Below are 112,996 nucleotides of genomic sequence, written 5' to 3'. Positions count from 1 at the left end.
TGCCGTCCCGCAGGATGACCTGACGGTACGCCATATCAATGAAGACCGAAACAGGAATGCCAAGCTGAGAAAGAATGGCTTCGGCCTGCTCCTTGATCTCTGGCTGGATGCGGGCAGTGACATTTGCGGTTTTTGCGGACATAAAGATCGCCTCCTATTGCTTTTATTGTACCACGATGTACTGCAATGCGCAATACGATAGAAGAAAGAGGAAAGCAAGGTTTGTCCCGCTCCGAAGAATGTGCTATACTGTCCTCAAAGACACTGTTGAGAATGAGGTACAGATATGAAAATTCCCGCAAATGGTTTTACACACGCTGGCAAGTTCCATGCAGACGACGTGTTTGCCACCGCGCTGCTGCAGATCGTCCGGCCGGATATCAAAATTACCCGCGGCTTTGTGGTGCCGGATGACTTCGACGGCATCGTGTACGACATCGGCTTCGGCATGTTCGACCACCATCAGGAGCCGCGCGAGACCCGCCCCAACGGCGTCCCCTATGCGGCCTTTGGTCTGCTGTGGCGGGTGCTGGGGCCGGGGCTGGTCGGTGAGCGGCAGGCACGGCTCATTGACGAAAACTTCATCCAGCCGCTGGACCTGAACGACAACACCGGCGAGCAGAACAGCCTGTGCGACGCCATCGGCTTCTTCAACCCGGTATGGGATTCGAAGGAAGATCAGGACACCTGCTTCTTCAAGGCCGTGGCCGTGGCAAAGCAGATCCTGGAACACCAGCTCGACAGCGCCAACGCCGTGAACCGCGCCGACGAGAAAGTCCAGCAGGCCTACAAAAATTCCCGCGACGGCATCGTCGTGCTGCCCTGTTACCTGCCCTGGAAAAACGGTCTGTACCGGACGGATGCGCTGTTCGTGGTCTACCCCAGCCAGCGCGGCGGGTGGAGCGCTCAGTGCGTGACCGACCACAAGACCAAGAAGCCCAAACTGCCCTTCCCGCAGTCCTGGGCGGGCCAGCCGCAGGAGGTCATCGAGCAGAAGAGCGGCATCGAGGGCATCAGCTTCTGCCATGCCAGCCGCTTCCTCATCACGGCCAAGGATAAGGAAACGGCTCTTGCAGCCTGCCGTCAGGTGCTGAAAAACAACGGGAGACTGTAACATGAGCGCAGGAACCGAACAAGAGACCGAAGAGCGGGCCTACGTGTATATGGTGCGGTGCGCGGGCGGTCAGCTCTATACGGGCTGGACGAACGACCCCGGTGCCCGCCTGCACGCCCACAAGACCGGCAGGGGGGCCAAGGCCACACGGGCCATGGGGGCGGAGCGGTTCGCCTATCTGGAACGATGCGCGGACCGGTCGGCGGCGCTGCGCCGGGAAGCGGCCCTGAAAAAGCTGCCGAAAGCGAAAAAGGAAGCCCTCTGCGCCGGGTGGGAGGAGAAGAACCTCCCCCGTCTCTCGGTGGCGTCCCGCGCCGATGCAAAGGACATTCTGGAACTGTACAACTGGTATGTGCTGCACCACACCGCAACGTTTCAGGTCACACCCTCCACGCTGGAAGAATACGAGGACTGGGTGGACAACACCCTGAAGGTGGCCCCGCTGCTGCTGGCGCGGGACGCAGACGGCAGGCTGCTGGGCTATGCCTGCGCCCACCGCTGGCACCCGCGCGAGGCCTACGACTGGTCGGTGGAGAGCACCATCTACTGCGCCCCGGATGCCCGCGGCTGCGGGGTGGGCACCCTGCTCTACCGCGCACTGCTGGAATTGCTGGCCGCCTGCGGCTACTGGAACGTCTATGCACTCGTGGCCGACCCGAACCCCGCCAGCGAGCGCATCCATGCGCAGCTGGGCTTTTCCTGCGTGGGCCGAACTCCGCACACGGCGTATAAATTCGGCTGGCTGGGCCTGTCCACCTGGTGGCTGGCGCTGCGCACCGGCAACGAAAAGCCTGCCCCCGTCCGGATGGTGACGGCAGAGCAGACGCAGGCCGTGCTCTGCAAATACGGAACAACAGAATGAAACGAAACGAAGAGCTCCGGCAATCTGCTGGGGCTCTTCTGCGTTTCGGAAAGCGGTGCTGAAACCTTGGCACCTGCCCGGCTGGATGGATGAAACGGCTTTCAGAATGTGTAAGAATATATACAGCAGAACTGCATAAAATTTGCATAAATAATAAAATATTTGCATAAACATGCAAAGTGCCACAAACGGCACTGGAAAAGGGCAGAAGGTTTGGCGGTTTTCCGCATTGACGGAAAAGCCGCGCCGCGTATAATAAAAAGCGTGATAAGCAACCGAGAGATCGAGCGCACCGGGAGGGACGCCCGGTGCAGGAAAACAAAAGTGTAAGCATGAAAACAAAGGAGCGTTCATCATGAAAAAGGAAAACATCAAAAAAGTCGTTCTGGCCTACTCTGGCGGCCTGGATACCTCGATCATCATTCCCTGGCTGAAGGAAAACTACAACAACTGCGAAGTCATCGCCGTCTCCGGCGACGTGGGCCAGGGCACCGAGCTGGACGGCCTGGAAGAGAAGGCCAAGAAGACCGGCGCTTCCAAGCTGTACGTTCTGGACCTGAAGAAGGACTTCATTGAGAACTACATCTTCCCCACCCTGAAGTTCGGCGCAAAGTATGAGGACTACCTGCTGGGCACCAGCTTCGCACGTCCCTGCATCGCAAAGGCTCTGGCCGACATCGCCATCCAGGAAGGTGCCGACGCCATCTGCCACGGCTGCACCGGCAAGGGCAACGACCAGGTGCGTTTTGAGCTGACCCTGAAAGCCCTCTGCCCCGATATGGCCATCATCGCTCCGTGGCGTGAGTGGGACATCAAGAGCCGTGACGAGGAGATCGACTACGCCGAGGCCCACAACATCCCCCTGAAGATCAACCGCGAGACCAACTACTCCAAGGACAAGAACCTGTGGCACCTGAGCCACGAGGGTCTGGATCTGGAGAACCCCGCCAACGAGCCGCAGTACAACAAGCCCGGCTTCCTGGAGCTGGGCGTCTCCCCGGAGCAGGCTCCCGATACCCCGACCTACCTCACCATCCACTTCGAGAAGGGCATCCCCACCGCCATCGACGGCAAGGAGATGGGCGCTGTGGAACTGGTCGAGTACCTGAACAAGGTCGGCGGCGAGAACGGCATCGGTCTGCTGGATATCGTTGAGAACCGTCTGGTCGGCATGAAGAGCCGCGGCGTGTACGAGACTCCCGGCGGTGCCATCCTGTACAAGGCCATCAATGTGCTGGAGACCATCACCCTCGACAAGGAGAGCGCACACCTCAAGGAGCAGCTGGCGCAGAAGTATGCCGACATCGTCTACAACGGCCAGTGGTTCACCCCGCTGCGCGAGGCTCTGGATGCCTTCGCCAACAGCCTGGCAAAGACCGTGACCGGCGACGTCAAGCTGAAGCTCTACAAGGGCAACATGATCAACGCAGGCGTCACCTCTCCGTACACCCTGTACGATGAGCAGACCGCTTCCTTCGGCGAGGACGAGGATTACAACCAGGCCGATGCAGCAGGATTCATCAACCTGTTCGGCCTGTCCATCAAGGAGCGCGCAAAGCTGTCCAAGAGCTGGCCGAAGATCGAGGACTAAGCGGCTGAACGAAGCCAACTTTTCCCGTTGTGTGTTTTCTACACTTTCACACAGCGGTTCCAAGACCGGCAGAGTTGCCGGCGGCACCGCCGCAGGAGCGTTTTCCCCTGCGGCGGCTTTGCCGTTTTTAGAGCCCTCTCAGTCTCGCTTCGCTCGCCAGCTCCCCCAAAGGGGGAGCCTTTGGCAGACCGGGAATGCCTGAGCAGGCTGAAAAACCGCTGCGGTTCGTAAAATACATCGCTCCGTTCTCAAGGTGAACAGCGCCTCGGCCGGATTTGGACGAAGGAATGTCTTCCCGACATGCCAATGCCTCTCACTTTGGGAGAGGTGGCAGCGCGTGAGCGCTGACGGAGAGGGTAAGCCCGACGGAGAGGTTGTACGAAGGATCGCGTTACAATCGAGATAAAGGGAACAGGAACTATGGCAGAACAACTCTGGAAAGGCCGTTTCTCCAAGGCGGTCGATTCGCGCGTCAATGATTTCAACTCTTCCATCCGCTTTGACCAGCGGATGATCGCACAGGATATGCGGGGCAGCGGCGTACACGCCACGATGCTGGCCAAACAGGGCATCATCTCCGAGCAGGACTGCGAGGACATCCTCAATGGTCTGGCTTCCATCGCCGACGATCTGGCCAGCGGCAAGCTGGAGATCGACCCCAACGCCGAGGACGTTCACACCTTCGTGGAGCAGACCCTGACCGCCCGCATCGGCGACGCCGGCAAGCGCCTGCACACCGGCCGCAGCCGCAACGATCAGGTGGCGCTGGACATCCGCCTGACCCTGCGCGATTACAGCCGGATGCTGCAGGGCCGCATCGTCGAGCTGGTCCGGGTCATCTGCAAGAAGGCAGCGGAGAACACCGCCGCCGTCATGCCCGGCTACACCCACCTGCAGCGCGCCCAGCCCATCACCTTCGGCCACGCGCTGATGGCCTATACCTGGATGCTGCTGCGCGATCTGCAGCGCTTTGAGGATGCCACCGCCCGCATGGACGCACAGTGCCCGCTGGGTTCCGGCGCACTGGCCGGCACCACCTACCCGCTGGACCGCGCCTTCACCGCCGAGAAGCTGGGCTTTGCCGCACCCTGCGCCAACAGCCTGGACGGCGTGTCCGACCGCGATTTCTGCATCGAGCTGGCCGCTGCTATCTCCACCTGCATGATGCACCTGTCCCGCCTGTCGGAGGAGATCATCCTCTGGTGCAGCTGGGAGTTCAAGTTCATCGAGCTGGACGACGCTTTCACCACCGGCTCCTCTATCATGCCGCAGAAGAAGAACCCGGACGTCACCGAACTCATCCGCGGCAAGACCGGCCGCGTCTACGGCGACCTGAACACCCTGCTCGTCATGATGAAGGGCATCCCGCTGGCCTACAACAAGGATATGCAGGAGGATAAGGAGGCCATCTTCGACGCCGTCGATACCCTCGACCTCTGCCTGAAGACCGTCACTCCGATGCTGGATACCATGAAGACCCTGCCCGCCAACATGCGCCGCGCTGCGGCCAAGGGCTTCATCAACGCCACCGACTGCGCCGATTACCTGACCAAAAAGGGAATGCCCTTCCGCGATGCCTACAAGCTGACAGGCTGCATGGTCTCCGACTGCATCAGCAAAGACAAGACCCTCGAAGAGCTGACGCTGGACGAGTTCCGGGGCTACAGCAGCCTGTTTGAGAACGATATCTACGATGCCATCGACCTCATCAAGTGCTGCGAGGGCCGCACCAGCTACGGCGGCCCCTCCGAGGCAAGCGTGAAGAATCAGATCGCACTGGCATCTGCACAGGTGGACGCATGGGAGGCGAACAACGCATGAGCGTGAAGGTTTTTATCGACGGTTCCTCCGGCACCACCGGTCTGCGCATCGCGGACCGTCTGGCGGCCCGGCCTGAGATCGAACTTCTGAGCATCTCCGCCGAGGGCCGCAAGGACGTGAATGAGCGGGCCAGCGTCATCAACTCCGCAGACCTCGCCTTCCTCTGCCTGCCCGATGCGGCTTCCAGAGAGGTCATGCCCCTGATCCGCCCGGACGTCAAGGTGCTGGATACCTCCACGGCCTTCCGCACCGACCCGGCATGGGACTATGGCTTCCCGGAGCTGAAGGGCCAGAAAGAGAAGATCCAGAACTCCTGCCGGGTAGCTGTGCCCGGCTGCTACGCCAGCGGCTTCATCAGCATTGCGCGGCCGCTGGTCGAGCTGGGGCTGGCCCCGGCGGACTATCCGTTCAGCTGCACGGGCATCTCCGGCTACTCCGGCGGCGGCAAAAAGATGATCGCCGAGTACGAGAACCCGGACCGCCCGGCCCACAGCAAGATCGACGCGCCCAAGAGCTACGGCCTCACGCTGGCCCACAAGCACCTGCCGGAAATGCAGAAGATCAGCGGGCTGGCCCACACGCCCGCCTTCGTGCCGGTGGTCTGCGATTACTATTCCGGGATGCAGGTCCTCGTTCCGTTGGACCTGAAGCTGGCGGGCACCACCGCCGGGCAGGTGGCCGAGGGCATCGCCGCCTATTATAAGGATGGCGCGACGGTCTCCGTCCACGCCCTGAACGAGCCACTGCCCGAAAACGGCCTGTACTCCAACGCCCTCTCCGGCAGCGACCGGATGGAGCTGTACCTGACTGTGAACGCAGCAGGCGACCAGATGATGCTCATTTCGCTGTTCGACAACCTGGGCAAAGGCTCGTCCGGTGCGGCCGTGCAGTGCATGAACCTGATGCTGGGTCTGAATGAGACGGAAGGATTAGAGTGAAACCTCTCCGCCATCGCTCACGCGAGGCCGGAAAGGTCGATAGGGGGAAGAACGATATGTCTTACAAGGAAGTATCGGGCGGCATCTGTGCGCCCAGAGGATTTGCAGCGGCCGGTGTCCATTGCGGCATCCGGGCCAACCACAACGAAAAATACGATCTGGCGCTCATCAAAGCGGAAGTCCGCTGCGCGGCCGCTGGTGTCTACACCACCAACAAGGTCTGCGGTGCGCCCATCAAGGTGGACCGTGCCCACCTGAAGGACGGCTATGCACAGGCCATCCTTGTCAACAGCGGCAACGCCAACACCTGCGCCGCCAACGGTGTGGCACTGGCCGAAGAGTGCTGTGCGCTGGTGGGCAAGGCGCTGGACATCCCCGCTGAGGATGTTCTGCCCGCCTCCACCGGCGTCATCGGCCAGCCTATGGTCATTGATCCGTTTGCCCGCGGCATCCCTGCCGCAGCGGCCAAGCTGGCCGCCACCGGGCAGGGCAGCACCGATGCGGCGACTGCCATCATGACCACCGACACCCACAAAAAAGAGTACGCCATCCAGTTCGAGCTGGGCGGCAAGACCTGCACCGTGGGTGCCATCGGCAAGGGCAGCGGTATGATCGCCCCCAATATGGCGACGATGCTGGCCTTCTACACCACCGACGCTGCCGTCTCCCCCGCCCTGCTCGAAAAGGCGCTGAAGACCGTCGTGCCCGGCACCTACAACCAGATGAGCGTGGACCTCGATACTTCGACGAACGACACCCTCATCATCCTGGCATCGGGCCTTGCGGGCAACCCGGAGATCACCGAGGAGAACGCCGATTACGAGGCCTTTGTGGCAGCGCTGACGGCCATTGCCGAGCACATGTGTGCCGAACACGCCGGTGACGGCGAGGGCGCGACCCACCTCATCACCTGCGAAGTCACCCATGCGCCCGATCTGAAGACGGCCCGCGCCGTCTCCCGCAGCGTGGTCTGCTCCAACCTGTTCAAGGCGGCGGTCTTTGGCCGCGATGCCAACTGGGGCCGCATCCTCTGCGCCATCGGCTATACCCCCGGCGACTTTTCCATCGACAAGGTCTGCGTTTGGCTGTCCAGTGCCGCCGGGGAGGTCTACGTTTGCGAGAACGCAGCCTACCACCCCTACAGCGAGGACGAGGCCGCCAAAGTGCTGGCCGAGCACGATGTCCTCGTCAAGGTGGACATGGGCACCGGCGACGCCTGTGCAAAGGCCTGGGGCTGTGACCTGACCTATGATTACGTCAAGATCAACGGCGATTACCGCACCTGAGAAGCGGTTCGAAACAGAGCATCGAGCGGGAAGAGGAAACGTATGAAGAACGAAGAAATGGCCCTCCTGTTTTCGGAGGCGACCCCTTACATCCAGAAGTACCACGGCAAGACCATGGTCATCAAATACGGCGGCAACGCCATGATCAACGAGACGCTGAAGAACGCCGTCATGAACGACCTTGTCACCCTGACGCTGCTGGGCGTGCGGGTGGTACTGGTCCACGGCGGCGGCCCGGCCATCAACGAAATGCTGAAAAAGGTCGGCGTGGAGAGCCATTTTGCCAACGGTCTGCGCGTGACCGACGACGCCACCATGGAGATCGTCCAGCAGGTGCTGGCCGGCAAGGTGAACAAGGACCTCGTGGCAAAGCTGCGCGGCCGCGGCGTCGGCCTGTGCGGCATGGACGGCCAGATGCTCCGCTGCACCGAGCTGGACCCCCAGCTGGGCCATGTGGGCGAGATCATCCATGTGGACCCGACCCTGATCGAAAATCTGCTGAACGGCGGCTACATCCCGGTCATCGCGACGGTCGGCATGGACGACCTCGGCCAGGCGTACAATGTCAACGCCGACACCGCTGCCGCCCAGATCGCCATTGCGCTCAAGGCCGAAAAACTCGTCTCCATGACCGATATCGCGGGCCTGCTGCGGGATAAGGACGACGAATCCACCCTCATCCCCGAAGTGGAGGTCTCCGAGATCGAGGGCTACAAGGCCGCTGGAGTCATCGCAGGCGGCATGATCCCCAAGATCGGCGGCATGGCCGATGCCATCTATCAGGGCGTCCACGAGGCCGTCATCATTGATGGCCGTGTCCCCCACTCCATCCTGCTGGAGCTGTTCTCCGACCGCGGTTCCGGCACCCGCTTCTACCGCCGGAGCCATCAGGAATAAGGGTTGCTTCGCATCCTCATCTGCTTTATAATGAAAGAAAACGGGCTAGGAGGGCAAACTTATGGATTCCGAAAAAGTCATCAAGCGGGACAACGACTATGTCCTGCATACCTACAACCGCAATCCCATTGCGCTGGAAAAGGGCCACGGCCTGTATGCCGAGGGCCCCGAAGGCCAGAAGTATCTGGATTTCACCAGCGGCATCGGTGTCAACAGTCTGGGCTATTGTGATGTGGACTGGGCCGAGGCCGTTTCCGAGCAGGCCCACAAGCTGCAGCACACATCCAACCTCTACTACACGGCCCCCTGCGGCAAGCTGGCCAAAAAGCTGTGCAAGCGCACCGGCATGAGCAAGGTCTTCTTTGGCAACTCCGGTGCCGAGGCCAATGAGGGTGCCATCAAGGCGGCCCGCAAATACAGTTTCGACCACTACGGCAAGGGCCGTGATGTGGTCATCACGCTGGTCAACAGCTTCCATGGCCGCACCATCGCTACCCTGACCGCCACCGGGCAGGAGGTGTTCCACAACTACTTCGGCCCCTTCAACGAGGGCTTCCAGTACGTCCCGGCGGGCGACCTCGAAGCCCTGACCGAGCTGGTGGACCGCCACACCTGTGCCGTGATGCTGGAGCTGGTGCAGGGCGAGGGCGGCGTCGTGGCGCTGGAGCCGGAATACGTGCAGGCCGTCCGCAAGCTCTGCGATGACAGAGACCTGGTCCTCATCGTGGACGAAGTGCAGACCGGCGTGGGCCGCACCGGCACCTTCCTGTGCTGTGAGCACTACAACCTCAAGCCGGATGTCGTCACCCTGGCCAAGGGTCTGGGCGGCGGCCTGCCCATCGGTGCCGTGCTGATGAACGAAAAGGTCGCGGCCGGGATGGGTGCAGGCACCCACGGCTCCACCTTCGGCGGCAACCCGGTGGTCTGCGCCGGTGCCAATGTGGTCGTGGACCGGATGGACAACGGCTTCCTGGCGAACGTCAATGAGCGCGCCGTCCAGCTGCGCACCGGTCTGGCAAAGCTCCCCATGGTCAAGAGCCTGTCCGGCATCGGCCTGATGGTGGGCGTCGAATTTTTCGGCGATGTCCGGGCGGCGGATGTCCTCGCCGCCTGCCGCGAAAAGGGCCTGCTGGTGCTGACGGCCAAGACCCGCCTGCGCCTGCTGCCGCCCCTGACCCTGACGGCACATGATGTCGAGAAGGCACTGGCCATCCTGAACGAAGTGCTGAGCGAGATGGCCCAGAAGTCTCCGGAGGAACAGGCATGAAACATCTGCTGAAACTGAGCGACCTCTCCCCCGAAGAGCTGCACCACATCCTCGATGTGGCCGACCGGCTCAAGGCGGAGCAGAAGGCCGGAGGCACGGCCCCGCTGCTGCACGGCAGGAGCGTAGCGCTGATGTTCTCCAAAAACTCTACCCGCACCCGCACCAGCTTTGAGGTGGGCGTGTACCAGCTGGGGGGCCTTGGCAACTACATGAACGCCGCCACCGAGCTGCAATCCGGCCGGGGCGAGCCGCTCAAGGATACCGCCCGTGTGCTGGGCCGCTACTACGACTGTGTGGTCTGGCGCACCTACCGCCAGTGCGACCTTGAAGAGTTCGCCGAGCTGGCCGGGGTCCCGGTCATCAACGGCCTGACCGACTATGCCCACCCCTGCCAGGTGCTGGCCGACCTGATGACCATCCGGGAGCGCCGCGGCGCACTGGAAGACCAGAAGCTCTGCTTCATCGGCGATGGATGCAGCATGGCGAACAGCCTCATCGTGGGCGGTCTGCTGGCCGGGATGACCGTCAGCTGCGTCTGCCCGCAGGGCTACCGCCCCGCTGCCGATGTGCTGATGTTTGCCCACCAATATGGCCCGAAGTTCCATCTCCTCACCGACCCCGCCGAGGGCGTGAAAGACGCCGATGTGGTCGTGACGGCGGCCTGGAACACCGCCCCCGGCACACCGGAGAGCGAACGCCGCCTGCGCGATTTCGCGGGCTTTCAGGTCACGAGCGGCCTGCTGAGCGGAGCAAAGCCCGACGCGATGCTCCTCCACTGCCTGCCCGCCCACCGCGGCGAGGAGATCTCCACGGCGGTCTTTGAACAGCACGCCGACGAGATCTTCACCGAAGCCGAGAACCGCCTCCACGTCCAGAAAGCCGTTCTGGCCATCCTTCTGGCGAACCAATAAGCGGGGAACGTACAGGCTTTATAAAACAGCCGTTTGAATGGATAAAAAGAAAACCAGAACGGTCAGCTGGCTCAGCTGCGCCGTTCTGGTTTTCTGCTGTTTGTAAGAGCAGGGAGCGTCCTGAGGTTACAACGTTTCAATTCTTAAAAATTCCTGTCCTGCCGGAAACAAGTGCGGCAAACTGGAATTTCACTTACTTAGATAATGGCAATGTCAATTTTCCTGATAATAAAAAATACAGCAGAAGTAAACCAACTATAATTAGAATACCGCCAACCACTTTAATGCCAATTCGATTAACCTTGTTATTTTTTATAATTTTATTTGCAAAAACCAATAGTAGCGCACCAACTACTATAATAAAAACAGATATTAACGGATACATGAGTTTTCTCCTTTCAAATTCCGAGTTGTTGAACTAAGCCGAGTATACCACACGCGCGGTCGAATGACCACTCATATCTATGAGAATTTGCCCGAAATGCACCCTTCTGGTACAAAGTCCAGTGCGCGGCATCTTGCCAGCGGTGGATACACTTCGGATATGAAAAAGTCCCATGCCGACACCGTGACGGTGCAGACATGGGACTTGATGCTTTTTCGGCCTGGCCTGGCAGCCGGAACCGATCCGGACAGGCGTTTACAGGGTCTTACACGCCCGAATAGGCGGAGAAGCCGCCGTCTACGGGCAGGCAAATGCCGGTGATGAACCCGGCGGCGTCGGTGTTCAGAACGTTCGTTTCCATAACAGATCTCCTCTTCGCTGCTTAAACTTTGCCCGCGCCCCTGTCCAGGATCTTATCGAACCGGGAGAAGAAGGTAGCGGCGGTGACGGCGGCGGCGATGATGTCGCTGACCGGCTCGGCCAGGAAGACGCCGAACACCGGGTCTGCGACCACATGCGGCAGGATGAAGATGAGGGGGATGAGCAAAATCAGCTTGCGCAGGCAGGCCAGCAGCAGGCTGACCTTGGCCTGACCCAGCGCCATAAAGCTCTGCTGGCAGGCGATCTGGATGCCCAGCGAGAAGATGCCAGCCATGTAGATGCGCATGGCCCAGGTGGTGTACTGGATCAGGGTGGCATCCGAGGTGAAGATGCCGGCCACCACACCGGGCACCAGCATCATCAGCACCCAGAAGATGGCTGTGTAGCCGAAGCAGACCAGAAGCTGGAAGCGGAAGGCCTCCTTGACGCGCTCTTTCTTGCCTGCACCGAAGTTGAAGCTCATCACCGGCTGGCCGCCCTGGCAGACGCCGGAGACCGGCATACTGGCCAGCTGGGAAACGCTGGTAATGACCGTCATTGCGCCCACGGCCACGTCGCCGCCGTAGCGGGCCAGGCTGGAGCTGAAGCTGATCGAGAGCAGGCTCTCGGTGGACATCATGACGAAGGTGGAGATGCCCAGCGCCAGGACGGGCAGCACGATCTTCCCTTCGGGCTTGAGGTATTCTTTCTTCAGCCGGAGGGTGGTCTTGGGGCCGGTGAGGAAACGGATGATCCAGATGGCACCCACAGCCTGGCTGAGCACGGTGGCGATGGCGGCACCCCGCACCCCCAGACCAAAGAGGAAGATGAGGATGGGGTCGAGTACGATGTTGATGACCGCACCGATGACGGTGGTCAGCATACTGATCTTGGCAAAGCCCTGTGCGGTGATGAAGGGGTTCATGCCCAGCACGATGAGGACGCAGACTGAGCCGAGGATGTAGATGCGGCTGTACGCCAGCGCATAGGGCAGGGTGGCGTCGCTGGCACCGAACATCCGCAGCAGGGCCGGTGCAGCAGCGTAGAACACGACGGTCAGCAGCACCGAGAAGATCAGCAGCATGGTGAAGCTGTTGCTGACGATCTTTTCCGCCTGGTCTTTGTCGCCCTGGCCCATGGCGATGGCAGTGCGGGGCGCACCACCGGCACCGATGAGCATCGCAAAGGCGTTCAGCAGCATCAGGATGGGGGTGAACAGGCCCACGCCGGTCAGCGCGGCTGCGCCGATGCCGGGAATGTGGCCGATGTAGATACGGTCCACGATGTTATACAGCAGATTGACGATCTGGGCCACCACGGCCGGGATCATCAGCTGGAGCAGCAGCTTTTTGACGCTGCCGGTGCCCATATCTCCTTGTTTTTTCTGTGTTTGTGCCATTGGTTTCTCCTTGCATGAAAAGGGCGGCCAGCACCCGAAAAGAGGTGCTGACCACCGCATATTTTAATACGACAGGCCAAAATTCAACTCATAGTAATTTCCGGCGGCGTCACGGTAAGCGTAAGCCTTGCCGTTTTCGTCCTTCATGCAGTCGGGCATGTAGGCATCCTTGGCGTAGCCGGGCACATCGTTGGGGCTGATGCAGACGCCGTCTGCATTGACGGCCAGCACTTCGTCGCCCTTGGGCAGGGTCAGCGGCAGCTTGCCGACTGGGGCAAAGCGGCCGAACAGGACGTCCAGCGTTGCGGAGGGGTAGGTATCGAAGCCGACGGTCAGCGCGTCGGAGACTTTTTCGATGCTGCCGACTTCCCAGGCCAGCGGGCAGTTGATGTTGGAAACGACCTTGCCGCCGTGTGCGTGGACAGCCTCGGCGATGCCGGGGATGCGGCTGGCACCGACCAGCGTGGTCTCCTGATGGGTCTCGGCGGTGGGCTTGCCGCTTTCATCCACGTTGCAGACGGTCTTGCCTTCGCAGATGTCCAGCTCCAGATAGCCCGGCGTTGCATTGAAGTATGCACCGGACTGCGGGCTGACCATCAGCAGGGCGACATCGGCCTCGGCGGGGTCGGCCACCAGCGTGACATTGCCCAGCATCTCGCGCAGGGCCTTGGTGGCAGCTTCGCCGGCCTCGGCGCTCTTGCCGAAGGCCTCGGCGTAGACCTTGCAGCCGTCCTTCAGGGGCAGGGTGCCGTCGTTCTTCAGCAGGACGACGCTCTCGCGGTGGACGCGACTGGCCTCTTCCCAGTCGGCCTTGGTGGCCACGACCTCGGCAGCCTTCCGGGGGTCTGCATAGGGGTCTTCGAACATGCCCTGACGGAACAGCTCGGTCAGGGTGCGGCGGACGGCGCGGTTCAGGCTCTCGTCGGTCAGGACAAGGTCTTCCTTCCGGAAGCCTGCGGGCACTTCGTGGGTGTCGTAGTAGCCGTTGGTAGCACGGGCGTAGCTCTCCTCACCGAACGCATTGTCCAGCAGACCGGAGATCAGGTCCACGCCGCTCTGCGTGACGGCGTAGCCGATGCGCTCCGGTTCATCCAGCATATCGACGCCCCAGCACATGTTGTGGACGATGCCGGTGTCGGAGTTGATGTAGCCCTTGAAGCCCATCTGGCTGCGGAGCATCCCGTCGATGAAGACCTTGTTGTAAGCGAAGCCATAGGGATTCAGCGCGATGGGGTTGCCCTCGAAGTCCTCCTGCGGGGCGCTCTTCTCAGCGGACGGCTTGGAGTAGTAGGGCATGATGGACTCGGCGTTGTGGCGGATGGCCGCACGGAAGGCCGGGATGTGGTACTTCTGCAAGGAACCGGGGGTGGCGTAGATGTTCCACTGACCTGCTGCATAGTGGGGGTCGAAGCCGTTCTCACGGGCACCGCCGCCGGGGAAGTGCTTCACGGTCACGGACACGCCGTCCGGGGTGACGCCGTTGCTGCCGCCCTGGATGCCGGGGATGAGGTGGTCGAAGATCTCCTCGATCAGCTCCGGGTCCTCGCCGAAGGTGCCGAAGGTGCGCTGCCAACGAGGGTCGGTGACGCAGTCGGCCATGTACATGTAGCCCTTCTTCAGGCCGCAGGCGTTCCACTCGCGGCGGATGGTGTCGGCGAACTTGTCGATGATGTCGATGCGGGCAGTGCCCTTGACAGCCGCTGCGATGCCCAGAGTGCCGGGCCAGGTGGCGAAGACACCGGCGGCATCGTTCATGCCGAAGACGACCTCGCCGTTCTCGTTGCGGCTGTTGGACATGACCTGCATGGGCACGAAATGCTCACAGGTCTCGGTCAGGTATTGCAGCTGGTTCAGATAGTCGGCCAGATCTTCGGGGGTGGGGTTCTCGCGCAGGATGACGTGGCGGTTGAAGCACTTTTTGACCATGTCGGAGGTGCTGGGCAGCGCCTGATGGCCGAAGATGCTGTCGGAAACGTCCACCGGTGCCTCATCCAGCAGGCCGGAGTCATCGCCCACAGGCTTGTGGCCGTTGGCAGCCAGACGGGGCGAGGGGTACTTGGGGCCCATCCGCCAGTCCGAGGTGAACAGCTGGCCGATCTTCTCACGGGTGGTCAGGGTCTGGACATAGGCTTTGGCGCGCTCTTCAGGGGCAAGGCGCCAGTCGTTGACGGCGCTGACGGTGCCGGTGCCGTCGATATCCTTGAAATAGAGGCCGTCCTGTTCGATGACCCGGCGCTCCACCGTGCCGATGGTGGGGCCGTTTGCGTTGACATAGCGCTGGACGCGCTGGGATGCTTTCGTTGCCATGTGATTTCTCCTTTTTATTTTACGCCGTCTGCGGTGGGGTTCGTGATACCTATATTATAATGGCAGACCCCAGAAAGGGATTAGAAAAATTTTTGGAAAAATCCGCACTTTCCTAATATTCTTTTCCATGCAGGTCCATGCAGGCGAAGAAAACTGGCAATGTGCTGTACTAGTATATCAATGCTGTGTGCAATTTGACCAATAGGTTTTTGGAAAGTTGTGAAAATTGCTTCAAAATAGTAAAATCGTCCTGTTTTACCTCAAAATATTACTAACAGAATTTCAAAATATCGTTCATAATAAGGACATAAAGTCCCGATGTGCCGCACAGTGGCAGGTGCGGTTTTCAAACGGGGCAAAAACGGAGAACGCCTTGTTTACAAATTAAGGAGAGAAAACGAAATGGCAAAAACGAGAAGTCTGCCGGATAAGTACTACGACAAAGACTACGAGCACAACGGCATCCACCGCGTTCCGCTGTGGCGCATCGCATGCTTTGCACTGAACAACACGGCTACCAACCTGTACATGATGATGATGGGTTACGCTACCTACTACCTGATGGGCTGGGTCGGCGTCGGCATGATGATGGCCTCTTCCCTGAGCATGATCATGCGCATCTGGGACGGTGTCACCGACCCGTTCGTGGGCTTCATGGTCGATAAGACCAACGGCAAGTTCGGCAAGAACCGCCCGTTCATCATCATCGGCAACATCATTCTGGCCGTGACCAGCTTCATCCTGTTCCACGTCACCCACCAGCTGCCGCAGGCAGTCCGCTTCCCCTTCTACGTTGTGGTCCTGATGATCTACTATCTGGGCTACACCTGCCAGTGCGTCGTTACCAAGTCTGCACAGTCCTGCATGACCAACGACCCCAAGCAGCGCCCCATGTTCGCTTCCTTCGACGGCGTGTTCAACACCGTTCTGTTCGCTGGTCTGGCGGTCGTGTTTGCGAATATGGCAAACAGCTACAAGGATGTCGGCGGCTATGCTTCCACCCAGTTCTTCCACAGCCTGTGGGTCATGACCGCCATCGGTTCCGGTATCTTCACCCTGCTGGCTGTCATCGCCATCGCCCCGAAGGACCGTCCGGAGTTCTTTGGCACCGGCAAGCCGGTCAAGGTCGGCCTGAAGGATTACTGGGATACCCTGAAGAACAACCGCGCCATCCAGATGCTGATTCTGTCTGCATCTACCGATAAGCTGGGCTCCTCTGCCCGTACCAGCGCTGTCTCCGTTGCAATGTTCGCCTGCATCGCTGGTTCTACCGTTCTGCAGGGCAACGTGACCGCTCTGACCACCATCCCCAGCGTCATCGTCACCTTCCTGGCCATCTCTCTGGTGGCTACCAAGTTCGGCCAGCGCAAGGCCATGATCATCGGCTCCGTCGGCGGTCTGGTCGTCAACGCTCTGACCATCGCCCTGTGGCTGCTGGGCGACCCCACCACCATGACCTCTGACCCCGCTAAGGGCACCCTGAACTGGGGCTACTTCCTGATCCTCCATGTTGGCCTGAGCATCATCTACGCAGGCTTCCAGGGCATCTCCGGCAACATCGTCATCCCCATGACTGCGGACTGCGCCGACTACGAGGTCTATCGCTCCGGCAAGTACGTCCCCGGCCTGATGGGCACCCTGTTCAGCTTCGTTGATAAGCTGGTCTCCTCCTTCGCACCCATGATCGCCGGTGTCATGTTCACCATCTGCGGCTTCGCTGACCACAACCCCGTTGAGGGCGACGTGGCTACCATGAAGCTCCGCATCGGCTGCGCCTTCTGCTACAGCGGCATCATCATGATCGGCCTGCTGTGCAACCTGATCGCCATGAAGTTCTATCCCCTGACCAAGGAGAAGATGGCTGAGATCCAGGACGAAGTTGCTGCCATCAAGATGAAGGCAATGGCTGAAAACGCATAATCAAGCTGCCACGCTTTCTGATTCTGCGGAAACTACATCCCATGGGAAAGACCGCTCACCGGCCAAGTGCGCAGTGGGCGGCTTTCCCGATTTTATGAGACAAAGACAGAGGTACGACAATGGCAAATACCCAATGGATAAAAGACCCCGACCACGGTTTTATCTGGAATTCCATCGAACATTACTTCTATTGGAAGGAAAACCGCCAGCGCCATGAGGTGAACCGGAAAAAGTATCTCCGCCTTTGCATTCTGGGGGCCTTTGGGGCGCACCAGTTCTACGCCAGGCGCCCGGTTTTGGGGGTGCTGTATCTGGCCACCTTCTGGACCGGCTTCTCGGCAGCCATGACCATCGTGGATGCTGTCATCGCGGCCCCCATGAAGCCGGACGAGAACGGCAGCATCTGGCTGTGACCCCCACCTCTTCTGAGCGGTTCCGCCGGGACCGGAAAGGTACAGTTCTATGAGCAACGTTTTGCAGACCCTGTTCAACACCAATCACGAGCTGCCTGATCTGCAGGTCATCGTGATTCTGGCCATCCTTGCGATCGTTGCGCCCTCGGTGGCCAAGTATCTTCATCAGCGGCGTTCCAGCGGCAGCACCAAAACCTCTGCCGCCTCGGCAAAGCCCCGCACTCAGCACAAGAAAAAGCGCTGAGCGGCTGAACTTTCTACGACATTTTCCCTCTATTCATTCATCTCATTTACCTCCTTTCTTTTCGAAGAAACACCAAAAGCCCGCAGCGAATGCTGCGGGCTTTTGGCGTTTCGGCTCTCCCCTCTCAGGAGCCTCCGAACAGGACGACAAAATGCCCCGGCAGGTGCTGCACAGCATCTGCCGGGGCGGTTTTATGGGGCTTTAACTTTGGGTCCTATCCGGAAACGCTCAGACCTTCTTGATCTTGATGAGCTGTGCGTTCAGGCTCTCCAGGAAGCCATCGGGCAGAGCCATGACGTTGCCCAGGTTCTCCGGGGACATGGTCTTCATCATATCCCACATACCGGAGCCGGGCTTCACATCAAAGTTGGTGGTCAGCTTCACGACCTTGGCAACGAGGGCGAAGGCTTCGGGGCACTTGGAGACTTCTTCCATGTTGTCCTTGATGCTGTAGTAGCCTTCCGGGAACTCCATGGGAGCCTTGAGGTCCAAATCCAGGCTGCCGACCTGCTTGAACCAGTTGGCAACGCCCTCCTGGCGCGCGTTGAACTCCGGCAGGGTGTAGTAAGAGGGCTCCTCGGCGACCTTCTCCAGGGTGATGGAATCCTTCACATCACCGGCCACAGCCAGGATGGTGTTGAAGCCTTCGTTCAGAGCAACGTCGAACTTGAAGACGCGGTGCGCGGTCTGCTGGCCGACTTCCTTGCCGTTGACGTACAGAACGACGGTGTCCTGGTTGGAGTAGACCTTGATCTCGGTGGTCTCGCCTGCGCGCTGTGCGTGGCGGCGGCCAGCGATGTGGACCATCGGGGTCTGGGTCCAGTAAGCCTGATAGACAAAGTAGCTGTCCTTCTTGGTCTTGCGGTCCATGGTGACGAGGCCCTTGTTGTTGCGGCCGCTTACGCCGCCCTCGTTACGTGCAGCGCAGCCGAAGTCGAACATGTTCCAGACGTGGGAAGCCCACACCCAGGGACGGTCCTCGAAGACCTGTGCCATGTGCTCGTGGTACAGTGCCTGATACTCCTCGGTGTAGTCCTTGCACTCCGGCGTGTTGCTGTGCCAGTTGATGATGCCCTCGCAGCCGTACTCGGAAATGCCGATGCAGATGTCGGGGTGGTCGGCGTGGAACTTGTCCAGCCAGGGGCCGTTCTGCTCCATCTTGCCGCCGTACCAGCCGAAGTAGTGGTTGTAGCTCTCCAGGTCGGTGATGTGGTGCATGGGGCCGTCCACGGGGGTATGAGAAACATGTGCAATGGTGGTCAGGCGGGTCGGGTCAAGCTCCTTGCAGAGCTTTTCCAGATCGTGGTGGGTGTCCACCAGCTCCTGAGAGATGCCGCCGATCAGGATCTCGTTGGAGATGCCCCAGAACATGATGGAGGGGTGGTTGTAGTTCTGGATGATGAGCTCCTTCATCTCCTCCATGACGTGGGTGTGTGCGCCCTCGCCCTTCTTGAAGACGCTGATGAAGGGGATCTCAGCCCAGACGGCGAAACCGATCTCGTCGCAGGCATCGTAGAAGTCCTGGCTGTGCTGATAGTGTGCCAGACGGATGGTGTTGGCGCCCAGCTCCTTGATGAGCATGGCGTCGTCATAGTGCTCCTCGGCGGTCAGAGCGTTGCCCTCGAACACGCGGTCCTGATGGCGGGAAACGCCGCGCAGCGGGGTGGGCACACCGTTGATGGAGAAGCCTTCGTTGGGCGTGACCTTGAAGGAACGGACACCAACGTTGGCGTAGATCTCATCGACGGCCTCATTGTTGCGCTGCAGGGTCGCAGTGACGGTGTACAGGTTGGGCTCGTCCATGCTCCACAGCTGTGCATCGGGCACGTAGATGGTGACTTCGGTCTCGGCAGAGCCGCGGACAGCGGAAGCGACCTCGCGGCCGAAGCAGTCCTCGATGCTGTACAGAACGGTCAGGTCGTCAGCGGGGTTGGTGACGAAGCTCTTGATGGTGAAGTTTGCACCGCCGTCCTCCGTGGGAACCGGGGTGACCATGATGCCGGGGCCGCCGTAGTAGTCCAGATCAAAGTGTGCATTAGGCACGCTGATCAGGTTGACGCCGCGGTACAGGCCGCCGTAGAAGGTGAAGTCGGCGGAAGCGGGGTACATGGACGGGGTGTCCTCGTTGGAGACCTCGATGGTCAGCTCGTTCTCACCCTCGTGGCACAGATCGGTGACATCGGCACGGAAGATGGAGAAGCCGCCCTCATGGGTGGTGGCGACCGTGCCGTTGACCTTCACGGTGGCGTTCAGCGCAGCAGCGAGCACCTCAACATAGGTGCGGCCGCCCTCACGGGGCTGCTTGGGCTGCTCGAAGGTGCGGGTGTAAACGCCGGTGGTGCGCAGGTAGCTGCCGTTGCCGTCGTTGCCATCCACAGCGTTCCAGGTGTGGGGCAGGTTGACCTGCTCCGTCACATGGTCGCCCTTGGGGAAGGACAGGGTCCAGTTTTCGTTCAAGGAAATGATCTCTCTCATTGATACGACTCCTTCTCAGTTTTTTTCTCTGTGTGGGTCTGCGGCGCAGACCTCGTTGTGAGATTAGTATATCACAGGAAACCACCGGAACGTTTGTACAAAATCGCGTCAAAATAGTAATATTTTGTGAAAATTCCAACGACCGGCCCGCTTTTGTGCAGAAGAAAACGGCCCCGGCAGCTGCCGGAGCCGTTTTCAGGCTTGCATCAGATCCCGCATTCGTCCAGGATGCCGCGCAGGGTGTCTGCGGACTTCCGAAGGTCAGCGGATTCCTTCTCGCTCAGTGCGATGGGGACCAGCTCTTCGAGGCCGTCGGCACCCACCACGGCGGGCATGCTCAGAACGACATTGTCCACGCCGAAGTCGCCGTGCATCATCGAGGAGATGGGCAGGATGGACTTCTCGTCCCGGATGATGACCTCGCAGATGCGCTTGACGGCCATTGCGACGCCGTAGTAGGTGGCGCGCTTCTTCTCAATGATCTCGTAGGCGCTGTTCTTGACCTTCTCCGCGATATTCTCCTGCGACTTGTCGTGGTTGTAGTGGCCGCGCATCTCGCAGAAATCGTCCAGCGCGATGCCGGAGACGTTGGCGCTGCTCCAGGCCGCGATCTCGCTGTCGCCGTGCTCGCCGATGATGAAGGCGTGGACGCTCTTGCTGTCCACGGACAGGTGCTCGCCCAGCTGATACTTCAGGCGGGCGGTGTCCAGCACGGTGCCGGAGCCGATGACCCGGTGCTCCGGGAAGCCGGACAGCTTGATGGCGGCATAGGTCAGGATGTCCACCGGGTTCGCCACCACCAGCAGGATGCCGCGGCATTCCCGCTTGGCGATCTCCGGAATGATGCTCTTGAAGATGTTCAGGTTCTTGTGCACGAGGTCCAGCCGGGTCTCGCCGGGCTTCTGGCCTGCGCCTGCCGTGATGACGATGATGGCAGCGTCCACGATGTCATCGTAGGTGCCGGCATAGATCTTCATGTTGCCCACAAAGGGGATGCCGTGGCTGATGTCCATGGCTTCGCCCTCGGCCTTGGCGTGGTCTGCGTCGATCAGGACGATCTCCGAGAACAGCTTGCTCTGCATCAGCGCAAAGGCGGACGCCGAGCCGACGAAGCCGCAGCCGATGACGGCGATCTTGCGTAAATTGACGTTGTTCATAAGTTGCTTTCCCTCTTCTGCCGCCCACGGCGGCTCCATTCATTCCAAAACCTCTCCCGCCGGGAGAAGCTGCCGGGCGAAATCGTTAAACTTTTGCCAAGCTCGGATACATTACCAGAAATCACGGCATCTGTCAAGTGCATGCGCAACGACGCCGCTGCTTTTTCACAGGATGCCGCACAGCCTTTGAAAATATACCCGGCAGACGCAGAAGAAAACCAGTTGACGGAAAGCGGGAACTTTGTTATAATAATAGGGCTATCAAGCGGCTTTGGCAGCTTCTGCCCGCCGCTCCGAAGCGCGAAGTGAATAGGGAGATGTATCGAAGTGGTCGTAACGAGAACGACTCGAAATCGTTTTGTCCTTAACCGGGCACGTGGGTTCGAATCCCACCATCTCCGCCAACAAAAGGCATCAGCTCAGGCTGGTGCCTTTTTTGCGGCTAGATGGTGCGGATGAGAACAGGGCGGCGGCCCGCAGGCCGCAAGCAATCAGCCCTGCGGGCTGTTGCTTAGCCCGCGGGAGAATACCCACCATCTCCGCCAACAAAAGGCATCAGCTCAGGCTGGTGCCTTTTTTGCGGCTAGAAAGTATGTATCAATAACTTTTGCTCAGAATCTTCTCAAGCGTGTCCGCAAACCTGACATCCTGCTCCTTCGTCCGCTTTGGGCTCCCCTTGGGCTGCTTTCCGGCACGGAGGAGCTTTTTGTTTTCATACCGCCGCAGCATAAGAGCGTCTATGTTGTCGGCGGTGTATTCCAGACCATTCTGGTTCAGCACGCGTGCGCACTTGGCAAGGCACATGCTGGCCAGCCCGTAGTCCTGCGTCACAACCACATCTCCCGGTTTTACCCGGTTGACGAGAGCAAAATCCACGCTGTCCGCTCCTTTGTCGAACACCAGCGTCTGCGCACCTTCTCGCTCGATCTGGTGAGCTGTGTCGCACAGGATGATGACAGGAACGCCGAACTGCTTTGCAATCTGCAACGTCAAATCGACGACCGGACAACCATCTGCATCAATCAAAATGGTCATGTGTGTTCCTCCATCGTCCACCGAAAGGCTTTCGCGGTACGCAAATCAGCGTCCTTAAAGTGCCCGCCGCTGTTCCATTCAAGGGTGCAGTCTGCGCCACGCTCTATAAGCCGGCTGTGCAGGGTGCGGATGTTATCGCTCACCACAGCCATGACGGCGTTTTTCGTGTGCTCTTCCTTGTCGCCAAGGCTCAGATAAACGCGCTGTGCCTGTATCGGGTGCTGCTGTTCATGCTCCATCCAGCCCGGAAACCACACCGAGGGCGAGGCGGCGGCGATACCGTAGAACAGATTTGTCTGGGTGGAGGCCCACAGCGCAAACAGCCCGGCCAGCGAATAGCCACCCAGAATGATTTTGACGTTTTCCGGGAGAGGAAACTGCCGCTTCAGCGTGGGGATGACCTGCTCCGTCAGAAAGCGCAGGGTGTCCCCAGCATTGCCACCGAAACCTTGCTTCCCCCAAACAGCAGGGGCTTCCCACGGAGAAAGTGCATCGTTCCAGCTTTCCACCGGAATAGCCGCAAACAGAAAGCGGTGCGCACTCTGTGCAATAGCGGCAACCTCGCTTTCCATGCTTTGCAGCTCATGTTCACCGGTCATTTGGAACAGTAGGTATTCTGCATGGGTTTCGCCGTAAATGTGGCAAGGTTTGTTCCCGATTTGCATTGTCTGTGCGGTCACTGCGGCGTCCTCCCGAAAAAAATTTGATAAGCCCAGTATAGCAACTGAAAAATCATTTTGCAATTCAAAAGGCGTTCGCATTCGCAGACCAATTATAAACAAAACAGGAGGGACAGCTTGCGGGCTGTCCCTCCTGTTTTGTAAAACGCTTATTCCAAATTCCCCGTCAGGGTCATGACGGCGGAGAGAACGGCCAGAGGGGCCGTCTCGCAGCGGAGGATGCGGGGGCCGAGGCCGACTGTTTTAGCACCGGCCTGGGCGGCCATCTCGGCTTCCTCGGCGGCAAAGCCGCCCTCGGCACCGGTGATGACGGCGATCTTCGGCTTTTTGCCGTCGGCGGGGCGGACATCGGCCAGCAGCTCCCGCAGCGGGGCACCGCCGCACTCGTAGCAGAAGAGCACGAGGTCGTACCCTTCCAGACTGCGGCAGACCGCGCCGAAGTTGGGCAGCGGCAAGGCCACATCCGGCAGGATGCCCCGGCCGCACTGCTTGGCGGCCTCGAAGGCGATGCGGTTGTAGCGCTCGTTCTTCTGCTCCTCTTTCTTGGGGGCTGCTACGCAGTAGCGGCTGAAGAAGGGGACGAAATGCGCGCAGCCCAGCTCGACGCCGTGGCGGATGACCTGTTCCAGCTTGTCCTGCTTGGGATAGCCTGCAAAGAGGGTCACTTCCACGCTGGGTTCGGCGGCGCTGGGGTAGCCCGGCTCCACCGAGAACTCTACGGTCTCCGGGCCGAAGCCGGTGATGACGGCGGTGTATTCGACGGCGTTGCCATCGCAGAGGATGACGGTGTCGCCCAGCTTGCCCCGCATCACGCGGGCGAGGTGGTGGGCGTCCGCACCCCGCAGGGTGGCGGTGCCGTCGGCGATCTCAGTGGTAAAATAGCGGTGCGGCATAGTGGCTCCTATCCTGAACTTGCTCAGCTTATACAAACTGTATCCGACTGCCAAGGACTCTCCTGTAAGGAGAGCTGGTGCAAAGCGCCTGAGCAGTTATTTTTTGCGGCAGACGATGCACTCCCAGCCGCGCTTTTCCTTGACTTCCTGCACGGCGAGACCGGCGGCTTCCAGCCCGGCGATGACCTCATCCTTCCGGCTGTCGATGATGCCGCTGGCGATGAAAACGGCATCCTCGGCCATCAGGCCGGGGACGGCGGGGGCCAGAGACAGGATGGCGTTGGCGACGATGTTGGCGGTGATGATGTCATACGTGCCGCTGGCCTTGTCGGACAGGTCGCCCACCAGAACGGTGAGCTGGTCGGCCACGCCGTTCAGTGCGGCGTTTTCCCCGGCGGTGCGGACGGCCACAGGGTCGATGTCCACACCCTCGGCAGAGGCCGCGCCCAGCTTGAGGGCGGCGATGGCGAGGATGCCGGAGCCGGTGCCGATGTCCAGCACCCGCTCGCCGCCCTTCACCCGCTCGTCCAGCGCTTCCAGGCAGAGGCTGGTGGTCTCGTGGCCGCCGGTGCCGAAGGCCAGACCGGGGTCGAGGATGAGCTTGACGCGGTCGGTGTCATATTCCTGCCAGGAAGGCACGACGGCGAGCCGCTGGCCGATCTCCATGGGGTGATAGTATTTGCGCCAGCCGTTCTGCCAGTCCTCCTGCTCCACGCCCTCGGTCTCGACGGTGTAGGCGATGCCTGCCGCCTCCATCCGGGCGGCGATGAGGGCCAGCGTCTCCACCGGCGAAGCGCCCGGCTCCAGATACAGGTGGATGATGACCTGGTCGCGGGGCTTGTCCAGCAGCTCCTGCTCGATGAGGTCTACGTGTGCGATCTCGGCCACCTGCTGTTCGATGTCGCTGTAGTCTTCGATATAGATGCCGCCTTCGGCGATCATCGTGGCGACGGCCTCGGCGTTGTCAGCGTCGGCTTTGGCCACGGTCAGGCGGATGTCGGTCCATTCCATTGATAAAACCTCCTTCGGGATGTTGTGCACGGTTCGGGAATACCTATATAGTAACATAGACGCCGCCCCGGTGCAAGAAGTGCGCGGCAGAGGCAGCAGAATATAGAAAATTCACAAACAAGAAAATTATTTTCAAAGAGGAAACTTGTATCCCATCAAAAACCCCAAAAACTTTTGACTGAAAAATGCAAAATCAAGGATTTTTGTATCATTCGCAAAGAAAATGGCGAAAACCCCCTTTCTTTTTTTCTTAACATGTGTTAAGATATTGTTACGCAATTATGGACAGCCTGCAACCAGGGGCCTCCATAACAACAACATTCTTTAAGGAGGAATGTGTCTTATGATGAAACATCTCCAGAAACTGGGCAAGGCACTGATGCTTCCCGTCGCGGTCCTGCCGATCTGCGGCATCCTGATGGGTCTTGGCTATGCCTTTGCTCCGGGCGTTATGGGTGTGCCCGGTGCAGCAACTTCCGGTGCAGCTTACACCGTTGGCTTCCTGCTGGTCAAGGCAGGCGGCGCTCTGATCGACAACATGGCTTGGCTGTTTGCAATCGGTGCAGCAGTCGGTCTGGCAGATGACCACGATGGTACCGCTGGTCTGGCTGGCCTCGTCAGCTTCCTGATGATGCAGCAGCTGCTGAGCCCCGCCGTCGTCGGTGCAGTCCGCACCCTCGAAGAGGGCACCGCTACCTACATTGCTTTCCAGAAGGTCGCTGGCAACTCGTTCATCGGCATTCTGGCCGCTGTGGTGGGCGCGACCTGCTACAACAAGTTCAAGAACACCCAGATGCCTGACTGGCTGGCTTTCTTCTCCGGCAAGCGCTTCGTTGCAATTGCCACCGGCCTGATCTCCATTGTGGTCTCTGTTGTTCTGCTGTTCGTCTGGCCCGTCATCTTCGGCGCGCTGGTCGCTCTGGGCAAGGGCATCGCAGGCATGAGCGGCATCGGCGCTGGCATCTACGCCTTCCTGAACCGTCTGCTGATCCCCACCGGCCTGCACCACGCTCTGAACAACGTGTTCTGGTTCGATACCATCGGCCTGGGCGACCTGTCCCACTTCTGGGCTGGTGAGACCTCTGCAGATGTGGGCTGGAGCCTCGGCATGTACATGTCCGGCTTCTTCCCCTGCATGATGTTCGGTATCGCCGGTGCTGCTCTGGCAATGGTCAAGACCGCGAAGAACAAGAAGGCTGCCATCGGTCTGGTTCTGTCCGCTGCGATCTGCGCTTTCGTCTGCGGCGTCACCGAGCCGTTCGAGTTCGGCTTCATGTTCCTGTGCTTCCCGCTGTACATTGTGTACTCTGCTCTGTACGGCATCTTCACTGTCATCACCTACTACTCCGGCTTCCGTGCTGGCTTCTGCTTCTCTGCCGGTGCGACCGACCTGGTCTTCTCCGCATCCCTGCCCGCAGCTGCTAAGACTTGGATGATCATTCCTCTGGGCATCGCTGCTTTCGTCGTGTTCTATCTGGTGTTCTACTTTGCCATCACCAAGTTCGACCTGAAGACCCCCGGCCGTGAGGACGAGGACGCTGAAGAGGCCGAAAAGAAGATCACCCTGGCCAACAACAACTACACCGAAGTTGCTTCTGGTGTGCTGAAGGCCATCGGCGGCAAGGCAAACGTCTCCAGCGTGGACTACTGCGCTACCCGCCTGCGTTTCACCATCAAGGACTACACGCAGGTCGATGAAAAGGCTGTCAAGGCAGCAGGCGCAGCCGGTGTCATCCGTCCTGACAAGACTACCTGCCAGGTCATCATCGGCACCAAGGTCCAGTTCGTGTACGACGAGCTGAAGAAGATGCTGTGATCGCATCCTGAACCGTAATTTTATGCAGGAGACTGGTTGATTCTGCATCCATTCCCGAAGGGCCGCTGAGGGCGGGCGTTTACGCCCATCTTCGGCGGCCCCTTTTTTGTTCACACAAAACCGTTTTTTGAGCACTGCGACTGTGCTATACTGAAGACAACGAGAAAAAATCAGGAGGTTTCCACTATGAAGATCATTCGTGCAAAGGATTACAAGGATATGTCCCGCAAGGCGGCAAACATCATCTCCGCGCAGGTCATCATGAAGCCGAACTGTGTGCTGGGCCTGGCCACCGGCGGCACCCCTGTGGGCGCGTATGCCCAGCTGGTGGAGTGGTACAACAAGGGCGATGTGGACTTCTCGGAGGTCACCACCGTCAACCTGGACGAGTACCGCGGCCTGCCCAAGGAGCATCCGGAGAGCTACTGGAGCTTCATGCACAAGAACCTGTTTGACCATGTGAACATCCGCCCGGAGGCCATCCACCTGCCCGACGGCACCAACCCCGATGCAGCAGACGCCTGCGCAAAGTACAACGAGATCATCCACAGCGTGGGCGGCATCGACCTGCAGCTGCTGGGCCTTGGCCCCAACGGCCACATCGGCTTCAACGAGCCGGGCGAAGCCTTTGAGCTGGAGACCCACTGCGTGGACCTGACCGCTGCCACCATCGAGGCCAACAAGCGCTTCTTTGACGGCAACGAGGACCTCGTGCCCAAGCAGGCCTACACCATGGGCATCAAGACCATCATGCAGGCCCGCAAGGTGCTGGTGGTGGCCAACGGTCTGGCCAAGGCCAAGGCCGTCAAGGCCGTCGTGTCCGGCCCCGTCACCCCGGAGTGTCCGGGTTCCATCCTGCAGATGCACCCCGACTGCATCCTGGTGGCTGACGAAGAGGCACTGAGCCTGCTGTAAGGAAAAAACCTCTCCGTCAATGCTTCGCATTGCCACCTCTCCTGGTAGGAGAGGCCTTGGCAGTCGGATACAGCCTGCGGAATACGCCAAAGGCTCCCCTGGCGGGAGAACGGACGGGCCGCAGGCGAGACGGACAGGCTTGAGGTGTTGTACTATGATCATCAAACATGCAAAGATCTATACCCCCCGCCACACGTTCGAGGAGGGGGACCTGTTCATCCGGGAGGGGCGCATCGTGCCCTTTGCGCAGCCGGAAGCGGGCGAAGAAGTTCTGGATGCCAAGGGTGCTTATGCTCTGCCCGGCCTTGTGGACATCCATTTCCACGGTGCCATGGGCAAGGACTTCTGCGATGGAACGGAAGAGGCCATCCAGACGCTGGCCGACTTTGAAGCCAGCAAGGGTGTGCTGGCCATCTGCCCCGCGACCATGACCTTCTCGGAAGAGATCCTGAACGGCGTCATGGATGCGGCTGCGGCCCACCGGAACGGCAAGGGTGCAGACCTTGTCGGCATCAACATGGAAGGCCCCTTCATCAGCCCGAAGAAGGTCGGCGCACAGAACCCGGAATACCTCCATCCTGCCGATGTGGGAATGTTCCGCCGCTTGCAGAAGCGCGCGAACGGCCTCATCAAGCTGGTGGATGTGGCCCCCGAAGAGCCGGGTGCGCTGGAGTTCATCCGGGAGTGCCGCGGGGAGGTCCGCATCTCCATCGCCCACACCTGCACCAGCTACGATACCGCCTGCGCGGCTTTTGACGCCGGTGCCACCCACATGACCCACCTCTACAATGCCATGCCCGGCATCACCCACCGCGAGCCCGGCCCCATCATTGCGGCGCTGGAGCGCGGCGCAGAAGTCGAGCTCATCACCGACAATGTCCACATCCACCCGGCCATGGTCCGCTTCACCTTCCGCACCTTCGGCGACGACCACGTCGTCCTCATCGCCGACAGCATGATGGCCTGCGGCCTGCCCGATGGGCAGTACAGCCTGGGAGGACAGGCGGTCACGGTCAAGGGCCCGCGCGCCACGCTGACCGAACAGCCCGGCACCATCGCCGGAAGCGCGACCTGCCTGTACGACTGCATGAAGCGGGCTGTGCTGGAGATGGGCGTCCCGCTGGAGAGCGCCGTCCGCGCCGCCAGCGAAAACCCCGCCCGGAGCATTGGCATCGACAACGACTACGGCAGCCTGAGCGCCGGACGATACGGCAACGTCATTCTGGCCGACGAAGCGCTCAACATTCAGGCTGTCGTCCAGAAAGGAACCCGCATCCTATGAATCCCGTGACCCTGACCTGGCGGCTGCTGACCGCTGAAGAGCTGACGAAGGTGTACCTCGACGAGATGCGCCGCGATTTTCCCCAGAGCGAGCTCAAGCCCCTGAGCATGATCCTGAACAGCGAAGCCGCCGGGACCGCCCACACCTGGGGCATCTACGACGGCGATGCACTGGCCGCCTATCTGCTGATGGTGCGCCCCGTGGGCTGCACCATGAGCCAGCTGGACTACTTTGCGGTCCTGCCCCGGTACCGGGCCTCCGGTCTGGGCGCGGCATTGCTGGCAGAGCTGCCCGGCCACGAAAACGGCTGTCAGGCCATCCTCATTGAGGCCGAGTGCCCCGAAAAGGCCGAGGACGAGGCCATGGCCGTCCGCCGTCTGGGCTTCTACGCCCGGTGCGGGGCTGTGGATGTGGGCTGGACGGAGCATCTCTTCGATGCCTGGTTCCGGGTGCTGGTGCTGCCCTGCGGCCGGACCACCCCGGATGCGGAGACCACCGTGCAGGGGCTGGCTGACTGCTACCGCCGCACGATGGGCGATCCGCAGTGGAAAAAACACGTCACATTCTACCGCCCGGATGGGGCCGAAGCCCGGTTCTGACCAAAGTTTGCATTCAAACTGTGCCGCCTGCCCCTGCACCTTGCAGGGGTGGGCGGCTTTTTCTGAAAAAAAGACGCTTGACAGGCTGGAACAATATGGTATGCTTAACTTGACAAACGACTGAAAATGGACAAGACCGGGCAAGGAGGAAACAAGATATGGAACAAATATTTTCCCGCCGCGGATTTTTGAAGGGTGCCGCCGCTGCGGCGTTGGCCGTCTCGGCCATGGGCCTGACCGGATGCAGCACAGATGCCGGAGCAGAGCCGTCCACGGCGGTGATCCTGGGCGACTATAAGGTGGATCTGGACCTGAAGCGCTCCGTACTGGGCAAAAACGGGGATGGCAGCGCGACCGTCAAGCTGTCGGTCTTTGTGACCAACAACGACGCCGGTGCCGCCGCGATGCCCTTCATCCGGAGCATGTTCCCCTCGCTGTATGCCGGGGAGACGGAGCTGAAAGCGGGCAACTCCAAGACGGAGTTCGCCACTCTGCCGATGCGGGTGCCGACCGAGTGCACCCCAAGCTTCATCATCGAAGACGCCGACCTGTACCAGCAGGTCAACAGCGGCGCGGTAGACCTGAAACTGACCGTCAAGCTTTCAGGCCAGACGGCTGTGTATACCCTGAATTTTGGCACGCTGACCAAAACGGTCGAAAAGATTGGATAAGGAGGAACCGAAGATGGAACTGACCCGTCGTGGATTTTTGAAGAGTGTGGGCGCAGCAACGCTGGCTGTGGCCGCTGTGGGCCTGCTGGGCGGCTGCGAAGGCGGCGAGATGGTGGGCAACGCCAACGGCTTGAACGATACCGCTGAGCTGAAGGGCATCAAGATGACCGTGCGGTCTCTGGCTTACGCAAGCTATTCGGACGGCACCTTCTATCTGGTGCCGGAAGTGCTCATCAACAACGGCAGCGCGGCCGGGATCCCGCTGAACCCCACCGGCGGCAGCTTCAAGCTGCGGGTGAACGGCTCGGAGGAACTGGACATCAACTCCGACACCATGGCCATTCTGAACAAGAACTCTAAGCTGAACGCTCTGGATACCCGCACCCTGAACCGCGGCCAGTACGCAAAGGGCCATCTGTGCGGCAAGGGCAGCGGCGTGTCGAAGTTTAATTACGTGCAGGTGCTGTTCTATCCGAACCCGCAGGACGCCAAGACCTACCTGTGCTGCAAGATCGCAGCCAAGGAAGCTTCCCTGATGCTGGGCATCTGAGCGCCAGAGCAAACCCCTCCAAGCCGGAGCTGTGCGAGCCGCACAGCTCCGGCTTTTTTGATTGTGTAGTCTGCACAAGCAGAGCGGGGCATTTTTGGCAGTTGGCGCGGAACTGTAAAATCCGGCGCAACGATTTTCACACCGGAAGAGCCGGAATTTTACAAAGCAGGAAAAGCCTGTGCAAACAATTTACTTCGATTTTTCCCGCGCGTGGTCGCAGCAGCAGAAGGACGGCGGTACAATAAAGGCGTTCCAAGGGAAAACACAAAAAGGAAAAAAGAACCGGGAAAATACGACCCGGATATGGTTATGGAGGAAAACCTTATGAAAAAAATCACGCGCCGTTCGTTCCTTGCTGTTTGTGGTGCCGCAGCCGCTGCTGCTGCCCTGACCGCCTGCGGCGGTTCCGCTTCTTCCACTGCGGCTTCTTCCGCCGCTGCATCCACGGCCTCTTCGGCCGCTTCCACTGCTTCCGGCAGCCTGTCCGGCAATGTGGCCACCGGCGGTTCCACTTCCATGAAGAACGTCATCGCCGCCCTGACCGAAGGCTTCGCGGAGGTGGAGCCGGGCGTCACGGTCAGCTATGACCCCACCGGTTCCGGTGCCGGCATCACCGGTGCGACCGATAAGACCCTGGACATCGGCCTGTCCTCCCGCGCCCTGAAGGACGACGAGAAGAACGATGTGGACGGCACCGTCATCGCACTGGACGGCATCGCCATCATCGTGAACAAGGCCAGCAAGGTCGAGGACCTGACCGTCGATCAGCTCAAGCAGATGTTCACCGGCGAGATCACCAACTGGTCTGAGGTCGGCGGCGACGACGGCGAGATCGTTCTGATCGGCCGTGAGGCTGGTTCCGGCACCCGCGACGGCTTCGAGAGCATCGTGGATGTCAAGGACTCCTGCAAGTATGCACAGGAGCTGACCGCGACCGGCGCTGTCATCAGCGCCGTCGAGGCCAACCCGCTGGCCATCGGCTACGCTTCCCTGTCTGCCGTCGGCGAGACTGTGAAGATGGTCACGGTCGGCGGTGTGGCCTGCAGCGAGGAGACCGTCAAGGACGGCAGCTATGAGGTCCAGCGTCCCTTCGTCTTCGTCACCAACAAGTCCGTCACCCTGTCCGAGCAGGCGCAGGCCTTCTTCGACTTCGCCACCAGCGCCGATGCTGCGGACCTCATCCGTACCGCCGGTGCAGTGCCTGTGAATGAGTGATCGAGTATGAAACAAAACCCTTCGCTTCGGAAAAAGATCGAGCTGCCCCGCACCCCCGCCGAGTGGCTGGAAGCTGTGATGAATTTCCTTTTCTTCCTCTGCGGCATCCTGGCAGTGGGCTGCGTGGTGCTCATCTCGGCGTACATGATTGCTTCGGGCGTGCCTGCCATCCGGAAGATCGGCCTGTTCCGCTTCCTGTTCGGCACCGAGTGGGCCTCCACGGCCGCAGACCCGAAGTACGGCATCCTGCCCTTCATCCTGTCCAGCGTGTACGGCACACTGGGTGCGACCCTCATCGGTGTGCCGGTGGGCCTGCTGACAGCGGTGTTCCTCTCGAAGGCCGCCGGGCCCCGTGTGCGCACGGTGGTCGTCACGGCCATCGAGCTGCTGAGCGGAATCCCCAGCGTTGTGTTCGGCCTGCTGGGGATGCAGGCGCTCGTCCCCGCAGTGGCCAGGGCCTTTGGCAAGGCATCCGGTGCCTGCCTGCTGAGCGCCATCGTGGTGCTGGCCATCATGATCCTGCCCAGCATCGTGTCCGTGTCGGTCACAGCGCTGAACGCCGTCCCGCCGGAGTATGAGCAGGGCAGTCTGGCGCTGGGTGCCACCGACACCGAGACCTGGTTCAAGATCAGTGTCCCCGCCGCGAAGAGCGGCATCGCCGCCGGCATCGTGCTGGGCATCGGCCGCGCCATCGGCGAGGCCATGGCGGTGATGATGGTGGCGGGCAACAGCCCCAATATGCCGGACAGCCTGTTCCGGAGTGTCACCTTCCTGACCACCGCCATTGCCAAGGAGATGAGCTACGCCAGCGGCCTGCAGAAGCAGGCACTGTTCAGCATCGCGCTGGTGCTGTTCGTCTTCATCATGCTCATCAATGTGGTGCTGAATGTTGTGCTGAAGGGAGGAGACCGCGATGAACGCTGAGTTCTCCCCGGCCCGCAGGGCCTGGAACCGCTTCTTCACCGCCGCTGTCTGGGCCGCTGCCATTCTGGTCATGGCGCTGGTGGCGGGCATCATCGGGATGGTGCTGGTGCGTGGCCTGCCCCACATCAGCTGGAAGTTCCTGACCACCACGGCCAGCGTCCTCAAGGGGACGGACGGCATCCTGCCGGCCATCCTCAACACGCTGTATGTCATCGTGCTGACGTTGTTCATCGTGCTGCCGCTGGGCGTTGGGGCTGCGGTCTACCTGACTGAGTACGCCACCAACCGCCGCATCATCGAGGTCATCGAGTTCACCAACGAGACGCTGGCGGGCATCCCCAGCATCATCTATGGTCTGGTAGGGATGCTGGTCTTCGCCCAGGCGCTGGGCTTCCAGACCTGCCTGCTCTCCGGCTGCCTGACGCTGGTCATCATGAACCTGCCCACCATCATCCGCACCACCCAGGAATCCCTGAAGACGGTGCCCCAGGGCTACCGCGATGGGGCCATGGGTCTGGGCGCGGGCAAGTGGCACATCATCCGCACCATCGTGCTGCCCTGCAGCATCGACGGCATCGTGACCGGCTGCATCCTGGCCGTGGGCCGCATCGTGGGCGAAAGCGCCGCGCTGCTCTTCACCGCCGGTGCTGCCGAGGTCATCGCCAAGGGCGTTGCAAAGGCCTACACCTCCAACGGTGCGACCCTCTCGGTCCTGCTCTATCTGCGGGCCTTTGAGGACGGCGACTTCGATTCCGCCTGGGCCATCGGCGCGGTGCTGCTGGTGTTGGTGCTGGTCATCAACCTGGCTGCCCGCCTGGCCAGGACCAAGTTGAAACAGAAACAATAAAAGGGAAAAAGAACCCTCTCCGTCAGTGCTTCCGCACTGACACCTCTCCCGAAGGGCGAGGTTCAGAAGTGCCTGTCAATGCAGCACAAAAGCTCTCCCTTTGGGAGAGCTGGCGAGCGCAGCGAGACTGAGAGGGTCGTTTCCGATCAAATACGAGGATTTTGTCTATGACAGAGACTGCTCCCATCATCACCGCTAAGGACCTCAACCTCTGGTACGGTGATTTCAAGGCACTGAAGGATATTTCGCTGGATGTGGGCGAGCGCGAGATCACCGCCCTCATCGGCCCGTCCGGCTGCGGCAAGTCCACCTTTCTGAAAACACTGAACCGGATGAACGACCTGGTCCCCGGCGTCCGCATCGAGGGCGATGTCCGGCTGCGGGGGCAGGATATCTTCGCCCGCGAGATGCAGCTCACCGAGCTGCGCCGCCGGGTGGGCATGGTGTTCCAGAAGGCCAACCCCTTCCCCATGAGCATCTACGATAACATCACCTACGGCCCCAAGCTCCACGGTGTGCACAACAAAGCCGAGCTTGACGAGCTGGTGGAAAGCTCCCTGAAGGGCGCTGCCCTCTGGAACGAGGTCAAGGATCGCCTGAAGAAGAGCGCTCTGGGCCTTTCCGGCGGCCAGCAGCAGCGCCTGTGCATCGCACGCGCTCTGGCCGTCAAGCCCGAAGTGCTGCTGATGGATGAGCCCACCAGCGCCCTCGATCCCGGCTCCACGATGAAGGTCGAAGAGCTGATGAGCGAGCTGAAAAAGGACTACACCGTGGTCATCGTCACCCACAACATGCAGCAGGCGGCCCGCATCAGCGACCGCACCGCATTCTTCCTGCTGGGCGAGCTGGTGGAGACCGGCCCCACGGCGCAGATCTTCAGCACCCCGCAGGACAAGCGCACCGAAGATTACATTTCCGGCCGGTTCGGCTGATGAGGGAGGTCACAGTATGACAGTTCGCACACAATACGAGGCCGACCTTACCGCCCTGAAGGCGGCGCTGGTCGAGATGGGCCAGAACTCCGCCGACGCGGTGGAGGCCGCGCTGGAGGCCCTCTGCACCGCTGACGCCGCGGCCGCTGCCGCCATCGTCAAGGGCGATGGCCGGATCAACAACATGGAGCGGGACATCGAGCATCGCTGCATGACCCTGCTGCTCCGCCAGCAGCCGGTGGCGGGCGACCTGCGCCGCATCTCCACGGCCATAAAGGTCGTTACCGACATCGAGCGTATGGGCGACCATGCCGCCGACATCGCGGAAATCATCCCCCACCTCGTCACCGTCCGCAGGAACGGCGACCCGGCAGTCAGTCAGGCCATCCGGATGGGCCAGAAAGCCCACAAGATGATCCTGGACGCCTTCGCCGCCCTGGCCGGGGAGGATGAGCCTGCCGCCCAGAAGGTCATTGCCGCCGATGACGAGGTGGACTATGACTTCAACGCCATCAAGCACACCCTCGCTGAGGAGATCGCCGCCGACCCCGCCAAGGTGGACGCCGCGCTCGACCTGCTGATGGTCATCAAGTATCTGGAGCGCATCGGCGACCACGCCGTCAACGTGGCCGAGTGGGTGGAGTTCGTCCGCACCGGACGCTACCACAACGAGAATATGTTCTGAGTTTCTCCCGGAAGATCTCGTGTTTTCCTCACGTTTCCGGAAAAGCTGCCGCCTGTGCCGGGCGGCGGCTTTTTTGGTGTAAAATTGTGAAAGTTTTGGCCTGCTCAAAATTTTAGGGAACTGCTGCAATCTTTTGCCAGGTACGACCGTATTATGGTCAGAAGGGCTTCCCAGAAAGCCCATGGAACTGGCAGCGGCGGGCGTCCGGCATCCCCCTTTTGTCCCCTCGCCCGCCGCGCCGCAACGGAGGACCAGATTCTTATGAAACAGATGCAGAAATTTCCGCTGGAAGCGCGCGGCGAGACTGTCAGCCGGGAAGCGCTGGTCCAGGCGGCCTTACAGGAGATCACCCAGAACTACCGTGAAGCAAGCCTTTCCAACGTAGCGCGCACCTATGGCGTTTCGCTGGCCTATGTCAGCGAGTGCGTCCGCACACAGACCGGCAAGACCTACAAGGAACTGCTTCAGAAGCACCGGATGGAGACGGCGGCCCGCCTGCTGCGCCGCAGCGATTTGAACATCCAGCAGATCATCACCCAGGTGGGCTACGAGAACACGAGCTACTTCTACCGCCTGTTCCACGAGCGCTACGGCCAGAGCCCCCGCGAGTACCGCAATGCCCGCCAGCGCCGCCCCCATGCGTGATGTGCGGGTCCCTTTCCTGCGGCCCTCTCCGCTTTTTGGCGGAGGGGGCCGTTTTGTGTCCGGTCAAAACTGGAATTTCGGCCCGGATTGTGATAAAATGAGACCAATAGACTGGATGCGTCGGTTTCTGCGCATCGCAAGAGAGGGTGAATGAACATGTTTCGTGGAGCGAGACGCTCTGATCTGGACGCTATCATGCAAATTTATGCCCGCGCCCGGCAGGAAATGGCCGCCAGCGGCAACCCGACCCAGTGGGGGACGAGCTTTCCCCCGCAGGACCTGATCGAAGAGGACATCGACACCAACCGCCTGTTCGTGTATCTGCACAACGGTGAGATGGAGGCCGTGTTCGCCTTCGTCCTCGGCCCGGACCCGACCTATGCGAAGATCGAAGACGGCCAGTGGCTGAACGATGCGCTGCCCTATGGCACCATCCACCGGCTGGCCTCGGCGGGCAAGCGCCCCGGCGTGGCGACCGATGTCATCAACTGGTGTCTGGAGCACTGCGAGAGCCTGCGGGCCGATACCCACGCGGACAACAAGATCATGCAGCACCTGCTGGAAAAGAACGGCTTCACCCGCTGCGGCATCATCCATGTGGCCGATGGAACGCCCCGCATCGCCTACCAGCGCCTGTCGCGGGAGGGGATGGCACGATGAACGAAGCGCTGAACGAAGCCGTTGCCGCCCTGCGGCCGGAGATGACCGCCGCTTTGCAGCGGCTGGTGCGGAAGAAGAGTGTGGAAGGGCCGGAGCTGCCCGGCAAGCCCTTCGGTGCAGATGTGGACGCCTGCTTTACGGAGGCGCTGACCCTCTGCCGTGAGCTGGGGTTCGAGACGACCGACCTTGACCGCTACATCGGCTGGTGCGAGATCGGTTCCGGCGACGAGATGGTGGCCGTGCTGGGCCATCTGGACGTCGTGCCCGAAGGCGAGGGCTGGCATCATCCGCCCTATGGGGCCGAGATCGTGGACGGCCGGTTCTTTGGCCGGGGGGCCATCGACGACAAAGGCCCGGTGGTGGCCAGCCTGTTTGCGCTGAAGGCCATCCGGGATCTGAACATCCCGCTCCGGCGCCGGGTGCGTCTGCTCTTCGGCCTGAACGAGGAGACCAACGACCGGGATGTCTTCTATTACCGCGACCACGGCGGCGAGATCCCGGTGCTGGGTTTTACGCCCGATGGCGAATACCCGCTCATCAACGGCGAAAAGGGCATCCTGAACGAGAGCTATGCGGTGCAGCTGCACCAGACCGGGGCCTGGAAGCTGGTCTCGGTCCGGGGCGGCGTGGCCGGCAATGTGGTGCCGGACTACGCCTGCGCCGAGCTGACTGCCCCGGCGGGGGCTTCCCTTCCGGCGGCTGCGCACATCACCTGCACCGCCATCCCCGGCGGCTGGAAGGTGGAAGCCGACGGCGTTTCGGCCCACGGCAGCCACCCCGAACAGGGGCAGAATGCCATCGGGCGGCTGGCGCTCTATCTGGAACAGCTCCCGCTGGAAGGCGACGCCAGGAAGGCCGTGGCCTTCCTGGCAGAAACGCTGGGCATGGACCCCTACGGCGAACGGCTGCTGGGCCACCGGCTGGAAGACGACCTCTCCGGCCCCATGAGCTGCAATCTGGGCCTCATCGAGGGCGACGAGACGCACCTCTGGGTCAAGCTGAACTACCGCTACCCCGTCACCAAAACGGTGGACGACTGCGCCCCCGTCGTCAAGGCCGCCTTCGAGGCCGCCGGCTGGGCGCTGGACCGGTCCGTCCATAAACAGAAGCTCTATTACCCGGAGCAGACCCCGCTCGTGCAGGCGCTGCTGGGCGTCTACCGCGACGCCACCGGCGACCGGTCTGCCCCCAAGTGCATCGGCGGCGGCACCTATGCCAAAGTCCTGCCGAACACGGTGGCCTTCGGCCCCCTCTTCGACGGCGACCCGGTGACGGAACATCAGCCGGACGAGTTTATCGACCTGGACCGTCTGGTGCAGAACGCACAGATCATCGCGCAGGCTGTGGTCAAACTGGCCAACCTGCCGTTGGAATAAGGAGGATGGGCGTATGAAGATCACGCAGGTGCGGCTGGGCCGCATTTCCACCCCGCTGCGGGTGCCGTTCAAAACGGCACTGCGCACCGTCAACAGCGTCGAGGACGTCATCGTGGAGCTCCACACCGACACCGGTGCCGTGGGCTACGGTGAGGCACCGCCCACCGGCGTCATCACCGGCGACACGGCCGGGGCCATCATCGGGGCCATTCAGGACCACATCGCCCCGGCCATCCTCGGCCATGACATCGACGAGTTCGAGGACCTGACCGCTGCCGTGCAGAAGGCCCTCGTCCACAACACCAGCGCAAAGGCTGCGGTGGATATGGCACTGTGGGACCTGCTGGGCCAGAAGTACAACGCCCCGGTCTACCGGATGCTGGGCGGTGCCCGGAAGAACATCGTCACCGACATCACCATCAGCGTGAACCCGCCGGAGGAGATGGCGCGGGATGCCCGCACCGCCATCGCCCGCGGGTACGACTGCCTGAAGGTCAAGGTCGGCATCGACCCGGAACTGGATGTGGCCCGGCTGGCCGCAGTCCGCGAGGCGGTGGGCAGAGAGGTCTGCATCCGCATTGATGCGAACCAGGCCTGGAACGCCAAGCAGGCCGTCCGCATCCTGAACCAGATGCAGGACAAGGGGCTGGACATCGAGTTCGTGGAGCAGCCCGTCCCGGCGGCAGACCTGGAGGGGATGCAGTACGTCACCCGCCACGCAGATGTCCCGGTGCTGGCCGACGAGAGCGTGTTCAGCCCGGCGGATGCCCTGAAGATCATGCAGACCGGCGCGGCCGACCTCGTGAACATCAAGCTGATGAAGTGCGGCGGCATCACCAACGCGCTGCGGATCGCGGCGGCGGCAGAGGTGTACGGTGTCGAGTGCATGATCGGCTGTATGCTGGAAGCAAAGATCTCGGTCAATGCTGCCGTGGAGCTGGCCTGCGCCAAAAAGATCATCACCCGGATCGACCTCGACGGCCCGGTGCTGTGCAGCGAAGACCACATCCTCGGCGGTGCCGTCTTTGACGAAAAGAACATCACCGTCTCGGATGCGCCCGGCCTCGGCATCCAGGGCTTCGTCCCCGGCAAGGTGCAGTATCTCGGCTGAACTGTGAAAAAAACGGACCTCCTCCCACCTGGAAACAGACGGGAGGAGGTCTTTTTTTGTTGAATTGTATTTTATGCAAGGACAATAAAAAACTTCGTGTTTGGAGATGGATAGATGAAAAGCCGAAAAAAGTGGGCGAAATCGTTGACTTTTCGGGAGTCAGAGACTATAATTACACATGTTCCGTGTAGAGGAATGGGAAAATCTGTGCGCAGTGGACGCACAACAAATGGAAAGAGGAGTGTTTGAATATGAAAACGCTGAAGGCTCTCGTGGCAAAATACAATGCCGCCAGCCTCATCCTGCGCATTCTGGTGGGCCTGCTCGTCGGCGTGGTGCTGGCGCTGGTGGTGCCCGGTGCAGGCTGGGTGGAAGAGTTCGGCAACCTGTTCGTCGGTGCGCTGAAGGGCATTGCCCCGGTGCTGGTCTTCGTCATCGTGGCAAGTGCACTGGCACAGGGCACCTCCAAATTGGACCGCCGGTTCGGTACGGTCATCTGGCTGTATATGCTGACCACCTTTCTGGCGGCAGCCATTGCGGTCGTCACGAGCTTTCTGTTTCCGCAGACCATCGTTCTGGCAGAGGCTGCGGAGTCGGAAGTGGTGCCGCAGGGACTTGGCGAGGTGCTGAGCACCCTGCTGACCAACTTTGTGGCAAACCCCATCAGCGCCCTGCTGAACGGCAACTACATCGGCATCCTGTTCTGGGCCTGCCTGTTCGGTCTGGCAATGAAGAAATACGGTGCGGAGAGCACCAAGGTCTTCCTGGCCAACACCGCCGACGCGGTGTCCCAGATCGTCCGCTGGATCATCAACCTGGCCCCCTTCGGCATCATGGGTCTGGTGTATACCAACGTGGTGAACAACGGCCTGTCCATCTTCACCCAGTACGGCAGACTGCTGGCCCTGCTGGTCGGCACCATGCTCTTCATGGCATTGGTGGTCTCGCCGTTCATCATCTTCCTGTATCTGCACTGCAATCCGTATCCACTGGTCTTCCGTTGCCTGCGTGAATCCGGCCTGACGGCCTTCTTCACCCGCAGCTCGGCCGCGAACATCCCCGTCAACATGGCCCTGTGCGAGAAGCTGGGCCTGGACAAGGATATGTATTCCGTCTCCATCCCGCTGGGCGCGACCATCAACATGGACGGCGCGGCCATCACCATCACCATCATGACGCTGGCTGCGGCCAATACGCTGGGCCTGCAGGTCTCTCTGCCTGCGGCCATCCTGCTGTCGGTCATGTCGGCACTGGGTGCCTGCGGTGCCTCCGGTGTGGCGGGCGGCTCCCTGCTGCTCATCCCCATGGCCTGTTCCCTGTTCGGCATCTCGAACGACATCGCCATGCAGGTCGTCGGCGTCGGCTTCATCATCGGCGTCGTGCAGGACTCCGTGGAAACGGCCCTGAACTCTGCCGGTGACGTCGAGTTCGCCGCCACCGCCGAGTATCACCAGTGGAGCAAGGCGGGCAAGCCCCTGCCGGAGTTCCTGGGCGGAAAAGAGTAAAACGAAAACGCACATCGGCCTCCCTGCTGTTCTGGCGGGGAGGCCGTTTTTGCTGCATGGGTCTGGGACGGATCGCAGGCTTTTTAGCTCCAGAATAATGGAACGGTCATGTGCTCGTCAATGTATACAAGAAGTTTCGCGCAGAGGAAAAACCTTTTGTGAACGGGAAACAATGAACGAAAAAACGTAAAAAATGCAACCATAAATTCATGGAATGTTCATAGTTCGTTCTGCCTTTCTTCATAAATGGATGGCATAATATGGCCATTCCAAGAGGGAAAGGAGATGAAAATTATGAAGGTTCTGAAGAAGATCGCTCAGATCATCGGCGAGGTTTGCTCCGTCAACGCTGGCATCGATTTCTACGCTGGCTAATGAAAAGTTCTGGTTCCTGTGGGAAAGTGGAACACGAACTTTTGAGCAGATAAAAAAGCAAAACGCTTTGATGATAGAACAAAGGGGAGCCCCCGCAGCCATCTGGCTTGCAGGGGCTCCCCTTTTTGCGTCCGGGAATGGGTCAGTCGATGAAGTTTGCCTTTTGCAGGGCGGTCAGGATGAGCGGGATGAGGATGAGCTGGGCAATGATGCCGGGGATGGCGGTGAGCAGCGCACCGGACAGGAACGCCGAGAACGGGAAGGCCGAGCCGGACAGACCCGCCAGCACGAACCGCACGGCACCCCAGACCAGACGGCCCGCCACCATGGCGGTGACGAGGGCGGCATACATCATGGGCAGCGTGTGCCGGACTTTTTTGTACATCCAGCCTGCCACAGCGCCGTAGGTGGCCAGCTCAAAGGCCATGGCGATGGCGATGGGGTACAGCGGGGGCATCCCGAACAGCACCGAGCGCAGCAGCGGCGCGAGAAAGCCCAGGGCCAGGCCCCAGGGGCCGCCCAGCACAAAGCCGGCCAACAGCACCGGAAAGTGCATGGGGCAGAGCATGTTGCCGACCTGGGGCACATGGCCGGTGATCATGGGCAGGACGAAGGCCAGCGCCAGAAACAGCGCGGCCAGAACGAGATCCCGTGCGGGAGAGTGGGTCTTGGTGTTCATGAATGGTTCCTCCTCTGGGCAGACAAAAAAGGGGCCTGCCCCGGCATTCCTCGCCAAAGGCAGACCCCTTCATGGTGTCCGTTCAACAATCTGCAATGAAAAAATGAAGCCGGGCTTCGGCCCGGTGCCCGGCTTCGTGCCGGAATTGTGAAAATTATAGCAGATGCGGCGAACGCTGTCAAGCTGGAAGAAAGCCTTGCAATTTTCACAAAAACGGAAGCGATTGAGCGAATTTTTGCTAATTGATGTACATTTTGACGAAAGAACCTTGACGTTTTTACATAGAATAGATAATATATACTTGAAAAATAGCGTATTGGGGCGCAACAGCCCGCTGCGCAGACATTCCGATGCAAACGCTGAGGTTCATACGGGAGGACCATCATGACAAATGCAGAAAAACTCACCCTGGCAAAGCACGCCTGCCACATCCGCATGGGCGTGATCGAGGGCACGCACAGCGCCAAGTGCGGCCATCCGGGCGGCAGCCTGGACATCGCCGAAGTGCTGTCCTACCTCTATTTTGTAGAGATGAACGTCGATCCGAAGGCTCCGAAGGACCCGGACCGTGACCGTCTGGTGCTCTCCAAGGGCCACGCAGCCCCCGGCCTGTATGCAGCGCTGGCCGAGCGCGGCTTCTTCCCGGTGGAAGACCTCAAGACTTTGCGCAAGATCGGCAGCTACCTGCAGGGCCACCCCAATATGAACAGTGTGCCGGGCGTGGATATGTCCACCGGCAGCCTGGGCCAGGGCATCTCTGCCGCCGCCGGCATGGCACTGGGTGCCAAACACGCAGGCAAGGCCCTGAACGTCTATGCCATCGTGGGCGACGGCGAGGTCGAAGAGGGCGAGTGCTGGGAAGCCTTTATGTTTGCCGCACACTACGGCCTGTCCAACCTCTGCGTCTTCCTGGACCGCAACCGCCTGCAGATCGACGGCCCCACCGAGAACGTCATGAGCAGCGAGCCGCTGGAAGATAAGCTCCGCGCCTTCAACTTCAATGTCCTGACCATCGACGGCCACGACTACGACCAGATCGAGAAGGCCATTGCAGCCTTCCACGCAGAGAGCGAGAAGCCCACCTGCATCCTGCTGGATACCATCAAGGGCAAGGGCGTCTCCTTTATGGAGAACGCCGTTGACTGGCACGGCAAGGGCCCCAATGACGAGGAATATGAGATCGCCATGAAGGAACTGACCGCAGCCTACGCCGCGCTGGAAGAGGAGGAAAAGTAAGATGGCAGATGTGAAGAAGATTGCGACCCGTGACAGCTACGGCAACACCCTGAAGGAGCTGGCTGCAGAGGGTCACGACGACATCGTGGTGCTGGACGCCGACCTGGCCGCCGCCACCAAGACCGGTATGTTCCGCAAGGCATATCCGGACCGCCACTTTGACTGCGGCATTGCCGAGGGCAACATGATGGGTGTGGCTGCAGGCCTGGCCACCATGGGCTATACCCCGTTCGTTTCCAGCTTTGCCATGTTCGCTGCGGGCCGTGCCTTTGAGCAGATCCGCAACTCCATCGCCTACCCCCGTCTGAACGTTAAGATCGGCGCGACCCACGGCGGCATCTCCGTCGGTGAGGACGGCGCTTCCCACCAGTGCTGCGAGGATTTCGCCCTGATGCGCAGCCTGCCCGGCATGACCGTCATCTGCCCCGCCGATGACGTCGAGGCCCGCGCAGCCGTCCGCGCCGCGTATGCGATGCAGGGCCCGGTCTACCTGCGCTTCGGCCGTCTGGCAGTGCCCGTCTTCCACGATGAGGCCAACTACCACTTCGAGCTGGGCAAGGGCGAGCAGCTCACCGAGGGCAACGACATCGCCATCATCGCCACCGGCCTGATGGTCAACGAAGCCCGCCTGGCGGCAGAGCAGCTGGCCGCTGAGGGCATCCACGCCCGCGTCATCAACATCCACACCATCAAGCCGCTGGATGAGGAGATCGTCATCCAGGCGGCAAAGGAGTGCGGCAAGGTCATCACCGCCGAGGAGCACAGCGTCATCGGAGGTCTGGGCGAGGCCGTCTGCGCCGTCCTGAGCGAGAAGTGCCCCACCCCTGTCCGCCGCGTCGGCGTACAGGACAAGTTCGGCTGCTCTGGCCCGGCCTGGGATCTGCTGAAGCTGTACGGCCTCGATGCCGCCACCATCTGCAAGACGGCCCACGAGATGCTGTAAGAAGAACTGCAAATGCAAAGCGCCTGTCGGCAGATGCTGACAGGCGCTTTTTGCTGGGTTCAGATGCGGGTGAAGGGCACCATGCCGTGTTCTTCGGGGGTGTAGTATTCCATCAGGGCCAGATAGTTCTCGCCCTCGTGGCAGTAGGCGGCGCGGAGGACGCTGTCCAGTTCGCCCCGCATCGAGACGAGCTTGACGATGTACTGCGCCATGATCCGGACGATGTTGGACTCGATGCCGTAGCACAGGCCGACGGCCAGCACGGGGATGATGATCTGCTGGGCCAGCAGGGGCACGTTCTGGCCGAACCGCTCCAGGATGGGGCGGCTCATTCTGGAGGCGGCCCAGACGCTGCGGGCGATGGTCCAGAAATCGAACTGGTGCATGTTGGAAAGGCTCTGCAGCCGGAGGACGATCTCCTCGTCGGACAGGATCTTGCCGTAGAGCGCCTCGTCCTCGGTGCGGATGAAGGCGCATTGCAGCATGTCCATGATGGCGGGTTCGAACTTTTCGTGGAAGATCTCCTTGCTGCCGCAGAAGTTCTCGACCGCGCGGATGACGGCAGTGGCGTCCTCGGCGGTGGCAAGGCTGCTGATCTCCAGCGGCACCGGCCCGTAGGAAGCGCCCAGAGCGTCGAGGTCGGCCAGCTCGGTCCGGTTCCGGGTGGCGGGCAGGAAGCGGTCGTTGCCGTTGCGGTGGTAGCCCCAGTCGGAAGGAAGTACGCGGGTGACGAGGTCGCCGCTGGAAAGGATGTTGAAGATGTTGCTCTCACCCCAGGTGACGCGCAGCGAGCCGTCGGCCTTGTGGTTGTTGTCGAAATCCAGCTGCATGTCCGGCTGGTCGGCGGCAGTCAGGGCCGCAGGGGTGGCAAAGGTGTAGACGAAGCAGTTGGCCTTTTCCAGCTGCGGCAGGGCGTTCAGCGCCTTGGCGGCAAGGAGGTTCGCGATGATGGCCCCGCGGCTGTAGCCGCCGATCCAGAGCTTGAGCTCTCCGGGGTCTCCCTCCTGTGCGATCTGCGCCAGATAGGCCTTGAGGGAGGCAAAGACGGCGGCCACTGGCGTCGTGAAGCCGTAGTGGGCGCTGGTGGAGCCGGTGTGGACGTTGCTGGCCCACTCGCCGCCATAGCCGCCGCCCCGCAGCATCAGGGCCACGAGGGTGCGCGTTTTGCCGTTGTGGATGTAGCGCTTCCGGGCCAGCGAGTAGCCCACGAAATCCCCGGCCTTGCCGGTGTCGATGTCGTAGTTGTAGAAACGGGCATCCCCGAAGCCCAGCAGCTCATAGGCGGCGGCGAGATTCGCCTCGCGGCCCACAGAGCCGTTGACCCAGTACTGCGGGATGCTGACGGCCGCAGTGAACGCGGCCATGACCATGCCCAGCGTCACGAAGGCCAGCTGGTGGTCATACTCGGTGGCCGGGTGGTCGAACAGGCTCTCGGAGTAGTAGAAATCGTGGGTGATATCCAGATTGCTCAGGATGCTGAGAAACGGCAGCGGATAGGTGCCGTCCGGCACGGCATGGCCCACCGGCTGCGCCGCAGCGGCAGAGCCAGCCGGGAGCAGCAGCCCGCCGACGGCCGAAAGCCCCAGCGCCTTGCAAAAATCCCGTCGCTTCATACGATGTCGTCCCCTTCCTCAGTTTTTTCTAGTATATCGCATCCCGGCATCAAAAATCAACGGGGCAGCTGCATTTTGCAGCCGCCCCGCGGTGTGTTATCATGAGATTCAGTCGAGGTGCTGGCAGTACTCGACGATGTGGCGGAACATCTGTTCCACAGCCGGAGCCATGGCGGTGGGCCGCTGAACGGCCAGACCGACCACACGGTCTTCTTCCGGCTGGATGGGGTAGATCTTGACCCCGGCCGTGCACTTGCGCAGCAGCATCCGGGGCATGATGGAGATGCCCAGACCGGCTTCCACCATCGCGATGTTGGACTGGTCGTCGATGACGTGGCAGCGGCGCTCGGTGGCGATGGAATATTTCTTGAGGAACTGGCGCATCTCGGCGTCGGTGGCATCCCACTGGACGACGAAATTCTGACCGTTCATCAGCTCCGGCGTCATCACGCCGCGGGGCGGTTCGGGCCAGTCCATGGGGGTGATGCAGAGCAGCGGCTCACGGAACAGCTCGGTGAGGGTGAACTCCTCCCGGCAGTTGTTGGAGAGGAAGGCCATGTCCACCTGCCCGGTGCGCAGCCACTCCTTCACGTCGTCGTAGGTGCCCTGATAGACCTCGACCTCGATCTGCGGGAACTGGGCCATGAAGCCCTTGAGAATGTCGGGCAGCAGCCCGGCACAGACGGAGTTGAAAGCGCCCAGCTTCACTTTGCCCTTCTCCAGACCGTTCAGCCGTGCGATGCTCTGCTGCAGGGCCTCGTCGCTGTTCAGGACGGCCCGGATGGACGGATAGAGCGAGGCACCGTAGCTGGTCATGGTGACGCCGTTCTTGCCGCGGTTGAATAAGGTAAAGCCCAGCTCAGCCTCCATCACCGCAATGGCGTGGCTGATGGCAGACGGGGTCAGGTGCAGCTGCTGGGCGGCTTTGTTAAAGCTGCCCTGCCGCGCGACTGCGTCAAAAATTTCATAGGAAAACAGCGTCATATCCCATGCCTCCTTCCGTTTTCTCGTTCGGAGACGCTTCATTCTCTGTGAATCTTTTTCATCTTTGATTTGAGATAGTTCAATTATCTTCTTGATTGTACTATTCCAGGCTCGTTCTGTCAAGCATTTTCGGGCCGATTTCTGGGCACAGCAGGCGGATCTTGTCAAATCGGATGCAGGATTTGGAGAAGAGAGATCGTATAAAACAAAAGAACGAAAAAAGACACGGTACAAACGATCGAAATGAGGGAAATTGAATGGAAACACTTCAGACACAGACCCGGCCGGGCCTGAGCGGAACGGCGCTCAAGCTCGCTGCCTGCATCACCATGCTCATCGACCACATCGGGGCCTCCTGCATCGAGGCGACCTATGGGGTCGCATACCGGACGCCGCCGCAGATCGTGCAACTGGATCTGGTGCTGCGGCTCATCGGGCGGCTGGCCTTTCCCATCTTCTGCTTTCTGCTCGTGGAAGGCTTCCTCCACACCCATGATGTGAAAAAGTACATCGGGCGGCTGTTCCTGTTTGGGCTTCTCAGCGAGGTACCCTTTGACATGGCCTTCTTCAAGACGCCGTTCCATTGGGGCAATCAGAACGTGTACTGGACGCTGGCGCTGGGCGTGCTGGCCATGGCAATGCTGCAAAAATCCGAGGATGCCGACGGCAATGCGGCCTGGATGGGCCGTCTCGCGGCGCTGGGCTGTGCAGTGGTGGCCCAGCTGGCGGGGACAGACTATGGGGCCATTGGGGTGGCCCTCATCGTGGCGCTGTACCTGACGAGGAACTCCCGGCAGAAACAGTGCATCCTTGGGGCCGTGCTGATGCTGTGGGAGGTCACCGCCCCGCTGGCGTTCGTGCTGCTCTGGTTCTACAACGGTGAGCGCGGCCGCTGCCCGCAGTGGGCCAAATGGGCGTTCTACGGGTTCTATCCCGTGCACCTGACGCTGCTGGCGCTGGTGACGAATCTGCTCCTGGCATGAAAAAGCAGCCGCCCCGGAAGCCCCGGAGCGGCTGCTTTTTTGTGCCCGACAATGGAAAAAGCCCGATGAACTCAAAGGATCATCGAGCTTTTTCTTGGCGGAGTAGGAGGGATTTGAACCCTCGCGCCGTTGTTTAGACGACCTACGCCCTTAGCAGGGGCGCCTCTTCGGCCTCTTGAGTACTACTCCAGAGCAAAGTGTGTTACACTGATTCAAAAAAATGGCGGAGAGAGTGGGATTCGAACCCACGGTGCGTTGCCGCACGGCAGTTTTCAAGACTGCTTCCTTAAACCACTCGGACATCTCTCCTCGTGGGCACCCGCACACGCCGTACCGAATGCCTATTTAATTTACCAGATTTCCGGCCTTCTGTCAACCCCAAATTGAAAATTTCTCCACGATGCAGACCAAAAATGATTTTGCGACAACTTTTTTTCGAGCCAAAACAAAACTTTCTCTTTACTTGCACAGCCTTTTGTTGTATAATAAAAACAGCAAGAAACAAACCCGACGGACGAGAACAGAGGAGTGTTGAACGATGTCGTTTCCGGAGCTGTTACGGCAATGCCGCAAGCAAAAGCATATGAGCCAGGCGGAACTTGCGTCACTTTTGGGCGTTACCCAGCAGGCAGTGGGCAAATGGGAGAGCGGGAAAAGCTCCCCGGACCCTGCCACGGTGGCCAAGCTTGCCGAGATCCTGGATACCACCGCAGACTACCTGCTGGGCCTGTTCGACCCCGCCAGCGAGGGCCAGACCGAGGAGCGCTTCTTCGGCAGCTATGTGTACAGCCTGATCCCGGTCATCGGCACGGTCAAGGCCGGTTACGGCGCGCTGGCCTATGAGGAGGACTACGGCAAGGAATATGCCCGCGTCAAAGACCCCTCCAGCTACTTCTATCTTGTGGTGCGCGGCGACAGTATGGAGCCCCGCATCCACGATGGCGATCTGGCTCTGGTGCACCGGCAGGATACGCTGGAAAACGGCGACCTGGGCGTCCTGATCTACGGCGACGAGGGCGAAGGCACCCTCAAGCGGTATCTGCAGCGGGGCAACTGCGTCGTGCTGCAGCCCTTCAACCCGGCTTACAAGGAGCTGGTCATCAAGGGCGAAGACCTGAACCGCCTGCACATCGCAGGCCGCGTGGTCGAGACCAAGGCCAAGTGGTAACCAATTTGCGCTGAAAAGGCTGCTGCAAGGATGCGGCAGCCTTTTTTGATAAACGAACGGAGGTGCGGCATGGAACAGTCGCTGATGGAAAAGCTGACCATTCTGGCAGACAGCGCGAAATACGATGTGGCCTGCACGTCCAGCGGAGCGTCCCGCGCGGCAAAGGCGGGCAGCATGGGCAGCTGCTACGCACCGGGCTGCTGCCATGCCTTTACGGCGGACGGCCGCTGCGTCAGCTTGCTCAAGGTGCTGATGACCAACTGCTGTGCCTTCGATTGCAGCTACTGCGTCAACCGCAGGTCCAACGATGCGCCCCGCGCCACCTTTTCGCCGTGGGAGCTGGCCGAGCTGACCATCGAGTTCTACCGCCGCAACTACATCGAGGGGCTGTTCCTGTCCAGCGCGGTACTGGTCAGCCCGGACTACACCACCGAGCGGATGCTCAAGACCCTGCGCCTGCTGCGGAACGAATACCATTTCGGCGGGTACATCCACGCCAAGGCCATCCCCGGCACCAGCCCGGAACTGCTGGAGCAGCTGGGCTTTCTGGCTGACCGCCTGAGCGTCAATGTGGAGCTGCCCAGCGAGAGCAGCCTGAAACTGCTGGCCCCGGACAAGGGGCGGCACTCCATCTTCCGGCCCATGAAGCAGATCGCAGTGGAAGGAGCCGCCAACCGGGAGGAACTGACCCTCTACCGCAAAGCGCCCCGGTTCGCGCCCGCCGGTCAGAGCACCCAGATGATCGTGGGGGCTTCGCCGGAGACGGATCATCACATCCTCAAGCTGACCGAGGGAATGTACCAGAAATACAGCCTCAAGCGGGTGTTCTACTCCGCCTATATCCCCGTGGCCGAGGATACCCGCCTGCCCGCGCTGGACACCAAGCCCCCGCTGCTGCGGGAGCACCGGCTCTATCAGGCGGATTGGCTGCTGCGGTTCTATCAGTTCAAAGCGGACGAGATTTTGGACGCCGATCACCCGAACTTCAACCCCTATCTGGACCCGAAATGCAACTGGGCGGTTCAGCATTACGGGCTGTTCCCGGTGGACGTGAACCGGGCCTCCTTCGAGATGCTGCTGCGGGTGCCGGGCATCGGCCCCAAGAGTGCCCGGCGCATCTGGCATGCCCGGAAACAGGCCTCGCTGGGGCTGGATGAGCTGAAGCGGATGGGCGTGGTGCTCAAGCGGGCCCAGTATTTCATCACCTGCCGGGGTTTTGCCGGGGCGCATCCGGGGCGGGGCAGCGCGGGCCGGGAGCGGATCACGAGCGCGCTCATCGACCCGACCGTTTTCAGCGGCGGCGTGGAGCAGCTGAGCCTGTTCTCGCCGCCCGCCGTGGACAAGCTGGTGGCACAGGGAGTGCCGCCCCACGCGGCCCAGAAGCTGGTGCGGGAGGAGGCAGTGCAATGTCTGGCCAGAGCGCTGTGAACCCCGCCCGCAAGCTCCACGATGCCGCTGTCGTTTACCTCTACGACGGCAGCTTTGAGGGCTTCCTCTGCTGCGTCTTCGAGAGCTTTGCCCAGCACGAGATCCCGTTTGCGGTCTGGACGCCGGAGCGGGAGACCGCCACCCTCTACCCCTTCAAGGACATCGCCACCGACCACGAAAAAGCCCGGCGGGTGTTTGCCAGCCTTGGCCGGAAACTGGGGGCCGAGACGGAATACCTCGTCACACGGGACTTCCTCTCCGGCCGGGAGGACAAGGAACTGCTCCTCATCCGGTTTCTGCATCTGGCCTTCGCGCTGGGGCCGGGCACAGTCAAGCGGGCAGGCCACCCGGACGTCGCACCGCTCTACGAGATGAAAAAGAGCCTCGACTGGGAGGTGGACAAATTTCAGGGTTTCGTCCGCTTCGAGGAACACGACGGGATGCTGGGTGCGGTCATCCACCCGAAAAACTACATCCTGCCGCTGCTGCGGGGGCATTTCTGCGGTCGCTTTCCGGAGGAAGACTTCATGATCTACGACGCGGTGCACCAGGCAGTGCTGCTGTATCGGGATCACCGGCCGCAGCTGCTGGAACTGGCCGAGCCGCTGGAGCTTCCCCCGCCCAGTGAGCGGGAGCAGCAGTTTCAGGCGCTCTGGAAGCAGTTTTACAAAACGCTGGAGATCCAGGCCCGCCACAACGAGCGGGGCCGCATGACCCACTGCCCCAAACGCTTCTGGGCCGATCTGACGGAGCTGCGAGAGGAACTGTGAAGCAGCGCGGAACTTCTTGTATTGTGCCGAATGCTGTGATAAAAATCAGAACCGGGAGATACCATGCGGCATCTCCCGGTTTTTGTTATGGGTCACTGCTCGTTCTTCCGGGCAAGGTCTTTGGTGTAGAGGGCGCGGGTGGCGTTGAGGACGGCCAGCACCATGACGCCGACGTCGGCGAAGATGGCGGTCCACATGCTTGCCAGACCCAAAGCGCCGAGGATCAGGCAGGCAAACTTGATGGCCAGTGCGAAGACGATGTTCTCGTAGACGATGCGGAGGGTGCGGCGGGCGATGCGCATGGCCAGTGCGATCTTGGCCGGGTCGTCGTCCATCAGGACGATGTCCGCAGCCTCAATGGCGGCGTCCGAGCCAAGCGCACCCATGGCGATGCCGAGGTCGGCGCGGGACAGGACGGGCGCGTCGTTGATGCCGTCGCCCACGAAGGCGAGGTTTTCTTTCGGGCCTTTGGCGGCGAGGAGCGTTTCGATCTGGTCCACCTTGTCGCCGGGCAGCAGACCGGCATGGTATTCGTCCAGACCCAGCTGATTGGCGACCGCTCTGGCTACAGGCTCGGCGTCGCCGGTCAGCATCACGGTCTTGCGGACGCCTGCGGACTTCAGGCTCCGGATGGCCTGCGCGCTGTGGGGCTTGACCACGTCCGCGATGAGCAGATAACCGGCGTACTGCCCCTCGATGGCCACATGCACGAGGGTGCCCGGCTCGGTCACTTCGGGGGCGGTGAGGCCCAGTTTTGCCATCAGGCGGGAGTTACCGGCGGCAACGGTTTTGCCGTCCACCTTTGCTGTCACGCCGTGGCCGCCAAGTTCCTGGACATCGGTGACGCGGCTGGCGTCGATGTCCCTGCCGTAAGCGGCCTTGATGCTCAGGGAGATGGGGTGTTTGGACCAGCTCTCGGCCAGGGCGGCGGCCTCCACGAGGGCGTCTTCGGTGACACCGTGTTCGGGGTGGACGCCCACGACCTTGAAGGTGCCCTGGGTCAGGGTGCCGGTCTTATCAAAGACCACGATCCCGGTGCGGGCCAGCTCTTCCAGATAGGTGGAGCCTTTGACGAGGATGCCGCAGGCGCTGGCACCGCCGATGCCGCCGAAGAAGCTCAGCGGGATGGAGATGACCAGAGCGCAGGGGCAGGAGATGACGAGGAAGGTCAGGGCGCGGTAGACCCAGTCGCCGAAGCGGGCGGGCTGGCCCATCAGCAGCAGGACCACCGGCGGGATGAACGCCAGAGCCAGTGCGCTGTAGCAGACGGCAGGGGTGTACACGCGGGCAAAACGGGTGATGAAGTTCTCGGTGCGGGCCTTCTTCATGCTGGAATTTTCCACGAGGTCGAGGATCTTGGAGACCGTGGACTCGCCAAATTCCTTGGTGGTGCGCACCTTGAGCAGGCCGGTCATGTTCACACAGCCGCTGATGACCTCGTCGCCGGTCTGCACATCGCGAGGCAGGCTCTCGCCGGTCAGGGCTGCGGTGTTCAGGGCCGAAATGCCCTCCACGATCACGCCGTCGATGGGCACACGCTCGCCGGGCTGGACCGCGATCACGGTGCCGACCTCGACATCATCGGGGTCTACCTGTTCCAGCTTGCCGTCTGCGTCCTCGATGTTGGCGTAGTCGGGGCGGATGTCCATCAGGCTGGAGATGCTCTGGCGGCTCTTGCCGACGGCCACGCTCTGGAACAGCTCGCCGATCTGGTAAAAGAGGATGACGGCGCAGCCCTCGACATAGTCGCCCAGCGCGAACGCGCCCACGGTGGCAACGGCCATCAGGAAGCACTCGTCGAACGGCTGGCGGTTCTTGATGCCCTTGAGCGCCTTGCGCAGGACATCCCAGCCCACCACGAGGTACGGGATGAGGTAGAGCACCAGCTCCACCGGGGTGGGGAATGCGGGCAGGAGCTTCAGGATCACGATCAGGATGACCGCTGCGATGATCTGATACAGCACCTTTTTCTGCTTTTTGGTCATACGAAACTCTCCTTTTGACGGATGGCTGGGGGCGTTTTCAACAGGTTTTCCCCGGAAAGGGAGCTTTTCCACGTTTTCCCCCATGTTTTCCACGAGGTTTTCCCGAAGAAATCTGACTTTTTCGCGTTTGTTTTCAAACTTTTCCGCAAAAGCTGTTGAAAACCCGGTGGAAAGTGTTGAAAACTGGCTTTTCTTTCAACAGGAAATCGCCGGGGAAGGAAACGGCTCCCCCGAAGGAGGAGCCGTTCTCATCGGATGCGCTGCTCAGATATCAAAGATCTCGCAGTCGTCCTCGACTTTTTTGCAGGCGGCCAGAACGTTCACCATGGTGTCGTGGGGGTCTGCGCCCTCTGCGAACTCCACCTTCATCTTCTGGGTCATGAAGCTGACGGTCGCATTTGCCACACCGGCCACGGTGTTGGCGGCGTCTTCCATCTTCTGGGCGCAGTTTGCGCAATCGACTTCGATCTTGTAGCTCTTTTTCATAATAAGTACCTGCCTTTCGGTTATTCTTCGATATGGTCCATCCCCATGGAGAGGATGCTGCGCACATGGTCATCGTCCAGTGCGTAGTAAACGGTCTTTCCGTCCCGGTGGAACCGCACGAGCTTCGAGTCCTTCAGCACCCGGAGCTGGTGGCTCACCGCAGACTGGCTCAGCTGCACCGCATTCGCGAGGTCCTGCACACACAGCTCGCTGTCGTGGAGTGCATACAGGATCTTGATGCGGGAGGAGTCGCCGAACACCCGGAACAGGTCGGCCAGCTCATACAGCACTTCGTCATCCGGCATCACGAGAGGCCCCGGCTGCGCGGCGGGCAGAGCGTCTTTGGGGTCGTTCATGGCAGTCTCTCCTTTCGCGGCACATTCATGTGAACGTTTGTTCATGTGTTCATAGTATCACGCAGAAGAGGCTCTGTCAAGGCTTTTTGCAAAGATTTTGAGCAGAACTTCGAAATTGTAAAAAAATACCCCAATACGCAAGAAAACTGCGATTTCAATCTGCAAAAAGGGTGCGTTTTGAGCGTTGAAAAATGGAGAGGTCCGGTGAGGGGGAAGCAGGGGTGCCGTCCGACCGGAAAGAGGAAAATGCAGAAATCCACCAAAAACAGGTGCATCGACGCGGAAAATGTGGTATCCTATCAGGAGGTCGGAAATTTACTGCCGCAAGGCGATTTTGGAAAGGAAGTTTTTTTATGTTGAATGTTGGCATCCACGGCGAGCAGAGCCAGCTCGTGACGAACGAAAACACCGCAAAGACCATGGGCAGCGGCACACTGAACGTGTTCGCAACGCCCGCACTGGTGGCACTGGCCGAAAAGACCTGCTGGATGAGCGTCGCGTCCGAGCTGGACGAGGGCTGCGGCTCGGTGGGCACGAAGCTGGAACTGGAGCACACCGCCCCCACCCCCGTGGGCATGACCGTGACCTGTGAGAGCGAGCTGACCGCCGTAGAAGGCCGGAAGCTGGTGTTCAAGGTCTCGCTGCACGACGAAAAAGGCCCCGTGGGCGGCGGCGTGCATGAGCGCTTCGTCGTCAATGACGCGAAGTTCGCGGCGAAGGCGGAGAGCAAGAAGGGCTAAGGCAATCCTTCGTACAACCTCTCAGTCTCGCCTACGGCTCGACAGCTCCCCTGGTAGGGGAGCCCTTGGCATTCCGCAAACTTCGCCTTCTCGCCAGTGGTCGTCCTCCCTCTGTCGCTATTCGCGACATCTCCCTCCGGCCGGAGGGAGTCTTTCCTACCAGGGGAGCTGGCATCGCGAAGCGATGACTGAGAGGTTGTACTCCATGCCGCGTTTCCGTTTCGCTTCACGGTTTCCGGGGGGCGGCATCCCGTGAGTGGGGATGGAGCGGTTCTTCCAACCGCAGCGGTGGTTCATCCTCCGCCATCACCTGTTCTTCGGCCCGCTGCTGGGCCTCGTGGAGGAGGCGGGCGGCCTGTTCGCTGGCGCGGAACAGTTCAAAGTACAGCGCTTTATAATCCGGCGCGGCAAACACCCCCTTCCCTGTCTGGTTGGGGATAGTCTGCCCCGCGCTGAGGCAAAAAATCAAAAGAGGAATCAGATCGTATGAAAAAAGTCAATCTTTCGTGGGCGGGCGCCGTGCTGGTGTTCGCTCTGCTGCTGTGGTGCACGGCGGCAACCCCCGGCACCATTGCCGACCCGTCTACCTACACCTGCGCCGTGTACAGCACGGCGCTCTCTCTGCTGCCGCCGGTGGTGGCCATCGTGCTGGCACTGAACACCAAGGAGGTCTACACCTCGCTGCTGGTGGGCATCGCGACGGGTGCGCTGCTCTTTGCCAACGGCAACCTGGAACTGGCCCTGAACACCCTGTTCTTCAACGAAGACGGCGGCATGGTCGCCAAGCTGTCCGACTCCAGCAATGTGGGCATTCTGGTCTTTCTGGTCATGCTGGGCATCCTGGTGGCCCTGATGAACAAGGCGGGCGGCAGCGCGGCCTTTGGCCGCTGGGCGTCCACCCACATCCACACCCGCGCGGGGGCGCAGTTCATGACCCTTGTTCTGGGTGTGCTCATCTTTGTGGACGACTACTTCAACTGCCTGACCGTAGGCTCCGTCATGCGGCCTGTGACCGACCGGCAGAAGGTCTCCCGCGCAAAGCTGGCCTACCTCATCGACGCCACGGCGGCCCCGGTCTGCATCATCGCGCCGGTGTCCAGCTGGGCGGCGGCCGTCACCTCCTCGGTGCCGGAAGGTTCGGGCATCAACGGCTTTACCATGTTCCTGCGCACCATTCCGTATAATTACTACGCCCTGCTGACCCTCATCATGATCCTCTTCCTCATCTTCACGGGCACCGACTACGGCCCCATGAAGCTCAACGAGGACAACGCGCTGAAGGGCGACCTCTTCACCACCGAAGACCGCCCCTACGGCGACGATGTGGACGACGGCACCGCAGCCTGCGGCCATGTCATCGACCTGATTTTGCCGGTGCTGGTGCTCATTGCGGCCTGCATCTTCGGCCTCATCTACACCGGCGGCTTCTTTGAAGGCGTGGACTTCATCACCGCCTTCTCCGACTGCAATGCCTCGGCGGGCCTGGTGATGGGCAGCAGCATCGCGCTGCTGTTCACCTTCGTGTTCTACCGGGTGCGCGGCGTGATGACCTTTCAGGACTTCGCGGCCTGCATCCCGGAGGGCTTCAAGGCCATGGTCAGCCCCATGCTCATCCTGACGCTGGCGTGGACTCTTTCCGGCATGACCAACCTGCTGGGTGCCAAGTATTACGTGGCCAACCTGCTCAACGGCTCGGCGGCTGCGCTGCAATATCTGCTGCCGACCATCATCTTTCTGGTGGCGGTGTTCCTGGCCTTTGCCACCGGCACGTCCTGGGGCACCTTCTCCATCCTCATCCCCATCGTCTGCCATGCGTTCCCGCAGGGGGAGATGCTGGTCATCTCCATTGCGGCCTGCCTGTCCGGCGCAGTGTGCGACGACCACTGCTCCCCCATCTCGGACACCTCCATCATGGCGTCCGCCGGTGCTCATTGCAGCCATGTGAACCATGTGTCCACCCAGCTGCCCTATGCCATCACGGCGGCGGCCATCTCGGCGGTGTGCTATGTCGTCACCGGCCTGAGCCAGATGTTCCTGGGCGCCAGCGCCAGCCTGCTCACCTCGCTGGTGCTGCTGGCCGTGGCCATCGTGCTGGAGCTGGTGGTGCTGAACGTCATCCGGCTGCGAACGGCCAAAGCAGACTGACCCAACCGGCGTTTTTGACCCTGTCAAGGGGGCAAAAATCATCATTCGCGCAGTTTTCAGGGTGCTTCACGCGGTTTTGCTTTCCTTCCGGTTGTTTCTGTGGTATGATGGACCCAGAAACGAACGACCGTGCGGCTTTTTGACGCAGTCTTTGGCAGAAAAGGAGGACGACCCCGATGAAAAAACGCATTCTCAGCCTGATCCTGGCACTGAGCATGGTGCTCTCCGTGCTCCCCCTGGGGGCCTTTGCAGAAGGCTCCACCCAAGACCTCGTCATGGGCGCGAACGGTCTGCCGGACTGTTCGAACGGCACCAGTGGCAACGGCTGGAGTTACGATGCCCACATGAAGAAACTGACTCTGACGAGTGGACCGTTTGATTTCAGTTCCACCCATCCCCAAGGCGGTGGAGAAACGACCACAACGCCTGTGCGATGTGAGATTGAGATTCAACAGGGTGCGACAATTACCGGCGGCACCTTCAATGGAGAAGTGTCAAACAACCAAGGAGGAAACATCACTAACGGCACCTTTGAGGGAGAAGTGATAAACAACGCCGGAGGAGAAATCTCTGGTGGAACCTTTAAGGGAACGGTGTTAAACGGCAACGGAACGATCTTTGGCGGCACCTTCGCGGGCAGTGTGGAAAACCAAGGCAGCGTGACTGGCGGCGTGTTCAACGGCAATGCAAAACCAACCGGGGTAACAGGTGGCTACCCCATCACCGTGGATGCGCCCTCCCCCGATGCCAAGATCAAGAAAGTCAACGATGTGTCTGCGCATTGGGCCCCCTACGCCTACGCAGGCACTATCGTGACCATCACTGCCGATACCGAGATATTCAGCCTGAACGGCAAGCCCATCGGCGGGGGCGACTACGACAGCGAATACCCCGATACAAACAACAAGAAGACCGTGAAATTCACCATGCCGAACGAGGACGTGGTGCTCAGCACCGGCGAACTCGTCATGGAGGGCGGCTACCCGGTCGGCTCCAACAACGGCACTGCCGACTGCGAGGGCAAAGGATGGACGTACAGTGAAAAAGACGCGTCGAACCCGAAAGGCAAACTGACTCTGACGAGTGGAACGTTTGATTTCAGTTCCACCTATCCCCAAAACACCAGTAAGGGAGCGGGGGCAGAGCCTGTGGCGTGTGCGGTTGAGACTCAATTGCGTGTGGAAATTACCGGCGGCACCTTTGAGGGAGAAGTGACAAACGAAGGCACCATAAAGAACGGCATCTTCGCGGGCAGAGTGACAAGCAACGGCACCATCATGGACAACGGCACCTTCAATGAAGAAGTGACAAACAGCGGCTACATCAAGGACGGCACCTTCAATGGAAAAGTGACAAACAGAAACACCATCGAGAACGGCACCTTTGCGGGCAGCGTGACAAACGAAGGCACCATAAAGAACGGCAGCTTTGAGAAAAAAGTGACAAACAGCAACACCATCATGGACGGCGTCTTCAAGGGTGTTGTGGAAAACGGCGGCAGAGGAACGATCTTTGGCGGCACCTTCGCGGGCAGGGTGAACAACAGCTACGGCGGCCACATATTCGGCGGCGTGTTCAACGGCCACATAAACGTACCAGGATTTGGTGTCTACCCCATCACCGTGGATACGGCCTCCTCCAAAGCCGAGATCACGGAAGTCAACGGTGTGTCTGCGGTTTGGGAGCCCTACGTCGTCGTGGCCGAATTGACCATGAACCAGAAAGTAATCATCACCGCCAGCACCGAGATCTACAGCCTGAACCACAAGCCCATCGGCGCGGGCAACTGCAACAGCAGCCAAGACAGCAGCGACAAGAATACCGTGAAATTCACCATGCCAAAAGAGAGCGTGGTGCTGAACGGAGCGATCACCAGCACCGACCTCGTCATGGAGAACGGCTGGCCGAAGGATTCCAACGGCGGCAAAAACCCCTGCAAGGGCGACGGCTGGCAGTACATCCCCAATGACCCGACCTATGGCAACATGCTGCTTCTGACGGGCAGCAACCAGACCGGCGGGCTGTTCGATTTCAGCACCATCGGAGATGGTGCGGCGGTGGAGTGCAACGTCTTTGTGGGCAAGCCGACGGCCATCACGGGCGGCGAGTTCAACGGCAAAGTGTTCAACAACAGCGGCATTCTGGGCGGCACCTTCCACGGCGAGGTCGACAATAGGGCACCGGGCCGCATCGTGAATGGCACGTTCAAGAACTCGGTCGAGAACAACGGCATTATCGAAAACGGCACGTTCCACGACAAAGTCAAGAACAACGGCACCATCGAGAAGGGCACCTTTGAAGGAACAGTGGAAAACAACACCAACGGAACGATCTCTGGCGGTACCTTCGCGGACAGTGTGAGCAACAACGGCGGCACCGTGAACGGCGGCATATTCAACGGCAACACAGGTTTGGACGGGGTAACAGATCTCCACTCCATCACCTGGGATGCGGCCTCCTCCAATGCCAAGATCGAGAAAGTCAACGGTGTGTCTGCGGCTTGGGCCCCCTACGTCGTGACCAGCAATGCCACGACGAAGGAAGTGACCATCACTGCCGACACCGAGATTTTCAGCCTGAACGGCCAGCCCATCGCAGAAAGCAGCTACGGCGTCGACAAGAAGACCGTGACCTTTACCATGCCGGACGATGACGTGGTGCTGAACGGCGAGCTCATCACCAAGCCGGAACCCGAACCCGAACCGAAACCGGAACCGAAACCGGAACCGAAACCGGAACCGGAACCCACCACCTACACCGTGACCGTCATCGGCGGCACGATCGACGGCAAGACGTCTGTTTCCGCCAAGGAGAACGACACCCTGACCGTGGTGCTGGACCAGAACGAGATCCCGGACGGCATGACGTTTGACATGTGGAGCATTTCGTCGAGCAAGCTCAGCGGCGATATCAACGTCGATTATCGGGCCGAGGCCATGACCTTCCAGATGCCCGCCGAGGATGTGACCATCCGGGCGCAGTACCGCTCGGCGGAGATCATCGAGGATGCAGCGCCCTCTCCGCTGGCAACGGCGGCGACCATCGCGGTGGGCGGCGCAGCCGCAGGCATCGTGGTGTGGCAGGGCGTGAACCTGGGCGTAGACCTCTACCTCGCCAATGCGCTGCCCCAGGGTGTGCCGGTGCCGACCGACCGCCGTGCGCTGGCGCTGCTCCTGTGGGAGACCGCAGGCAAACCGGAGGTGGCTCTGCCCACCCTTTACGGCGATATCCCCGCCGAAGAGATCGAGCTGCAAAAGGCCACCCATTGGGCGGTCCAGAACGGCCTGATGGACGCGGCCGACAAGAAGGATGCGTCCTTCTTTGACCCGGACCATTATGTCACCAAGATGGACGTCTTCGGCGCATGGCTCCGGCTCAAAAAGCTCCTCGGCACGATCGGAACATCCCCGACGCAGTGAGCGTCCCCCTTAACGCAAAGGACCTCCCGGCCTGCATGGGCTGGGGGGCCCTTTGTTTCAAAACGGAAAAATTCCGTTGCTTCTGGGGAAAAACATGGTATACTAAAGGAAATTGAGCGATCGGAAGGAGCCGCACCATGCTGGAAAAAGCATTCAACGACGTTTACACAAAATTCAAGCTGCACTTCTATCAGAACGTGTTTCAGCGCTTTGCCACCCGCGAGGCGACCCTGACCACGGTGGAGTCCTTCTGCATGGAGGGCATCATGGCCATGGGCGAGCCCACCATTGCGGAGTTCTCGCGGATGATGAAGATCTCTACCCCCAACGCGGCGTATAAGATCGGCAGCCTGATGCGCAAGGGCTACGTGGAAAAGATCCAGTCCGCCAAGGACCGGCGCGAGTACCACCTGCGCCCCACCCAGAAGTATTTCGAGTATTACAACATCAGCTATTCCTACCTGCACACCGTGGTCGAGCGTGTGCGGGAGCGCTTCCCCGCCGAGGACGTGGACAAAATGGAACAGATGCTCACCATCATCAGCGAGGAGCTGATGCCGGAGCTGGATCTGAGATCAAAGACGGCGGACGAATAAGCGCCGTTTCACCCCGTTGGAGTAAAACGGCCGGGGCAATTGCAATCCGTGCGCCGGAATGATACAATAGGAGCCAGCGAGAACCGCCGCCGGACGTTTTTCCGGCAAGTGTAAGAAAGAAGGCTTTTATCATGAGCATGAATACAGTCCCTGAGCGTCTGGCTGCGCTGCGCGCCGCCATGGACGCCAATGGCGTGGACCTCTACCTCATCCCGGTGGGCGACCCGCACTCCAGCGAGTATCTGCCCGACCACTACACCTCCCTGACCTATTTCTCCGGCTTCCACGGCGAGAACTCGAACTTCGTCGTGACCAGAGACAAGAGCGCCCTGTGGGCCGACGGCCGCTATTTTGTGCAGGCCGAAAAGGAGATCGCGGGTACCGAGATCGAGCTGGAACGGATGGGCGAGCCGGGTGTGCCCACCGTGGAGCAGTACTGCGCCGATGCCCTGCCGGAAGGCGGTGTGCTGGGCCTGTGCGGCCTGACCGCTTCCTGCCAGCTGGTGCGCAGCGTACAGAAAGCGCTGGACGCCAAGCACGGCACCATCAAGACCCTGAATCTGGAAGATGCGCTGTGGACCGAGGGCCGCCCCGCCCTGCCGGAGACCCCGGCCTGGCTCCTGAGCAAGGAGTATGCGGGCTTTGCCCCCGCCGAGAAGCTGGAGCAGCTGCGGGCCAAGCTCAAGGAGCTGGGCTGCACGGCCCAGCTGGTGGGCAAGCTGGACAACCTGGCCTGGCTGCTGAACCTCCGCGCGATGGACATCCAGTGCACCCCCTATGCCATGGCCTACTGCTATGTGACCGGGGACCGTGCCGTCCTCTTCATCAACACCCGTCGTCTGGGCGCGGAGGCCGCTGCTGAGCTGAAGGAGAACGGCGTCGAGATCGCCGAATATGACGACATCCTCACCTTCCTGGCCGCGGAGACCGAGGCCCAGACCGTTCTGGCCGACCCGGCTTCCGTCAACTATGCGGTCTACGAGACGCTGAACAACAACCCGGCCCTGACCGTCAAGGACGAGGCCGACCCCCTGCTGCCGATGAAGGGCGTGAAGAACGAGACCGAGCTGAACCACGACCGTGAGGCCCATCTGCGCGATGCCGTGGCCATGGTGCGGTTCCAGAAGGAGCTGGAAGAGCGTCTGGCCGCAGGCGAGGAGCTGACGGAGCTGACCGTGGATGAGATCCTCCACAAGTACCGCTCGGCACAGGACAAGTTCATCGTGGAGAGCTTCGGCACCATTGCAGCCTACGGCGGCAACGCGGCCATGATGCACTACCATGCCACCGAGGAAGACCACGCCAAGCTCGAAAAGAAGGGCTTTTTGCTGGTGGACAGCGGCGCGACCTACATGGACGGCACCACCGACATCACCCGCACCTACCCGCTGGGCGAGCTGACCGAGGACGAAAAGCGGTTCTACACCTGGACGCTGCAGTGCCATATCGACATTGCCAAGGCCGTCTGGCTGAACTACTGCGACGGCCACATGCTGGATACCATCGCCCGTGAGCCGCTGTGGCAGCACCTCATCAATTACCGCTGCGGCACCGGCCACAGCGTCAGCTTCGTGGGCAATGTCCACGAAGGCCCCCACGCTCTGAACGGCCGCAACACCACCGTGTTCCAGCCGGGCATGATCGTCACCGACGAGCCGGGCGTCTACGAGAGCGGCGTCGTCGGCATCCGCATCGAGAACGAGCTGGAGTGCTACCACAAGGCCGACAACCAGTACGGCACCTTCCTGGCCTTCCGCCCGCTGACCTTTGTGCCCATCGCCACCTCGCCCGTGGTGCCCGGCATCCTGACCAAGGACGAGATCGAGTGGCTGAACGCCTACCACCGCGAGGTCTTCACCAAGCTCGCTCCCCGCCTGACCGAGGAGGAGCGCGACTGGCTGGCCAAGAAGTGCGCTGCCATCGGAGCGTAACCTCTCATAACGAAAATCGAGAGGCCATCGGCCTCTCGATTTTTGTTATTCCTGTTCCGGTTTGTGCTCTTTCCAGTAGGCTTTTGCCTCATCAATGGCCTTTTTGAACGGGCCGGAGGGGTAGGTGCTCTCGGCGATGTCCACCAGAAACTTGTACAGCTGGGGGCGCACCTCCTCATACATGCCCAGGCGGGTGTAGAGGTCTTTGTAATAGCGGAACACCTGCAGCTTGTTCTGCACCACGGTGGATACGTGGACCTGGGTGTGGCAGATGCTCTGCGGGTTCTGGACGTAGTAATAACCGGCCTTGCCGATGGAAACGAAGGTCTCGGCGTACTGGATATACCGCAGGTTGAAGACGAGGTCTTCGGCCCAGTGCATCTCGCTGACGAACTGGATGTCGTTCCGGGTCAGGAGGTCGCGGCGGTAGAGCTTGTTCCAGAGCACGCTGTAAAAATAGGAGGCGGGCTTGTCCATCAGGCGGAGGGCGAAGGTGTCCTTGTCATAAACGCCTGCGGGCAGAAAGCCGTACTCCCGCATTTCCGGGGGCCGGGCGACGCTCATGACGCCCAGCTCGTCCTGGATCTTATCGAGCACCTGTTCGGGCTTGGAAGCGCCCGCCGGGATGACCATCTTGTAGGGCGCGATGACGAGGTCGGCGGTGTGCTCCTCGGCCGCGGCCACGAGAGCGGCTGTGAAGTCCGGGTCGAGATAGTCGTCGCTGTCCACGAACTGCACATACTTGCCGCCGGCCAGCTTCAGGCCCAGGTTGCGGGTGTCCGCTACGCCGGAGTTTTCCTTGTCCACCAGCACGATGCGGGGGTCTTTGGCGCGGAACTCTTCGCAGACGGGCAGGCTCTGGTCCTTGGAACCGTCGTTCAGGATGATGATCTCGATGTTGGAATAGGTCTGTGCGCAGATGCTGCCCACGCAGCGGGCCAGATGGTTCTGGGCGTTGTACACGGGCAGGATGATGCTGACAAGGGGCTGATTCATGGCGGCGTCTCCTTTTCTGATTTTATAGTAACTATACTCCCGTGCGGCGCAAAATGCAAGCGCCCGGAAGGCCGGGCAGGAGGAAGGAATTGAAAAAATGATCTTTCACATTGCGGTCTGCAGCCCGGATGCGGTGCTGCGGGGGCGGGTGCAGCGGCACTGCCTTGAATATTATGCCCGCCGGGCCGATGCCTGCATCGTGGAACAGCTGGAGGACGCGGGGGCCCTGCTCCGGAAAGAGGACGCGGGCAGCCGGTTCGAACTGTACCTCATCGAGCTGACAGCGGCAAACCCGGCGGCAGGTCTGCAGGCAGCGGCACAGCTGCGGCAGCGCGGGGTGCGGGCACCGCTGGCCTTTCTGGCCCACACGCCTGCCTACGCCTACGAGGCGTTCCGGGTGGATGCGATGCAGTATTTGCAGATCCCCTTCCGGCCCGAACAGCTCACGGCCCTGCTGGACCGCGCCACCGAGCCGGAGTACGGCCCCGTCATCCCGGTGACGACGGCGACCGGCCTGCGGGCCCTCCCCTTTGCGGACATCGAGTATCTGGAATGCACCCACCATGTGGTGCATTTCCACCTTGCCAGCGGCGAGGATGTGGCCTCGCTCTCGCTGCGGGTGCCCTTCTCCGAAGTGGCAAAGCCGCTGCTGGCCGACCGGCGCTTTTTGCAGCCTCACCGCTCCTATGTGGTCAATCTGGCGGCGGCGTCGCAGCTGTCCGTGGGGGAGTTGTGGATGCGCAGCGGTGCCCGCGTCCCCATCCCCCGCGGCCGCGAAGCCGCCGTGAGGGCAGCCTTCCGGAAGTTTTTGGAACGATAAACGATAGAAAAGAGGTCTTGTCCAACGGGCAAGGCCTCTTTTTGTCAGAACTTCAACTCCGCCCACCGGGTCAGGAACTGGTCGCTGACACGGCGGAGGGCGGGTTCATCGGCGGCGCTGGCGGCGTCGGCGATGCCGATGACGTAAAATCCTGCGTCGTGGGCGGTGCGGGCCGCGTAGAGGGAATCCTCGCAGACGGCGCAGCGGTGCGGGTCGGTGCCGCCGAGGCGCTGTAAGGCTGCGAAAAAGACGTCCGGGCGGCTCTTGTGCAGGGGGCCCTGGGCTTCGATGTAGAACTCGAAGCAGTCGTCCACGCCCAGGCGGGTGAGCACTGCTTTGCACTGGTCGCTCCAGGTGTTGGAGCAGATGCACATCCGGGCACCCTCGGCCTTGAGGCGGGCCAGCAGCTCCCGCACACCGGGCTTGAGCTCCACGGTCTCGTACAGCTCGGCGATGACCGAGCGCATCACGCCGAAATAGTCTTCCGGCCGCAGGGGCAGCGCGTATTCGCGGATAAGGTACTGCGCCCCGTCCGCCATGCCCATGCTCAGGAGCGTGGAGCGCAGGTCGGCCCTTGGGGTGCGGCCGTAGCGGCGCAGCAGCGCCAGCGGGGCGTTCTCCCACACCGCAGTCATACTGTCGGTTAGGGTGCCGTCCATATCAAAGATCCATTGGTTGCAGTTCATGCAGTCCTCCTCACAGTCATAATTTACTAAATTATACCACGCTTTTTGTTCCAAAAACAGGGAGAAATTTTCCCGAAAATATGGTATACTTTTTGCAGGTTTGAATCGGACGACAAGGAGGCGTATTGGATGGCGCAGAACGATACCCCCAGAAAGGCACTGGTGCTTGCCGGCGGCGGGGCCCGCGGCAGCTATCAGGTGGGCGTCTGGCGTGCCCTGACCGAACTCGGCTGGAACCCGCAGATCATCACCGGCACCAGTGTGGGCAGCCTGAACGGCGCGATGTTCGCGCTGGACCTGTACGAGACCGCACGGGATATGTGGACCAGCATCCGCAGCCAGGACGTGATGGAGCTGCCGGAGGAGACCCGGAATCTGACCGAGCTGCACCAGTTCCTGCGGGACGTGGTGCGCGCGGGCGGCATGGATGTCACCCCGCTGGAAGAGATCGTGGAGCGGGTGCTGGACGAGGACGCACTGCGCGCCTCGCCCATCCGGTTCGGGCTCGTCACGGTGGAAAAGCGGGGCCTGAAGCCCCGTGAGCTGCCGCTGGAAGAGATCCCGAAAGGCAAGGTGAAAGATTACCTGCTGGCTTCGGCTGCCTGCTTCCCGGCGCTGCGGGCCAAACAGATCGACGGGGTGCAGTTTCTGGACGGCGGCTACCGCGACAACATGCCCACAGGGCTGGCCCAGAAAATGGGGGCCGAGGAGCTGGTCTGTGTCGATCTGGAAGGGGTGGGCATCACCCTGCCCAACCGCACCGGCCTGCCCACCACCATGGTGCGCAGCTATTGGGAGCTGGGCGATATCCTCCACTTTGACCCGGACACGGCCAGACGGAACATCGAGCTGGGCTATTACGACACCCTGCGGGCCTTCGGGCGGCTGCGCGGCTGTGCCTATGCGGTGGCGAAGAATGAGCAGACCGCACAGGACGCGGCCGCATTCCGGCAGCGGTTCGACGCCGTGCAGAAGGCGGTGAAGGCAAAGTACCCGGTGACACTGACGGCAGACCTGGCGCTCAAGCTGGCCAACATGCAGGACGCAGAGCTGGCCCCGCTGGAAGCGGCCGCCGAGGATGTGGGCGTGGACCCCACCCGGTATTACACCGTGGAGACGCTGGCAAAGGCGTTTCTGGAGACCTGCGACCGCACTCGCATCGAGGGATTTGAACCGCTGTTCGAGGGCAGCGGAAACGCGGCGCAGGCCGCATGGGCAGCGCTGCTGCCCAATACATTCCTGCAGGCGCTGGTCTTCCGCACACTGACCACGCCTGCCCCGACGGAGGTGACGGAGGAATGAAAGTCTATCAGGGATATGCCGCCTCGTCCGGCCTGGTGCTGGGGCAGGTGAGCCGTGTGGAGCGCAGGACCGAGAGCTTCGGCACAGGGCCGTTCAACCCGGACCGGGAACAGCGGCTGCTGGACCGGGCCGTCAAGACGGCACAGGCCGAGCTGGACTCGATGGCTGAGCGCAGCGGCCCCACCGAACAGGCCATCTTCCTGTTCCAGAGCATGATGCTGGAGGACGAGGGCTTCATGAACGAAGTCCGGTTCCAGATCAAGGCAGGCGTCGGCGCAGCCGAAGCCGTAGACCGGGCCGGCCGCCGCTATGCTGACCAGCTGGCCCAGATGGAAGACAACGCCTATATGCAGCTGCGCAGCGTGGACATCCTCGATGCTGCCCGCCGCGTGGTGAACATCCTGACCAACCGCCCCCGCGTCTGGCTGGCGCTGGACCACCCCGTCATCCTGGCGGCAGAGGTGCTTATGCCGAGCGACCTGTTCAGTGTGCCCGCCGGAATGATCCTGGGCATCATCACGGCAGAAGGCAACAAGCAGAGCCATGCGGCCATCATTGCGCGGGCTATGCACATCCCCGGCATCGTGCAGGTGGGCAGCGATTTTCTGAACGACTGCGACGGCCGCACGGCCATCCTGGACGCCGACAACGGCGAGTGCATCCTCGACCCGGATGCCGTCACCCGCCAGCAGGCGATGTCCCGCATCTGCGAGAAGCAGTGGGAGAACGAGGAGATGAACCGCGTCTGCGCCTTGCCGTGCCGGACGAAGGACGGCCAGCCCTTTGAACTGCTGGCCAACTGCTTCGGGCAGGAGGACATCGAAACGGCGCGGCAGTCCGGCGCGTCCGGCGTAGGTCTGCTGCGCAGCGGTTACATGATGCTGCCGGGCCGCCCGGTGGACGAGCAGGAGCAGTATGTGTTCTATCACTCCTGCCTGGCGGCGGCAAAGGGCGGGGTGGTCACGGTGCGCACCTTTGATTTTGGTGCAGACCGCACCATGGCCGACGCCCATCAGGGGCCGGAGTCCTCCAAGCTGGGCCTGCGGGGCATCCGCAGCAGCCTGCGCCGCCCCCATCAGTTCGAAACCCAGATCTGTGCGCTGTTCCGTGCGGCGGCAGACGGCCCGCTGCGGGTGATGTTCCCGATGGTGACCAATCTGGAAGACTGGGACGAAGCCATGAAGCTGGTGGAGCACTGCCGCCAGCACCTGCGGGAGCGGGGGGAGCGCTTCAACGAGAAGATGCCCTTCGGCGTCATGCTCAGTGTACCGTCGGCCTGCCTGACGGCGGAAGAATTTGTGGCCCACGGGTGTGAGTTCTTTGTCATTGAGACGAACGACCTCATCCAGTACACCCATGCCGTGGACCGCGACCTCTCCATCGCCGAGCGCTACTATCGCCCGGCCAGCCACGCGATGAAAAAGCTCATCGCCATGGTCGTGGAGGCGGCGGACGCGGGCCAGATCCCCGTGACCATTTGCGGTCTGGCCGTCGGCAACCCGGCCAACACCGTGCAGTACCTGAAACTCGGCCTGCGCAGCTTCTCCGTGAGCCCGCAGAGCCTCATCAGCGTGAAGCGTGCGCTGCTGGAGGCGGACAGTCGGGATTGACAAAAATCTGATCCGTGTTCCATTGTACTTGCGGTGCCCTTTCGGCATGCAAAACACCCCATGTGTTAGACAGTATACTGTCTAACACATGGGGTGAAGTTCGCCCTGCGGCGGAAAGCTCTTTTTCAGATCGTGATTCAGCCCTCGATGAGCTCGACGGTCTTCATCCGGACCGGGGTCTTGGGCTTATCGTTCCAGTCGGTGGCGACTGCAGCGATCTTGTCCACCACGTCCATACCGGCCACGACCTTACCGAATGCGGCATACTGGCCGTCCAGATGGGGGGCATCCTGGTGCATGATGAAGAACTGGCTGCCGGCGCTGTTCGGGCTCATGCTGCGGGCCATGCTGATGACGCCGCGGGTGTGCTTGATCGGGTTGTTGACGCCATTGGCAGCAAACTCACCCTTGATGCTCCAGCCGGGGCCGCCGGTGCCGTTGCCCAGCGGGCAGCCGCCCTGGATCATAAAGCCGGGGATGACGCGGTGGAAGGTCAGGCCGTTGTAAAAGCCCTGACCGACCAGCTTCTTGAAATTCTCACAGGTGAGAGGGGCGGCTTCCTCATTCAGCTCAATGTCGATGACGCCGCCGTCTTCCATAGTAATGCGAACCATACTGTTCCAATGCTCCTTTATCTTGGCCCCTCAGCGGGGCATTTGCGGCAGAAGTTCTGCCAGAATCCTCTTATAGTATACCATACCTTTTGGCTTGTGCAACGGCACAGTTGCAACGTTTTTGTAAATTTGGGGGCGATTTTCATGATCTGAAACGTACCGAGAATCGCCCTGCCCGGCGCCTAGGTACCGGCAAGGGGCGGCCGCCTGCGTTTTGGACACAGCGCCTTCAATACCGCCGTTCGGCGGTATTGTTATTTTCAATGATAAAACGTATCAAAATTGACCTGCCGATAGAACCGCTGCTGGAGCTGGTCGAAGCTCTCGCAGTTCTGGGCCAGCAGCCACATCACCTTTGTGACGACGGCTTCGATGGTCATGTCGTGGGCTTCCAGGAATCGGAACCGGTTCCGGACCCGCTTGCCGACCTCGTAAATGCCCACATCGCTGCCCTCGTAGGTGACCTGTGTGGTTAGGATCAGGATCTTGCGGGTCTTGTCGTAATCGCCCAGATTCTCTGCAAAAGCGTCCATGAGCCGCTGCGGGATGCCGCCCACGCCGAAACTTTCCACAATGACGCAGTCGTATTGTTGAAAAATGGCCGGGATGAGCTCCGGGCCAAGGCCGGGCGTCAGCTTGAGCAGAAAGACCTTGGGGTTCAGTGCCCGGCCAAACTCCACCGGGCCGGTGGGCCAGGGCGAGGGGATATACCGCACCAGCCGGTCGCCCTGCACCAGCGCCAGCGCCGGGAAGTTGACCGACGCAAAGGCATCGTAGCTGATGGTCTTGTTTTTCTTGGCGCGAGTGCCCGCGATGACATGCCCGCCGAACACCACCATCACGCCCCGGCTGCCGGGGTCCAGCGCGCAGATGACGCTGTCGCGCAGGTTTTTCTTCGCATCGGTGATCTCGTTGGAGATGGGCTGCTGCGCACCGGTGAGGATGATCGGCTTGTCCGCATTCTGGATGAGGTAGGACAGCGCCGCCGCCGAATAAGCCAGCGTATCGGTGCCGTGGCAGATGATGAAGCCATCGTAGAGCGCATAATTCTCCTGCACGGCCCGCGCCATCAGCAGCCAGTGTTCGGGGCCGAGGTCTGTGCTGTCGATGCTGCACAGCGCCAGCGTCTCCGGGCAGCACAGCTCGTTCAGTTCCGGCAGATGGGCCAGCAGTTCCTCGCTGGTCAGAACGGGCCGCAGCCCCTGTGCGGTGCGCACACTGGCGATGGTGCCGCCGGTGGTGATAAAAAGCAAACGCTGCTTGGACATGTTCGGTGCCTCCCTGGGTCAAATTCAGTCGATTCAGTATAACACACTCGGCCCCGGATGAAAAGTGTGCAGTTTTGAGACCTGGTCACAGATTTTTGCGGGAAAAGGTGTATACTATACTTGATCCATCCGTTGAAACGTTTTCCTCTGTACAACCTCTCCGTCTCGCATCCGCTCGACAGCTCTCCTGGTAGGAGAGCCTCTGGCGAAACCGGAGACTTTGCAAGGACTGCCAAGGCCTCTCCTACTAGGAGAGGTGGCATTGCGAAGCAATGACGGAGAGGTTGCAGGAAGGTGAACCAGATAAGGAGTAACTTATGCCCAACATCGTCATCATCGGTTCCGGCCCGGCCGGCGTGTCGGCCGCTCTGTACACGGCCCGCGCAGGGGTCGAAACGACCGTTCTCACCAAAGGGCCCGGCGCACTGGACCGCGCCGCACACATCCAGAACTACTACGGCTTTGCTGCGCCCATCTCCGGTGCCGAACTGGAACGCCGGGGCATCGAAGGGGCCAGAGCGCTGGGGGTGCAGTTCGTTACCACCGAGGCCGTGGGCCTGACTTACACCGACAAGCTCACCGTCGAGACGCTGGCGGGCGAGTTCCCCGCCGATGCCGTCATCCTGGCCACCGGCGCTTCCCGCGCCGCACCGAAGATCCCCGGTCTGGCAGAGCTGGAAGGCCATGGTGTGAGCTGCTGCGCCACCTGCGACGCCTTTTTCTACCGGGGAAAGGATGTGGCGGTGCTGGGCAGCGGCGAATATGCCCTGCATGAGGTGCAGGCCCTTCTGCCGTTGGTAAAGAGCGTCACCCTCCTGACCAACGGGGCCCCGCTGACGGCACAGTTCCCGCCGGAGGTGAGGGTCTGCCCCGAAACAGTGGACGCCATCCTCGGCGAACAGACCGTCACCGGTGTGCAGCTGAACGGCGGCCGACAGGTGCCCCTGTCCGGCGTGTTCGTGGCGCTGGGCGTGGCGGGCAGCACGGCGCTGGCCCGCAAGCTGGGGGCCGAAGTAGAGGGAAACCGCATCGTCGTGGATGAGAAGATGCAGACCACCCTGCCCGGCCTCTACGCCGCCGGGGACTGCACCGGCGGGCTGCTGCAGGTCGCCAAGGCTGTTTATGAGGGAGCACTTGCAGGCACCGAAGCTGCCAAAGCGGTGCGGAAAGGATAACACCATGTCCGATGTGCAAAATACTCCGGTCAACCGGAACTGTCTGGCCTGCGCTTTCCCATTCTGGGACCAGCTCACGCCGGAGGAACAGGCGCAGCTCTGCCGCTTCACCCGGCCGGTGCGCTACCGGAAAGGGGAGCGGGTCCACAGCCCGGTCGAGAACTGCGTGGGCATCCTGCTGCTGCGGTCGGGCCAGCTGCGGGCCTATCTGCTCTCGGAGGATGGGCGGGACATCACGCTCTACCGGCTGTTTCCCGGCGAAGTCTGCATCCTGTCGGCATCCTGCGTGATGGATTCCGTCAACTTTGACCTGTACATCGACGCCGAGGAGGACACCGAGGCCTACTGTATCAGCGCAGGCGTGTTCCGCCAGCTGATGCAGCAGAACGTCCATGTCCGCTGCTACGCCTACCAGATGACCGCCGAGCGCTTCTCCGACACCATGTGGACCATGCAGCAGATCCTGTTCATGAGCGCCGACCGGCGGCTGGCCATCTTCCTCACCGATGAGCTGGCCAAGACCGGTGGCACGGATGTCCGCATGACCCACGACCAGATCGCCCGCTACATGGGCTCCGCCCGCGAGGTCGTCAGCCGCCTGCTGAAATACTTTGCCGGGGAGGGCCTTGTCCGCCTTTACCGCGGCGGCGTCACCGTACTGGACAAAGAACGGCTGAAGCAGATCGCCAACGGCACATAAAACGTATCAAAAAAGGACGTCTCATCCTGTGACGAGACGTCCTTTTTTATCTTACAAAATCTCAGCTCTTGCAGCCGGATTCCTCTTCCACGCCGGTGAAATCGCTGGCCTCAGCGATCTTGGTGACGTCGAACTTGCCCGTCTCATCCTTGGGGGCGACGGCGGGGCCGGCCTCCACCGGATTCACGGGTGCTTCCTCGGCCACAGGCTTTTCCTCGGCCGTCTCCGGCTGTGCAGCGGGAGCCTCCGGCTCTTCAGATGCCTTTTCCTCGGATGCCTTCTCGAAGGCCGGGGGCCATGCGTCGCCCGGCTCAGCGGTCTTGGCCTCGCCTTCGGCGTAGGCTTCGGCTGCCTTGGCGGCCTCTGCGGGGTCCTTTTCAGCCTCTTCGGGGAACTCCACCTCTTCGACGTGGAGCGGGCCCTTGTCGTTCAGAACTTTGTCCAGCACCACGATGGCGGCACCGGTGGCGGCGACGGCAGCAGCCGCGCCCAGAACGCGAAACAACGTTTTCATGGTGAGATCCTCCTTGATGTGATTTCAGTGTGCGGGTTAAGAGAATGTGACGACATCGTTCAGCGGCTTTTCGGCGGGTTCGACCGAGATGGCGGTCAGCACCGGGCCTTTGCCGCGGTAGATGTTGTGGAACTTGTAATTGACCTTTGCGGTCACAGTGACCCAGGCGCGCTGCTCCAGCGCCTTGTAGCCATCGTAGGAGCAGGGGAAGCCGACGAACTGGATGTCCTGCACACAGCAGGTCATGGCAAAGCGGCCGGGCACGAAGCTGTTCTTTCCTGCGCGGTTGGTCTGGCAGACCTGCGCCAGGAACTTCACGGTCTTGCCCGTGTACTTCTGGGGCTCGTCCTGGCAGTCCATATACCAGATGCCGAAATCGTCGTCGCCGATCTCCACCATCGGCTTGTTCAGGTCGAAGGGGAGGGGGTCGGGGATATCATCGTAGGCCACGCTGCCGTCAGCGAACTCATAGGCGATGTCGCACTTGCGGGATGCCTGACGCACCAGCTTGTGCAGCTCCTGACGGGCGGCGTCGTTGTTGACGGCCTCCGCGCGGTTGAAGACGATCAGCTCACTGCGGGCGATCTTGTCCAGCAGCAGAGCGCGCATGGAGTTGTCGCGGGCATAGGTGAGGGCCGTGGTGCCGTCGGCCGTGGCGATGCACTGGTAGACGATCCAGTTTTCGGGCAGATTGTTGGCCAGGTCCTGCAGCAGCCACATGCCGTTGTACTCGATGACCACGCGGCCTGCATCTGCTTCCTTGGCCAGTTTGGCCAGGTTCTGGGGGTTCAGTTCTGCCTTGTCCTCCAAATTGTAGAGGGTCACGCCGGGGAAGGCGAATTTCTTCTGATTGTATTCCTCTTCGCCCTCTTCGCAGACCAGCAGCAGGGTCTTGTCGCCGGAGTCGAAGTTGGGGTCTTCAAAGGTCTCCTGGATGAATTTGGTCTTTCCGCTTTCGAGGAAGCCCACAAACAGGTAGACCGGGATCTCATTTGCCATAAACGGTTTTCCTCCTCTGTGTTGTCCGGGCTCAGCAGCCGAACAGGCCGGCAATGGCCTTCTCGTCCAGCTTGGAGCCGATGACGACCAGCTTGCCGCCGACGTCTGCGCCGCGGGAACGGACTTCCCACTCGCCGGGCACATAGTCAAACTCCAGCCAGCCGTCTGCGCCGCCGTCCACGATGCCCTTGGAGCGCAGGATCATGCCGTACTTGCCGGTATCCAGCTCGGTCAGCGCATGCTCGATGTCAGCCTTTGCGATCTTCTTGGCGGTCTCGACGCCCCAGCTGGTGAAGACCTCATCGGCATCGTGGCCATCGTGATGATGGTGGTGATGATGACCGCAGCAGCAGTGGCCGTCCTCATCGTGATGATGCTCGTGCTCCTCCTCATCATCATGGTCATGATGGTGGTGGCAGCAATGATCGTGGTCGTGGTCATCCTCCTCGTCATCGCGGTGATGATGGCAGCAGTGGTCATGGTCGTGATCCTCGTCATCGTGGTCGTGATGATGATGCTCGTGTTCGTCCTCATCGTCATCGTCGTCGTGATGGTGATGGCCGCAGCTGCACACGCCGTTCTCATCGTAATGATGATGGTGATGCTCGTGCTCTTCTTCCTCGTCCTCGTGGGCATGCTCCTCATTGGCCTTGGCTGCCATGGCGATCAGCTCTGCCTTGAAGTCGTCCTTCGTGGACATAGCGTTCAAAATCTGCTCACCGGTCAGGGCATCCCACGCGGTGGTGACGATGGTGGCGGTGGGGTTCTTCTCGCGCAGCATGGCCACCGCTGCAGCGATCTTCTCTTCGCTGGCGGTCTGGGTGCGGCTCAGGATGATGCAGCTTGCATGGCTGATCTGGTCATCGTAGAACTCGCCGAAGTTCTTCATATACATCTTGACCTTGTTCACGTCAGCCACGGTGACAAAGCTGTTCAGCTGCACGTCCAGGTGCTCGGCCACACCCTCGACGGCGCGGGTCACATCGGACAGCTTGCCCACGCCCGACGGCTCGATGACGATGCGGTCGGGGTGATACTGCTCCACCACCTGCTGCAAGGCGGCGCGGAAATCGCCCACCAGCGAGCAGCAGATGCAGCCGGCGTTCAGCTCGTTGATCTGGATGCCGGACTCCTTCAAAAAGCCGCCGTCGATGCCGATCTCGCCGAACTCGTTCTCGATCAGAACGACCTTCTGGCCCGCAAAGGACTCCTTGATGAGCTTTTTGATGAGGGTGGTCTTACCGGCACCAAGGAAGCCGGAGAAAATATCGATCTTGGTCATAATGCTGTTGCCTCTTTCTTTTTTTCCAAAGTCCGCAAATCGGAACCTTCAAGCAATCCGAGCCGCCGAGTGCTGGCTCAAAAATCTTTACACTCCTATTATAACAAGCCTGTCAATGGGAAACCGCCCTTTTTCATGAGAAAATTGTAACATTTTTTGAAGTTTGCCCGCGTTTTGCGGAAAAGGGCGGTTGCGGGGAGGTGGACGGCCCTTCCACACACCAATCCATGAATTGCCGGATGTCCTTGATCTCCATGCCAGCCTTTTTCAGACATTCAATGACCCGGAGCGCTTCAATCTCTTTCTCGCTGAACTTCCGTATGCCGGACTTGCGCTCCATTCCGGGGAAGAGCCCCTGCCCGCCACACCCGCGCAAGAACCAATAAACGCACGAAAGCCCCGGCCGGAGCCGGGGCTTTCTGTTTGCCGCAAATACCTGTTACAGCAGGATGTATTTCAGGATGAACAGAATGGTCAGCACATACATCAGGGGGCTGATCTTCTTCTCCTTGGCCTTGCCGGTGATGACATTCAGCAGGGTCCAGGAGATGACACCAATGGCGATGCCCTCAGAGATGCTGTATGCAGTGGGCATTGCCAGGATGGTCAGGAACGCAGGAATGCCCTCAGCAGGATCGTCGAACTCGATCTTCAGGGCAGAACCCATCATGTAGAAGCCAACGATGATCAGGGCCGGAGCGGTCGCAAAGCTGGGGATGGTCAGGAACAGGGGGCTGAACACCACAGCCAGCAGGAACAGCACACCGGTGGTCATGGAGGTCAGGCCGGTGCGGCCGCCCTCGGTCACGCCGGAAGCGCTCTCGACGAAGGTGGTGGTGGTGGAGGTGCCCAGCACGGCACCGGCGCAGGTGGCGATGGAGTCGGCCATCAGCGCGCCCTTGATATTGGGCAGCTTGCCCTCCTCATCCAGCATGTCGGCCTTGGAAGCAACACCGATCAGGGTGCCCAGGGTATCAAACAGGTCAACGAAGAGGAAGGAGAACATAACGGCGAAGAAGTTCAGGATGCCCACGCCGGAGAAATCGGTCTTGAACACCTGACCAAAGGTCTTGCCCAGAGCAGAGAAATCGAAGCTGATGAAGCTGGTGGGGATGACACTGTACATGCCGGCATCGGGGTTGGGGATGTAGATACCGGTCAGCTCGCAGAGGATGCCCAGCACCCAGGTGATGAGGATGCCGTACAGGATGCCGCCCTTGACTTTTTTGACTAGCAGGACGGCGGTGATAAGCACGCCCACCAGAGTGAGGATCGCACCCACGCCGATGCTGTGGAAGGTCTCACCCTTAAAGTGCTGATAGGTGACAAGGGTGGAATCGCTGTTCACGATCAGCTTTGCGTTCTGAAGGCCGACGAAAGCAACGAACAGGCCGATGCCCACGCTGACAGCGCTCTTCAGGGTCATGGGGATGGCATTGAAGATGGCCTCACGCACATTGGTCAGGCTCAGCACGATGAAGATGATGCCCTCCACAAAAACGGCCATCAGGGCCAGCTGCCAGCTGTAACCCATGGTCAGGACGACCGTGTAGGAGAAGTAGGCGTTCAGGCCCATGCCGGGAGCCAGAGCGAACGGATAGTTGGCCAGCAGAGCCATCAGGGCAGTGCCGATGAAAGATGCCAGCGAAGTTGCGATCAGGACCGCATTGGCATCCATGCCCGAAGCGGACAGGATGCTGGGATTGACCGCAAGGATGTAGGCCATCGTCATAAAGGTGGTGACACCCGCCATGAGTTCGGTCTTGACATCGGTGTGGTTTTCTTTCAGGCGAAAGATCTTTTCTAACATGAAAGTTCCTCCTGTGTTATAGCAAAAATAAAAACAGCCGCGTGGGAACCGGCGGAACGAACAGCACCCATTGTAGCAGAACCGTTCCCACCTGTCCATGGACGAAACACAGAAAATTCACGAAAAGTTCAAACTTTCTTGTATGGGTATGACTTATCCGAAGGCTTTTTGGCGTTTTATGGAAATTTTTACAGAGTGGACATCGAAGATTTCATCAACCTCCGAGATCTTAAAATTTTCCGTCATAATAAAAGCTGCTCACAGGCATATTGCGCGCTTCATGCTGTTCCCGCGTGCTGACCCTTATATACCCATAGTCTGTATTTGATTTGCGATAAAATCGACCTCCTATTCACAAAAAAGCGCCCCCGCTCACTGCGATCTTACTGATATGTACCCCTAATACTGTGTGTCCAGTATTAGGGGTACATATCATCCCACCGGTGTGCAAAAAGTGTGCAAAGGTGTGCAAGCATCCAGAAAAAGGAAAATCCCACGAGGAATCTTGCGATTCTTCGTGGGATTTTGGTGCGCTCGAGGGAACTCGAATCCCTGGCCCTCTGATTAAAAGAATCCAAGGTGCATCATTCGTCAAATTTCAAAAGTTCGAAGAAACGATATTTTTATCGTGTCATCGCAAAACACGCCTTTGCGCACACCGCATTATTTGCACACAGTGTAATACTTTGCAACCGTTATCCAGCTATTCAGGTGTGCAAAAAGTGTGCAAAAATGTGCAGACGGGCAAAACAAAGCCCAATGGACAAATCAACCACCGGTTTTATGGCAGGGTTTAGGACATCCGAACAGACACCGTTTGATATAGAAATGAGGTTCACAATGAACAAACTGCTTTCCTGCCGATTCAACATGGACACCAACCGGGTGGAAACCCGGTTCGAGGATGGCACCACCCTTGCCATCGACTGCATCGCCGTGGAGGACGAGTGCGGCAACACCCCGGCGCAGCGGGCAGAACTGGACTGGCTGCTGTATAATAAGCCCTTGGCGTACGCTCAGCTTGTGCTGGGTGGAGGGATGGAGCATTATCTTTCCCTCGGCTGCGACCACGGCAGACTGGAAGATTGATTACTTCGAAAGGCCATTGCCATTTGAGTACCAATCGAATATACTATAAACAGGAGAGCGGACGTCATTCCGCTGGTGTGGCTGACACCTAAAATCCGATCTGATGCAAGACGTAAGGGCTTGAGGCTGGCGGGCAGCGATAAAACCCGAAAGCGATGCAGGACATAGGAGCCTGAGGTTGGCGGACAACGATAAAATCAGTCACAAGGGGCATCGGACAGCACCACGGTGTTGTAGATGCCCCTTTTATTTCTGCTCAACTCGCTACCGATAGCAGACCTATTCCATTATCTTCCATAAATTCAGTTTTTGTCAAGACTATCACAATTTCAAGATTTTTCAGATGTTTTGTTAATTTTTCTGATTTTAGGTGTATAATCAGTACAAACAAGAAACTGCACTCTCATGCATATTTCTGCAATCACCTTATCTGGAGGTCTAATATGGATTCTGAAAAGATTGCTACAAATCATGTTGAACTTGCCATAAGCAAAGCGGGTCACTTGGTTTCTCACATCAATTCCAATGATAAAGAGCCCTCATGGGATGGAGATGTAGAAGTCTATAAAAAGTCCGGCCACGTTCATGCAAAAGCTGACTTGATTTTAAAAGTACCTGTTCAGGTCAAAGGTCATATTAAACCAAATCTAAAGAAAAAGAGCATAAAGTATTCTATCCAATATTCTGATTTAAGAAACTATCTTTATGTTGGAGGAACCATCTTTTTTGTCGTGTATTTCGATAAGGAAGATGAGCATTATACTATATACTATGTTGGACTTCTTCCGTTCGACCTCAAAAAAATGCTCAAGGACTATAAAGGAGATTTCTCTAAATGCAAAAGCATTGAATTAAAAGTTTTTCCGACCAAAAAAGAAGATATCGATGATATCTTCCTTAATTTCGCGCATCACATGAATAGGCAACGCGCCGCTATCAATAGCGCGCTCTTATCCTTCGATTCAGACTTACCCACCAACACTATTTCTCTAGGCTATTCTACTAGTGCAGCAAAACATTACGATTTGCCCCTTGATTATTTTTTTGACCACGAAACTTACATTTATGCTGTTCTCCCTCAAAAAGTCGAACTGCCCATTGCTCATCTTGACTGTATTGAGTTATTTTCGTTTACACGAGATGCTCCTATCAGCATTGATTCTAAAGTTTATTTTGAGAGTTATACTGTCACACGTTCTAAATCATCTACGGTCATTCGTTTTGGTAAGGGAATACAGATGAGTTTCAGTACAGCGCAATCCTTGCCTACAAAATTCAATTTTACTTTATCCGGAACACTATCAGAGCGTATCAAAGATGCAGAGTTTATGGTTGCTGCCCTTTCTGCCCATCACTATGAAATCAATGGTGGAAAAATCGCTTTCAGTGAAGCTGATTGTGCCAATCTTCCTACACTTCAAAAAAAGCTTTCCTTTCTTCTAGATGTGAAAAAGACGCTAGAGGCAGTTCATGCAACAGCCGACCTCGACTGTTCTTCCCTTTCTGTCACAGACAATACTAATCTTAGCATCTTGAGAGCTGCACTAATCGACAAAGAACCAATCAAGATGTGTTCAAGCCAATCGCTTCTTCGAAGCTGCCATATTGCTAATCTAGAACTTCTTTTATGGGTTGTTCCGACTGAAGAAAATAGTGAATACCATAACATCTATGATTTTAACTATGTACCACTGATATATCGCGAGTTTGACAAAAATGATAAAGAATATCCATCCACTCACTTCGTCATGTTAAATAAGGACGCAATGTTGAAGTACTGCAATATCGACTATAATGCGTTACTTGATGCCGTTCAGCATGTTCCTTTTTCCAAAGATTATTCTCATTCGCTTAATGCACTTCTTCTTGAAATGCTTAAAGCATACGATGAAAGTAAAAATAGTCGCATTGAGCTACTATCCACTGCGACTACCCTCGCGCTTTGGATTAAGGATTCTGATCCATATACAGAGCATCCGATTGCTATTCTCAACTATCTTCAGTCCGTCAAACGCTCTCGCACATTGACTTCGACTGAACAAGCCGAAATTCTTTCTCTTATTGAAGCAGCCCAAGACAATGAGTCTATTTACGTTGGTGCATATCTACTATTAGATAATCCTGTTGCGGCTAAAATTCACTTTGATAAGCTACCTGAAGAATCACAGAAGTTCTTTGAATCTTGTCCCATCTATCATTTTATGCCAAATGGACAACCTACCATTTCTGCTCCGACAGAAGGGTAACAAGTGATGCCCACCCGCCCATGGTTTTTCCATGAGTGAGTGGGCATCGTTTTGTTAATCGAGATTTTTCGGCAAACGGTCATACAGAACCACCGTGTCTTGTGTTTCGATATGTACACGCTCTTTCTTCAGGAGCGTTCGAGAACGTTGGTTTGCACGGTAGTCACGGCCGCTTTCTTCAAAAGCAGAACAACACAGAAAGTCACATACCGCATTGCCGGAGGGAGATTCCCGGATGATGAACACAAAAGCAGTTGGTTCGATTCGGCTGGAAATCAGGTAATCCGCTTTGATTTTGGTCACGAACGGATAAAACTGGGGCATATAGGAGAACAAATCGAACTCCTGTTCCAGTATTTCTTTCAACCGCACCAGTGCCAGCAGACGCGGTTTCATATACTCCTGATAGAGTGTGCCCTTCTTTACCTTGTCGTAGGTGATCTTGCCGGATAGAATCATATCAACCGTCTTGCGTGGACTATACCGGGGCAAGGCGATGTCTTTCAGGTAGTGAAACCCAGCAAGGTGAGGGAAGTCCTCTGGTGAAAATGTCAGCTTGATCTCGTGCAGTTCACCCTTATAGCCGTAGGTGAAAACATAGTGGTACTCGGTCAGTTCTTTCCAGACTTCTGCTGCCCGATACAAAATATCCTGCTGTTCGTCCTGCACATTTTCACCTTCCCTCAAAAAAATAGAAGCCCTGCCGAAAGGCAAGGCTCCTATTAAGCGTTTTCTTTCGATTCATCGAATCTATTCGGCTTGTGGTTCACGCTCAACCCACGGTCTGGCTCCACAATCGGCTGATACCGAACCAGTCCACTGCTTCATCGCCACCGATAGCTGGTCAATGCCGCTATCCTCTAGCTTTATTATACCACAAAAGGACGTAAGTTCAAGCGCTTAAATTTAAAAGCACTCAATCATATTATATGCTAAAGGGGGTTGGCCATTGCTACGTTTGCGAACGTCATACACCACCCTTGCCATCGACTGCATCGCCGTCGAGGATGAGTACGGCAGCACCCCGGCACAGCGGGCAGAGCTGGACTGGCTGCTGTATAATAAGCCCTTGGAGTATGCTCAGATGGTGCTGGGTGGAGGGATGGAGCGTTATCTTTCTCTCGGCTGCGACCACGGCAGACTGGAAGATTGATAGGAAAGGCCATTGCCATTTGAGCGCAAATCGAATATACTGTAAATAGGACAGCGGACGTCATTCCGCTGGTGTGACTGACACCTAAAATCCGATTTGATGCAAGACGTAGGGGCTTGAGGCTGGCGGGCAGCGATAAAACCCGAAAGCGATACCATAGAACCGGCAGGAAAACCATCGGTGGAAAGATTTTCCTACGCATTTCAAAGCCTGTTTCGGCGGGGATTGGGTAAATCATTCTGCCACCCACCGACCAACGCCGAAAAGCCTTGATTTCCGTGGGCTTTTTGCCAACTAAATGCGTAGACAGGAGGGGCTTTTGCTGGCTTTTGGTTTCATATTTCCAGTGTACCCAGCAATAGAAATGTGTTCTTCTAACATCTAATAATTCATATTTTACGCTTTGTATTCTCTCCTGAAAGGAAATATAATTAAATCTATTAGAGATAAAAAGTGTAGTGCAATGCTGACATAAGGCAGGTGAACATAGAACAACATGAAAATTTTGATTGTTGAGGATGATTTAGAGATCAGCAAATTGCTGGCTGATTTTTTACAGGGAAATGGATATGAGGTGCTTTGTCAGTATGATGGGCTTCATGTGTTAGACTGCATACAAGAACATCAGATTGATCTTATTCTGCTTGATATAATGCTGCCTTATCGGAGTGGTGATACTATACTTGCGGATATTCGTAAATTCTCAACGGTTCCTGTCATAGTAATTTCAGCAAAGGAAACAACACAGAACAAGATTGATTTGTTGCGGCTTGGTGCGGATGATTACATTACAAAACCTTTCGATATGGAAGAAGTTCTCGCCAGAATTGAAAGCAACTTACGCCGGATTCAATTTCAAAACAGCACGCCGTCATCTTTGAAGTGCAATGATTTGGTTTTAGATTTAGACGGCAACAGAGCTATGCTACAAGGGGCGGAGTTACCTTTAACTGCGAAAGAATTTGCTATACTGGAATTGCTTATGAAATACCCGGACAAGATCTTCTCAAAGGCGAATTTGTTTCAAAGTGTTTGGAATACAGAGTATATCAGCGAGGACAACACCTTGAATGTCCATATTAGCAACTTGCGAAACAAGATGAAAGCCATTTGCCCGGATAAAGAGTTTATAGATACTGTGTGGGGCATTGGATACCGTTTGCATAAAGCCGAGGGGTAAGCTCTTGGCTTTATGCTTTTTTTATGGTTTCCAAATAGAAATTAAGAAATTCTTTATGATTTCCCCTTACACTAAAATGTAAAGGAGGATGACAACATGAGTTCTGTTATTTTGGAAGCACATGACTTAACAAAAGAATACCGGCACACAGTTGCCTTAGATCATATTGATTTGAAAATTGAAAAAGGGAAAATTTATGGCTTCATAGGCCAAAATGGAGCAGGAAAGACCACCTTTTTGAGATTGGTTACAGGATTAGCGTTTCCGACAAGCGGCACCTTATCGTTGTGGGGGAAAACCGTCGAAAAGGAATTGCAGGAACAGAGAAAGCGGATCGGTTGCATGATCGAAACACCTGCGCTTTTTCCGACAATGACCGCTTATCAAAATATGGAGATACAGCGTATCCAACGTGGTATCCCTGACAAAGCAGTTATCCAAAAAACTTTAGACATGGTAGGTCTGAAAGATACCGGGAAAAAAGCTGTCCGTAATTTTTCGCTGGGGATGCGACAGCGATTGGGTATTGCAATCGCACTATTAAATACACCAGAATTTCTTATTTTGGATGAACCGATCAATGGGCTTGATCCTGCTGGAATTGTGGAAATTCGTAATTTGCTAAAGTCCTTGAATAAGGAATACGGAATGACGATATTGGTATCCAGCCATATCTTAGAGGAACTGTATCAGACAGCATCGGAGTTTATTTTAATAGACAAAGGCAAAATTATCGAAGAAATATCAGATCGAGAACTAAATGATCGTTGCAAACGGCATATCGCAATAAAGGCAACTGATCCACAAAAAGCTCTGATCGTTTTGGAAGAAACGCTACACACAGATAGTTTTAAGCTGATGCCAGATGGCATGATTCGCCTATATGATTATCTCGATGATATGGAAAAAGTGGCTGCTGCTTTGTCAGATGCACATATTCTCGTTACAGGTCTTTCTGTGGCCGGTGATACATTAGAAGATTACTTTTTAAGCAAAATAGGAGGGACAGGAAATGTCAAATCTCCTAAAAGCTGAATTTTATAAGCTGTTCCATAGCTGGTATTTTTGGGGGATAGGATTGTTTAATCTCCTTTTAAGTAGTGTGTTGTTACTGGATAGCGTTGGGGAAACATCCAACCTTTTCTTTGCTTCGATATACAATATGCCAATCCTATATTTCCTCACAATCATCTTTTCTGCCCTGTTTGTTGGAAATGATTTTGGCAGAAGAACATTACAATCATATATCAATGCCGGACATCGACGCGGAAAGATACTATTTGCGAAGCTGGTAGTTCATCAAATCGCCTGCATGGTTATCCTGTCTTTTCCACTGTTGTTACATAGCATAATTGGTACGTTTGTCACTAAAGGAGCATTGGCAAGCATCGGCATAGTTGTAATGGTGATTGCTTCGCAATTTGCAATGTGCCTATTACCTTTTTTCTTTGCCTTCATTTTCCGTGATATAGGAAAGAGTATGGCTGTGCCGATGGTACTCTTTTTCTTAATGGTCTTTTTGATGAATGGAGATCAAGCGCAGCTTATCTCACAAATATTGCCTATGGGCCAGCTTCGGCTTATGGCATTGCAACAATCCAACATATCCGGCGGGCAATTCATATTTTCAGATTTTTTATGGGTACTGGCATTATGCTTAGGTACTTATCTGTGGTTCCGACGCTCGGATTTGAAATAACAAGGAGGTGTGGGAATGAACAACTTACTGAAAATGGAAAAATATCAATTATCACATAATATCTTTTATTGGTGCGGTTTAATAGGGATATTTTTGATTGGTTTTTTTACCGCAGATACTTATGTCCCGGAAGCTATGGGGCCTATGGGTGGGGCTGCTACATCCCTCGCAGATATTTTTAATGGAATGGTTTACGATTCAACCTTTCTCCTGATTATTATATCCAGTATTTTAGCTCTGATTTTAGGGCAGGAATTTTCCAGTCGGACGATTGATCTTGAGGTCAATGCAGGACATTCGAGAAAAACCATTTTCTTTGCTAAAGTAATCTCATACTTAATTGCATTTAATATCATGGCTCTTGTTTATCCTGTGGCTGGTTGTATAAGAGAAAGTGTCCGCTTTGGTATTACCGAAGCAGGCAACCTTTGTTATCAGGTCAGTAAGGCGATTTTATATTCGCTGCTTTTGAACAGTGCGACTTTTCTTATTGCAATCTGGATTGTTTTTTGGTTAAGAAGCTCTGCAAGAGCAATAGCTGTTACCGCTTTAGTCACTTTTGTTCTTAGCCTTTATCTTGGGTATGGAATGATGTTCGATCTTCCTGTTGCATTTTTGGCAACCTATCAGATACGGGAAGCGGTTTTTTCTGTGACCTATTTTTTGCCATGGGCCATTTTAGTTGGCGTTGTTTGGATAGTTGCTTTGATAACCTTTTCATGGATTAGCTTTCGCAAATGTGAAATCAAATAACAAGGAGGGAGGTGTCTGGAATAAAGCTGTTGTTAATTTTAGTTATCGCAGTCTTGATAGTAGTGCTTTTCAAATATGTGCAAATCAAAAGACAAATCCGTAACCTATCGAAACAAATGACCGATCTTACAACTGGAAAATCGGAAAAGATGCTGGACATCTCTCTTGTTGATAAAGATATAGAACAACTGGCCGCAGTATTAAACCAGTATAATGAAAAGCAAAGACAGTCCATTGCAAGCACATTACGGCACGAAATGTATTTGAAAGAGTCCATTGCTAATATTTCACATGACTTGCGTACCCCTCTGACGGTAATACTTGGCCATTTACAATTATTAAAAAAGGAGAATTTATCAGCAGGTCAAACACAGCGTATAGAAACCATTTATAATAAAGCAGAAAGAATGAAAGAGCTGATACAAACCTTTTACGATCTTTCTGTAATAGACGCAAAAGAAGTAACTCCTGTGCGTGAAGATTTCAACTTAACAAATTTGCTGATAAATCTTATCACAGAGAACGCCCCAGCATTGGAAGCAAAAGGCATATCTCCTGTAATTGGTCTGCCAGATCATTCCGTTTATCTCCATTCGGACTATGGTATGGTAGAACGTATTTTTCAAAATCTTATTATAAATGCTATTCGATATTCCTCTGGCTCGATTAAAATTGATTTGAAGCAAGGCAAAGAAAAGAGTGCTATTTTTATCATTGAAAATCCCATTGATAGTAAGGTGGAAATAGACCCAAACCGACTATTTGAAAGATTTTATACCGGGGACAAATCAAGGCATAATAGCGGTACAGGAGTGGGGCTTGCTGTGGTAAAACTATTAACTGACAAGCTCGGCGGCAATGTGTTCGCTAAAATTGAAAATGATACACTAACCATTTCATTGGAAATCAAATAAACAGTATTGTTTCAACTGCCGGACGACGGCAAAGAAAAAAGCCGTCGTACAGCAGCCCTTTTGACACGCCCATAAAACCAGCGGCGGCATTCGCAGAATAGCTGATTTCTGCGCAGTTTTAGATGATAAGTCCTACTATCACTGCTTTACAACAATAAATTTTGCAAAACCATCTTGACGCGCCCTGCATTCCATGATACCCTCTATCGCAAATCCCACCGAGCTTGTCGGGGCAATGCCCCTCCATCTTGCTTGCGCAAGACCGCTCTGCCGCTTAAAAGCCCCACTGGGGCTTTCATTGCTACGCAAACGCGGACTTTCAGAAAAGTACAGAACGGCGAGGATTTATTCCCCATGAAGATTTTTACCGCCCCGCAACACACCCGATTTGTTTTGCCGCCGTTTCACCCGACAAAATTTTTCGCTTGACTTGCAGGGCGGTTCTTTTCTTTTATGGGACAGGAACTGCAAACCTTTCACCAAACCATGACAAGGAGGCGACCCGAAGCGTGATCTATCGAGACAATTTGTTTCTCAACGCCAGATTCCAAGAGGCTGTCCAAGCTGCCCATGACCAAGATTGGCAAACCTTTGAAAAATATTCCTTCTACGATGCCAAGATGATGGAAAACCTGCTGTACAAATGCGAACATCTGATGCCTCTTGAAATCAAATGTCGGTACGCCTTACAACATTATTACAGTCACGGCGACCATTCTCCCATCATTCGGAAGTATGTCCGCCGAGCCAAAATCATTCGTCCTGACAACTGGCGCGATGCTCTGCCGGAGAGCGTAAGAGACATTGAGATGTTTACCGTATATCGCGGCGGCATCGGCAGCATTGAGCGCGCACCGCTTTCTATTTCATGGTCGCTCTCTTACGATGTTGCTGAATGGTTTGCACACCGCAGTGAACTTTTTTACCGCTGCTCCTGCCATGTATATCAAGGAACAATTCACGCCGACAAGGTGATTGCATATCTTCCAGAGCGCAGTGAGTTTGAAATTATCCAGCATCGGAATGTCAAAGACGTGCAGGAAATCACGCCGCTGAGAGGATACAGTCCTCCGTTCAATGCCTTCAAATCATCAAAAAAATGGGTTCACAATGAAGAGGAAAGCAACCGCTATTTCAATGAATGGTATCAATCGCAGAACTGCTGAATTTTATGTTGCTTCAAATAATAAGTCCTACTATCACTGCTTTACTGCAATAAAATTTACAAAATCATCTTGACGTGCTCTGCAATCCATGATACCCTCTATCGCAAATCCCACCAAATTTGTAGAAAAGTACAGAACGGTGAGGGTTTATTCCCCATGAAGATTTTTACCGCCCCGCAACACACCCGATTTGTTTTGCCGCCGTTTCACCCGACAAAATTTTTCGCCTGTCTTGCAGGGCGGTATTTTTCTTTTGGGAAGCTGCACCTTGAATTCTTCATAAGCCGTCTGAACGAGATACTGCGCCATGACCTCACACTTTGTGTGGGCGAGCCGGACAACGCCGCTGCAAAACAGGGGTAGGAACTGCGTTCGGTGTGAACGGTGACCATGAGCAGGGGCTTTGCCTTTTCACACGTTTTGCTCTGCAAAATTTTCAACGTGCATTGCGGTTCGACTTCTGAAATTTTCAGTGTTGCACGGAAAGGGCGAAAGCAAGTATCGACCTGTGGCCACAAATTTTCAATGCTTGAAAATGTTCTGTCACATGGTCTGTCACTTGTTGGGGAGTGCCTTCCCCAAACCCTGCTCCAGCATTGCGCTGGTTTCAGCGCAAAAGCGGCGTGTCGCATTACATAGCCCTCTCCATCCCGGAGCGGGCATTTATCATTTTCACAGGAGGTCGAATATGGCTGAAATGAAAAGTCCGAACGTACACGCAAAGAAGAACCGCAATGACACGCCGCGAAAACGAAAGACACACATCATCAAAGTCAGAGTGACCGCAGAAGAAAAGCTGCGGATCGCATACGCCTGCAAAGAACTCCACCTCACCCAATCCGAACTCGTCCGCCGCGTCCTGTACGGCGTGAACGTCAAGCACACCGTTGTGGTGGCGCAGGGCGGCGAGGATGCACTGGCGGCGCTTGCCGCCTTGTCTGCCCAGTGCAGCAAGGTAGGCAGCAACCTCAACCAGCTTGCACGGCACTTCAACTCCGGCGGCAAAGACACCGAGCAGCTCCGGGCGCAAATACTGGAGGAACTGTCCGCACTCACGAACTTTCGGCTGAAAGCCGAAGAAACGGTTGGTGAACTGTATGGCAACCATCAAGCATTTGAGCTCGAAAAACTCTAACTATGCCGCCGCCGAAAGCTATCTCACCTTTCAGCACAACGAGTACACCGGTCTGCCCATTCTGGACGAGAAGGGCAGACCCAAGCTGCGGGATTCGTACCTGCTCGACACCCTTGAGTGCGGCGAATCCTCGTTTGCTATGGCCTGCCTGATCGCCAATCGCAAGTACGGCAAGAACGGCAGGCGGGAGGACGTGAAGACCCACCATTATATCATCAGCTTCGACCCGAAGGACGCAGTAGAGAACGGCCTGACCATGGAGCGGGCGCAAGCCCTTGGCTTGCAGTTCTGCAAGGAAAACTTCCCCGGTCATCCCGCCATCGTCTGCGCCCACCCGGATGGGCACAACAGTGCGGGAAACATCCACGTCCACATCGTCATCGGCAGCTTGCGTGTCCGCACCGTGGAACGGCAGCCCTTCATGGACAAGCCGTGCGACTGGGAAGCGGGCAAGAAGCACCGCTGCACTTCTGCCATGCTCCGGCACCTCCGTGTCGCAGTCATGGAGATGTGCGAGCAAGCCGACCTGAACCAGATCAACCTGCTGGAAGCCCAAGGCGACCATGTTTCGGAGCGCGAGTATTGGGCGCAGCGGCGCGGACAACGCCGCCTCGACCATGCCAACGCCAAACTTGCCGCCGAAGGGCAGCAGCCCACCCAGACCGTCTACCAGACCGAGCTGGACAAGCTGCGAAAGCAGATTTACGCTGTGCTGAACAAGACCACCACCTTCGAGGAATTTTCTGCATTGCTCATGCAGGAACACGGCATCGCCGTGAAGGAGAGCCGAGGCCGGTTGAGCTACTGCCTGCCCGGCCGGACAAAGTTCATCACCGCCAAGAAACTGAGCAAGAAGCTGGAAAAAGAGCAGGTGCTGACCGCCCTCTCCCAGAACATCCAGCTTACCGCCATCATCCAACCCAGCAGCGAGAAGAAGCCGGATAAGATCAGGAAACTGGTTGACATTCAGGGGAACGTTGCTGCGGGCAAGGGCATCGGCTATGAGCGTTGGGCGAAAAAGTTCAACCTCAAACGCTGGTCGCAGACCCTCATCCTGTTACAGGAGAAAGGTCTCACCAGCGAAGATGCCCTGCACCAGCGCATTGCCGAACTGCAAACCCAGCACGACGATGCACTGGCGGTGGTCAAAGACATGGATGCCCGCATGGACTCCTTCAAGGAACTGCGCGGGCATCTTGTGGTTTATCGGCAGTACAAGCCTCTTGCACAGAAGCTGACCACGCTGCGGAACCCCGCAGCGTTCCGGGAGCAGCACCGTGCAGAGCTTGCTGTGTACGAGGCCGCTTGCGCCTATTTCAAGGCCAACGGGTTCAGGACGCTGCCGGACCTCAAGAAGCTGGATGCCGAATACGCAGCCCTGTCCTCGGAGAAAAACGGGTTCTACACCCGCTACAAGAAAGCGCAGATCGAGCTGCGTGAACTCCGCACCGCACAACAGAACGTGGAAGCCTTCTTCCGCAAGGAGGAGCGCAGCCACGCCGTACCGCAGCAGGAGGTCAAATGAACAACACTCTGACAGATCGATGTGTGAACACCCCCAACCTCACCCACGCCCCTCACCGGGCTTCGTCCTTTCGCCTGTACCCCACCCATGGGGACGGAGGGTAGCACCTCTGTCTTTTCGGACGTAAAAAGCGCCATCTCGACCCGGCAGGCGGCGGAGCTGTACGGCTTCGCCGTAAACCGGAACGGTATGATGTGCTGTCCCTTCCACGGGGATAACCACCCCAGCATGAAGGTGGACAGCCGTTTCCACTGTTTCGCCTGTCAGGCAGATGGCGATGTGATCGATTTTGTCGGCAGACTTTTTCAACTTTCTCCCTACAAGGCTGTGGAAAAGTTGAAGGAGGACTTCGGCATGGCACTTGCCGACGGCAAGGTGCGGCTTGCTCCCCGCAGACCGCCCACCGTCCGGCAGCAGCTGCTGGACTATTACCGCTGTCTGCAGCGTTGGCGGGTCCGATACGCACCGCAGTCACCCACAGAAGGACTTCACCCCTGCTTCCTTGAAGCGATAAAGAACCTTGACATCGTTGAATATTATCTGGACTGTTCGGTGCTCCCGGACCCGCAGACCGAAAACGAGCTACGGAAGTATTGGGAGGGATTGCATGAGCGACTGGAAAAAGAGGAACGAAGATTGGCGTGATGAGGACGAACTGGAAGAAGAGGAAGAATGCGAATGCCCTTGGGTAGACAGCAAGGGCAAAGTGCGTGAAACCGCTTACTGCCAGTACCTTTTAGAGAAGCACCCCATGATGTGCCTGAAACAGAAGCTGTTCGACCAGAACGGCGAGGTAGACGAGGACGCACTGCTCTACGAAGTCCACAGCGATCTCCGTGACTTTGTGCTCGACAACCTTGCCAAGAAGGAGAAGCAGGTTCTGGACGCACTCCGTATCGAAACCTATACCCCTGAATGGAAACCCCAGCTTGACCGCATCCATCTCCAGAACGGAACCTACTTTCTGGACGAACGGGGCTTTGTGCCGGAAAAGGAACTCTGCCTGAACCGGCTCCCCGTGGAATACCAGCCCGATGCCCCTGCACCGACCAAGTGGCTGGAATTTCTGGACGGTCTGCTGATCCCGGAGGACATTCTGACCTTGCAGGAATATCTCGGCTATCTTCTGATCCCGTCTACCAAGGCGCAGAAGATGCTGGTCATGACCGGCAAGGGCGGCGAGGGAAAATCCCGCATCGGCTTGCTGCTGAAGAAGCTGTTCGGGGAAGCCTCTCACTCCGAATCCATCCTCCGCATCGAAACGAACCGCTTTGCCAGTGCAAATCTGGAGTATAAGCTGGTCATGGTCGATGACGATCTGAACATGGTGGCTTTGCCCGAAACACGGAACATCAAGTCCATCGTCACCGCTGAAGACCGTTTGTGCATCGAGCGGAAGAATAAGCAGGCTGTGCAAGGTCTGCTGTACGTTCGTTTCATCTGCTTCGGCAATGGCAACCTTGTGGCTGCTCACGATGACAGCGACGGCTTCTGGCGCAGACAGATTTTGGTGGCGGTGAAAGACCGCGACCCTGCCCGGGTGGATAACCCCTTCCTCATCGAAGAGCTGTCCGAGGAGCGTCCCGGCATCCTGCTGTGGATGCTGGAGGGGCTGCACCGTCTGCTGGCGAACCGCTATCAGTTTACCATCAGCGAGCGCTCCATCCAGAACCTCGAAGCAGCCATGGCGGACAGCGACAACCTGACCCAGTTCATGCAGGCAACGGCGTATGTTCGCTTCAAGCCCGACACCGAGGAACGCTCCACCTATCTCTACCGCGCCTACACCAAGTGGTGCGAGGATAATCTGGAATCACCTGTTCCGCAAAAGAAGTTCAGCCAGTTCCTGCTGAAAAATGCGGGGAAGTATGGCCTGACCTTCTCCAAGCACATCGAGGGAAAGTACCGCGGCTTCCGGGGCGTATGCGTCCACCCCGCCTTTGCTGCGGCATAAAACACACGAAAAGTGAAAATCTCCCGCCCCACGCGCCCCAAATCAGCAGTTTCTACTTGTTATCGCTGTTTTCTCCGGGCGCGTATCTACCCTTTCCGGGCGGATGCGGGGCGGGAGAGAAGGCAAGATGCGCCCCAAAAGGGCGCGTCCATCCCAGCCATGCGCCCTGTAAAAGCCACACAGGAAGGTACTTTTGTGTGGTTTGGGGCGCGTGGGGCGCGTAAATTCAAGTTCTCGCACTTTTTTGGGCTGCTGCTTCGGGTCAGGAGCGGCAGACCCTTACATATTTACCGGCCCACAAGGGTGCAGCTCAACCGGAGCTGCGCCGGGTCTGGAGAAGTGCAAAGGAGACATGCCTATGACGAATGTCCGCAAAAATTCCGCTAAACTGACCCGTGAGGACTTGAAAATCGTGCCCGAATCCTCTACAATGAAATTGTCCGAAACCCCTGCCGTAGAACCTTCTGACCAGACCAGCAAAACCGTCCGACACGCCCCGCTTGTCTACCGGGTGGAGGAGATTGCCCAAATGTTGGCGATCTCCAACCGTGCTGCGTACAATCTGTGCAACACCACGAAAGACTTCAAGGTGATCCGCCTCGGTACCAGCATCCGGGTAAGCAAGCAGAGCTTTGACGATTGGTTTGCAGCGGTCTGAGGGAGGGAACATCTATGGCATCTATTCTCAGGCGCGGAGATTCCTACTCCGTTCGTTTCAAATACAAAGACCATGCTGGCCGGATCTGTGAAGGCTGGGAGAGCTTCAAAACCAAGAAGGAAGCACAAGACCGCAAGATCTCGGTAGAGAAAGAACTCTTGGACGGTACGTTCCTCATACCCGATGCAATGACGGTAGCGGAAATGCTGTACAAGTGGCTTCCCATCCAGTCCAGCAAGCACAAGTGGGCACCCAAAACCTACACCCACACGGTAGCCATGATCCAGAATCTTGTCGTGCCCTATCTCGGCAAGAAGCAGATTCAGAAGGTTCAGACGTATGACCTTGAACAGTTCTACGCCACTTTGAGCCGGACACCGCGCGGACTGTATAAGCAGGGTGTCAAGCAAACGCTCACCGACAAACAGAAGCGGCAGTTTCTGACGGGTGCTTCCATCCGGGAAGTCCATGCCATGCTCAAGACTGCTTTTTCCTATGCCGTTGAGTGGGGTCTGCTCCTCAAGTCACCGATTCCGAGAGAAGCCCCGAAATCGACCTCGGAGGAACGTGCCATCTGGGACGAAAAGACCATGCTTGCTGCGTTGCAGACCATGACCGACCCTACGCTCCACCTTGCTGTTCATCTGAGCATGATCCTCTCGCTGCGTGTCGGAGAGATCCTTGGCTTGCAGCCGGGAGACATCGACTTCGATGCAGCGGATGGACGTGGGACCATCACGGTTGGCAGGAGCTTACAGCGCACCGAAAAGGCTGCACTGGAAAAGACCGACCCGAATCAGATCTACCACATCTTCCCCGACCAGCGTGAGGGCAGCAGCTCCGCACTGGTGCTGAAGAAGCCGAAAACCAAGAAATCCAGCCGCACCCTTTATCTGACGAGACCCTTGAAGGAAGAGTTGCTGGCTTGGCTGGAAAAGCTCCGGCAGGACGAGCTTGCCATGGATGGCAGGTATCGCAACTGTGGCCAGCTTTTCCGCTTGCCCAACGGTATGCCTGTTGCCCCGGAAGCCCTTTCTAAATGGTACCGCACTTGGCGTGCGGAGCACCCGGAGTTTGAGAAGATCGTGTTCCACGGTCTGCGCCACTCCAGTGCTACTTACCAGTTGATCGAATCCGGCGGCAACATTAAAGCCGTGCAGGGCAACACCGGTCACGCCACCACCGGCATCCTGATGGACACCTACGCCCACACGCAGGACAAGCCCCGGTTGGAGCTGGCTGAGAAGCTGGAAGCAGACTTCTATTCACAGGACATCGGTTCCCCCAAATCCGGCTCTGTGCCGGTAAAAGAAAATCTGCCGGACAGCATCCAGATCACCCCGGAAGGGATGCTGAAAGTTGTCCGACAGATGAACCCCGAGCAGCGGCGTGAGTTCACCCGCCTGCTGTTCGCCTGAAAAAAGTATGGAAAAAACGCTCACGATGCACAGGATGCAGACAATGCAAGGAAAAACACGGCTTTCCCGCCGGTGTGCAAAAAGTGTGCAAAGGTGTGCAGAACCCCAGAAAACGGAAAATCCCACGAGGAATCTTGCGATTCTTCGTGGGATTTTGGTGCGCTCGAGGGAACTCGAATCCCTGGCCCTCTGATTAAAAGTCAGATGCTCTACCGGCTGAGCTACGAGCGCATACTGTATTTGTACAATATCAGAAATATTGCCGTATAATATTACCACAACTGCGGCCAAAAAGCAAGGCTTCGCGGCAAAAAACTTTCTTTCACAAAAATGGGCCGTGCCGGACGCAAACTTTCCCTTTACAAATCCGGTAAGAATCAGTACAATCAAATCAAGTATCGTTCACGATGGTCCCGGCCGTACCGTGCGCCCACAGGCCGCACACAGGCCGCTGCGATAGGAGGTCTTTTTCTGATGAAAATTTCTCGACGGTCCGTACTTCGTTACACAGGTCTGACTGCGGCCTGGCTGACCCTGACCGGCTGCGCCCCCACCGGGAATGCAAGTCTTGGCGGCTGCCTGCCCGGCTGGCTGAAAAAGGTGCTGCGCGTGCCTTCGTCTGACGCCTCTTCGGCCAGCTCCTCGGCTGCGTCTTCGGCAGCCTCTTCGGCGGCGTCCAGCGAGGCCGCTGCATCGTCTGAGCTGGCGGCGTCCTCGCTGCCGGGCGTCGAACAGCCGGAGGCCGCGGGCAGCACGCTGCCCGCCTACGATGCCGACCCGCTGACCGGCGAGGCCCGCAGCACCGACGGCCGCATCGTGGGCGTCATGGTCAACAACATCTGCAATTCCGAGCGGCAGAACGCCCGCCCGCAGCGCGGCATCGGTTCTGCCGACCTGCTCATTGAAAGCAAGGTCGAGGGCGGCATCACCCGCTTCTGCGTGCTCTATTCCAATGTGAACAGCATCCCGGAGATCGGCCCCATCCGCTCCGGCCGCGACCAGTTCCTGCAGCTGCTCATGCCCTGGAATGCACTGTACTACCACGACGGCGAGAGCATCTTCTGCACCCAGTTCATCCACGTGTACAACTACTCCGGCCTGAACATCGGCGGCAAAAATTACTTCAACACGCCGGTCCATCCGCATGTGGCCCACCGCATCAAGCGGAATGAGAACGTCGCCTACGAGCACACGGAGTTCACCTCGGCCAAGGAGATCAGGCAGGCGGCTGCTGACGCCGGCATCGGCCTGACCTATCCGTACGAGGGCACCTTCTTCCGCTTTGCCGACTACCGCACCGATGCCGTGAACGACCTGGCCGACGCGCCCTCGGCCCGGAGCATCCTCATCACCCATTCGGCCAGCTATAAGACGAGCTTTGCCTACAACAGCTGGAACCGGAACTATAAGATGTCCATGTACAGCAGCCGCACCAAGAAATTCGAGGCTGCGGTGGACGAGCTGACCGGCAAGCCGCTGACCTTCGCGAACGTCGTGATCTGCTTTGCCAACATCGCCGCCTACGCAGGCGACTCCCACGATGTGCAGGAAGTCCAGTACGTCGAGGGTGGACAGGCCTATCTCTTCACCAGCGGCGGCGTTCAAATGGGCCGCTGGGAGAAGGGTCATCCCACCCATCCCATCCGGCTCTACACCGACGCGGGCGAAGAGATGACCCTGAACCGGGGCAAGACCTACTTCGCTCTTGTGGACAACGATGAGTGGAGCAACTTCAGCTATCAGTAAGACCAGCCCCGCGCTGCGGGGCAGAAGAGGAACAAGATGAAATTTTGGAAGCGGACTGCTTTGTGCCTTGCGCTCTGCGCCGCGCTGCTGACCGGCTGCGTTCCCGCTGCGGACACCGCCTCTTCGGCGGCTCCCACCGACCCGCTCACCGGGCAGGAAGCGCTCTGGCCGGGGCAGCGCCCGGTGGCCGTCACGATCGAGAATGAGACGTCCAGCACCACCCAGTGGGGGCTTTCCTCGGCATCTCTGGTGCTGGAAGCCCTGACCGAGCCCCAGAGCGCCACCAGCCTGTGCCTGGTCTACCCGGCCGTGGATGCTGTGCCGCAGGTCGGCCCGGTGGACGCCGGGCAGGACCTTTACTGGCGGCTGCTCGTGGGGCAGCAGGTTCTGCCCGTCCAGCGCGGCGGCGGCGCCTTTGACCAGAACTATCTGGACTATTACTCCCTGCGCGCGGTCGATGCGCTGGAAGTGGGCACCAACGCCTTCACCTGCGACACCACCTGGACCAGCCGCCCGCTGTGGCGCACCAGCGGCAATGCGCTGGCCGGGGTGCTGCGCAGCCTGAACATCTCCTCCGCCCTGTCGGAGTCCCGCCTGACCGACGCTGCTTCCAGCGCCGCAGGGGAGAGCGAGAGCGAAGCATCCCCCACCCTGTCCGTCCCGCCGCTGCTGCCCCAGCAGACGGAAGGCAAGCTGCCCGACGCCTCCGCTGCTGATGCCGTCCGCGTTCAGGTCCAGTTCGGTGCAGACAACGCCACCGGCTTTGTTTACGACGCTGCCAGCGGCACCTACAAAATGCTCCATGCCGACAGCACCCCCCAGCTGGACGCCAACAACAGCCAGCAGACCGGTTTTGACAACCTGCTCATCCTGTTCAGCGCCTCCTCCCTGCGGGACGACGGCCTCACGCTGGACTACGACCTGAGCATGGGCGGCGGCGTCTGGCTCAACGGCGGGCATCTGTGGACCCTGACCTGGACGCAGGGCAGCGACTCCACCTTCGCCTTTTACGACGCCGACGGCCGGCCCTTCAACCTGCTGGCCGGCCGGAGCTATCTGGCCCTCGTTTCCAGCCTGACCGGTCAGGAACTCACCGTGACCAATTCCGCCGGGGAAGCCCTGACCGCCGCATCGGCCCCCTGACAGACAGCAAAAATCCCCCGTGCCATGCACGAGGGATCTTTTTTGTGTCATCTCATTACAGGTCCACGACGCTGCCGACCTCGGCAGGGGTCGTGGGCACCGCGCCCAGCTGGACTTCGTCCATGTCCCGGCGCACCACAAAGTGCATCGTCTGGCCGGAGGCAAAATCGGGCTGGTAGGTCAGCTCCAGCGTGTTCCAGTCCTCCGGCGTCTCGCAGAAGCAGTGGAGCATGGCCCCGCGCCCTGCGGCCAGATTCAGCGTAAAGGCCGAGGCATCCGCCGCGTTCTCACCATAGAGCGGGGCTGCAAAGCTGCCGCAGCGCACGGGCTGGCCGTCGCAGACAGCCGTCAAGCCGGTGCCCAGGCGGTACAGCTCTTCGGTCGTGGTCATCTCGCGGCTCTGCAGATAGCTCGTGCCCACGGCCAGCGCCTTTGCCGAGAGGTTCTCCACCGACAGATACACCAGGGTGCTGCCCAGTTCCGGCGCGGGGGCATAGCCCAGCAGCTCCACAGCGGCCTTGCCGTCCAGCAGGGCCGGTTCGCCCTCGTAGCAGGGGGCCAGCGCCGCAGCCGAAACACCGGTGAGCAGGGCAGCCGCCAGACTGACTGCACCAGAGCCGGCACATTTCAGGAACGAGCGGCGGGACAGAGATTGTGACATCGGGGATTCCTCCTAACAGCGGAAAAATAGTTCTCTCTATACAATAGTAAATTCCGGACAGCCTGTCAAGGTCTTTGCCCGGAATTTTACCGTGTATTTACTCGTATGCCTCGTTTTCCTCGGACTCCGCCTGGCCGCGCAGGGTATCGGCGTAGCCGAAGGGCACGATGTCGATGGCCTCCACCAGACGGTCCCGCATCCAGAGCTGAACGTCCGTCTGGACGGTGTAGCCGCAGCCGGGGTCTGCCATCCACTGTTCCGGGTGGCGGGAGGGCAGGGCCCGCTGGCTGAGCATGCTCATGATGACGCCGCCGTGGGTCACGCAGGCTGCCTCGGTAACGTCCATCCGGATCATATACTCAAACAGTTTGAGCAGGGTCTCCGAGCAGCGGGCATGGAACGCTTCGGTCGGCTCCGCGCCTTCGGGCACAAAGCCGGAGCCGGGGGTGATCCACTTCTTGAAGTCTTCGTCCTTGACCAGCTCCTTCACGGGGTGGTTCTCAAAGACGCCGAAGCCCGCCTCCCGCAGGTCGTGGACCGAGAACTGATGGGCCGCGTTGGGGAAGAGGATGTTCGCCGTCTCCACGGCGCGCATCAGCGGCGAGGAGAACACGGTGTCCACCTGGGGGTACTCGAACCGCTCCTTCAGGTCGGCCAGCTGGGCGCGGCCCTCGTCGCACAGGGGGATGTCCGTTCCGCTGCCGATGTACAGCCCCTGGAGGTTGCCCGCCGTGATGCCGTGGCGGATCAGATGCAGTTTGAATGTTTTCATGGGTCAAAACACCTCGATTTTCGCAAAGATCGTCTCATTGTGCCCGTTTCTTCACGCCGGGCGCAATTTTCACGACCCCGGCGCGGCACAAAATATATACCAGTTGCCCCTTAGTTTAGCATAGATATGGTAGTCAGAGCAAGAGCTTTGACAAAAATGACGAAATTCGTCAAAAAATTCCGTCATTTTGCTTGCTTTACAAGTCGTTTTCCGTTGTGTATAATCAACATGCTGTAAACCAAAAATCAAAGAAGTCTCATTTTTCACTGAGGAGCCAAAGATCATGGAATTCAATCGTATCATCAAGCTGCTGCGCAAGGAACGCGGCATCACCCAGAAACAGGCAGCGGAAGACCTCGGCGTCTCGCAGGCGCTGCTCTCCCACTACGAAAAGGGTATCCGCGAGTGCGGTCTGGATTTCGTGGTCCGTGTTGCAGATTACTATAATGTGTCCTGCGATTATCTGCTGGGCCGCTCGGCCGAGCGCAACGGCATGATGCTGACCGCCGACGAGCTGCCCAACCCCGACAAGATGAAGGACAACATCTATCACGGCAGCGTGCTGCCCACCATGAACAAAAAGTTGATCTCCAACAGCCTGAACGTGCTGTATGCCAAGATCGGCGAGTGCCACAGCAAGGCCCTGACCACCGAGGTCAGCAGCTACCTGATGATGGCCGTGGCCAAGATGTTCCGCCTGCTCTACTCTGCGGAGCCGCACAACGCCCAGAGCCTGTTCAGCGTGGAGGCCCGCCGCTGGCCCGGCTACGCCGATGCCGTGATGCGGATGAACGAGTCCAATGTGGAGGCCCTGCTGGCCGGTGAGAACGTCGGCGTCGGCGAGGGCGTCAAGGACCCGGCCTGCCTCTCCATGACCACCGAGAGCCTGACGCGGGAGTTCCCGCTCTATACCCCCAGCCTCTTAAATCTGGTCAAGACCAGCGAGACCCGCGTCAAGGGCCTTGGCCCGGAGCAGTAAGCCCCTGTGTGAAACTCGTGTTAATTTTTCCGCAAAAGGCTTGCACTTCTCGGCAAAAGATGTTATAAACGAACCATAGAAGAAAAAGGCTATGCCAATTAAGGAGGCAGTTTTATGTCGAACAAGATTTCCCGCCGCGCTTTTCTGAAGGTCACCGGCGTTTCTGCGCTTGCACTGGGTGCCGCATCCATGCTGGGCGGCTGCCAGTCTTCCAACGGCTCTGTCGAGGTGAAGGTCGGCGATAAGGTCAGCAACTGGAACAACCTGGGCGTCCAGCTGTCCAGCGTCTTCACCCTGTCCGATGCACCCGATGTGGCTGGCCACCAGTATGTCGCCGTTCTGGTCACGGCCGTCAACCGCTCCAAGACCGACAGCATGGCCATCGGCGCACAGAACATCGCGGAGATCGACGCCGCCTATCCCCTGACCGATGAGGCGTCCCGCGCCGCCAACACCGCCCCCTACTTCCACGCACTGTCCGCTTCCACCACCGACTTCACCGTCACCGTGGACGGCCAGGCTGCCGAGGCTGGCGCTTACGTCTCCCTGTACGACGCTGCCACGGAGAGCTTCTCCGATGTGCCCAGCCTGCCCCCGCAGGGCACCGGTTACATTGAGCTGGTCTGCATGGTGCCCGCCGGCTGGCAGCAGATGACCGTGACCTACAACCCCACCTTCGCATCCGGCAAGAGCATCACCTTCGTGATGAGCGCTTCCGACCTGAAGAACAGCTGACCTTTTGGGACGAAATTTCGTCTCACCTCTGTTTTTTTGGGGTGAGATCTTCTCAAAAAATCTGTGAAAAGCATTGACATCCGCCCGGTTTTCGCCTATTGTATAGGCAAGGCCGTTTTGGCAAAATGATATGTGATCCCATACAAAGGAGGAACCATCATGTCTTTCGCATTTTCCCGCCGCTCGTTCCTGAAATACACTGCCGTCGCCGCTGTCGCCGTTGCCGGTGCCAGCCTGTTCACCGGCTGCAAAATCGATACCAGCGACTCCTACAACGCGCTCCGCACGACGCCCGGTGAGCTCACGGTCCTGCAGGTCACTGCCGCCATGGGCACCTATGTGGAGGCCAGCAAGAGCTACACCGCACCGGATGTCACCGGTACGACCATTGCCTTCCCCTTTAAGATCACCAATGGCCGCTCCAACCCCATCTATGTGAACCCCAACAACTTCAAGGCCACCGTTTTGGACGCGGAAGGCAAGGTCATCCTCGCCAAGTATACGGCTTCCAACGGCCTGACCCTGGATGCCTCCCTGTGCGATACCAACCTGAAGAAGGACGTCTCCGTGTCGGGCAATGTCAAACTGACTCTGGGCGCTGCTCTCGAACCGGGCCAGTCCGTTGTGCTGACCTACTGCCCCGACCTGCAGTACAACGAGTACTCCCTGAACTGGAAGACCACCCGCGCACAGGGCTGATCTTCTGCAAACGCTCCGCATGTTCCGCCCGGACTGGTTCCGGGCGGTTTTTGTTTGCCCGCGTTCTGGCAAGGTGTCTCAATTTTTCCTCTGATTTTCAGCAGTTTTGTATCTTGTGTACAGGGTGTTTTTCCTTTACAATAGGGTCATGGAAAAGGATGGGAGCGCAGCGGCTCAGAACATGCCGCCGCGCTGTTTGTTTTCCGCCCGGAACCGGAAGTCCGGACTTTTGATGAACAGGAGTGTTGCAGTTATGATCAACATGGTAAAGCTACCCACCAATAAGAGCAGTCTGTTCCTGCGCGTGGCAAAGGGGCATTTTGCCACCAGCCACAGCCATATCAACTATTACATCGACGTGACCACCCAGAAATCCCGTCTGTCCGAGGCCAAGGCCGTGGCAAAGGAGCTGGTGGCTGCCTATCAGCATAGCACCGTCGTGGATACCGTCCTCTGCCTGGACGGCACCCAGGTCATCGGCACCTGCCTGGCCAACGAGCTCACGAAAGACGGCTTCGCCAACATGAACGCCCACCAGACCATCTATGTCATCACGCCGGAGTACACCACCGGCAGCCAGATCATCCTGCGCGACAATCTGGCCCCCATGGTCAAGGGCAAGCATGTGCTCATCCTGGCGGCTTCCATCACCACCGGCTACACCGCACAGGCCGCCATCGAGGCTGTCAACTACTACGGCGGCATGGTCGCGGGCCTGTCGGCCATCTTCGCCACCGCCACCGACTGCCTGGGCATCCCGGTCACGTCCATCTTCGACCCGTCCAACCTGCCCGACTACGCCAGCTTCGATTCCCGCGACTGCCCCCTGTGCAAGGCCGGCCAGCGCATCGACGCTCTCGTCAACAGCTTCGGCTATTCTGCCCTGTAAGCTGCCCCCATCGTCCTCTTCTGCCCCGCCGCACCGGACACGCTTCTGTTCCCATGCGGCGGGGTTTTCTGTGCGCAAAAATGCCCCCGGAGAGCTTGTTGCGGCTCTCCGGGGGCATCTTATGTGCGTTGTGCCTTGGCGCACACGACCGGCGTTTTACTCGATTGCAATCAGATTCGGGTTCTCAGGCAAAGCCTTCGTCTGCTGAGGAGCAGGCAGCTCGACGTGCAGGACGCCATCCTCGAACTTTGCGTGGATGTCTTCCTTCTTCACATCGCCCACATAGAAGCTGCGGGCGCAGGTGCCGGAGAAGGATTCGCGCCGCAGATAGCGGCCCTCTTTGTCCTTTTCGTCATTGCTGTGGCTGCGCACTGCCTGAATGGTCAGGTAGCCGTCGTTCAGATCCATCTGAACGTCTTCCTTCTTGCAGCCCGGCAGGTCAACGGCCATCTCGTAGCCGTTGTCCGTCTGTTTGACATCGGTCTTCATCATGTTTGCACCGCGCTTACCAAAGGTATCACGAGCCTCACGGTTCATCATACGTTCCAGTGCAGCGTCATTCCAGAACGGATCGAAGAAATCATCGAACAGGTTTTCATGGAAAACAGTCGGCATAAGCATAAATCATTCCTCCAATCCCGGCGTTCGGGTCGGGGCAAAAAATCTGAAGCGTCCACTCGGAAAGGCTTTCCGGAGCGCCTTGCGGCTCTCCGTTTGCCCTTCCTCCTGAGCACGGCCCTGTTATAACACATGTTTTTAGCACTGTCAATAGCAGAGTGCTAAAATTCACAGAAGGATAACAGTTTGATAAAATCTCATGCGATTTTCCCTCAAATCATGCTTCTCTGCGTCTGTTTTCGGTTTGTGCGCTGCCGTTCAGCGCTTTTCCTGTTTCGGGAAGACGAAGGGGTCGTGCCGATAGACGGCCACAAGGTAAGCCGCCATGACGCACCAGATGATGGGCTCACAGAGGATGACCGCATCGTACCCAAACTTCGGGATGAACAGCACGACGAAGACGACTTTGCCCACCAGCTCGATGACGCTGGAGAAGAGCGGCAGCACCTTGTTGCCGAGGCTCTGCAAGGCGTAGCGGGTGGAGAGCAGGATGCCCAGCACCGCGTAGAACGGTGCGTTCCAGAGCAGGTAGCGGGCACCGTTTTCGAGCACGATGGGCTCACTGGAGCCGGAGACGAAGGCCACCATCCACGGTGCTGCCACCCGCATCAGCAGAACCGCAGCCACGGCCACGACGACCGAGTAGAGGTAGATCTCCTTCATCCCCTTGCGGACGCGGTCCGGCTGGCCCGCGCCGCAGTTCTGAGAAACGAAGGTCGAACCCGCCGATGCCATGCTCAGCAGCGGCATATCGGTGAACATGAACATCTTGCGGGCGGCGGTGTGCCCGGCGATGACCAGTGTGCCCAGCCCGTTGATGCCATACTGCAAAACGACCGAGCCCGCCGAGACGATGCTGCTCATCAGGCCCATGCAGATGCTCTGGCTGAACAGCTCCCAGTACAGATGTCGGCCGACCCGGAAGTGCTTTTTCTCCGGGAGGAGCAGCTTGACTTTGGCGAACACATACACGATGCAGAGCAGGACCGACACGCCCTGGGAGATGACCGTAGCCACCGCTGCGCCCTGCACCCCCATCCCCATCCGGGCGATGAAGAGCAGGTCCAGCAGGATGTTCAGACCCGACGAGAGGAGCAGGAAGACCAGCGGCATAAAACTGTTGCCGATGGCGCGGAGCAGACCGGCACAGAGGTTGTAGGCAAACATGACGAGGACGCCGTAGTCGATGACGATGATGTACCGGTAGGCGTCTTCGAGGATCTCCGCCGGGGTGTCCAGCAGCACCAGCAGCGGGCGCAGACCCACCGCACCGGCCAGCGTGATGCAGAGCGAGGCAATGAGGCCGATGACAAGGGAGCCTGCCACCGTCTTCTTGAGCAGATCGTGATCCTGCGCTCCGTAGGAGCGCGCTGCGACGATGGCAAGGCCGTTGCCGATGCCGAGGCCAAAGCCCACCAGAAGCTCGTAGATCGAGCCGCAGGAGCCAATGGCGGCCAGCGCCGTGTCGCCCAGCACATTGCCCACGATCATGGTGTCCACCGTGTTGTAGAGCTGCTGGAACAGGTTCGAGACGAAGATGGGCAGCATGAAGACGACCAGGCTCTTGAAAATGGGGCCGTGCATCAGGTCTACGTTCATCGTAAATGGGGATCTTTTTGCGGTTTGGGTCATGCAGTTCCTCCTATCAGACCGGAAAATGACCCTCTCCGTCTGGAACAGAGAGGGCCATTCTGATGATACCGTTACAGTTCCTGTGCTTCGAAGCCGTTGACGGTGAGCACATCCACCTGGGTGAAGCCTGCGGCCCGGAGGGCAGCGGCTGCTTCGTCAAAGTCAAAGGTCAGGCTGGCCGTGTCGTGGGCATCGGCCGTGATGATGACTCTGCCGCCCATCTTCTGCCACTCGCCCAGCAGCCAGGCACCGGGGTAGAAATCCTTGCGGTAGCCGCGGTAGACGCCGCCGGTGTTCACTTCCAGGCGGCAGTCATGCTCTTTGGCCACAGCCAGTGCCTTGAGGGCAGCGGCCTTGTAGCGGGGAGACTCCTCGTCGAAGAACTCGCCCTCGCCGTTCAGCTTCTTGATGAGGTCGATGTGAGCCAGGATGTCCGGGCCTTTGGCCGCCACCTTTGCCACCTCGGCAAAGTAGGCCTCGACTGCGGCCAGCGGGTCGCCGTCGAAGTCATCGAAGATGCAGTCGTGCAGGTCCTGCGGGCGGAAGTCGATCTCGTAATACCGGCCGGTGTTCTTGCCGTACAGATGATGCGCGGCGCCGATCCAGTAATCGTAGGTTTCGGGCTTATCCTCACTCAGCACGTCCCACTCGATGCCGCAGAGGATGTCCACCTTGCCCCGGTACTCCGCCTTGAGCTTGGCGATGGTGGCCTTGTACTGCGCGGTGCGGCTGGGGCTCATGCAGTATTCGCGGTCGCGCTGGGTATAGCTATGGCCGGAGAAGCCCAGTGTAGTCAGACCCTGCGCACAAGCGGCGCTGGCCATCTCCTGCAACGTATTTCTGCCGTCGCACATTGTCGAGTGGCAATGCACGCTGGACTTCCTGTAATCTGCCATAGAAACTCACTGCATCCTTTCCTGTTTGACCTTGTGGTCGATGACATGTCGTTTTTCAAGCTCACGGGTGATGTCCTCCACCGTGATGCCTGCCTGGACCATCAGCACCAGCACATGGTATGCCAGGTCGCTGATCTCGTAGATGGTTTCGGCGCGGTCTTCCTTTTCGCCCGCAATGATGACCTCGGTGCACTCTTCGCCCACTTTTTTCAGGATCTTCTCCTTGCCCTTTTCGAACAGGTAGGTGGTGTAGCTGCCCTCCTGGGGGTCGGTCTTGCGGCCTTTGATGAGCGCATAAAGCCCCTGCCAGCTGAACTGCTTGAGTTCCGGCGAGAGATATACTTCGTGGAAGAAGCAGCTCTCGGCACCGGTGTGGCAGGCGGGGCCGTCCTTGACCACCTCCACCACCAGCGCGTCGTTGTCACAGTCGGCGGTGATGGACACCACATGCTGGACATTGCCGCTGGTGTCGCCCTTGCGCCAGATCTCCTGGCGGCTGCGGCTCCAGAACACGGTCCGCCCCTCGGCGATGGTCAGTGCCAGCGTCTCGGCGTTCATGTAGGCAAGGGTGAGCACCTCTTTGGTGTAGTGGTCCTGCACGATGGCAGGAATGAGGCCCTTTTCATCAAATTTCAATTCCATCGTAGTTCTCCTCCCCCTCAAAAGGGGATACTTACAGTTTATCCTAAATGGGGCCGAAACGCAAGAGCTTAGACCCGCATTTCGATGCCATTTTCGTTCAGGTAGGCTTTCAGGTCGGCAATGGAGAGCAGTTTCTGGTGGAAGATGCCCGCCGCAAGGCCCGCGTCGATGCCCTTGTGGTGGAACAGTTCCAGAAAATCTTCTTTTTTGCCTGCGCCGCCGCTGGCGATGATGGGCACATGCACCTGCGCGGCCACGGCGTCCAGCATTTCGAGGTCGAAGCCGTTCCGCACACCGTCGGTGTCGATGCTGTTCAGGCAGACCTCCCCGGCCCCGTGCTCGGTGCACCAGGCGATCCAGTCCAGCGCATCGCGGCCGGTATCCTCGCGCCCGCCCTTGGCAAAGACGCGGAACTGGCCGTTCACCCGCTTGACGTCGGCGGAGAGGACGACGCACTGGTCGCCGTAGCGCTGGGCTGCCGCCGGGATCAGACCGGGGTCCTGCAGCGCACCAGAGTTGACGCTGACCTTGTCGGCCCCGCACTTGAGCACCCGGTCGAAATCTTCCAGCGTGTGGATGCCGCCGCCCACCGTCAGCGGGATGAAGATCTCGCTCGCCACCTGGGTGAGGATATCGGTGAAGAGGGCGCGGCCCTCAAAGCTGGCCGTGATGTCGTAGAACACCAGCTCATCGGCCCCGGCGGCGTTGTAGAGCCGGGCCATCTCCACAGGGTCGGCCACATCCCGGATGCCCTCAAAGTTCGTGCCCTTGACCACCCGGCCATTCCGCACATCCAGGCAGGGAATGATGCGTTTCGTTATCATGTTCTGCTCCCTTCCGGTTCAGCGCTGCACCCGCGCAGCGCAGCGTTTCAGGTCCAGTGCACCGGTGTACAGGCTCTTGCCCAGGATGGCCGCCGCCACGCCCATCCGGTCCAGCTCTTCCAGCTCGGCCTCCGACGAGATGCCGCCGCTGGCCGTGAAGGCCACGCCGGGCACTTCGGCCTGCAATTGCCGGTAGAGAGCCAGATTCGTGCCCTGCATCGCGCCGTCACAGGCAATGTCGGTGTAGATGATGGCCCGGCAGCCCGCCTCGGCCAACCGCTTGCAGAAGTCCACGCCCTGTTCGGTACTGACCTCCTTCCAGCCATGGATGGCAACGTATCCATCCTTCGCGTCCACGCCCACGGCGATCCGGTCGCCGTACCGTTTCAGCATCCGGGCCGTGAAGTCGAAATCGGTCACGGCCACGCTGCCCAGGATGCAGCGGCCCACGCCGAGCGACAGATACGTCTCGATCCGCTCTTCGGTGCGGATGCCGCCGCCGACTTCAATGTACAGGCCGCCCTGTTTTGCCAGCGCGGCGATGGCCTCGTAGTTGGAAAGGGTGCCATCCTTGGCACCGTCCAGATCCACGACATGGAGATTTTTTGCCCCGGCTTCCAGGAACTTCCGCGCCTGGGCACAGGGGTCTTCGCCGTAGACGGTCATCCGGTCGTAGTCGCCCTGCGTCAGGCGGACGACCTTTCCGTCCCGTAGATCAATGGCTGGAAATAATTGCATTATAGATCTCCTTTAACTGGCTTCCCCCTCTCAGGCGCTTCGCGCCAGCTCCCCCAAAGGGGGAGCTTTTCAACCTCCCACTTCGGGGGAGGTGGCATCGCGTAAGCGATGACGGAGAGGGTTGGGCCGTTCACAATTCACTGAAGGCTTTCAGGATGCGCAGGCCGGTGTCTCCGCTCTTTTCGGGGTGGAACTGCGTTCCATACACCCGGCCCGCACGGACCACGCCGGTGACGGGGATGGAATAATCGCTCACCGCCAGTGTGCTCTCCGCGCAGTTCGTGCCGTAGTAGCTGTGCACGTAGTAGACGTATTCGCCCGCGTGGATGTAGCGGAACAGCGGGTCGTCCCGGACGATGTGCAGCGCGTTCCAGCCGATCTGCGGCACCTTGAGTGTCCGGTCTGCAAGGTCGGGTTCCAGCGGGCAGACCTCGCCTTTTACGAAGCCCAGGCCCGCGTGTTCGCCGTACTCATAGCTTTTTTCAAACAGCAGCTGCATCCCCAGGCAGATGCCCAGCAGCGGCTTTTTGGCGGCTTCTTCCCGGAGGACGGGCACCAGGCCGGTGGCTTCCAGCTTGGCCATGGCGTCGCCGAATGCCCCCACACCGGGCAGAATGAGCCGGTCGGCCGCGCGGATGACCGCCGGGTCGGCGGTGACGACGGCCTCCTGCCCCAGATGGGCCAGGCTCGACTTCAGGCTGAACAGGTTGCCCACCCCATAATCCATGATCGCGATCATACCAGCAGTCCTTTCGTGGAGGGGATCTCGTCCCGGTGGGCGGCGTCGATTTTGACCGCCGCAGCCAGCGCGTGGCCTGCGCCCTTGAAGCAGGCTTCGAGGATATGGTGGGTGTTCTCGCCCGCGAACTGTACAAAGTGGACCGTGGCGGGCACGTTCCGGGCAAAGCCCAGCCAGAACTCCGAGGCGCACTCCACATCAAAATCGCCGACCTTTTCGGTCTTGCAGCGGACATCCCAGTTCAGGGTGCACCGGCCGGACAGGTCCACGGCGCAGAGCACCAGTGCCTCATCCATGGGCAGATAGAAGCTGCCGTAGCGGCAGATGCCCCGCATATCGCCCAGCGCCCTGGCAAACGCCTGCCCCAGTGCGATGCCGATGTCCTCGGCGGTGTGGTGGTAGTCCACCTCCACGTCGCCGTGGCAGGTAAGCACCAGGTCGAACCGGCCATGCCGCGCAAACAGCTCCAGCATGTGGTTCAGAAACCCGCAGCCGGTGTCCACCTGATACCGGCCTGCGCCGTCCAGATTGAGGGTCAGTTCGATCTGCGTCTCGTTGGTGTTGCGTTCCAAACTCACTTCCCGCATGGGTCAGTCCTCCAGTATCTTGTCCAGTGCGGCCAGCAGCGCCTGCATCTGGGCCGGTGTGCCGATGGTGATGCGCAGCCAGCTGTGGATGCGCGGTGCATCGAAATGCCGCACCAGCACACCGTTTTCCTTCAGTTTTCGGTACAGGGTACCGCCGTCCTGCCGTGCCGTGCGGGCGAACAGGAAGTTCGACCGGCTGTCCAGCACGGTGAAGCCGCGCGCTTCCAGCTGCTGCCGGGTCCAGCTGCGCGTCTCGACGATGGCGGCGCGGGTGGTGTCGAAGTAGGCGGTATCTTCCAGCGCGGCCTGCCCGGCTTTCAGGGTCAGGCGGTTGATGTTGTAGGGGTTCAGGCTGAACTTGACCCGGTTCAGGTCGGCGATGAGCTTCGCGCTGCCCATGGCCAGACCCAGCCGGGCACCGGCCAGCTGGCGGGACTTCGAGAAGGTCTGCACCACCAGCAGGTTCTCGTACCGGTCGATGAGGGGCACACAGCTCTCCCCGCCAAAGTCCACATACGCTTCGTCCACGATGACCACATGGTCGGGGTTGGCCTTCAGGATGCCCTCGATGGCGCTGCGGGGCAGGGCCAGACCGGTGGGGGCGTTGGGGTTGGCCAGCACGATGGTGGTGTTCAGGCCGTAATAGTCGGCAGGGTCCAGCGTGAAGTCCTCCCGCAGCGGGATGATCCGGCTGGGGATGTGCATCAGCCCGCACCAGACGCCGTAGCAGCCGTAGGTGATGTCCGCATAGGCCAGCGGGTGTTCCTCGTCGCAGAAGGCCCGCAGCGCGAAAAACAGGTTCTCATCGCTGCCGTTGCCGGGCATGATCTGGTCCGGCCGCAGCCCGAAGTGCTTTGCCGCCGCATTCAGCAGCTCGGTACAGGCCGGGTCGGAGTAGAGCCGCAGCTTTTCCACCTCGGAACGGCTCACGGCCTCCAGCACCGCCGGGGAAGGCGGATAGGGGCTTTCGTTGGTGTTCAGCTTGATGTACTGCTGATCCTGCGGCTGCTCGCCGGGGGTGTAGGGGGTCACCGTATCCAGCCTCGGTGAAAGGAATCTACTCATACGCTTTATCTCCTTGTCAGCGTCCTCACCCTCTCAGGCCGCTTCGCGTCCAGCTCTCCCAAAGGGAGAGCTTTTCAACCTCCCACTTTGGGGGAGGTGGCATTGCGAAGCAATGACGGAGAGGGGAAAACGCCTTCCCATTTATTCGTACCGGATCGTCACGCTTCTGGCGTGGGCGTGCAGGCCCTCGCGCTCGGCAAAATCGGCGATGCGGGGGGCCACCGCCTCCAGCGCATCGCGGGTGTAATAGAGGAAGCTGGACTTCTTGACGAAGTCGTCCACGCCCAGCGGGCTGGAAAAGCGGGCCGTGCCGCTGGTGGGCAGGGTGTGGTTCGGGCCGGCGAAGTAATCGCCCAGTGCCTCCGGGACGTTCCGGCCCAGGAAGATGCTTCCCGCATTCCGGATCTCGTTCAGCACGCCGAAGGGGTCTTCCACGCAGACTTCCAGATGTTCCGGCGCGATGATGTTGCAGGCCTCAATGGCCTTGTGCAAGTCGGTGCAGACGATGATCTTGCCGTTGTCGTCCACGCTGGCGCGGGCGATGGCGGCGCGGGGCAGCTGAGGGATCTGGACTTCCAGCTCCGCCTGCACGGCTTTGGCCAGCGCTTCGCTGTCGGTCACGAGGACGGGGCTGGCCAGCTTGTCGTGCTCGGCCTGGCTCAGCAGGTCTGCCGCCACCCAGGCCGGGTCACACCCGCCGTCTGCCAGCACCAGGATCTCGCTGGGGCCGGCGATCATGTCGATGCCCACCTTGCCGAAGACCTTCCGCTTGGCCGTGGCCACGTAGATATTGCCGGGGCCGACGATCTTATCCACGGCCGGGATGCTCTCGGTGCCGTAGGCCAGCGCCGCCACCGCCTGTGCGCCGCCGGTCTTGAAGATCTTCGTCACGCCCGCCGTAGCGGCAGCGGCCAGGATGACCGGGTTCACCCTGCCGTCCTTTCCGGCGGGGGTGGTCATGACGATCTCCGACACCCCGGCAACCTTGGCCGGAATGACATCCATCAGCACCGTAGAAGGATAAGCCGCCGTGCCGCCGGGCACATAGACGCCCGCCTTTTCGATGGGGGTGTATTTCTGGCCCAGCACCACGCCGGGCTTGTCGTTCATCACAAAATTCTTGTGCACCTGCTGGCGGTGGAAGGCCTCGATGTTGGCAGCGGCCTCTTTCAGCGTCTCCAGGAAATAGGGGTCCATGTTCGCGAAGGCCTCGTCGATCTCCGCCTGGGTCACCTGCAATTCTTCGATGGACGCGCCATCGAATTTCAGAGCGTATTCCTTCAGGGCCGCATCACCGCGGGCGCGGACGTCGGCAAGGATGCCGTCCACGACATCCTCCACATTCTTTTCGGCGCGGATGTCCCGGTTCAGAATTTCTTCCGGTCTCAGTTCGTCAAATTGGTACAGCTTGATCATTTTGCAGCCTCCTGTAAGGTCTCCCGCAGTTGTACGAGCATTCGGTCCACTTCCCGGTGTTTGAACTGGTAGCTGGCCTTGTTGGCGATGAACCGGGCCGAGATGGGCAGAAACTCGGTCACGACCTTCAGGCCGTTCTCCCGCAGGGTCGTGCCGGTCTCCACGATGTCCACGATGACATCCGAAAGGCCCAGGATAGGGGCCAGTTCAATGGAACCGTTCAACTTGATGATATCAATGTCCCGCCCGATGGACGCATAGTAGTTCTTGGCGATGTTCACGAATTTGGTAGCGACCCGCACCGGGCGGCTGGGGTCGTCCTGATAGTCGTTCGGCGCTGCCACGCACATCCGGCATCTGCCGAGGCCGGTGTCCAGCAGCTCGTACACGTCGGCGGAGGCTTCGGTGAGGATGTCCTTCCCCACGATGCCCACATCCGCCGCGCCGTGCTCGACGTAGATGGCTACATCGCTGGGCTTGACGAGGAAATACCGGATGCCCGCTTCGGGGTTCTCGACCACCAGCTTCCGGGTAGCATTGTAGTCCTCGGCGCAGCCGTAGCCGATGCGGGCCAGCAGGCCATAGACCTTATCGCCCAGACGGCCTTTCGGCAGAGCCACATTCAGCATTACCCGATCGATCTTCTGCTGCTGGACCGGCGGCAGCGGGGCGCTCAGGCGGTCCAGCTCATCCAGATAGACCGCAAACCCGATGGCGTCCGCGCCGGGGGTGAATTTCTGCATCAGCAGGTCGTAGCGTCCGCCCTTGAGCAGCGGGCGGGGCAGGCCCTGCAAATAGCCCTGAAAGACCAGCCCGTTGTAATACTCCATCTCGCCCGCCAGCGAGAGGTCCAGCCGGACGCTCCCGCCCCCGGCGCTCAGAGAACCCGTCAGCGCCCGCAGCTCGGCGGCAGCGGCCCGCATCCGGTCGTTTTTGCAGAAAGCCTCGGCGCGGGCCAGCGTCTCTTCGCAGCCGCCGCAGAGGGTCAGCAGCGCACACAGCGTATCGGCCCCGGCATCGTCCAGCCCGGCGGCCTTTGCGGCAGCCCGCAGCTCGTGGGCGTTCTTCTCGCGCAGCAGGTCCAGCAGGGCGGGGCGGGCCGTTTCGGGCACTGCCAGCGCATCCAGCAGACCGAACAGATACCCCATGTGGCTCAGCTCCAGCACCCAGGCCGCGCCCAGCTGTTCCAGCGATTTTGCCGCCAGCCCGACTGCCTGCTGCACCTGCGCTTCGCCCACGGCGCCCAGCATCTCCAGGCCCATCTGCGCGATCTCCTTGAAGGTGTGGCTCTCCGCCGAGGGGCGGTAGACGTTCTCGTGGTAGTAGTATTTCAGCGTCTCGCCGGGGGCGGGCTGGGCCGTCTTGGCAATGGAGAGGGTCACATCCGGCTTGAGCGCCAGCAACCGTCCGTCCAGGTCGGTGAAGGTGATGACCTGTTCCGACGACAGAAAGCTCCGGTTCTCCTGATACAGACCGTATTCCTCAAAGCGGCCCATGTGGTATTTGCGGCAGCCCGCCGCCTCATACAGTGCCCGCAGCGCAAAGGAGGCTCGCTCCTTCGGCTGCAGATCCGACAGATCAAATCCCATGCTGGTTTCCCTTTCCTCTTTCCCGCCCTGTGTGCGACACCGTCCGCGCCATTTGCTCTGCGAAATCGTTCTTGAATTTATTTTACTTTATCTTGATAAAGTTGTAAAGCACGGAAGCATCAAACTTTTCTCTTTTATCTTACCGTTTTTCTGTGCGTTTGTACAGAAACGCGAAATTGTTTCATCGTACCGGCAAATCAGATGATGTGTTCCGCAAACGCACCGCTCCCCAAAGCGCAAAAATGCCCCGCCGGGCGCAGGATGCGCACAGCGGGGCAAAACGCGATTCTTCGGGGGCCGGCTCAGCGATCCAGCAGGGCCAGCACACCGCTCTTCGGGCGGGCACCGACCGCCTGATTGACGAGCCGACCGTTCTGGAAGACCAGCAGCGTGGGGATGCTCATGACGCCGAACTGGGCGGCGAGGTCCGGCTGCTCGTCCACATTGACCTTGCCCACCTTGACGTCGCTGCGCTCCTCGGCCACCTCGTTCACGATGGGCGAGAGCATCCGGCAGGGGCCGCACCAGCTGGCCCAAAAGTCCAGCAGCACCGGCTTTTCGCTGTGCAGCACCTCGGCATCAAAATTTTCGGTCGTGATCGTAATGGGTTCCATATCTTCTACCTCCTGCGGGTGTGTTTGTTGTTCGTTGGTCTTAGTATACCCCAAATGCCGCCCCGCTTCCGTAACCGGGTCACAAAACACAACAAAAAGCGGCGGCCCGCACTTACGGAACAGTCACACAAAATCTTGACAATCCGTCCAAAACTGGATATACTACAAATAAGGAAGGCGCTGGCCCAACAAACGGCTAACCCTTACCAGCAGTTTGTTTCTATCATGAAGAAAGAAAGCAAGTAACTGACAGTTGGGAAGCTGAGGCGGTTACTTGCTTTTCTTTCTGTTGTTGTCTTTCTGCTCATGTGAAATCTTCCAGGTAATGTTAAAAACCGCAACTGCGATTTGTACCATCAGCCCGACAAACGTAAAGATCAATCCGATCAACGTCAGCGTTTCCATCAGAGACATAGGACATCCCCTCCTCTCTCGTTATGCTGCGAGATGGAGGTTCCACTTCAAAAAAGCCTGCCTCCCAGCATTCCGTTCATTTCAAGGAACCCGAAACAAACTTTGCTGGTAAGACAGCCGCCTGCGTTCTGGACACAGCGTCTTCCGATATTAGAATAACACACTTTTCTACAAAACACAACAAAAAGCGGCGGCCCGCACTTACGGAACAGCCACACAAAATCTTGACAATCCGTCCAAAACCGGATATACTACAAATAAGGAAGGCGCTGGCCCAACAAACGGCTAGCTCCTTACCGGCATATCGTCAAAAGAATGACCGTCGGCTTGGGCAAGCGTGGGCGGTCATTTCTTTTGTCCAATTTTGGTCTGAAACTCTTTGATGCGAAGCACGAT

Annotated in this window: 109 protein-coding genes and 4 tRNA genes (2 of these 113 cut by a window edge); 67 read left to right on the top strand and 46 right to left on the bottom strand. The window is 58.8% G+C overall.

Features of this window, described 5'->3' with window-relative positions:
- Window positions 1–142: the 5' portion of a type II toxin-antitoxin system RelB/DinJ family antitoxin gene (locus DWY95_RS12645; protein WP_097791202.1), read on the bottom strand. 158 nt of this gene lie to the left of the window's left edge; 142 of the gene's 300 nt are visible here — the first part of the coding sequence; it begins with the start codon at window positions 140–142; its stop codon lies beyond the left edge, outside the window.
- Between the two features lie 144 nt (window positions 143–286).
- Here DWY95_RS12645 and DWY95_RS12640 point away from each other — a divergent pair, with 144 nt between their 5' ends.
- The 9 genes from DWY95_RS12640 to argF all read left to right on the top strand — a co-directional run bounded on the left by DWY95_RS12640 (window position 287) and on the right by argF (window position 10,687).
- Window positions 287–1,114 carry an MYG1 family protein gene (locus DWY95_RS12640; protein WP_118553759.1) on the top strand — a complete coding sequence of 276 codons (828 nt, stop codon included), beginning with the start codon at window positions 287–289 and terminating at the stop codon, window positions 1,112–1,114.
- Window position 1,115: 1 nt separating this feature from the next.
- Window positions 1,116–1,976, top strand: a complete 861-nt coding sequence (locus tag DWY95_RS12635) for a GNAT family N-acetyltransferase (protein WP_118553758.1) — start codon at window positions 1,116–1,118, stop codon at window positions 1,974–1,976.
- Between the two features lie 355 nt (window positions 1,977–2,331).
- Window positions 2,332–3,567: an argininosuccinate synthase gene (locus DWY95_RS12630; RefSeq protein ID WP_118553757.1), complete on the top strand. Its 1,236-nt coding sequence runs from the start codon at window positions 2,332–2,334 to the stop codon at window positions 3,565–3,567.
- A 420-nt stretch (window positions 3,568–3,987) separates the two neighbouring features.
- The gene (argH, locus tag DWY95_RS12625) at window positions 3,988–5,388 is read left to right on the top strand and encodes an argininosuccinate lyase (RefSeq protein WP_118553756.1); all 1,401 of its coding nucleotides are present in this window, start codon (window positions 3,988–3,990) and stop codon (window positions 5,386–5,388) included.
- Entirely contained in the window at window positions 5,385–6,326 is a 942-nt protein-coding gene (argC, locus tag DWY95_RS12620; protein WP_118553755.1) for an N-acetyl-gamma-glutamyl-phosphate reductase, read from the top strand. The genes argH and argC overlap by 4 nt, the downstream gene beginning before the upstream one ends.
- Before the next feature lie 56 nt (window positions 6,327–6,382).
- Window positions 6,383–7,612, top strand: a complete 1,230-nt coding sequence (gene argJ / locus DWY95_RS12615; RefSeq protein WP_118553754.1) for a bifunctional glutamate N-acetyltransferase/amino-acid acetyltransferase ArgJ — start codon at window positions 6,383–6,385, stop codon at window positions 7,610–7,612.
- A 42-nt stretch (window positions 7,613–7,654) separates the two neighbouring features.
- Entirely contained in the window at window positions 7,655–8,509 is an 855-nt protein-coding gene (gene argB, locus DWY95_RS12610) for an acetylglutamate kinase (protein ID WP_118553753.1), read from the top strand.
- Window positions 8,510–8,570: 61 nt separating this feature from the next.
- Window positions 8,571–9,776, top strand: a complete 1,206-nt coding sequence (locus DWY95_RS12605) for an acetylornithine/succinylornithine family transaminase (RefSeq protein WP_118553752.1) — start codon at window positions 8,571–8,573, stop codon at window positions 9,774–9,776.
- Entirely contained in the window at window positions 9,773–10,687 is a 915-nt protein-coding gene (argF, locus tag DWY95_RS12600; protein WP_118553751.1) for an ornithine carbamoyltransferase, read from the top strand. Before DWY95_RS12605 ends, argF begins: the two co-directional genes overlap by 4 nt.
- Window positions 10,688–10,880: 193 nt before the next feature.
- Here argF and DWY95_RS12595 read toward each other — a convergent pair whose 3' ends face one another.
- The 3 genes from DWY95_RS12595 to DWY95_RS12580 all read right to left on the bottom strand — a co-directional run bounded on the left by DWY95_RS12595 (window position 10,881) and on the right by DWY95_RS12580 (window position 15,138).
- The gene (locus tag DWY95_RS12595; RefSeq protein ID WP_016147249.1) at window positions 10,881–11,072 is read right to left on the bottom strand and encodes a hypothetical protein; all 192 of its coding nucleotides are present in this window, start codon (window positions 11,070–11,072) and stop codon (window positions 10,881–10,883) included.
- A gap of 382 nt (window positions 11,073–11,454) precedes the next feature.
- On the bottom strand, window positions 11,455–12,831 hold the full coding sequence (locus DWY95_RS12585) for an MATE family efflux transporter (RefSeq protein WP_118553750.1): 1,377 nt from the start codon (window positions 12,829–12,831) through the stop codon (window positions 11,455–11,457).
- 63 nt (window positions 12,832–12,894) lie between these two features.
- Window positions 12,895–15,138: a glycoside hydrolase family 3 N-terminal domain-containing protein gene (locus tag DWY95_RS12580; RefSeq protein WP_118553749.1), complete on the bottom strand. Its 2,244-nt coding sequence runs from the start codon at window positions 15,136–15,138 to the stop codon at window positions 12,895–12,897.
- Window positions 15,139–15,540: 402 nt separating this feature from the next.
- Between DWY95_RS12580 and DWY95_RS12575 the strand changes: the two genes are divergently transcribed.
- The 3 genes from DWY95_RS12575 (at window position 15,541) to DWY95_RS12565 (ending at window position 17,715) form a co-directional block, all read left to right on the top strand.
- Window positions 15,541–17,058 (top strand): MFS transporter, encoded by a 1,518-nt coding sequence (locus tag DWY95_RS12575; protein WP_118553748.1) that lies wholly within the window; start codon window positions 15,541–15,543, stop codon window positions 17,056–17,058.
- 119 nt (window positions 17,059–17,177) lie between these two features.
- On the top strand, window positions 17,178–17,471 hold the full coding sequence (locus tag DWY95_RS12570) for a TM2 domain-containing protein (protein WP_118553747.1): 294 nt from the start codon (window positions 17,178–17,180) through the stop codon (window positions 17,469–17,471).
- A gap of 49 nt (window positions 17,472–17,520) precedes the next feature.
- Complete coding sequence (locus DWY95_RS12565) at window positions 17,521–17,715, top strand: hypothetical protein (RefSeq protein WP_118553746.1); 195 nt, start codon at window positions 17,521–17,523, stop codon at window positions 17,713–17,715.
- Between the two features lie 228 nt (window positions 17,716–17,943).
- Here the strand turns inward: DWY95_RS12565 and DWY95_RS12560 are convergent, their stop codons facing one another.
- Window positions 17,944–20,190 (bottom strand): glycoside hydrolase family 2 TIM barrel-domain containing protein, encoded by a 2,247-nt coding sequence (locus DWY95_RS12560; RefSeq protein WP_118553745.1) that lies wholly within the window; start codon window positions 20,188–20,190, stop codon window positions 17,944–17,946.
- 206 nt (window positions 20,191–20,396) lie between these two features.
- On the bottom strand, window positions 20,397–21,347 hold the full coding sequence (locus DWY95_RS12555) for an L-lactate dehydrogenase (protein WP_118553744.1): 951 nt from the start codon (window positions 21,345–21,347) through the stop codon (window positions 20,397–20,399).
- Between the two features lie 313 nt (window positions 21,348–21,660).
- Here DWY95_RS12555 and DWY95_RS12550 point away from each other — a divergent pair.
- Window positions 21,661–21,751: transfer RNA gene (locus DWY95_RS12550), tRNA-Ser, on the top strand.
- A 193-nt stretch (window positions 21,752–21,944) separates the two neighbouring features.
- Here DWY95_RS12550 and DWY95_RS12545 read toward each other — a convergent pair.
- The 4 genes from DWY95_RS12545 to prmA all read right to left on the bottom strand — a co-directional run bounded on the left by DWY95_RS12545 (window position 21,945) and on the right by prmA (window position 24,966).
- Window positions 21,945–22,382 carry a DUF188 domain-containing protein gene (locus DWY95_RS12545; RefSeq protein WP_118553743.1) on the bottom strand — a complete coding sequence of 146 codons (438 nt, stop codon included), beginning with the start codon at window positions 22,380–22,382 and terminating at the stop codon, window positions 21,945–21,947.
- Entirely contained in the window at window positions 22,379–23,047 is a 669-nt protein-coding gene (locus DWY95_RS12540; protein WP_118553779.1) for an alpha/beta hydrolase-fold protein, read from the bottom strand. The genes DWY95_RS12545 and DWY95_RS12540 overlap by 4 nt, the downstream gene beginning before the upstream one ends.
- Before the next feature lie 164 nt (window positions 23,048–23,211).
- Window positions 23,212–23,955: an RsmE family RNA methyltransferase gene (locus DWY95_RS12535; protein ID WP_097791732.1), complete on the bottom strand. Its 744-nt coding sequence runs from the start codon at window positions 23,953–23,955 to the stop codon at window positions 23,212–23,214.
- Window positions 23,956–24,051: 96 nt separating this feature from the next.
- Window positions 24,052–24,966 (bottom strand): 50S ribosomal protein L11 methyltransferase, encoded by a 915-nt coding sequence (prmA, locus tag DWY95_RS12530; RefSeq protein WP_118553742.1) that lies wholly within the window; start codon window positions 24,964–24,966, stop codon window positions 24,052–24,054.
- A gap of 343 nt (window positions 24,967–25,309) precedes the next feature.
- Between prmA and DWY95_RS12525 the strand changes: the two genes are divergently transcribed.
- The 16 genes from DWY95_RS12525 (at window position 25,310) to sstT (ending at window position 40,699) form a co-directional block, all read left to right on the top strand.
- Window positions 25,310–26,782, top strand: a complete 1,473-nt coding sequence (locus DWY95_RS12525) for a PTS transporter subunit EIIC (RefSeq protein ID WP_118553741.1) — start codon at window positions 25,310–25,312, stop codon at window positions 26,780–26,782.
- A 186-nt stretch (window positions 26,783–26,968) separates the two neighbouring features.
- Window positions 26,969–27,697, top strand: coding sequence for a glucosamine-6-phosphate deaminase (gene nagB, locus DWY95_RS12520; protein WP_118553740.1), 729 nt, complete (start codon window positions 26,969–26,971; stop codon window positions 27,695–27,697).
- Window positions 27,698–27,851: 154 nt separating this feature from the next.
- Window positions 27,852–28,979, top strand: a complete 1,128-nt coding sequence (gene nagA / locus DWY95_RS12515) for an N-acetylglucosamine-6-phosphate deacetylase (protein ID WP_118553739.1) — start codon at window positions 27,852–27,854, stop codon at window positions 28,977–28,979.
- Window positions 28,976–29,578 carry a GNAT family N-acetyltransferase gene (locus tag DWY95_RS12510; protein WP_118553738.1) on the top strand — a complete coding sequence of 201 codons (603 nt, stop codon included), beginning with the start codon at window positions 28,976–28,978 and terminating at the stop codon, window positions 29,576–29,578. The genes nagA and DWY95_RS12510 overlap by 4 nt, the downstream gene beginning before the upstream one ends.
- A gap of 158 nt (window positions 29,579–29,736) precedes the next feature.
- Window positions 29,737–30,249: a twin-arginine translocation signal domain-containing protein gene (locus DWY95_RS12505; RefSeq protein ID WP_118553737.1), complete on the top strand. Its 513-nt coding sequence runs from the start codon at window positions 29,737–29,739 to the stop codon at window positions 30,247–30,249.
- Window positions 30,250–30,262: 13 nt separating this feature from the next.
- The gene (locus DWY95_RS12500) at window positions 30,263–30,799 is read left to right on the top strand and encodes a twin-arginine translocation signal domain-containing protein (RefSeq protein ID WP_118553736.1); all 537 of its coding nucleotides are present in this window, start codon (window positions 30,263–30,265) and stop codon (window positions 30,797–30,799) included.
- Window positions 30,800–31,123: 324 nt separating this feature from the next.
- Window positions 31,124–32,014 carry a phosphate ABC transporter substrate-binding protein gene (locus tag DWY95_RS12495; RefSeq protein ID WP_118553735.1) on the top strand — a complete coding sequence of 297 codons (891 nt, stop codon included), beginning with the start codon at window positions 31,124–31,126 and terminating at the stop codon, window positions 32,012–32,014.
- A gap of 6 nt (window positions 32,015–32,020) precedes the next feature.
- Entirely contained in the window at window positions 32,021–32,938 is a 918-nt protein-coding gene (pstC, locus tag DWY95_RS12490) for a phosphate ABC transporter permease subunit PstC (RefSeq protein WP_118553734.1), read from the top strand.
- The gene (pstA, locus tag DWY95_RS12485; RefSeq protein ID WP_118553733.1) at window positions 32,928–33,785 is read left to right on the top strand and encodes a phosphate ABC transporter permease PstA; all 858 of its coding nucleotides are present in this window, start codon (window positions 32,928–32,930) and stop codon (window positions 33,783–33,785) included. Before pstC ends, pstA begins: the two co-directional genes overlap by 11 nt.
- Before the next feature lie 167 nt (window positions 33,786–33,952).
- On the top strand, window positions 33,953–34,717 hold the full coding sequence (gene pstB / locus DWY95_RS12480) for a phosphate ABC transporter ATP-binding protein PstB (protein ID WP_118553732.1): 765 nt from the start codon (window positions 33,953–33,955) through the stop codon (window positions 34,715–34,717).
- Between the two features lie 16 nt (window positions 34,718–34,733).
- The gene (phoU, locus tag DWY95_RS12475; protein WP_118553731.1) at window positions 34,734–35,402 is read left to right on the top strand and encodes a phosphate signaling complex protein PhoU; all 669 of its coding nucleotides are present in this window, start codon (window positions 34,734–34,736) and stop codon (window positions 35,400–35,402) included.
- Window positions 35,403–35,663: 261 nt separating this feature from the next.
- Window positions 35,664–36,047 carry a helix-turn-helix transcriptional regulator gene (locus DWY95_RS12470; protein WP_097791744.1) on the top strand — a complete coding sequence of 128 codons (384 nt, stop codon included), beginning with the start codon at window positions 35,664–35,666 and terminating at the stop codon, window positions 36,045–36,047.
- 150 nt (window positions 36,048–36,197) lie between these two features.
- Entirely contained in the window at window positions 36,198–36,707 is a 510-nt protein-coding gene (locus DWY95_RS12465) for a GNAT family protein (RefSeq protein WP_337995348.1), read from the top strand.
- Window positions 36,704–38,083 carry a Sapep family Mn(2+)-dependent dipeptidase gene (locus tag DWY95_RS12460; RefSeq protein WP_199665511.1) on the top strand — a complete coding sequence of 460 codons (1,380 nt, stop codon included), beginning with the start codon at window positions 36,704–36,706 and terminating at the stop codon, window positions 38,081–38,083. Before DWY95_RS12465 ends, DWY95_RS12460 begins: the two co-directional genes overlap by 4 nt.
- A 13-nt stretch (window positions 38,084–38,096) precedes the next feature.
- Entirely contained in the window at window positions 38,097–39,194 is a 1,098-nt protein-coding gene (locus DWY95_RS12455; RefSeq protein ID WP_097791745.1) for a dipeptide epimerase, read from the top strand.
- Window positions 39,195–39,454: 260 nt separating this feature from the next.
- Complete coding sequence (gene sstT, locus DWY95_RS12450) at window positions 39,455–40,699, top strand: serine/threonine transporter SstT (protein ID WP_199665512.1); 1,245 nt, start codon at window positions 39,455–39,457, stop codon at window positions 40,697–40,699.
- A 517-nt stretch (window positions 40,700–41,216) separates the two neighbouring features.
- Here the strand turns inward: sstT and DWY95_RS12445 are convergent.
- Window positions 41,217–41,753, bottom strand: coding sequence for an ECF transporter S component (locus tag DWY95_RS12445; RefSeq protein ID WP_097791747.1), 537 nt, complete (start codon window positions 41,751–41,753; stop codon window positions 41,217–41,219).
- Between the two features lie 384 nt (window positions 41,754–42,137).
- On the opposite strand from DWY95_RS12445, the gene DWY95_RS12440 reads away from it, so the two are divergent.
- Complete coding sequence (locus DWY95_RS12440) at window positions 42,138–42,989, top strand: transketolase (RefSeq protein ID WP_097791749.1); 852 nt, start codon at window positions 42,138–42,140, stop codon at window positions 42,987–42,989.
- Window position 42,990: 1 nt separating this feature from the next.
- The gene (locus DWY95_RS12435; protein WP_097791750.1) at window positions 42,991–43,932 is read left to right on the top strand and encodes a transketolase family protein; all 942 of its coding nucleotides are present in this window, start codon (window positions 42,991–42,993) and stop codon (window positions 43,930–43,932) included.
- 59 nt (window positions 43,933–43,991) lie between these two features.
- Here DWY95_RS12435 and DWY95_RS12430 read toward each other — a convergent pair whose 3' ends face one another.
- Together DWY95_RS12430 and DWY95_RS12425 are read right to left on the bottom strand one after the other, a co-directional pair.
- Entirely contained in the window at window positions 43,992–45,545 is a 1,554-nt protein-coding gene (locus tag DWY95_RS12430) for a lipase (RefSeq protein WP_118553729.1), read from the bottom strand.
- A gap of 108 nt (window positions 45,546–45,653) precedes the next feature.
- Entirely contained in the window at window positions 45,654–46,529 is an 876-nt protein-coding gene (locus DWY95_RS12425) for a LysR family transcriptional regulator (protein WP_097791752.1), read from the bottom strand.
- Window positions 46,530–46,786: 257 nt separating this feature from the next.
- Here DWY95_RS12425 and DWY95_RS12420 point away from each other — a divergent pair, with 257 nt between their 5' ends.
- The gene (locus tag DWY95_RS12420) at window positions 46,787–47,512 is read left to right on the top strand and encodes a TraX family protein (protein ID WP_118553728.1); all 726 of its coding nucleotides are present in this window, start codon (window positions 46,787–46,789) and stop codon (window positions 47,510–47,512) included.
- A gap of 95 nt (window positions 47,513–47,607) precedes the next feature.
- On the opposite strand, the gene DWY95_RS12415 is transcribed toward DWY95_RS12420, so the two are convergent.
- Together DWY95_RS12415 and DWY95_RS12410 are read right to left on the bottom strand one after the other, a co-directional pair.
- Window positions 47,608–47,701 (bottom strand) — tRNA-Ser (locus DWY95_RS12415).
- A gap of 32 nt (window positions 47,702–47,733) precedes the next feature.
- Window positions 47,734–47,821: transfer RNA gene (locus DWY95_RS12410), tRNA-Ser, on the bottom strand.
- A gap of 229 nt (window positions 47,822–48,050) precedes the next feature.
- On the opposite strand from DWY95_RS12410, the gene DWY95_RS12405 reads away from it, so the two are divergent.
- The 3 genes from DWY95_RS12405 to DWY95_RS12395 all read left to right on the top strand — a co-directional run bounded on the left by DWY95_RS12405 (window position 48,051) and on the right by DWY95_RS12395 (window position 50,878).
- Entirely contained in the window at window positions 48,051–48,680 is a 630-nt protein-coding gene (locus DWY95_RS12405) for an XRE family transcriptional regulator (RefSeq protein ID WP_097791754.1), read from the top strand.
- A gap of 69 nt (window positions 48,681–48,749) precedes the next feature.
- Window positions 48,750–50,108, top strand: a complete 1,359-nt coding sequence (locus tag DWY95_RS12400) for a putative DNA modification/repair radical SAM protein (RefSeq protein ID WP_118553727.1) — start codon at window positions 48,750–48,752, stop codon at window positions 50,106–50,108.
- Window positions 50,087–50,878 (top strand): TIGR03915 family putative DNA repair protein, encoded by a 792-nt coding sequence (locus DWY95_RS12395; RefSeq protein WP_097791756.1) that lies wholly within the window; start codon window positions 50,087–50,089, stop codon window positions 50,876–50,878. Before DWY95_RS12400 ends, DWY95_RS12395 begins: the two co-directional genes overlap by 22 nt.
- A 92-nt stretch (window positions 50,879–50,970) precedes the next feature.
- Here the strand turns inward: DWY95_RS12395 and DWY95_RS12390 are convergent, their stop codons facing one another.
- The 3 genes from DWY95_RS12390 to DWY95_RS12380 form a co-directional block, all read right to left on the bottom strand.
- A complete protein-coding gene (locus DWY95_RS12390; RefSeq protein ID WP_118553726.1) occupies window positions 50,971–52,863 on the bottom strand; it encodes a heavy metal translocating P-type ATPase in 1,893 nt (630 codons plus the stop codon).
- 264 nt (window positions 52,864–53,127) lie between these two features.
- The gene (locus DWY95_RS12385; RefSeq protein ID WP_097791758.1) at window positions 53,128–53,349 is read right to left on the bottom strand and encodes a cation transporter; all 222 of its coding nucleotides are present in this window, start codon (window positions 53,347–53,349) and stop codon (window positions 53,128–53,130) included.
- Between the two features lie 20 nt (window positions 53,350–53,369).
- Window positions 53,370–53,705: a metalloregulator ArsR/SmtB family transcription factor gene (locus tag DWY95_RS12380; RefSeq protein WP_118553725.1), complete on the bottom strand. Its 336-nt coding sequence runs from the start codon at window positions 53,703–53,705 to the stop codon at window positions 53,370–53,372.
- Window positions 53,706–54,058: 353 nt separating this feature from the next.
- Between DWY95_RS12380 and DWY95_RS12375 the strand changes: the two genes are divergently transcribed.
- Window positions 54,059–54,445, top strand: coding sequence for a thioesterase family protein (locus DWY95_RS12375; protein WP_118553724.1), 387 nt, complete (start codon window positions 54,059–54,061; stop codon window positions 54,443–54,445).
- 226 nt (window positions 54,446–54,671) lie between these two features.
- Here the strand turns inward: DWY95_RS12375 and DWY95_RS12370 are convergent, their stop codons facing one another.
- The gene (locus tag DWY95_RS12370; protein WP_118553723.1) at window positions 54,672–54,860 is read right to left on the bottom strand and encodes a hypothetical protein; all 189 of its coding nucleotides are present in this window, start codon (window positions 54,858–54,860) and stop codon (window positions 54,672–54,674) included.
- A 71-nt stretch (window positions 54,861–54,931) separates the two neighbouring features.
- Here DWY95_RS12370 and DWY95_RS12365 point away from each other — a divergent pair, with 71 nt between their 5' ends.
- The 4 genes from DWY95_RS12365 (at window position 54,932) to DWY95_RS12350 (ending at window position 62,536) form a co-directional block, all read left to right on the top strand.
- Entirely contained in the window at window positions 54,932–56,590 is a 1,659-nt protein-coding gene (locus tag DWY95_RS12365) for a Na+/H+ antiporter NhaC family protein (RefSeq protein ID WP_118553722.1), read from the top strand.
- A gap of 176 nt (window positions 56,591–56,766) precedes the next feature.
- Window positions 56,767–60,009, top strand: coding sequence for a hypothetical protein (locus DWY95_RS16905; protein ID WP_147365972.1), 3,243 nt, complete (start codon window positions 56,767–56,769; stop codon window positions 60,007–60,009).
- A gap of 137 nt (window positions 60,010–60,146) precedes the next feature.
- A complete protein-coding gene (locus tag DWY95_RS12355) occupies window positions 60,147–60,605 on the top strand; it encodes a winged helix DNA-binding protein (protein ID WP_118553720.1) in 459 nt (152 codons plus the stop codon).
- A gap of 131 nt (window positions 60,606–60,736) precedes the next feature.
- Window positions 60,737–62,536, top strand: a complete 1,800-nt coding sequence (locus tag DWY95_RS12350; protein ID WP_118553719.1) for an aminopeptidase P family N-terminal domain-containing protein — start codon at window positions 60,737–60,739, stop codon at window positions 62,534–62,536.
- Between the two features lie 45 nt (window positions 62,537–62,581).
- Here DWY95_RS12350 and DWY95_RS12345 read toward each other — a convergent pair whose 3' ends face one another.
- Complete coding sequence (locus tag DWY95_RS12345; RefSeq protein ID WP_097791766.1) at window positions 62,582–63,532, bottom strand: glycosyltransferase; 951 nt, start codon at window positions 63,530–63,532, stop codon at window positions 62,582–62,584.
- Window positions 63,533–63,629: 97 nt separating this feature from the next.
- Between DWY95_RS12345 and DWY95_RS12340 the strand changes: the two genes are divergently transcribed.
- Window positions 63,630–64,352 (top strand): LytTR family DNA-binding domain-containing protein, encoded by a 723-nt coding sequence (locus DWY95_RS12340; RefSeq protein ID WP_097791767.1) that lies wholly within the window; start codon window positions 63,630–63,632, stop codon window positions 64,350–64,352.
- Window positions 64,353–64,396: 44 nt separating this feature from the next.
- Here DWY95_RS12340 and DWY95_RS12335 read toward each other — a convergent pair whose 3' ends face one another.
- Window positions 64,397–65,038, bottom strand: a complete 642-nt coding sequence (locus DWY95_RS12335; RefSeq protein WP_118553718.1) for an HAD family phosphatase — start codon at window positions 65,036–65,038, stop codon at window positions 64,397–64,399.
- Window positions 65,039–65,167: 129 nt separating this feature from the next.
- Between DWY95_RS12335 and DWY95_RS12330 the strand changes: the two genes are divergently transcribed.
- Both DWY95_RS12330 and DWY95_RS12325 read left to right on the top strand, forming a co-directional pair.
- Window positions 65,168–66,340, top strand: coding sequence for a patatin-like phospholipase family protein (locus DWY95_RS12330; RefSeq protein ID WP_118553717.1), 1,173 nt, complete (start codon window positions 65,168–65,170; stop codon window positions 66,338–66,340).
- On the top strand, window positions 66,337–67,950 hold the full coding sequence (locus DWY95_RS12325; RefSeq protein WP_097791770.1) for a putative PEP-binding protein: 1,614 nt from the start codon (window positions 66,337–66,339) through the stop codon (window positions 67,948–67,950). Before DWY95_RS12330 ends, DWY95_RS12325 begins: the two co-directional genes overlap by 4 nt.
- 137 nt (window positions 67,951–68,087) lie before the next feature.
- On the opposite strand, the gene DWY95_RS12320 is transcribed toward DWY95_RS12325, so the two are convergent.
- Complete coding sequence (locus DWY95_RS12320; RefSeq protein ID WP_097791771.1) at window positions 68,088–68,564, bottom strand: peptidylprolyl isomerase; 477 nt, start codon at window positions 68,562–68,564, stop codon at window positions 68,088–68,090.
- 260 nt (window positions 68,565–68,824) lie between these two features.
- Entirely contained in the window at window positions 68,825–69,832 is a 1,008-nt protein-coding gene (locus DWY95_RS12315; protein WP_097791772.1) for an asparaginase, read from the bottom strand.
- A gap of 317 nt (window positions 69,833–70,149) precedes the next feature.
- Here DWY95_RS12315 and DWY95_RS12310 point away from each other — a divergent pair, with 317 nt between their 5' ends.
- Together DWY95_RS12310 and DWY95_RS12305 are read left to right on the top strand one after the other, a co-directional pair.
- The gene (locus DWY95_RS12310) at window positions 70,150–71,007 is read left to right on the top strand and encodes an NAD(P)/FAD-dependent oxidoreductase (protein WP_118553716.1); all 858 of its coding nucleotides are present in this window, start codon (window positions 70,150–70,152) and stop codon (window positions 71,005–71,007) included.
- A gap of 4 nt (window positions 71,008–71,011) precedes the next feature.
- Complete coding sequence (locus tag DWY95_RS12305) at window positions 71,012–71,707, top strand: Crp/Fnr family transcriptional regulator (RefSeq protein ID WP_118553715.1); 696 nt, start codon at window positions 71,012–71,014, stop codon at window positions 71,705–71,707.
- Between the two features lie 61 nt (window positions 71,708–71,768).
- Here the strand turns inward: DWY95_RS12305 and DWY95_RS12300 are convergent, their stop codons facing one another.
- From DWY95_RS12300 to DWY95_RS12280, 5 genes are all read right to left on the bottom strand, one after another.
- The gene (locus DWY95_RS12300) at window positions 71,769–72,221 is read right to left on the bottom strand and encodes a hypothetical protein (RefSeq protein WP_097791775.1); all 453 of its coding nucleotides are present in this window, start codon (window positions 72,219–72,221) and stop codon (window positions 71,769–71,771) included.
- A 36-nt stretch (window positions 72,222–72,257) separates the two neighbouring features.
- On the bottom strand, window positions 72,258–73,220 hold the full coding sequence (locus tag DWY95_RS12295) for a GTP-binding protein (RefSeq protein ID WP_118553714.1): 963 nt from the start codon (window positions 73,218–73,220) through the stop codon (window positions 72,258–72,260).
- A 31-nt stretch (window positions 73,221–73,251) separates the two neighbouring features.
- The gene (locus DWY95_RS12290) at window positions 73,252–74,502 is read right to left on the bottom strand and encodes a CobW family GTP-binding protein (protein ID WP_118553713.1); all 1,251 of its coding nucleotides are present in this window, start codon (window positions 74,500–74,502) and stop codon (window positions 73,252–73,254) included.
- Window positions 74,503–74,635: 133 nt separating this feature from the next.
- On the bottom strand, window positions 74,636–74,878 hold the full coding sequence (locus DWY95_RS12285; protein WP_337995349.1) for a MerR family transcriptional regulator: 243 nt from the start codon (window positions 74,876–74,878) through the stop codon (window positions 74,636–74,638).
- 63 nt (window positions 74,879–74,941) lie between these two features.
- Window positions 74,942–76,312, bottom strand: a complete 1,371-nt coding sequence (locus DWY95_RS12280; protein ID WP_118553711.1) for an NCS2 family permease — start codon at window positions 76,310–76,312, stop codon at window positions 74,942–74,944.
- Between the two features lie 840 nt (window positions 76,313–77,152).
- On the opposite strand from DWY95_RS12280, the gene DWY95_RS12275 reads away from it, so the two are divergent.
- Together DWY95_RS12275 and DWY95_RS12270 are read left to right on the top strand one after the other, a co-directional pair.
- On the top strand, window positions 77,153–77,401 hold the full coding sequence (locus DWY95_RS12275; protein ID WP_117530269.1) for a DUF6061 family protein: 249 nt from the start codon (window positions 77,153–77,155) through the stop codon (window positions 77,399–77,401).
- A gap of 443 nt (window positions 77,402–77,844) precedes the next feature.
- Window positions 77,845–79,647, top strand: a complete 1,803-nt coding sequence (locus DWY95_RS12270) for a DUF4365 domain-containing protein (protein WP_117530267.1) — start codon at window positions 77,845–77,847, stop codon at window positions 79,645–79,647.
- A gap of 54 nt (window positions 79,648–79,701) precedes the next feature.
- Here DWY95_RS12270 and DWY95_RS12265 read toward each other — a convergent pair whose 3' ends face one another.
- A complete protein-coding gene (locus DWY95_RS12265; RefSeq protein WP_242994737.1) occupies window positions 79,702–80,316 on the bottom strand; it encodes a PBECR4 domain-containing protein in 615 nt (204 codons plus the stop codon).
- A gap of 250 nt (window positions 80,317–80,566) precedes the next feature.
- On the opposite strand from DWY95_RS12265, the gene DWY95_RS12260 reads away from it, so the two are divergent.
- From DWY95_RS12260 to DWY95_RS12190, 14 genes are all read left to right on the top strand, one after another.
- Window positions 80,567–80,800 carry a DUF6061 family protein gene (locus tag DWY95_RS12260; protein ID WP_117530265.1) on the top strand — a complete coding sequence of 78 codons (234 nt, stop codon included), beginning with the start codon at window positions 80,567–80,569 and terminating at the stop codon, window positions 80,798–80,800.
- Between the two features lie 496 nt (window positions 80,801–81,296).
- Window positions 81,297–81,980, top strand: a complete 684-nt coding sequence (locus DWY95_RS12255; protein WP_055267786.1) for a response regulator transcription factor — start codon at window positions 81,297–81,299, stop codon at window positions 81,978–81,980.
- A 96-nt stretch (window positions 81,981–82,076) separates the two neighbouring features.
- Entirely contained in the window at window positions 82,077–83,015 is a 939-nt protein-coding gene (locus tag DWY95_RS12250) for an ATP-binding cassette domain-containing protein (protein WP_117506293.1), read from the top strand.
- Window positions 82,993–83,679, top strand: coding sequence for an ABC transporter permease (locus tag DWY95_RS12245; protein WP_117506294.1), 687 nt, complete (start codon window positions 82,993–82,995; stop codon window positions 83,677–83,679). Before DWY95_RS12250 ends, DWY95_RS12245 begins: the two co-directional genes overlap by 23 nt.
- A 15-nt stretch (window positions 83,680–83,694) precedes the next feature.
- Window positions 83,695–84,432, top strand: coding sequence for an ABC transporter permease (locus DWY95_RS12240; protein WP_117506295.1), 738 nt, complete (start codon window positions 83,695–83,697; stop codon window positions 84,430–84,432).
- A gap of 11 nt (window positions 84,433–84,443) precedes the next feature.
- On the top strand, window positions 84,444–85,346 hold the full coding sequence (locus tag DWY95_RS12235) for a HAMP domain-containing sensor histidine kinase (protein ID WP_117506296.1): 903 nt from the start codon (window positions 84,444–84,446) through the stop codon (window positions 85,344–85,346).
- Window positions 85,347–85,855: 509 nt separating this feature from the next.
- Window positions 85,856–86,512, top strand: coding sequence for a hypothetical protein (locus DWY95_RS12225; RefSeq protein ID WP_117506297.1), 657 nt, complete (start codon window positions 85,856–85,858; stop codon window positions 86,510–86,512).
- A 156-nt stretch (window positions 86,513–86,668) separates the two neighbouring features.
- The gene (locus DWY95_RS17115; protein WP_158577562.1) at window positions 86,669–86,875 is read left to right on the top strand and encodes a hypothetical protein; all 207 of its coding nucleotides are present in this window, start codon (window positions 86,669–86,671) and stop codon (window positions 86,873–86,875) included.
- Between the two features lie 325 nt (window positions 86,876–87,200).
- On the top strand, window positions 87,201–87,647 hold the full coding sequence (mobC, locus tag DWY95_RS12215) for a plasmid mobilization relaxosome protein MobC (protein ID WP_118553710.1): 447 nt from the start codon (window positions 87,201–87,203) through the stop codon (window positions 87,645–87,647).
- Complete coding sequence (locus DWY95_RS12210; protein WP_118553709.1) at window positions 87,610–89,172, top strand: relaxase/mobilization nuclease domain-containing protein; 1,563 nt, start codon at window positions 87,610–87,612, stop codon at window positions 89,170–89,172. Before mobC ends, DWY95_RS12210 begins: the two co-directional genes overlap by 38 nt.
- Before the next feature lie 87 nt (window positions 89,173–89,259).
- Window positions 89,260–89,817: a CHC2 zinc finger domain-containing protein gene (locus DWY95_RS12205; RefSeq protein WP_242994766.1), complete on the top strand. Its 558-nt coding sequence runs from the start codon at window positions 89,260–89,262 to the stop codon at window positions 89,815–89,817.
- Complete coding sequence (locus tag DWY95_RS12200) at window positions 89,780–91,126, top strand: phage/plasmid primase, P4 family (RefSeq protein ID WP_118553708.1); 1,347 nt, start codon at window positions 89,780–89,782, stop codon at window positions 91,124–91,126. The genes DWY95_RS12205 and DWY95_RS12200 overlap by 38 nt, the downstream gene beginning before the upstream one ends.
- Window positions 91,127–91,478: 352 nt before the next feature.
- The gene (locus DWY95_RS12195) at window positions 91,479–91,784 is read left to right on the top strand and encodes a helix-turn-helix domain-containing protein (RefSeq protein WP_117530135.1); all 306 of its coding nucleotides are present in this window, start codon (window positions 91,479–91,481) and stop codon (window positions 91,782–91,784) included.
- A gap of 14 nt (window positions 91,785–91,798) precedes the next feature.
- Window positions 91,799–93,202, top strand: coding sequence for a site-specific integrase (locus DWY95_RS12190; protein ID WP_117530134.1), 1,404 nt, complete (start codon window positions 91,799–91,801; stop codon window positions 93,200–93,202).
- A 155-nt stretch (window positions 93,203–93,357) separates the two neighbouring features.
- On the opposite strand, the gene DWY95_RS12185 is transcribed toward DWY95_RS12190, so the two are convergent.
- Window positions 93,358–93,433 (bottom strand) — tRNA-Lys (locus DWY95_RS12185).
- Window positions 93,434–93,676: 243 nt separating this feature from the next.
- Here DWY95_RS12185 and DWY95_RS12180 point away from each other — a divergent pair.
- Window positions 93,677–94,948 (top strand): DUF3048 domain-containing protein, encoded by a 1,272-nt coding sequence (locus tag DWY95_RS12180; RefSeq protein WP_187116985.1) that lies wholly within the window; start codon window positions 93,677–93,679, stop codon window positions 94,946–94,948.
- A gap of 36 nt (window positions 94,949–94,984) precedes the next feature.
- Entirely contained in the window at window positions 94,985–96,091 is a 1,107-nt protein-coding gene (locus tag DWY95_RS12175) for a DUF3048 domain-containing protein (RefSeq protein ID WP_118553707.1), read from the top strand.
- A 55-nt stretch (window positions 96,092–96,146) separates the two neighbouring features.
- Here the strand turns inward: DWY95_RS12175 and DWY95_RS12170 are convergent, their stop codons facing one another.
- Window positions 96,147–96,752 carry a Tat pathway signal sequence gene (locus DWY95_RS12170; protein ID WP_118553706.1) on the bottom strand — a complete coding sequence of 202 codons (606 nt, stop codon included), beginning with the start codon at window positions 96,750–96,752 and terminating at the stop codon, window positions 96,147–96,149.
- Between the two features lie 97 nt (window positions 96,753–96,849).
- Complete coding sequence (locus DWY95_RS12165; RefSeq protein ID WP_118553705.1) at window positions 96,850–97,524, bottom strand: histidine phosphatase family protein; 675 nt, start codon at window positions 97,522–97,524, stop codon at window positions 96,850–96,852.
- 283 nt (window positions 97,525–97,807) lie between these two features.
- On the opposite strand from DWY95_RS12165, the gene DWY95_RS12160 reads away from it, so the two are divergent.
- From DWY95_RS12160 to DWY95_RS12145, 4 genes are all read left to right on the top strand, one after another.
- A complete protein-coding gene (locus DWY95_RS12160) occupies window positions 97,808–98,503 on the top strand; it encodes a helix-turn-helix transcriptional regulator (protein WP_118553704.1) in 696 nt (231 codons plus the stop codon).
- Window positions 98,504–98,617: 114 nt separating this feature from the next.
- Entirely contained in the window at window positions 98,618–99,238 is a 621-nt protein-coding gene (locus tag DWY95_RS12155; RefSeq protein ID WP_118553703.1) for a twin-arginine translocation signal domain-containing protein, read from the top strand.
- 159 nt (window positions 99,239–99,397) lie between these two features.
- Window positions 99,398–99,937: a twin-arginine translocation signal domain-containing protein gene (locus DWY95_RS12150; protein WP_118553702.1), complete on the top strand. Its 540-nt coding sequence runs from the start codon at window positions 99,398–99,400 to the stop codon at window positions 99,935–99,937.
- A 253-nt stretch (window positions 99,938–100,190) separates the two neighbouring features.
- Window positions 100,191–100,826 carry an orotate phosphoribosyltransferase gene (locus DWY95_RS12145; RefSeq protein WP_118553701.1) on the top strand — a complete coding sequence of 212 codons (636 nt, stop codon included), beginning with the start codon at window positions 100,191–100,193 and terminating at the stop codon, window positions 100,824–100,826.
- Between the two features lie 156 nt (window positions 100,827–100,982).
- Here the strand turns inward: DWY95_RS12145 and DWY95_RS12140 are convergent, their stop codons facing one another.
- The 14 genes from DWY95_RS12140 to DWY95_RS17105 all read right to left on the bottom strand — a co-directional run.
- On the bottom strand, window positions 100,983–101,447 hold the full coding sequence (locus DWY95_RS12140) for an Hsp20/alpha crystallin family protein (RefSeq protein ID WP_097791788.1): 465 nt from the start codon (window positions 101,445–101,447) through the stop codon (window positions 100,983–100,985).
- 255 nt (window positions 101,448–101,702) lie between these two features.
- Entirely contained in the window at window positions 101,703–103,076 is a 1,374-nt protein-coding gene (locus DWY95_RS12135) for an MATE family efflux transporter (protein WP_118553700.1), read from the bottom strand.
- 71 nt (window positions 103,077–103,147) lie between these two features.
- Window positions 103,148–103,972: a PHP domain-containing protein gene (locus tag DWY95_RS12130; RefSeq protein ID WP_118553699.1), complete on the bottom strand. Its 825-nt coding sequence runs from the start codon at window positions 103,970–103,972 to the stop codon at window positions 103,148–103,150.
- 6 nt (window positions 103,973–103,978) lie between these two features.
- The gene (hisIE, locus tag DWY95_RS12125) at window positions 103,979–104,614 is read right to left on the bottom strand and encodes a bifunctional phosphoribosyl-AMP cyclohydrolase/phosphoribosyl-ATP diphosphatase HisIE (protein WP_097791791.1); all 636 of its coding nucleotides are present in this window, start codon (window positions 104,612–104,614) and stop codon (window positions 103,979–103,981) included.
- Window positions 104,615–104,682: 68 nt separating this feature from the next.
- Window positions 104,683–105,438 (bottom strand): imidazole glycerol phosphate synthase subunit HisF, encoded by a 756-nt coding sequence (gene hisF / locus DWY95_RS12120; RefSeq protein ID WP_118553698.1) that lies wholly within the window; start codon window positions 105,436–105,438, stop codon window positions 104,683–104,685.
- A gap of 18 nt (window positions 105,439–105,456) precedes the next feature.
- Window positions 105,457–106,176 (bottom strand): 1-(5-phosphoribosyl)-5-[(5-phosphoribosylamino)methylideneamino]imidazole-4-carboxamide isomerase, encoded by a 720-nt coding sequence (gene hisA / locus DWY95_RS12115; RefSeq protein WP_097791793.1) that lies wholly within the window; start codon window positions 106,174–106,176, stop codon window positions 105,457–105,459.
- Window positions 106,177–106,306: 130 nt separating this feature from the next.
- On the bottom strand, window positions 106,307–106,915 hold the full coding sequence (gene hisH / locus DWY95_RS12110) for an imidazole glycerol phosphate synthase subunit HisH (RefSeq protein ID WP_097791794.1): 609 nt from the start codon (window positions 106,913–106,915) through the stop codon (window positions 106,307–106,309).
- Window positions 106,912–107,502, bottom strand: a complete 591-nt coding sequence (hisB, locus tag DWY95_RS12105) for an imidazoleglycerol-phosphate dehydratase HisB (protein ID WP_118553697.1) — start codon at window positions 107,500–107,502, stop codon at window positions 106,912–106,914. The genes hisH and hisB overlap by 4 nt, the downstream gene beginning before the upstream one ends.
- 3 nt (window positions 107,503–107,505) lie before the next feature.
- On the bottom strand, window positions 107,506–108,567 hold the full coding sequence (gene hisC, locus DWY95_RS12100) for a histidinol-phosphate transaminase (RefSeq protein WP_118553696.1): 1,062 nt from the start codon (window positions 108,565–108,567) through the stop codon (window positions 107,506–107,508).
- Between the two features lie 141 nt (window positions 108,568–108,708).
- The gene (hisD, locus tag DWY95_RS12095) at window positions 108,709–109,983 is read right to left on the bottom strand and encodes a histidinol dehydrogenase (protein WP_118553695.1); all 1,275 of its coding nucleotides are present in this window, start codon (window positions 109,981–109,983) and stop codon (window positions 108,709–108,711) included.
- A complete protein-coding gene (gene hisG, locus DWY95_RS12090; RefSeq protein ID WP_118553694.1) occupies window positions 109,980–111,572 on the bottom strand; it encodes an ATP phosphoribosyltransferase in 1,593 nt (530 codons plus the stop codon). The genes hisD and hisG overlap by 4 nt, the downstream gene beginning before the upstream one ends.
- A gap of 302 nt (window positions 111,573–111,874) precedes the next feature.
- A complete protein-coding gene (gene trxA / locus DWY95_RS12085) occupies window positions 111,875–112,186 on the bottom strand; it encodes a thioredoxin (RefSeq protein WP_118553693.1) in 312 nt (103 codons plus the stop codon).
- 270 nt (window positions 112,187–112,456) lie between these two features.
- The gene (locus DWY95_RS17110; RefSeq protein ID WP_158577561.1) at window positions 112,457–112,600 is read right to left on the bottom strand and encodes a hypothetical protein; all 144 of its coding nucleotides are present in this window, start codon (window positions 112,598–112,600) and stop codon (window positions 112,457–112,459) included.
- A gap of 345 nt (window positions 112,601–112,945) precedes the next feature.
- Window positions 112,946–112,996: the 3' end of a hypothetical protein gene (locus DWY95_RS17105; RefSeq protein ID WP_158577560.1), read on the bottom strand. 87 nt of this gene lie beyond the right edge of the window; only the last 51 of its 138 coding nucleotides appear in the window; the start codon falls outside the window, past its right edge; its stop codon occupies window positions 112,946–112,948.

This window comes from Faecalibacterium sp. AF28-13AC (genome assembly GCF_003478405.1).
Classification (GTDB): Bacteria; Bacillota; Clostridia; order Oscillospirales; family Ruminococcaceae; genus Faecalibacterium; species Faecalibacterium prausnitzii_E.
Note: the sequence above shows the minus strand (reverse complement) of the source record. Positions and strands in the feature narration are given on the sequence as shown.

Excerpts from the sequence above, each read along its gene's own strand:
- DWY95_RS12190 (WP_117530134.1), top strand. The coding sequence starts at position 91,799 with ATGGCATCTATTCTCAGGCGCGGAGATTCCTACTCCGTTCGTTTCAAA.
- pstB (WP_118553732.1), top strand. The coding sequence starts at position 33,953 with ATGACAGAGACTGCTCCCATCATCACCGCTAAGGACCTCAACCTCTGG.
- nagA (WP_118553739.1), top strand. The coding sequence starts at position 27,852 with ATGATCATCAAACATGCAAAGATCTATACCCCCCGCCACACGTTCGAG.
- DWY95_RS12395 (WP_097791756.1), top strand. The coding sequence starts at position 50,087 with ATGTCTGGCCAGAGCGCTGTGAACCCCGCCCGCAAGCTCCACGATGCC.
- DWY95_RS12405 (WP_097791754.1), top strand. The coding sequence starts at position 48,051 with ATGTCGTTTCCGGAGCTGTTACGGCAATGCCGCAAGCAAAAGCATATG.
- DWY95_RS12350 (WP_118553719.1), top strand. The coding sequence starts at position 60,737 with ATGAGCATGAATACAGTCCCTGAGCGTCTGGCTGCGCTGCGCGCCGCC.
- argF (WP_118553751.1), top strand. The coding sequence starts at position 9,773 with ATGAAACATCTGCTGAAACTGAGCGACCTCTCCCCCGAAGAGCTGCAC.
- DWY95_RS12385 (WP_097791758.1), bottom strand. The coding sequence starts at position 53,349 with ATGAAAAAGAGCTACAAGATCGAAGTCGATTGCGCAAACTGCGCCCAG.
- DWY95_RS12255 (WP_055267786.1), top strand. The coding sequence starts at position 81,297 with ATGAAAATTTTGATTGTTGAGGATGATTTAGAGATCAGCAAATTGCTG.
- DWY95_RS12250 (WP_117506293.1), top strand. The coding sequence starts at position 82,077 with ATGAGTTCTGTTATTTTGGAAGCACATGACTTAACAAAAGAATACCGG.
- DWY95_RS12635 (WP_118553758.1), top strand. The coding sequence starts at position 1,116 with ATGAGCGCAGGAACCGAACAAGAGACCGAAGAGCGGGCCTACGTGTAT.
- DWY95_RS12390 (WP_118553726.1), bottom strand. The coding sequence starts at position 52,863 with ATGACCAAAAAGCAGAAAAAGGTGCTGTATCAGATCATCGCAGCGGTC.
- DWY95_RS12205 (WP_242994766.1), top strand. The coding sequence starts at position 89,260 with ATGGGGACGGAGGGTAGCACCTCTGTCTTTTCGGACGTAAAAAGCGCC.
- DWY95_RS12525 (WP_118553741.1), top strand. The coding sequence starts at position 25,310 with ATGATGAAACATCTCCAGAAACTGGGCAAGGCACTGATGCTTCCCGTC.
- DWY95_RS12585 (WP_118553750.1), bottom strand. The coding sequence starts at position 12,831 with ATGGCACAAACACAGAAAAAACAAGGAGATATGGGCACCGGCAGCGTC.
- DWY95_RS12455 (WP_097791745.1), top strand. The coding sequence starts at position 38,097 with ATGAAGATCACGCAGGTGCGGCTGGGCCGCATTTCCACCCCGCTGCGG.
- hisD (WP_118553695.1), bottom strand. The coding sequence starts at position 109,983 with ATGATCAAGCTGTACCAATTTGACGAACTGAGACCGGAAGAAATTCTG.
- DWY95_RS16905 (WP_147365972.1), top strand. The coding sequence starts at position 56,767 with ATGAAAAAACGCATTCTCAGCCTGATCCTGGCACTGAGCATGGTGCTC.
- DWY95_RS12295 (WP_118553714.1), bottom strand. The coding sequence starts at position 73,220 with ATGGCAAATGAGATCCCGGTCTACCTGTTTGTGGGCTTCCTCGAAAGC.
- hisIE (WP_097791791.1), bottom strand. The coding sequence starts at position 104,614 with ATGGAATTGAAATTTGATGAAAAGGGCCTCATTCCTGCCATCGTGCAG.
- DWY95_RS12495 (WP_118553735.1), top strand. The coding sequence starts at position 31,124 with ATGAAAAAAATCACGCGCCGTTCGTTCCTTGCTGTTTGTGGTGCCGCA.
- DWY95_RS12540 (WP_118553779.1), bottom strand. The coding sequence starts at position 23,047 with ATGCAAATCGGGAACAAACCTTGCCACATTTACGGCGAAACCCATGCA.
- DWY95_RS12425 (WP_097791752.1), bottom strand. The coding sequence starts at position 46,529 with ATGACGCTGTTTTCCTATGAAATTTTTGACGCAGTCGCGCGGCAGGGC.
- DWY95_RS12565 (WP_118553746.1), top strand. The coding sequence starts at position 17,521 with ATGAGCAACGTTTTGCAGACCCTGTTCAACACCAATCACGAGCTGCCT.
- argJ (WP_118553754.1), top strand. The coding sequence starts at position 6,383 with ATGTCTTACAAGGAAGTATCGGGCGGCATCTGTGCGCCCAGAGGATTT.
- phoU (WP_118553731.1), top strand. The coding sequence starts at position 34,734 with ATGACAGTTCGCACACAATACGAGGCCGACCTTACCGCCCTGAAGGCG.
- DWY95_RS12345 (WP_097791766.1), bottom strand. The coding sequence starts at position 63,532 with ATGAATCAGCCCCTTGTCAGCATCATCCTGCCCGTGTACAACGCCCAG.
- DWY95_RS12435 (WP_097791750.1), top strand. The coding sequence starts at position 42,991 with ATGGCAGATGTGAAGAAGATTGCGACCCGTGACAGCTACGGCAACACC.
- argH (WP_118553756.1), top strand. The coding sequence starts at position 3,988 with ATGGCAGAACAACTCTGGAAAGGCCGTTTCTCCAAGGCGGTCGATTCG.
- DWY95_RS12170 (WP_118553706.1), bottom strand. The coding sequence starts at position 96,752 with ATGTCACAATCTCTGTCCCGCCGCTCGTTCCTGAAATGTGCCGGCTCT.
- DWY95_RS12430 (WP_118553729.1), bottom strand. The coding sequence starts at position 45,545 with ATGAAGCGACGGGATTTTTGCAAGGCGCTGGGGCTTTCGGCCGTCGGC.
- DWY95_RS12290 (WP_118553713.1), bottom strand. The coding sequence starts at position 74,502 with ATGACCAAGATCGATATTTTCTCCGGCTTCCTTGGTGCCGGTAAGACC.
- DWY95_RS12335 (WP_118553718.1), bottom strand. The coding sequence starts at position 65,038 with ATGAACTGCAACCAATGGATCTTTGATATGGACGGCACCCTAACCGAC.
- DWY95_RS12505 (WP_118553737.1), top strand. The coding sequence starts at position 29,737 with ATGGAACAAATATTTTCCCGCCGCGGATTTTTGAAGGGTGCCGCCGCT.
- DWY95_RS12545 (WP_118553743.1), bottom strand. The coding sequence starts at position 22,382 with ATGACCATTTTGATTGATGCAGATGGTTGTCCGGTCGTCGATTTGACG.
- mobC (WP_118553710.1), top strand. The coding sequence starts at position 87,201 with ATGGCTGAAATGAAAAGTCCGAACGTACACGCAAAGAAGAACCGCAAT.
- DWY95_RS12340 (WP_097791767.1), top strand. The coding sequence starts at position 63,630 with ATGATCTTTCACATTGCGGTCTGCAGCCCGGATGCGGTGCTGCGGGGG.
- DWY95_RS12315 (WP_097791772.1), bottom strand. The coding sequence starts at position 69,832 with ATGTCCAAGCAGCGTTTGCTTTTTATCACCACCGGCGGCACCATCGCC.
- DWY95_RS17110 (WP_158577561.1), bottom strand. The coding sequence starts at position 112,600 with ATGTCTCTGATGGAAACGCTGACGTTGATCGGATTGATCTTTACGTTT.
- DWY95_RS12200 (WP_118553708.1), top strand. The coding sequence starts at position 89,780 with ATGAGCGACTGGAAAAAGAGGAACGAAGATTGGCGTGATGAGGACGAA.
- DWY95_RS12330 (WP_118553717.1), top strand. The coding sequence starts at position 65,168 with ATGGCGCAGAACGATACCCCCAGAAAGGCACTGGTGCTTGCCGGCGGC.
- DWY95_RS12195 (WP_117530135.1), top strand. The coding sequence starts at position 91,479 with ATGCCTATGACGAATGTCCGCAAAAATTCCGCTAAACTGACCCGTGAG.
- pstC (WP_118553734.1), top strand. The coding sequence starts at position 32,021 with ATGAAACAAAACCCTTCGCTTCGGAAAAAGATCGAGCTGCCCCGCACC.
- hisF (WP_118553698.1), bottom strand. The coding sequence starts at position 105,438 with ATGATAACGAAACGCATCATTCCCTGCCTGGATGTGCGGAATGGCCGG.
- DWY95_RS12355 (WP_118553720.1), top strand. The coding sequence starts at position 60,147 with ATGCTGGAAAAAGCATTCAACGACGTTTACACAAAATTCAAGCTGCAC.
- DWY95_RS12640 (WP_118553759.1), top strand. The coding sequence starts at position 287 with ATGAAAATTCCCGCAAATGGTTTTACACACGCTGGCAAGTTCCATGCA.
- prmA (WP_118553742.1), bottom strand. The coding sequence starts at position 24,966 with ATGGAATGGACCGACATCCGCCTGACCGTGGCCAAAGCCGACGCTGAC.
- DWY95_RS12420 (WP_118553728.1), top strand. The coding sequence starts at position 46,787 with ATGGAAACACTTCAGACACAGACCCGGCCGGGCCTGAGCGGAACGGCG.
- DWY95_RS12135 (WP_118553700.1), bottom strand. The coding sequence starts at position 103,076 with ATGACCCAAACCGCAAAAAGATCCCCATTTACGATGAACGTAGACCTG.
- DWY95_RS12570 (WP_118553747.1), top strand. The coding sequence starts at position 17,178 with ATGGCAAATACCCAATGGATAAAAGACCCCGACCACGGTTTTATCTGG.
- DWY95_RS12145 (WP_118553701.1), top strand. The coding sequence starts at position 100,191 with ATGATCAACATGGTAAAGCTACCCACCAATAAGAGCAGTCTGTTCCTG.
- DWY95_RS12320 (WP_097791771.1), bottom strand. The coding sequence starts at position 68,564 with ATGGTTCGCATTACTATGGAAGACGGCGGCGTCATCGACATTGAGCTG.
- DWY95_RS12180 (WP_187116985.1), top strand. The coding sequence starts at position 93,677 with ATGAAAATTTCTCGACGGTCCGTACTTCGTTACACAGGTCTGACTGCG.
- DWY95_RS12400 (WP_118553727.1), top strand. The coding sequence starts at position 48,750 with ATGGAACAGTCGCTGATGGAAAAGCTGACCATTCTGGCAGACAGCGCG.
- argC (WP_118553755.1), top strand. The coding sequence starts at position 5,385 with ATGAGCGTGAAGGTTTTTATCGACGGTTCCTCCGGCACCACCGGTCTG.
- DWY95_RS12245 (WP_117506294.1), top strand. The coding sequence starts at position 82,993 with ATGTCAAATCTCCTAAAAGCTGAATTTTATAAGCTGTTCCATAGCTGG.
- DWY95_RS12440 (WP_097791749.1), top strand. The coding sequence starts at position 42,138 with ATGACAAATGCAGAAAAACTCACCCTGGCAAAGCACGCCTGCCACATC.
- DWY95_RS12165 (WP_118553705.1), bottom strand. The coding sequence starts at position 97,524 with ATGAAAACATTCAAACTGCATCTGATCCGCCACGGCATCACGGCGGGC.
- DWY95_RS12375 (WP_118553724.1), top strand. The coding sequence starts at position 54,059 with ATGTTGAATGTTGGCATCCACGGCGAGCAGAGCCAGCTCGTGACGAAC.
- DWY95_RS12160 (WP_118553704.1), top strand. The coding sequence starts at position 97,808 with ATGGAATTCAATCGTATCATCAAGCTGCTGCGCAAGGAACGCGGCATC.
- pstA (WP_118553733.1), top strand. The coding sequence starts at position 32,928 with ATGAACGCTGAGTTCTCCCCGGCCCGCAGGGCCTGGAACCGCTTCTTC.
- hisB (WP_118553697.1), bottom strand. The coding sequence starts at position 107,502 with ATGCGGGAAGTGAGTTTGGAACGCAACACCAACGAGACGCAGATCGAA.
- DWY95_RS12595 (WP_016147249.1), bottom strand. The coding sequence starts at position 11,072 with ATGTATCCGTTAATATCTGTTTTTATTATAGTAGTTGGTGCGCTACTA.
- DWY95_RS12380 (WP_118553725.1), bottom strand. The coding sequence starts at position 53,705 with ATGAACGACCCCAAAGACGCTCTGCCCGCCGCGCAGCCGGGGCCTCTC.
- nagB (WP_118553740.1), top strand. The coding sequence starts at position 26,969 with ATGAAGATCATTCGTGCAAAGGATTACAAGGATATGTCCCGCAAGGCG.
- hisC (WP_118553696.1), bottom strand. The coding sequence starts at position 108,567 with ATGAGTAGATTCCTTTCACCGAGGCTGGATACGGTGACCCCCTACACC.
- DWY95_RS12555 (WP_118553744.1), bottom strand. The coding sequence starts at position 21,347 with ATGAACAACGTCAATTTACGCAAGATCGCCGTCATCGGCTGCGGCTTC.
- DWY95_RS12560 (WP_118553745.1), bottom strand. The coding sequence starts at position 20,190 with ATGAGAGAGATCATTTCCTTGAACGAAAACTGGACCCTGTCCTTCCCC.
- DWY95_RS12605 (WP_118553752.1), top strand. The coding sequence starts at position 8,571 with ATGGATTCCGAAAAAGTCATCAAGCGGGACAACGACTATGTCCTGCAT.
- DWY95_RS12630 (WP_118553757.1), top strand. The coding sequence starts at position 2,332 with ATGAAAAAGGAAAACATCAAAAAAGTCGTTCTGGCCTACTCTGGCGGC.
- argB (WP_118553753.1), top strand. The coding sequence starts at position 7,655 with ATGAAGAACGAAGAAATGGCCCTCCTGTTTTCGGAGGCGACCCCTTAC.
- DWY95_RS12280 (WP_118553711.1), bottom strand. The coding sequence starts at position 76,312 with ATGTTAGAAAAGATCTTTCGCCTGAAAGAAAACCACACCGATGTCAAG.
- DWY95_RS12130 (WP_118553699.1), bottom strand. The coding sequence starts at position 103,972 with ATGGCAGATTACAGGAAGTCCAGCGTGCATTGCCACTCGACAATGTGC.
- DWY95_RS12575 (WP_118553748.1), top strand. The coding sequence starts at position 15,541 with ATGGCAAAAACGAGAAGTCTGCCGGATAAGTACTACGACAAAGACTAC.
- DWY95_RS12305 (WP_118553715.1), top strand. The coding sequence starts at position 71,012 with ATGTCCGATGTGCAAAATACTCCGGTCAACCGGAACTGTCTGGCCTGC.
- DWY95_RS12300 (WP_097791775.1), bottom strand. The coding sequence starts at position 72,221 with ATGAAAACGTTGTTTCGCGTTCTGGGCGCGGCTGCTGCCGTCGCCGCC.
- trxA (WP_118553693.1), bottom strand. The coding sequence starts at position 112,186 with ATGGAACCCATTACGATCACGACCGAAAATTTTGATGCCGAGGTGCTG.
- DWY95_RS12325 (WP_097791770.1), top strand. The coding sequence starts at position 66,337 with ATGAAAGTCTATCAGGGATATGCCGCCTCGTCCGGCCTGGTGCTGGGG.
- DWY95_RS12445 (WP_097791747.1), bottom strand. The coding sequence starts at position 41,753 with ATGAACACCAAGACCCACTCTCCCGCACGGGATCTCGTTCTGGCCGCG.
- DWY95_RS12470 (WP_097791744.1), top strand. The coding sequence starts at position 35,664 with ATGAAACAGATGCAGAAATTTCCGCTGGAAGCGCGCGGCGAGACTGTC.
- DWY95_RS12175 (WP_118553707.1), top strand. The coding sequence starts at position 94,985 with ATGAAATTTTGGAAGCGGACTGCTTTGTGCCTTGCGCTCTGCGCCGCG.
- DWY95_RS17115 (WP_158577562.1), top strand. The coding sequence starts at position 86,669 with ATGAAGATTTTTACCGCCCCGCAACACACCCGATTTGTTTTGCCGCCG.
- DWY95_RS12510 (WP_118553738.1), top strand. The coding sequence starts at position 28,976 with ATGAATCCCGTGACCCTGACCTGGCGGCTGCTGACCGCTGAAGAGCTG.
- hisG (WP_118553694.1), bottom strand. The coding sequence starts at position 111,572 with ATGGGATTTGATCTGTCGGATCTGCAGCCGAAGGAGCGAGCCTCCTTT.
- DWY95_RS12500 (WP_118553736.1), top strand. The coding sequence starts at position 30,263 with ATGGAACTGACCCGTCGTGGATTTTTGAAGAGTGTGGGCGCAGCAACG.
- hisH (WP_097791794.1), bottom strand. The coding sequence starts at position 106,915 with ATGATCGCGATCATGGATTATGGGGTGGGCAACCTGTTCAGCCTGAAG.
- DWY95_RS12240 (WP_117506295.1), top strand. The coding sequence starts at position 83,695 with ATGAACAACTTACTGAAAATGGAAAAATATCAATTATCACATAATATC.
- DWY95_RS12310 (WP_118553716.1), top strand. The coding sequence starts at position 70,150 with ATGCCCAACATCGTCATCATCGGTTCCGGCCCGGCCGGCGTGTCGGCC.
- hisA (WP_097791793.1), bottom strand. The coding sequence starts at position 106,176 with ATGCAATTATTTCCAGCCATTGATCTACGGGACGGAAAGGTCGTCCGC.
- DWY95_RS12535 (WP_097791732.1), bottom strand. The coding sequence starts at position 23,955 with ATGCCGCACCGCTATTTTACCACTGAGATCGCCGACGGCACCGCCACC.
- DWY95_RS12270 (WP_117530267.1), top strand. The coding sequence starts at position 77,845 with ATGGATTCTGAAAAGATTGCTACAAATCATGTTGAACTTGCCATAAGC.
- DWY95_RS12155 (WP_118553703.1), top strand. The coding sequence starts at position 98,618 with ATGTCGAACAAGATTTCCCGCCGCGCTTTTCTGAAGGTCACCGGCGTT.
- DWY95_RS12150 (WP_118553702.1), top strand. The coding sequence starts at position 99,398 with ATGTCTTTCGCATTTTCCCGCCGCTCGTTCCTGAAATACACTGCCGTC.
- DWY95_RS12275 (WP_117530269.1), top strand. The coding sequence starts at position 77,153 with ATGAACAAACTGCTTTCCTGCCGATTCAACATGGACACCAACCGGGTG.
- DWY95_RS12580 (WP_118553749.1), bottom strand. The coding sequence starts at position 15,138 with ATGGCAACGAAAGCATCCCAGCGCGTCCAGCGCTATGTCAACGCAAAC.
- DWY95_RS12210 (WP_118553709.1), top strand. The coding sequence starts at position 87,610 with ATGGCAACCATCAAGCATTTGAGCTCGAAAAACTCTAACTATGCCGCC.
- DWY95_RS12140 (WP_097791788.1), bottom strand. The coding sequence starts at position 101,447 with ATGCTTATGCCGACTGTTTTCCATGAAAACCTGTTCGATGATTTCTTC.
- DWY95_RS12460 (WP_199665511.1), top strand. The coding sequence starts at position 36,704 with ATGAACGAAGCGCTGAACGAAGCCGTTGCCGCCCTGCGGCCGGAGATG.
- DWY95_RS12465 (WP_337995348.1), top strand. The coding sequence starts at position 36,198 with ATGAACATGTTTCGTGGAGCGAGACGCTCTGATCTGGACGCTATCATG.
- DWY95_RS12365 (WP_118553722.1), top strand. The coding sequence starts at position 54,932 with ATGAAAAAAGTCAATCTTTCGTGGGCGGGCGCCGTGCTGGTGTTCGCT.